This window comes from Streptomyces sp. NPDC088254 (genome assembly GCF_044740925.1).
Classification (GTDB): Bacteria; Actinomycetota; Actinomycetes; order Streptomycetales; family Streptomycetaceae; genus Streptomyces.
The window spans coordinates 509,630-623,166 of sequence record NZ_JBIURQ010000002.1 but is presented as its reverse complement, the minus strand read 5'-3'; the positions used below and the strand labels follow the sequence as shown (position 1 = coordinate 623,166).

The window sequence follows — 113,537 nt, the reverse complement described above, 5'->3', positions numbered from 1 at the left end:
GACTCCGCCAGTGGGTCGACACCGCCGACCGCGCGTGGGCCCAGGCCGGCGGTAACCCGTCCTGGCTCAGCGTCGAGAACGAGGGCAAGGGGGGCGACACCCTCACCGACGCCCAGCTCGACGCGAACGCGCGCGTACTGGCGTGGGCACACGACAAGTACGGCGTACCGCTCCAGGTGACGCACTCGCCCAGCGGTAAGGGTCTCGGGTACCACGCGATGGGCGGTAGCGCGTGGGGTGGTCACACGTCCTGCCCCGGCTCGCGGATCGTCGCCCAGCTCGACGAGATCGTGCGCCGGGCAAAGGCGATCGTCGGCGACGCCCCGGCCGAGACCGGCACCACCTACACCGTGCGATCCGGCGACACCCTGTCGAGCATCGGCGCCAAGGTGGGCGTCCCGTGGCAGAAGCTCGCCACGCTGAACAAGATCACGGCCCCGTACACGATCCGCCCCGGGCAGGTACTCAAGACCAAGGCCGCGCCCGCGCCGAAGCCCAAGCCGCCGGCCTACCCCGGCCGCGACAAGTTCGGCCCCGGCAAGCGAAACAAGTACGTGACACAGCTCGGCGAGGCCCTGGTCGCCAAGGGATACGGCCGCTTCTACGACGTCGGCCCCGGCCCGTCCTGGTCGGACGCCGACCGCAACGCCGTATGCGCCTACCAGCGCGCGCAGGGGTGGACCGGCGCCGACGCCGACGGATACCCCGGCCCGGAGACGTGGCGCCGCCTGCACTCCTGACCACCCCCCAGCCCGCCCGGCACCGCGCCGGGCGGGCCCGTTCACCCCGGAAGGACACCCCCCCATGAACCCGAAGAACACGCGCGCCATCCGTACCGCGCTCCAGACCGCCGCCGCCGTCGTCGCGGTCGTGCCCGCCCTCGCCGCGGTCGTCGCCGACTCCGGCGACCTCGCCGTCGCCGCCCCATGGCTGATCGGCGCCGCCGCCACGGCCGCCGCGGTCGCCGGCGTCGTCGCCCGCGCCATGGCGCACCCCGCCGTCGAGGCCCTGCTCGACCGGTTCGGCCTCGGCCTGGTCGACGACGCCGACGGGGGCGCCCGGTGACGATCCCCACCCCATCCGATCCGGCCGCGGTCGCCGTCGAGCTGGAGAAGCTACGCGGCACGATGGAGACCGGATTTGCCCGCGTCGACGGAAGCCTCGCCCTACTCGTACAGCGGGGCGACCAGACCGACCGCGCCATCGCCGACCACGAGAGCCGGCTCGACGCCCTCGAACGCAACCGATGGCCCCTGCCGTCCCTCGCCGCCCTGGTCGCCGTCTGCGGCCTCATCCTGTCTCTGTGGCAGCTCGCCACCCGCCCATGAGAAACGCCCCCCGCACGGCCACGCACGGCCGTTGCGGGGGGCGTTCTGTCGTTCGGTGGCGCCCTTACGCCTCGAAGTCACCCGCCTTGATACCGGCCACCAGGCCGGCCAGGGTCGCCCGCGACAGCAGCAGCGCGGGCCCGTTCGGCCTCTTGCTGTCCCGGACAGCGATCGTCTGCCCATCGACGATGCCGCACTCGACGCAGTCGGACTGCGTACCGCTCGCCGACGACTTCCACCACGTCACGGGCAGAGTCGACGAGTCTTCAACGTGGGCCATGTTCTTCCCTTATCTGTTCGATGCGTTCTGCGGACTGCTCGACCGACAACGCAGCCGCGCGCAGCCGCTCGAACGCGTCCCGGTACACGCCGACCTGTCCGCCGTCCTCGACGTACAGAGCAGCAGTCAGGCTTTCAACGTGCACGACGTCGAGGTCTGCAAAGTCCTCGAACCCAAGGACCGAGTACGAACCCATTTGCCCAACGTGGGGCGGAGAGTCGGACGGTAGAACCTGAATCGTCACGTTCGGCCGCCGACCGCGTTCGAGCAGGCGCCCGAGCTGGTCGCGCATGACGCCGGCACCGACGCACCGCGTGCGCAACGCGCCCTCCGCGATGATCGCCCACAAGTTCAGCGGAGCCTCGCGGGTGAGCACGGACTGTCGTGCGAGGCGCACCTCGCCCAGGGCGTCGACCTTGTCCTCGACCGCTTCCGACATGCCGATCGACGTCATGAGTTCCCGGGCGTACTCGCCGGTTTGAAGGAGACCCGGAATCACACCTATCTGCCACGTGCGGACCGACGTCGCTTCGGCCTCCAAGCTGATCAGGTCCTCATACGCCGGCGACAGAACGCCCCGGTACGACTGCCACCACCCGCGCCGCGCGCCCTCGCGGGTGAGCGCCAGTAAGGCCGTCCGCAACTCGCCGTCGTCGACCCCGTACAGGTCGAGCAACAGCTCAACATCTGGCGCCTTGGCCGCACTCCGGGCCGTCTCCAACCGAGACAGTTTGGCGACCGTGATCCCGCCGTTCGACTTCTCGGCGACCTCTTCGAGAGTGAGGCCGAGCCCGTCGCGCAACGCGCGCAGCTTCACGCCGAGCCTGCGCCGACGCACCGTGGGTGTGCTCACGAACCCCCCTCCCGGATCTGACCTTTCGCCGACAGTCTGCCGCCTGCCCGCGGGTGATGTCACCTGACCCGCCCCCCTCCATCCAGCCACTCTCACCGGCATATGCAAATTCTCATTTCACCTCTGAGAGGGTTGCACGGGATGTGTGACAGGGAGCACTCTGGTGCGACGAAATGTGATCGTGCCGACGTATGGCGTTACGAAACTCTGCGCCAACTGGCACCGCAGGCGTAGGGAGTTTGCATGGTGCACATGCAGCCGAGCGCGTTACCGGACTGCTGCGCTCCCCCCACCGGCCCCCCGGCGCAGTGCGTTTTCGAGTCGAGCATCGAGGCGCCCCGCAAGGCCCGCCGGTACGTGCGCGAGGTCATGGCCAAAGACGATCCGCCCCTCGACGACGACCGACTCGACGCCCTGTTGCTCATGGTCTCGGAGGTCACGACGAACGCGTACCGGTACGGGACTGAGCCGGGCGACTCCATGCTCGTCAAGGTTCTGCCGTTGCTCACGCACGTACGCGTCGAGGTGCACGACACCAGCCGCAAGCGTCCGGAGATAAGGGCGGAATCGGGGGAGCGGGCCCGCGGGCGCGGCCTGCACATCATCGAGGCCATGGCGGCGCGGTGGGGCGTCTACGACCGCGAGTTCGGCAAAGTCGTATGGCTGGAGGTAGAGCGGTGACCGACCCTGTTCTGTCGTTCCGAGCAGTGCCCGGCCCCGGTTTCGTCGCCGGCTGCACGGTGTCGACGTGGCTTCACGCTGGAGCGCTCGCCGAACCCGTCGCGTATGTGCTCATCGGCCACGCGCCCCCACGGCGCGCTCACGAGACGGCCGAGTCGGTCGAGGCCGGCCTGATGGGCATGTGCGAGGGGATGCTCTTACGGCCGGCTGCCGAACGCGTACCGATGGTCGGGGCCCGGCTGGTCATGCGCGGGCCGTATGTCGCCCTCGACTACGGGCACCCGGAGTTCTTCATGCGACTGCCGGCCCCCGGCGCCGAGTGGCGTAAGCACGTCGCCGCCGGCGGGCAAGTGTGCTTGACGATCGGTCTCGACCCGATCCCGCCCGGCGCGGGCCCGGATGCCGTCGAGGCGTACCTCGCCCGCGTCACGGCAACCGGCCGCGCGTACATGGGCGCGACGGCGATACGGAACCCCTGATGTGCGAGGAACCGGTCGAGGAACGGCCGTTGCCGCCGCCGTTCATGTGGGCGTGCGTCGAGTGCGCGTGGTTCCTGCTGCGGCTCGCCCAGAAGTGGGACGATCCGGAGGGGTGTTTCTGGGAACAGTTGCAGACGGCGCGGCACATCGCCGCGTCGCACCCCGCGGAGGTGCCACACCAGCACCTCGACGGCTGCGAGTTGTGCCCTGGGTACGCGCGCCGGGACGACGGCGACGTCGCGCTCGTGTGGGCACAGCATCGGGCGCGCGACCTGTTCATGCCGCCCTCGCTCGCCCGTCTGATGTAAGCCACCTGTGACGCACGCTCGCGCCGGCGCGTGCGTCCGTCGCCCCGCTGCCGTCGCGGTAGCGGGAAGGGCCCCCGCCGTCGTCCTCCCCCGCGGCGCGGTGGGCCACATGGAACGGCCCCGGTACCGACCACTAGGCACCGGGGCCGTTCTCATGCCCTACCGCGCGTTTCCCCAGGTCACGCCGCGAGTGTTTTACCCATGTTGTCGCAGGCGAGCGTCGCCACCCGTTCGTCGCCGGTCACCCCGAGATCGTCACGCAGGGCGTGCGCGAGCTGGGCGGCCCGGGCGCCGATCTCGGCGAAGGAGCGGCGGTGCGGTTCACCCTCGCCGGTCCAGGTGGTCACCTGCGATGTGCCGTGGATCGTGGATCCGTGAGTCAGGATCCTCGAGATCAGCAGCGGTACATCCTGCATGGTGCTCAGCACGGCGTCCTCCCAGGTGCGGCGACATTGCCTACGCGGTGGTAACGGTTGCGCTGATTCTGCGCACATACCGCGCGGTATGTCACTAGGGAAGAGATGATCGATCAGGACTCGCCAGGGATCGGCCCCGGGATCGCTCAGGATCCGTTGAAGCGCGTCCCGAATGCCCAGTTCAGCACGTTATCGAACAACGTCCAGCTCAGGATCCTCCCGGAGCTTGCCGAGGGCCCGGGACACCGCCGACTTCACCGTACCGACTGAGACGCCGAGCACCTCCGCCGTCTGCGCCTCGCTCAGATCCTCGTAGTACCTGAGGACTACCATCGCCCGCTGCCGCGCCGGCAGCCGCATGATCGCACGCCACATCGCGTCGTGCAGCGCCTGCTGCTCGGCCGGATCGGTCCCGCCCGGCAGCGGCTCCGGCTCGGGCAGCTCGTCGCACGCGAACTCGTCGACCCTGCGCTTGCGCCACTGCGACGTGCGCGTGTTGAGCAGGGCCCGTCGGACGTACCCGTCGACCGCCCGGTGGTCCTCGATCCGCTCCCACGCGACGTACGTCTTGGCCAGCGCGGTCTGCAGCAGGTCCTCCGCGTCGCTCGGGTTCGCGGTCAGCGACCGGGCGGTGCGCAGCAGCACCGGCTGACGGGCCCTGACGTACGACGCGAACGACGGGTACGGCGCGGGCCGCCTCATGCCGTTGGACGCGCTGGTGCAGACGGGTGTGGTCATGGCTCCACGCTAGGTTCGCGCCCCGCCCGGCGGATCGGCCGCAGGTGCCGAAGCCGGGTCCCTCTCAGGTTGTAGGGGTGGAGCCGGATCGACCTCCTGAAGGTGGACGGGGAGTGGACTGGCCCCGAGGGGGCGCGGTCGGGCGCGGCGCGGCCGGTAAGCCGTCCTCACGCTTCAGTGCCGCCCGGCCGGGTGGCTGTCCTGGCGCTTCAGTGCCGCCCGGCCGGGTGGCTGTCCTGGCGCTTCTTCGCCGCCCAGCCGCCCAGCCACTCGGCCGCTCAGCCGTCGGCGACGAGCACCAGACCCGAGGTCGGCACACCCGTGCCCGCCGTCACCAGCGTGCGTGCCGCGCCCGGCACCTGGTTCACCGACGTGCCCCGCAACTGGCGTACCGCCTCCGCTATGCCGTTCATACCGTGGAGGTACGCCTCGCCGAGCTGGCCCCCGTGGGTGTTGAGCGGGAGGCGGTCCTCGGCCACGAAGGCGGCGGCCTCGCCGGGCGGGCAGAACCCGAACTCCTCCAGCTGCGCCAGCACGAACGGCGTGAAGTGGTCGTACAGGATCCCCACGTCGATGTCGGCGGGCGCGAGGCCCGAGGTTCGCCACAGCTGGCGGGCGACCACGCCCATCTCCGGCAGGCCGGTCAGGTCGTCGCGGTAGAAACTGGTCATCTGCTCCTGCGCCCGGCCCGCGCCCTGGGCCGCGGCGGCCACGACGGCGGGCGGATGCCGCAGGTCCCGGGCGCGCTCCACGGAGGTGACGACCAGCGCCTGCCCGCCGTCGGTCTCCTGGCAGCAGTCCAGCAGCCGCAGCGGCTCGACGATCCAGCGGGAGGCCGCGTGTTCGGCGAGGGTGATCGGCCTGCCGTGGAAGTAAGCCGCCGGATTCGCCGCCGCGTGCCGGCGAGCGGTGACGGCCACGTGCCCGAACGCCTCCGGGGTCAGCCCGTACGCGTGCAGGTAGCGTTGCGCCGCCATCGCCACCCAGGAGGCGGGGGTGAGCAGCCCGAACGGCAGCGTCCAGCCGAGCGCCGTGCCCTCCGCCGACGGCTCCCGCTGCCGTACGCCCGAGCCGAAACGGCGGCCCGAGCGCTCGTTGAAGGCGCGGTAGCAGACGACGACGTCGGCGACCCCGGCGGCGACGGCGAGCGCGGCCTGCTGGACGGTCGCGCAGGCCGCGCCGCCGCCGTAGTGGACGCGGGAGAAGAAGGACAGCTCGCCCATGCCGCACGCCTGGGCCACGGTGATCTCCGGGCTGGTGTCCATGGTGAACGTCACCAGGCCGTCCACGTCCGCCGCCGCGAGGCCGGCGTCGTCCAGCGCCGCCCGCACCGCCTCCACGGCCAGCCGCAGCTCGCTGCGCCCGGAGTCCTTGGAGAACTCGGTCGCCCCGATGCCGGCGACGGCGGCCCGCCCGCCCAGGAGGTCCCGCGTGCGGACGCTCATACGACACCTCCGGCCGGCCGCTCGTCCCCGTCGCCGGGGACGGTGACCGTGACCGTGCCGGTGACATGCCGCCCGAGGCCGTTCTCGCCCAGGACCCGCACCACCGCCGTGCGGCCGTCGACCTCTTCCACCGTGCCCCGCAACACCATCGTGTCCCCCGGGTAGTTGGGAGCCCCGAGCCGGATGGCGACCCTGCGCAGCACCGCCGTGGGACCGAAGTGGTCGGTGATGAAGCGGCCGACCAGGCCGTTGGTGGTGAGGATGTTCATGAAGACATCGGGGGAGCCCTTCGCGCGGGCGGCCTCCGGGTCGTGGTGCACGTCCTGGAAGTCGCGCGAGGCGAGGGCCCCGGCGACGATCAGTGTGCGGGTGACGGGCACTTCCAGCGGCCCCAGCTCGTCCCCGGGCCTCACATCGCCACCGCCTCGAAGACCGGCAGCACCAACTCCTCGTCGTACCGCTTGAATTCGAGCCGTACGGGCATCCCGACGCGCACCTTGTCACAGGGCACGCCGACCACGTCGCTGACGATCCGCACGCCCTCGGCGAGTTCGATCAGGCCGACCGCGTAGGGCGGGTCGAAGGCCGGGAAGGGCGGGTGGTGCATCACGACGTAGGAGAAGACGGAGCCGTCGCCGCTCGCCTCGACGGTGTCCCATTCCTGCCCGCCGCAGGCGTTGCAGCCGGGCAGCCAGGGGAAACGCAGGGTGTCGCAGGCGGTGCAGCGCTGAATGAGGAGGCGGTGCTCGCGGACGCCCTCCCAGAAGCCGGCGTTGTCCCGGTTGATCACCGGGCGGGGACGGCGCTCCCTCGGTTTCCGTTGCGCCGGCGCGTACTTGAGGATGCGGAAGCGGTGCGTGCCGACCAGCTCACCGTCGACGCGCACGTCCGTCCGGGTGGTGACGAAGTACCCGGCGCCGAGAGCGGTCGTCTTGCGGGCGGAGACCGACTCGATCACCGTGTCGAAGGCGACCTCGTCGCCCGGCCGCAGGGGGCTGACGTACTCCTGCTCGCAGTCGGTGGCGACGACGGCCGTGCAGCCGGCCTCGTCGAGGAGGGTCAGCAGTTCCTCGTACTCCCGCGCCCGGCCCGAACTGCTTTTGCCGGCACGTTCGTTGCCGCCCAGCCCGTTCATGATCCACGCCTGGAGCATGGTGGCCGGCGCGACGGCCTCCGGCCCGGTGTACGCGGGGTTGGCGTCGCCCATCGCCTCGCACCAGTGCCGGATCATGGGCAGGTTGACGGGGTCCCGGCCGACGCCGGCGACCGCGGCGGGCCGGCCCTCGTACGCCTTCAGCCGCGCCTGGAGACCGTCCGCCCCGTCACTCATCCTCGCCACCGCCCCCTCGCGTCGCAGAACCGTGCCGCGGAGGTTTCTGACTGTCCGTCAGATGGGTTTCCTTGTCAAGGTCGTTCACCTCCCGCACGCGCGCTGCGCGGCGACGCCGAAGCACCGTCGCGCAGACACGCGCCCCTCTGCATCCCCCACTCCGGCACTCCTGTTGCCCTGACTGACGGCCGTGGCGGCCGAGCCCCTGATCTGGGGGGAGTTGCCCTGATGCGCGGCACCCGAGCCGACGGCGTTCTGCGGGCGAAGACGGCGGCGATGAGGCGGGCGGTGCGGGTGCTTGCCATGAGGTTCCTCCAGAACAGGGGCTGTGCAGCAGATCGTGACCGGTGCGGCGACTGACCGGTGCAGCGACTGACCGGTGCAGCGACTGACCGGTGCAGCGACGACGTCGCGTGGCCAGAGTTGCCCAGAGAATCCCGTCGGCAGCCTCCCGGGGGGCCTCGATCAGCACGTAAGCGTGAGGACAAGTCGATAAACCACCATTGACGCTCATCTACGCACCAAGCCCACAATCCCTTTCAATCCAGACAGAGGGTCGCCGGTCCGACCAAGCGAAGAACCGTTCCGCCACAAGTCGCCCCGCTCACGTCTCACCGCTCTCACCCTCGGCGCGTCGCGGCGCGAACCCTCTTGCTTTGTTCGAACACACATACGAAAATGAACACATGGCCACCACCGACCGGTACCCCCGGCAGGCCGGCACCCTGGCCCTCGCCCACGCCCTGTCGGCCGCCGAACGTGGCTTGGCCGTCATCCCCCTGACCCGGACCAAGCTCCCGGCCCTGCGCTCCCCCCACCGCGGCGACGACCCGACGGCCCCGCCCTGCCACGGCGAGTGCGGTCGCCCCGGCCACGGCGTCCACGACGCCTCCACCGACCCGGCCCGCGTCCGCGACCTCTTCGCCCGCGCCCCGTGGGCCACGGGCTACGGCATCGCCTGCGGCCTGCCCCCGCACCACCTCATCGGCGTCGACCTCGACACGAAGTCCGGCACGGACGCCACGGCGGCCCTGCGGGAGCTGGCCCTGCGCCACCTGTTCACGATCCCGCCCACGGTCGTCATACGCACCCCGTCCGGCGGCCGCCACCTCTGGCTCACCGGCCCACCGGACGTCGCCGTCCCCAACTCGGCCGGCCGCCTGGCTCCCGGCATCGACATCCGCGGCGCCGGCGGCTACCTGGTGGGCCCCGGCTCCCGAACCGCCCACGGTGTCTACACCACTGCACCCGGCACGGCCCACCTCACGCCGGCGCCCTGTCCCCGCCCCCTCCTGCGCCTCCTCCTGCCCCCGCCCCGCACGCACGCCGCTTCTCCGCAGGGCGACGCACGGGGCGAAGGCCTGATCAACTTCGTCCTCACCGCCCACGAGGGCCAGCGCAACACCCGCCTCTTCTGGGCCGCCTGCCGCGCCTACGAATCAGGCCTGGGCCCGGCCCTGAGGGAACCCCTGATCACGGCAGCGGTACAGACCGGCCTGTCGCCCCAGGAGGCGCGGGCGACGATGGCTTCGGCAGCCCGGATGACGGGCCGCGCGAGGTGACGGTGTCCCCCGCCTGAGGCTCTTCGCAGGCGGGGGCGCGGTTCACACGGTGAGGGGGACGGGGTGGATCTCGTCGGCCGGGTGTCCGGTGCGTTCGTGAATGCGCTGCACCGCTTCGGCCGAGGGAGCCTCGGACAGGCAGTAGACCGTCCCGGACTCCGGGTCCGCCCAGGCCTTCTCGAAGTGGACGCCTTCCTGCCCCTCTATGGCGAGGTCGTCCTGATGTGCCTCCCTCAGCCGGTCGGCCGTGATGTCCTTCATCCCGTGGTGGACGTCCATGAACTTGGGCATACCGCCACACCTCCTTCCGCGGCTGGACCCTGGCGCCGAGGACGCCGGTCCCGCTTGCAGGGCATCACTTCCATCCTGTGCCCGCGAACCGACGTCGTCGACCGCACAGACGACGGCCCCGCCCTGGGATCCAGACAGCCTCAGCGGAGCGAACCCGTACCCGGCGAGGCGTGCCGGTCCGGGGCGTTCAGCTGTCGGCGCGCGTGTAGGTGAGGAACACCGCGCCGCTCTTGAGGACGGCGTGGTCGGCGAGCGTCCAGGAGCGGGGTCGAAAGTAGTCCTCCGTGACGGGCCAGAAGCCGTCGGGACCGGTGGGGTCCCCGCCGTCCGGGCCCGCGATGAAGCCTTCGAGAGTGGCGGCGATGCAGTGGCCGAGTCTGCGCATGCCGGTCCCTTCCGTCGGTCACGCCGCCGCCCCACAGCCCTGCACCGCCACAGAGCATGCCGAGGTGCGAGGCGGCTGAGTGATCACGGCACCCGTCCGACCGACGTGGTCCCCGCGCCGCCGGATCGCGCCAACTCTCGCCCGCACGGCCAGAGTTCGACTGCCGCAACCGACAGCATGTCCTGTCCCCAGTGCGCTCAGCCGCTGAAGTCGGGCGGGTTGGCCCTCGTCGGGCGGGACGACGGTGAGCGGTCCTGCCGGTCGCTGTGGAGGTGTGCCGGTGGGCACGTCCGGTGGAAGTGGGCGGACCGGCCGGACGATGCCTTGGAGATCTGCCCCGAGCCACGGTTGTTCCGATGACCCAGCGCTCACATTGTCGAAGGCGAGCCGAGGGCACGACGGCCGACATGGCCCCCCTGCCCGCCCGTGCCCCCTCCGTGCCCGACAGGGCGGCGAAGCACGGGCAACCGCGGTGCCGGACGAGCTCCGGACAAAGCGACGGCCCCCGACCATGTCGCCTGGTCAGGGGCCGTTCACCTGCGGTGGGTGTGGGATTTGAACCCACGGTGACATCGCTGCCACGACGGTTTTCAAGACCGTTCCCTTAGGCCGCTCGGGCAACCCACCTGCGCCCCTGCCCACCAGGGGCGGAGCGGGTACAGCGTACCGGCCCCGAGCGCTTCTCGGAGGGCATGGTCCACACGGGGTCCACAGGCGCTGATTACAGGTTCGGAATCGGCGGCCCTCGCGGCAGCGCGGGAGACACCGCGTGAACGCCCTGCGACACTCGGTCACCCGCGTCGCCTTCCGGCGTGGAGTCTGCATCCGGACTTTCACACGCCGCGGGACGGTTACGGATACCTCACTCTCTGGTGGCTGCGAGGTGATCTGGCCACAGGGCTGCCACCTCCTGTCCAAGGAGTACGGAGAGGTGTGGAAGGCGGCCCGGCTCGCCGTGCTCACGGAGTCCGAGGCATCCTCGCCGCTGGCTGACGTGCCGTACTCCCTGCGCCACGCGGGCGTCTCACTCTGGCTGGAGTCCGGCGTCACCCCGGCTGAGGTGGCACGACGGGCAGGCCACAGCATCGCGGTCCTGTTCCGCTTTTTACGCCAAGGCCATCCACCGCAATCAGGCGCGTGCGAACCAACAGATCGAACGCGCGTTGGAAACCACTGACTGACGCCCGGAAGCACGAGCTGTCCCACTCACCGATGTGGAGGGTGAGCGGGACTCATGTGCAGCAGGCTCTCCACCGACCCCATGGTGAGCGTCGGTTGAGGCAGGCCGTTTCTCCGAGATGGGTTCCTACCTGCTGGCCAAAGCTTCGGCCTCCGCACGGGCCCGCAATGCCTCCAGCGCAGCGGATTCCGCCTCCAGGATCGCGGATCCGGCGAAGTCGATCGCCATCGACGCATATCCCTCCGCGTCCTCCGCCTTGAGCTCGGCACGCGTCAGGTCATCCTCACTCTTCTGCTCATGGATACGGCTCTTGACCTTCGCCACATGCTCCTGCCACTTGTTCCTGGCCTCTTCCAGTGACACGGCGTCAGCGGCCTTCTGTTCGGCCGCTTCCCGACGGAGCTGCTCTGCCCGCTCTTCCGTCTCCCGCTGAACCTGTTCGATCGCGACCGACAGCTCCTCCTGGTTCTTGGCGATGGCACTTTCCACCTGCCGCTGTGCCTGCCTCGACCAATCCGTCAGTTGGTTGATGCGGTCAGTCATCTCCGACATGGCCCGACCCTTCCGATTGCAGCAAAAGGAGGACGTACATCAATTCGAACATATCCGGCAAGGGGCTGCTACTCACACGGAAGCCGCAGGTCAGCCCGCTCCCGACAGCGCGGACATGCGCGGGGGCGCGGCAGAGGTTAGACAGGAAGGGTGAGGGTCAACAGGCCGGACGATGTCGAGATTCCTCCCGAACCGCCTGTTCTGCGTGGAACGTTGTTCTGTGCCCGGTCGGGCACCCGGGCGCCCCTGCCGGTGCCGGATTCGTCGCACATGCATGCTCGCGTGCCGGGGCCCGGTGGCGGGCGAGCAGTAGCCGCGTTCTGCCGTTCACCTGTGCGCGAGCTCTTCAGGCAAGCGGTTCGGGCGGTGCACCCGCCCCCAGGTGAGGTCAAGGCCGCCCTGTCGGCAGTTGCAGCCCTTCCTCTCCACTGCGAACGCGGATGACGCAGCCAGATCCCGGCCGGGAGTCGGAGCCGCCTGAAAGCACCTCACCTTCCGAGGCCGGGGCCGCAGAAGCGGCGGGTGGCGGCCGGATCCCCCGGTGGCTGCCGCGTGCCATGGTGCTCGCTCTCGCGCTGGTCGCCGTCTACCAGCTCGGCAGCTGGGCGTTCCACAGACTCACCGGTCTGTTGGTCGGCATTCTGATCGCGTCCTTCCTCGCGCTGGGGATCGAGCCGCCGGTCAGCCGGATGGTGGCCCGGGGGATGCGCCGGGGCACGGCCACCCTCCTGGTGTGCCTCGTCCTGGCCCTGGTGGCGGCGGGGTTCTTCGCGATGTTCGGCTCGCTCCTGGCGGGCCAGATAAGCGGCATCGCCGATGACTTCCCGAGGTACGCCGACTCTCTCATCGGCTGGATCAACCGGACGTTCCACACGGATCTGTCACGGGTCGAAATCCAGGGCCGGCTGGCGCGCTCCGGCTGGCTGCGGACGTACGTGCAGAAGAGCGCGGGCGGAGTGTTCGATTTCTCTGCTTCCGTACTGGGCGGCCTGTTCCGGATACTGACGATCTTCCTGTTCGCGTTCTACTTCGCCGCGGACGGCCCCCGGCTGCGCCGCGCGCTGTGCTCGCTGCTGCCTCCGGCCAAGCAGACGGAGATGCTCCGGGCCTGGGAGATCGCGGTGGACAAGACGAGCGGCTACCTCTACTCCCGCGGGCTGATGGCCCTCATATCCGCGGTCGCCCACTTCGTCATGCTGGCCCTGCTGGGCGTGCCGTACGCCCCGGCGCTCGCCGTGTGGGTGGGCGTGGTTTCGCAGTTCATCCCGGTCATCGGGACCTATCTGGCCGCGGCCTTGCCCATGCTGGTCGCGTTCGCCGTCGGCCCCTGGTACGCGGTGTGGGTGCTGATCTTCGTCGTGGTTTACCAGCAGTTCGAGAACTACCTGATCCAGCCGCGACTCACCTCCAAGACCGTGGACATCCATCCGGCGGTGGCCTTCGGCTCCGTGGTCGCGGGCACCGCGCTGCTCGGTGTGGCCGGCACACTGATCGCCATTCCGGTGGTGGCCACGTTGCAGGCGTTCCTCGGGGTGTATGTGAAGCGGTACGACGTGGCGGAAGATCTGCGTGGAGAGGAGGCCCAGCGCTACCCGCGCAGGGAGGGACGTTCGCTGCCCGCACGACTGCGTGGTCTGCTGCGCGGACGCGGCCGGTCCTGATCGGGTTTGTCAAGGCTTTCGCCACCTGGGCTGTCCGGGCCGCTTCACCGTCCTCTCCAGGGCGGCCGAACCGCTGACGCGGCAGGAGCTCCAGGGACCCCCGGCCGGTCCTTCGGCAGCAGCACCCGCAGGGCGCCCGGCCGGGTTCCGCAAACGACGGGGAGAGGGAGCCGCACCGCTTCGCCGTCGACACCCGCCTCCAGGTGCCGCACTTCACCGTGCAGCGTGATGCCGGGAGCCGACCAGACGACCACCCCATCATCTGGCGGGCTCACATCACGCTTGTGCAGCCGCAGTTCGTCGCGCAGGTGCCGCAGGAGGTCCGGGGGCGCCTGCGCCGGGCGCTTGAGGACGATGACGCCCAGCTCTCCCGTGGTGAGGGAGAAGCGACGCCCCAGCCAGCGCGGTGTGGCCAGGTGGTAGGGGTTGTTGGAGATCAGTACCACCTGCGGGTACTCGACGGTCCCCCACGGGGTGTCCACACGGGCCTCGACCCACTGTTTGCCCTTGAGATAGTCGGGGGCCACCGTGGCGAACGCGCGCGGCTTGTCCTCCCGGTACCCGGGCTCCAGCAGGGCGTCGGCGTACATGCCGAAGGAGACGTTGTTGACGAAGACACGCGAGCCGAGCACCCCCAGGTCTACCTGCATCGGCTCACCGTCGATCAGGGCGTCCAGTGCCCGCCCCGGATCCCGGAGGTCGAGGCCGAGGTCCCGGGCAAAGTGGTTCCGGGTGCCTGCCGGGGCCACGACCAGTGGCCGGCCCTCGTCTGCGGCCACTGCGGCGACCGCCGACACGGTGCCGTCGCCGCCCGCCACCCCCAACACCTGCGCCCCCTCCTGGATCGCGCTTCTCGCAAGCGACGCCGCGTCCCGTTCCGCGCTGGTCATCCAGACCTGGGCTCCCATGTCCTCGGCCCGCTGCACCAAGCCGTCACGAACGGCCTTGCCGCCGCCCGAGTGTGGGTTCGTCACGATCACCACCCGGGCACCCGTCCGATCACCAGCCATCAGCGCACCCACTCTCAGCGTTCTGGGCGGCCTGCGACCAACCGGCCGATGTAGGGCATCGCTGCCTCCTGAGGACGTGGCGGCGTCACTGAGGAGCACCGACCAGGCGCCTCCGTGCGCTGCGGGCAGCCGGACCGGTGCCGTCTGCCGCAGACGTCTGTCCGGCACGGCGGACACCTGCGGCAGCGGGACGGCCGGAGTCCCCAGCCGAGATCAGTGCTGGGGGTGCGGTTGGGAGCGGAACGCAGGCCGCCGCTTGGCAGTGCCCCCGGGAGCGAGATGGCCGACTTCGATGCGCATCCTGATGGCGTGGAACACCTCGACCACGCCGAGGACGATGGCCATGACGCCCACTACCAGGGTGAGCGCGCCGATCGAGGTGAACGGCGAGACGATCAGCACGATGCCCGCCAGCATGCCGACGATCCCGGTGAAGAGCATCCAGCCGCGCGCAGGCGTGTCCGGGGTGGTGGCAGCCGTGGCCGTCACCATGGTGCCGCGCAGCAGCCAGCTGAAGCCGATCCACAGGGCGAGCAGCAGGATCGACTGCATCGTGCCGCGGAAGCAGATCAGCCCGAGCAGGACGGAGAGCGCACCCGTGAGGAAGTGCAACGCTCGAAGATGCCCGGGAACGTGCGTGCCGAACGCGGCTGCCAGCTGGAAGACACCGATGACCAGCAGGTAGACGCCGAAGAGTACGCCGACGACCTTCAGCGTCTCCTCGGGCCAGGCGAGGACCACGACGCCGAGGGCGATGGAGGCCAGGCCTGTGGTGAGAAGGATCTGCCAGCTCATGTTCGCCAGCGGCGCCAGGCCGCCGGCGGAGATGTCCCGTGGCTCGGTGCCGTAGGGATGCGCGGTACCGGTGCCCGAGTGCGAATCGGAGGAGGATGCCATATCAGCTCACCCTTCCGGAAACAACGGAAGCGGGTCTGTTCCCTTCCATCGTCGCCCGCCCGGCTCCGTATCGCCTGGCGAGGAAAAGGTCCCTCGGGCGGTGCGGGTGCGGGCACCACTCAGGGGCGCGCGTGGTCCCGAACGAGGTTGCGATGCAGGTCGAATGAAGGCGGACGGGCGCCGACACTGAAGTGCTCGTTGATTGACAGAGCAGGCAGTCGCGCTCGTGAACCGGGAGAGCGCGTGGTGACAGCGGACATCGATTTCACGGCGTTCTTCCACGCCACCCCAAGCCCGTACCTCGTGCTGGATACGGACCTGGTGATCCGCTACGTCAACCCTGCATGCCTGAGAACCGCCAACCGGACCAAGGACGAGCTGATCGGGAAGTACTTTTTCGACGCCCTGCCTGAAAAGCCAGGCAACAACGCCGAAGCAGAACAGAGCCTGAAGGCGTCACTGCTCCGGCTTCTGGACACCGGGGAGCCGGAAACCGTCGTCCTGCAGCGGTACGACCTTCCCCACCCCGACCAGACGGACGGGTTCGAGGAGCGATGGTGGTCCGTGGTCCACACCCCGCTCTCCGGACCTGACGGCACAGTGAAGTGGATCATCCAACAAATAGCGGACGTCACGGCCTTCGTCCACTCGCCCCGGGCAGGTCAGCCCAGCGAGGAGTTGACCGAACAGCCTGAGGGCATGGCAGCCGAGCTGTACGCGCGGGCCCGCGAGCTGGACCGGGTGACCAGGAACTGCGTCGGGCCCATGCCCGCGAACAGCAGGCTGCGGTCACCCTCCAGGAAGCCATGCTCTCCGTCCCCGACCTTGACCGGCACAGCAACATCGCCGTGCGCTATCTGCCGGCGACCACGTCACTGAACGTGTGCGGCGACTGGTACGACGTCGTCGACCTGCCACCCGACCGCTACGCCGTGGCCGTCGGAGACGTCGTCGGCCACGGTCTGCCCGCCGCGTCCGTCCATGGGCATGCTCCGCAGCGCCCTGAGCGCCGTCATCCGCGCCATCCCGAGCCCCGCCCAGGCCCTTGAGGTCCTCGGACTCTATGCCCGCTCCTTGGACGGCGCGATGGCCGCAACCGCGGTCAAGGTACTCATCGACACGCGCAGCGAGTTGATCATCTACAGCAACGCCGGGCATCCACCGTCGGTCCTGCTCCACTGTGACGGGACCTGCGAACTGCTGGACAAGGCCACCGATGCGCCCCTGGGCGCCCGCGAGCACCATGTTCCCCGCCCCCAAGCCGGTGTCGCCTACACCCCCGGAGACACCCTCGTGCTGTACACCGATGGCCTCATCGAGCGGCGTGACGAGGAGATCGACACCGGGATTTAGCGCATGACCACGGCCTTGGCCCAGGACCAGGCCCTTTCTCCCGACCAGCTGGCCGACGCACTGCTGGCCCGGCTCGACGTCGCTGGTGGCGCCCCCGACGACATCGCCCCTTGTCATCATTCGCCTTTGAACTGCGCGCCTTCAGGACGGCGCCCGGAGGCACTCCGGTCGGCTCAAAGGAACGGGCGCTCAGCCCACCTGCGCCCCTGCCCACCTGGGGCGGAGCGGGTACAGACTACCGGGCGCGGGCACTGCTCGGAGGCGTGGCCCACACGAGGCCCGTGGCCCCGCTTCTGGCGGCCGGTGCCGCGCCCGCTCCGCGCACCACGGGGGCGCTTCGCTCTGGCGTGAGTCCGGCGTCTCACCGGCCGAAGTCGGACGCCGGGCAGGCCACAGCATCGCAGTCCTGTTCCGCTTCTGCGCCGAGGCGACCCACCGCGACCGGCAGCGCTCGAACGAACAGGTCGAGCGGGCCTTGAGGCCGCTGCGAGCGAACGGACAGCGCGCGCTGCTCGCCTGACACGTGCCGTCCTCACCCCTGACACGTGGCGACCAGCCGCAACCCCAGGCCCGTAACCCAGACTTGATCTCGTAACGGGACTGTGACGATGCCGTCCTGACTCAGAGATCGAGGCATCCGTTCGGGTCCCGGCCCCCTCCTAATGAACGAACACGCACTGAGGAACTGAACACGCCTCAGTCCAATCGATCGACCATTCGGGGGACTCGACCCATGATCCGCAACCGCCGCAAGGCCTTCCTCGTCTCCGCCGCGCTCCTGGGTTCCACCCTGCTGATGACGGCGTGCAACCAGGGCGACGACGCCGCCGACAGTTCCTCCAGCAAGGCCGCCACGTCCGCGGCGGCGGGCAAGTCCGGCGCCACGGGCGTCAGCGGCACCTCCGCGTCTCCCTCCGGTTCCGGGAACACGTCCGGCGGCAGCAGCACCTCGGGGTCCGGGAAGACGTCCGGCGGCAGCGGCAAGTCCGGATCCGGGAACACGTCCGGCGGCAGCGGCAAGTCCGGGTCCGGGAGCACATCCGACTCCGGCGAGACCGTCGTGGAGGGCCTCGACAAGGGCAAGGGCGTCAACGGCACCTGGTACGGCATCGTGCGGTACGTGGCACCCGGCAAGTACCTGGTCGACGGTCCTGCGGCCAAGGGCTCCGGCGGTGAGCAGCAGGCGTTCTTCCTCGCCGAGGACACGGTGATTCTGGGCGGTGGCCAGATCTGCGGCACCGCCGGCTCGAAGGTGGACGCCCCGTGCGAGGAGGCCGACCTGGAGAGGGCCTCCAAGAAGGGCGTGGAGGCCGAGGTCGTGATCAAGAACGGCATAGCCACTCAGATCACCGACGGCGCGCTCCTCTGATCCGGTGGCTCGCGACGAGTGAGGCGGTCTGCCGGACTCCGGCCCACACACCTCAGGCCGCTCGGGCAACCCACCCCGCGCCGTCCTGCTTGCGGGCGGCGCGGGGACAAGAAGTGCGGGTGGGGAAGCGCGCGGGCCTCGTGCGTCAGTTGTCGCCCTTGCGGGAGCCGAGGGTGAGGTCGACCGTCTGGGTCTTGCCGCCCCGCTCGTAGGTGATCGTCACCTTGTCGCCGGGCTCGTGGGTCCAGATCTCGCCGATGAGGGTCGGGCCGCTGTCGATCACCGTGTCGTCGAGCTTGGTGATGACGTCACCGGGCTTGAGGCCGGCCTTGGCCGCGGGACCGCCGGCCTCGACCGCGGCCGCGCCGCCCGCGCCCTGGTCGGTGATCTTCGCGCCGTCGGTCGACTCCTCCAGGGAGACGGACGCGCCGATCTTGGCGTACACCGGCTCACCCGTCTTGATCAGCTGCTTGGCGACGTACTCGGCCTGGTTGATCGGGATGGCGAAGCCGAGGCCGATCGAGCCGGACTGGCCGGCGCCGCCCAGGCCGCCGCTGCCGGTGGACTGGATCGCGGAGTTGATGCCGATGACGTTGCCCTGGGCGTCCAGCAGCGGACCGCCGGAGTTGCCCGGGTTGATCGAGGCGTCGGTCTGCAGGGCGCTCATGTAGGAGGAGGAGCTGCCGGAGCCGTCGGACGAGGCCACCGGGCGGTTCTTGGCGCTGATGATGCCGGTGGTCACGGTGTTGGAGAGGCCGAAGGGCGCGCCGATCGCGATCGTCGAGTCGCCGACGGCCACCTTGTCGGAGTCGCCGAGGGTCAGCGGCTTGAGGTCCGAGGGCGCGTTCTTGAGCTTGATCACCGCGACGTCGTAGCCCTTGGCGTGTCCGACGACCTCGGCGTCGTACTTCTTGCCGGTCGGGAAGGTGGCGGTCACCTTGCCGCCGTCGACCGCCTCCGCGACGACGTGGTTGTTGGTGACGATGTGGCCCTGGGTGTCGAAGACGAAGCCGGTGCCCGTGCCGCCCTCGCCGTTGCTGGACTCGGCCTCGATGGTGACCGTGCTCGGCAGGGCCTTGGCCGCGACGGCGGCGACCGTGCCGGGGTCGCGCTTGATGGACCCGCCGCTGTCGGAGGCGGAGACCGTCGTGGAGCCGGAGCTGTCGTCGTTCTTGGCCAGGGTGTAGCCGAGACCGCCGCCCAGGCCGCCGGCGGCCAGCGCGGCCACCAGCACCGCCGCGACGAGTCCGCCGCGCCCGCGGCGGGCCTTGGGCTCGGGCTGCTGGTAGGAGGAACCCCACCCGCCGTCGCCGCCGGAGCCGAAGCCGCCGTCGTACGACGCGGTCGTGGCCGGCGGCGGGGGAGGCCAGCCGCCCTCGGCCGCGGTGGCGGGCTGCGGGGCGGGGTACTGGGGCGCGCCGTGCGCGGGTGCGCCGTGCGGAGGGGCGGAGTGCTGGGGGCCCGCGCCGTGCGGAGCGGCGGGCGGGGGCCAGCCGCCCTCGGGTGCGCCGCCGGAACCGGGTGCGGGCGCGGCGCCGTACGGGGCGCCGTTCGCGTAGGGACCCGCCGCCGGGGGCGGGGGCGTGGACGGCATCGGGGTGGTCGGGGCGCCCGCGTCGGCCGGGGGCGTCTGCGATGTGGGGGAGGCCGAGGGAGATTCCACCGGCACGGGAGGTGCGGACGGGGCCGGGGGGACCGTGGTGCCCTCGTTGGTGCCCTCGTTCTCGGTGCTCACAGCTCTTCTCCTCGATCCACGGCTGTTGTCCTCGGTCGCACTTCGATCACGCTCGTTCGCGCGTGTCGACGACCCGGCGCGCTGCAGCTGTGCATGTGCTTTTGTACATCTCAGCTTTTCCCACGGGCCGTCAGAGCACCATAAGCGGTGGCTGTGGGTCCATGGCCATTCTTTATATAGGACATTTTCCAGTATTCCGGTCACTTCTTCGGAACATTCAGACGGTTCTCAGACGACCGGTCCCACGGCCGGGCATTCGGCTTTCCCACCGGCCGGACGCGTACCCCGCGCCGGTGGCACCATGACGCGGTGACCCAAGCACGGCAGCACCATATTCAAGTCGTCGCCCACCGCGGGGCCTCCGAGGAAGCCCCCGAGCACACCCTCGCCGCGTACCGGAAGGCGATCGAGGACGGCGCGGACGCCCTCGAGTGCGACGTACGGCTCACCGCGGACGGCCATCTCGTCTGTGTGCACGACCGACGTGTCAACCGTACGTCCAACGGCCGCGGCGCCGTCTCCGCGCTGGAGCTCGCCGACCTCGCCGCCCTGGACTTCGGCTCCTGGAAGACGGGGGAGGCGCGGGAGGCGTGGACCACGCGCGACGAGGAGCCCGACTGGGAGGTACGGCCCGAGGACCGCGAGGCGACCTCCGTCCTCACCCTGGAGCGCCTGCTGGAACTCGTCGCCGACGCGGGACGCCGGGTGGAGCTGGCGATCGAGACGAAGCACCCGACGCGCTGGGCGGGGCAGGTGGAGGAGCGGCTGCTGGAGCTGCTGAGGAGGTTCGGACTGGACGCGCCCGCCGCGTCCGCCGAGTCCCCGGTGCGGATCATGAGCTTCTCCGCGCGCTCACTGCACCGCGTGCACGCCGCCGCGCCGACACTGCCGACGGTCTATCTGACGCAGTTCGTCTCGCCCCGCCTGCGGGACGGGCGGCTGCCGGCCGGGGTGGGGATCGTGGGTCCCTCGATCCGCGTCGTGCGCGCTCACCCCGCTTATATCGAGCGGTGGAAGCGGGCCGGCCACCAGGTGCACGTGTGGACGGTGAACGAGGTCGAGGACGTCGACCGCTGCGTCGGACTCGGCGTCGACGCCATCATCACCAACCGTCCCCGCGCGGTGCTACAGCGCCTGGGCCGCTGATCCGGCGGAACCGGCCGACGGCATCGGCTGCATCGGCTGCATCGGCAGGACCGACAACACCCGACAGCACCGACAAGCCCCGGGACCGACGGCGTCGAATCGGCCGGGCGGACAGAACGATTCCGTAAGGCGAAAGATCCAAACGGAATCACAGAAGTCACAGAAGTCCCATCCACACCTCTTGACCGCACCGTCCGCCTGCAGCATCCTCCATTTCCGGCCACATCGAAGAAATCCAGCCACACGAGGACCGTCCCGTCACGGGGAGTGCTCCGGCGCGTTCGGTCCGTATCCGATCGTTGTGAATGCGTCCCTGGACGTGGATTGGCCGGTTTCCGGTACAGGCCAATGGGGCATCCACACCGTGGCGTGGGGCGAAGGAGGTCTCGGGGGTGGCGTTGGTGGTGGCACAGGAGGTGCCCACGTCGTCGAGCATGGCCGTACCCCATGGCCCTGCGGGCGTGGGCAAGGCGCGGCACCGTATGCGTGACCAACTGCGCAGCGGTGGGGTCGCCGAAGCGGTCATCGACGACGCGCTGCTGATCCTTTCCGAACTGTTGAGCAATGCGTGCAAACACGGCCGGCCGCTGGGCGACGCCCTGGCGGGGGAGGGTGACGTGCGTGCCGCATGGTGCGTGGATCCCGCCGGCCGGCTGGTCGTCGAGGTCACCGACGGCGGCGGCCCGACCCGCCCGGCCCCGGCCACCCCCTCGGTCACCGCGCACGGCGGTCGGGGGCTCAACATCATCACGGCGCTGTCGGACGACTGGGGCGTGCGGGACGACGCCCGCGGCGAGGTCACCGTCTGGGTGGTGGTCCACGCCGACGTCCACGATCCCGACGCCGGCTGCAGGCGCGACGACTTCGCCTCACGGGTCGCGGCCCCGGCGGTGTCGACGATCCCGGGCCTGGACTTCGCGGACGCGTTCGACGACTTGGACTGAGGGTCCGGCCGACGGGGCCAGGGCTCCGGCTGACGGACCGGGGTTCCGGCTCACGGGACCGAAGGCCCGGCTGACGGTTCCGGCGGGCGGGGCGGTTTCGCCGGAGGCGCGGCGGCGGCGCCCCGGCCCGTCCGTCACTGTCCACAGGTCCCCCTGACTCCCCGTACGAACGGCTAGGCTCCCGCCCGTACCAGACGAGCCGTACCCGGGAGACACCCAGATGGCCAAGAAGCGACACCAGACGACGGCCAGGCGGCCGCAGCTCACCGACGGCGAGATCCCGGTCGTCGGCGCGCGGGAGCCCTGCCCCTGCGGCAGCGGCCGGCGCTACAAGGCCTGCCATGGCCGGGCCGCCGCGCACGCCGCGACCGAGCTGGTGCAGCGCCCCTTCGAGGGCCTGCCGGGCGAGTGCGACTGGGTGGCGCTGCGCGAACTGGTCCCCGCCGCCACGGTGGAGCTGCCGCTGAAGGGCGGCCTGCCCGAGGGCGTCCCCTCGGTCACCCTCGCCACGGTGCTGCCGATGGCCTGGCCCGCCCTGCGCCGCGACGACGGCTCGGTCCTGCTCGGTCTGCAGAACGACACGGCGTCCGGCGACATCAGCCGCGACATGGCCGACACGCTCCAGCGCGCCCTGGAGGCGGAGCCGGGCACGCCGATCCAGGCCCGTCGCGCCCCCGCCGACGGTCCGCGGATGCAGGACCTGCTGGACGCCGAAGGCGCCTTCGAGCCAGTTGTGCACAGCGGTTTCGAGTTCTGGGTGCCGGACTCGGAGAACGCGGCCCCGGAGGTGGCGGCCTCCCTGGAGCGGGCCAACGCGGCGGCGATCCCGACCGTGAAGCTCACCGGCGTGGACGCAGCGTACTGGTGCGAGACCCCGGAGAAGAACCACCTGCGGTGGGTCATGCCGCACCCGGAGGAGCAGCTTCTGGACGCCCTCGCGCGGCTGCACGCGGCGGGCCGTTCGAACCTCGGGGAAGGCACGCGTCTGGTGGGCTCGTTCCGTGCGCACGGCCTGACGGTGCCGGTCTGGGACCTGCCGAGCGGCATCTCGGCGGACGACGTGGAGAAGCCGGCGGCCGAGTTCGCCGAGCGGCTCGCCGCCGCCCTGGCCACCGACGCGCCGCTCACCCCCGAGGAGCGTCGCGCGCGCGGCGGACTGACCAACCGGCAGGTCACGCTCAGCTGAGGCGCAGGTCCAAGGCCCGGTCCGGCTGACCGACGGGTCGCTGCCCCGGACCGGGCGGCCCGCGCGGCCCGTCTCACAACTGCCTTGTGGAAAAGGTGAGTCGGTACCGGACATGCCGCTCCGCCGGTGTCCGGAAAGCCGAGGAAAACAGGAGATCGAATTTGCTTGGAGCCGATCTCTTGTTACCGTTCGAGTAGCCCGGTTGCTGGTGCATCCCCCGTCGCCAGCAACCGGGTCTTTCCATGCCCGGCGCCGTTCAAGCGTCGACGGCCGAGCGTCAACTGCCGGTGATCTCCTCGGAGTTGCTGCCGGACCGCAGCAACAGCGGCCCGCCGCCGACACCTCCGGACGCCCCCGCGTCCCCGGCGGCGGTGCCCGTGCCCGCTCCGGCGCTTCCCGCGGCTCCGGCGCCCGCCGTACCCGCCGTGGATCCGCCGGCACCCGCGCCGTCCGCTGCACCCGTTGCGCCCGTTGCGCCCGAGAACTCCGCGACCGCCGTGTACGCCCCCGCGTCGCCCTGCGCGCGCTCACGGGGCGTCTCGCAGGCGCCCGGCTCGTCGTCCGCGCCCACCGCGCAGCGCATCTGCACCGTGCGCCCGTGCGGCCCCATGAAGCTCAGTACGGCGTTCAGGGCACGGCCCGTGGAGTTGCGGTAGTAGGTGCGCGCCCAGGTGTCCTCGCCCTGGGTCAGCACACAGGTCTGCGCCTCGACACCCTCGGGGGAGCTGAGTTCCGGACCGCAGCGGGCGCCGGTCGCCAGCCCGAGGCCCAGCAGACGCGGGGACGCGGAGGGCGTGACGACGGGCGGCCGCGCGTCGTCGGTACTGTGCGCGTCACGCGTACCGTGCGCACCGGCCACGCCCGAGCGGCCCCCGCCCGCCGCGCCGACGGCGCCGCCGCCCGCTCGGCCGTCGGTCACAGGGTCGTCGGCCAGGGGCAGCGGACTCACCGCGAACTCCCCTTCATCGTCCACGGACCCCGCGGACGCCACGGCCAGGGGAAGCACGATCGCGCACACCACAGCGCCCCCGAGGGCGAAGAGACGCAAGCTCATGAAGCGGAAGATAACGAGCGAACGCGTCCGTTCCGTCCGGCGCGCGCCCGACACCCTCACAACTCGGGCGCGCTCACACCCGTACGAGTGAGGGCGTCGACGACCGCGTCCACCACGGCCTCCACGTCGGGCACCCACGGAGTGGCCGAGCCGGGCAGCGGGGCCCGCTCCCAGCGGATCTCCCCCTGGCCGGTCTCGGACGGGGGCAGGGCGAGGTAGCCGCCGTCGCCGTGGAAGCGCAGCGAACCGGGCACGTGGTCCTTGGCGTACAGCAGCTCGCCCAACTGCTCCATGCCGTAAGGGCGGACGAGGATCGCCCAGCGGGTGGGCGAAGCGACGACCGGGCCGAGTCGCATGCCGTCGCGGTCGAGCGCGGCGAGCGCGCGGGAGGCCGCGAGGGCGGGCAGGCTGACCGCACAGGGCGCGCTGCCGCCGGTGGCCAGGACGATCGGGGCGGCCGGCCGGTCCGTCCACCACCAGCGCACCATGCGCGCGTCGGTGGTGGCCGCCAGGAGGCCGGGGTCGAAGGGGTGAGCGCCGGGGACCGGGCACTTGGGGTCGGGGCAGCCGCAGCGGGACGCCGCCTGCGGGTCCGCCGTCACGCCCGGGAGCACGGGCCACTGCCATTCCGTCGCGAAGGTAAGGGCCGCGTCGATCGCCTCAGGCCCCCCGTCGCCGCGCTGGGACAGGAGCCTGCGTCGCCTTCCGAGGATCTCGCGCATGAGCGCTCGTTCCTTTCCGTTGCACCGCTGGCAACACCGTGGGCCACATCACATCGTGTGTCGATCAGTTCACTGTGCGTACCTGTTGGCGCATCACACCCCTGTCGTGGACAAGGGGAACCCCTGGGGGCCGAACATCGGCTGCTTCCGCGGCCACTGGCATCCATACTGCGCCCATCGTGAACATGGGCCTGGCGTAGGGGTGGCGAAGTCTGGCGTTTCTGCGCTCCGCGTACTGCTCTCCGCCTCCGCCACGGGAGGATGGGGCACGGTCGTCGGTGGCTAAGACGCCCGGGTCGGTCACCAGGTTCCGGGTGGCTCCCGACGACCTCTGGTCCTTACCGAGTACGTACCCATCACGACCGCTGTGACGCTCCGTCGAGCAAGCCCAGTCGACCGCAGTCACCCGTCACCTCAGGCAGTTTCAAGCCAACTTCGTTGTTTCGCAAGGGAGCCGGAGGAAGCGTGCCCGACGAAGTCGCCGACCCCACTGACACCGGCGATCCCAGCAGGACAATGCTGGACATCCCCTCTCGAGTGCGTGTACATGTGGAGACACTGCTAGCGACGCAGAACGACATGGGGGTTTGCGATGCTTCCCAGCAATACGCACCGGTCCGAGAGCCGGACGCCATGAACGCCCCCCACCCTTCGAAAGTGGCCGGAATCGATTCAACGGTTCCCCCGCCCGCACACACTGTCGCGCCCGCGCCCCCAGCCACGCCCGCCCCACTGGCCCCGCCCGCCGCGGGAGCGCTCCTGCAGGACCGTCTGGCCGGCTGGGTCTCGGACCTGACCACCCTCCACGAACTCACCGAGCGTCTGGCCCGCACCGACTGCCTCGCGGACGCCCTCCAGGAACTGCTGCGCGCCGGGTCCGCCCTCGTGGGCGCCCGGCGCGGTCTGCTCGTGCTGGAGCCCGCCGACGGGCTCGGCCCGGACACCACGATCGGCCTGGGCCTCGGCCGCGCGGACCTCGGACACATCGAGACCGTCCCGCGCAGTTCCACGGCGTACGGGCGCATCCTCGACGGACTGCCCGACGGCGACGGCGACATCGCCCAGCCCGACCTGTTCGCCGAGGACGGCCTCGACCCCCGCCACCGCGAGGTGGCCGCCCGCCTCGGCTACGCCGCCAGCTACGCCCTGCCGCTCGCCGGCGAACGCGCCGGCCGGCTGGGCGCCGCGGTCTGGCTCTACGACGAGCCCGCCGAGCCGGACGAGCGCAGACGCCACCTGGTCGGCCTGTACGTGCGGCACGCCGCCGAGCACCTCGCCCGGCTCCTGGAGGTCGAGCGCACGCGCGCGTCCATGGCGACGATGACCGAGGAACTGCTGCCCTCCCGGCTGCCGAGGGTGGCCGGCGTGCAGCTCGCCGCGCGGCACCGCACCGGGCCGCGCGGGGGCGGTGACTGGTACGACGCGCTGCCGCTGCCCGACGCGGCCCTCGGCCTGGCGGTCGGCTCGGTCACCGGCTCCGGGCCCAGCGCCGTCGCCGCGATGGGCCGGCTGCGCGCCTCGCTGCGGGCGTACGCCGTGATGGAGGGCGAGGACCCCGTCGCCGTCCTGTCCGACCTGGAGCTGCTGCTGCGGCTGACCGAGCCCGCCCGCTCCGCCACCGCCCTCTTCGCCTACTGCGAGCCCGCGCTGCGCAAGATCACCCTGGCCGGCGCCGGACACTGCCCGCCGCTGCTGGTCGGCGAGCGGCGCACCGAGTTCGTCGAGACGTCCGTGTCCGCCCCGCTCGGCATGCTCGCCTGCTGGGAGGCGCCCAGCGTCGAGGTGGAGGCCGCGGCCGGCGAGACGGTCCTGCTCTACAGCGACGGTCTGCTGCACCGCACCGGCGACTGCGTCGACCGCGCCTTCTCCCGGCTGCACGCCGCAGCGGCCGGGGTGCCCCGGGCGCTGCGCCACGACCCCGGCGCGATCGCCGACCACGTGCTGCGCACGGTGCTGCCGGAGGGCGCGGCCGACCAGGACAGCGCGGAGGACGTGGTGGTGCTGGCGGCGCGGTTCGACTGACGGCGGCCGAGGTCTTCCTCCTCCTGGGCCCCTTCCGTACGACCGTACGATGGACGAGGTCCAGTGCCTTACCTAGGAGGATGACCGTGGCCGATGAGCTCACCCCGGAGACCCCGGAAGCTGAGTCCGAGGAGCCCGTCAAGCAGCGCAAGAACGGCCTGTACCCGGGGGTGTCCGACGAGCTCGCCGAGAACATGAAGTCCGGCTGGGCCGACACCGAGCTGCACGGACTGGAGCCGATCGCCCAGGCGGCCGAGACCGCCGCCCGCCGGGCCGCGCTCTCCGCGCGCTTCCCCGGCGAGCGCCTGGTGATCCCCGCGGGCAACCTCAAGACCCGCTCGAACGACACGGAGTACCCCTTCCGGGCCTCCGTGGAGTACGCCTACCTCACGGGCAACCAGACGGAGGACGGCGTCCTGGTCATGGAGCCCCGGGGCGACGGCCACACCGCGACGATCTACCTGCTGCCGCGCTCCGACCGCGAGAACGGCGAGTTCTGGCTCTCCGGCCAGGGCGAGCTGTGGGTCGGCCGGCGTCACTCCCTCGCCGAGGCGGAGCAGCTGTACGGCCTCCCCGCCTCCGACGTGCGCGAGCTGGCCGAGGCGCTGCGCGAGGCGAGCGGCCCGGTGCGCGTCGTGCGCGGCTACGACGCGGGCATCGAGGCGGCGCTGACCGACAAGGTCACCGGCGAGCGCGACGAGGAACTGCGCGTCTTCCTCTCCGAGGCCCGCCTGGTCAAGGACGATTTCGAGATCGGCGAGCTCCAGAAGGCCGTCGACTCCACCGTGCGCGGCTTCGAGGACGTCGTGCGCGTCCTGGACAAGGCGAAGGCCACCTCCGAGCGCTACATCGAGGGCACGTTCTTCCTCCGCGCGCGCGTGGAGGGCAACGACGTCGGCTACGGCACCATCGCCGCCGCCGGTCCGCACGCCTGCACGCTGCACTGGGTGCGCAACGACGGGCCCGTGCGCCCGGGCGACCTGCTGCTGCTGGACGCCGGCGTGGAGACGCACACGTACTACACCGCCGACGTCACGCGCACGCTGCCCGTCGACGGGCGGTTCAGCGACATCCAGAAGAAGATCTACGACGCGGTGTACGACGCCCAGGAGGCCGGCATCGCGGCGGTGCGGCCGGGCGGAAAGTACCGCGACTTCCACGACGCGGCGCAGCGGGTGCTGGCCGAGCGGCTCGTGGAGTGGGGGCTCGTCGAGGGGCCGGTGGAGCGGGTGCTGGAGCTCGGCCTCCAGCGGCGCTGGACGCTGCACGGCACCGGGCACATGCTCGGCATGGACGTCCACGACTGCGCCGCCGCCCGCGTGGAGTCCTACGTCGACGGGACGCTGGAGCCGGGCATGGTGCTGACCGTCGAGCCGGGGCTGTACTTCCAGGCCGACGACCTGACCGTCCCCCAGGAGTACCGGGGCATCGGCGTGCGCATCGAGGACGACATCCTCGTCACGCAGGACGGCAACCGCAACCTGTCCGCCGGGCTGCCCCGCAGGTCGGACGAGGTCGAAGCGTGGATGGCCGCGCTCAAGGGGTCCCAGGGCTGAGCCCTTTCGGACCATGGCTGATCACGCCGACGGTGTGGTTCCGCTCGCCCTCGGGGGTGCCGGTGTGGACCTGCACCTGGAGGCGGACCCCGCCGATGGGCGTCGTGCCGGGCTCGAACGGGCCCTGCGCGACGCCGTGCGCGACGGAAGGCTGGCACCCGGGACACGGCTGCCGGCCACCCGGCTGCTCGCGGCCGAGACCGGCATCTCGCGCAACACCGTGAAGGCCGCCTACGACCAGCTCGTCGCCGAGGGCTACCTGATCGCGCGGCAGGGCTCGGGCACCCGCGTCGCCGCCCTGCCCCACCGCCCCGCCGAGCCGTCCGGCGCGGCCGCGCACACGGGTGCGCCGCGTTTCGACCTGCGGCCCGGCAGCCCGGACGTCGGGACGTTCCCGGCGGCGGTCTGGCTGCGTTCCCTGCGCCGGGCGATCGCCGCGGCGCCGTCGACGGCGTACGACTACGGCGACCCGCGCGGGCGCGCGGAGCTGCGTACCGCGCTGTCGGAGTATCTGGGGCGGACGCGGGGGGTGATCGCGCCGCCGGAGCGGATCGTGATCACTTCCGGGTGTGTGCAGGGCCTCGCGCTGCTCACGCGCGTGCTGGAGGGCGGGCCGGTGGCCTTGGAGGACCCCGGGCTGCCCTTCCACCGTGAGGTCGTGCGGCACAACGGCGGGGACGTGACCGCGGCTCCGGTCGACGACCTCGGGGTGCGCACGGAGGAGTTGGGAGCGGACGTGCGGGCCGTCGTCGTCACACCCGCGCACCAGTACCCGACGGGTGTGACCCTGCACCCGGCGCGGCGACGGGCTCTGACGGACTGGGCACGCGCGCGCGGCGCGCTGATCGTCGAGGACGACTACGACGGGGAGTTCCGTTACGACCGGCAGCCCGTCGGGGCGCTCCAGGGGATGGCGCCGGATCAGGTCGTCTACCTCGGCACCGCCTCCAAGACCCTCGGGCCCGCGTTGCGGCTCGGCTGGATGGTGCTGCCGCCGGCGCTGGTCGACGCGGTCGCCGACGCCAAGCTGCACAGCGACCACCACACCGAGTCCATCGGCCAGCTCGCCCTCGCCGACCTCATCGCCGGCCACGCCTACGACCGCCACATTCGTGCGTCCCGGCTGCGCTACCGGCGCCGCCGGGACCTCCTCCTGGACCGGCTCGGTGCTCACCGGGGCGTGCGCGGGGTGGCGGCGGGGCTGCACGCGCTGGTGGAGGTCGACGACGAGGCGGAGGTGCTGGCCCGCGCGGAGGCGGAGGGCCTGGCGGTCGGCCGGCTCGGCGAGCACTGGCACACCGCACGCGGCGCGGGCCGTCCGCAGGGGCTGGTGGTCAGCTACGGGACGCCCCGCGAGCGGGTCTATCCCGAGGCGCTGGAGGTATTGGCGAGGGTGCTGGACGGGGGCTGACGGGAGACGGCGGCCGATTGGGCGCGGCCCCCGGCGGGCTCGATTGGACCACTGAGATGTCGTCGGATTGGTGCTGTCGACAGGTCCACCCGGCTTCTAGCGTCGTCGACATGAGGACCTCTCCCCCGCAACGCCTTCTCGCCCTGGCCCAGTTGAGCAACTCGGTCGGGGACGGCGCCTACTACACGACGTCGGCCCTCTACTTCACGCAGATCGCCGGACTCGCTCCCGCGCGCGTGGGGCTCGGGCTGACCGTCGGGTGGGCGGTCGGCTCGCTGGCCGGGGTGCCGCTCGGACGGCTCGCCGACCGCCGCGGGCCGCGCGGCACGGCGGTGCTGCTGGCGCCGGCGACCGGGCTGGCGGTGGCGTCCTTCACGCTCGTGCGGGACTTCCTGCCGTTCGTGCTGGTGGCGTGCGGGTACGCGGCGGCGCAGTCCGGGCTCGCGGCGGCGCGGCAGGCGCTGCTGGCCGGGCTGGTGCCCGCCGGGGAGCGGACCGGGCTGCTGGCGCGGTTGCAGGCGACACTCAACGCCGGTCTGGCGGTCGGGGCAGGCCTCGGCGGGCTCGCCCTGCACGCCGGGACCAGGTCGGCGTACGTCGCGGTGTTCGTGGTGGACGCGGTGAGCTTCCTGGTGTGCGCACTGCTGTTGCTCGGGCTGCCCCGGGTGCCGTGCTCGGCGGAGTCTGCGGTGTCTGCCGTGTCTGCGGCCTCCGTGGCCTCGGTGACCGAGGGGCGTGGGTGGCTCGGCGGTGTGCTGCGGGACCGGCCGTACGCGGTGGTGGCGCTCCTCAACACCGTGCTGCTGCTGCGGCTTCCGCTGCTCAGTCTCGTGCTGCCGTTGTGGATCACGTCGCGGACCGGGGCGCCTGCGTGGCTGGTCTCCGCGCTGTTCGTGCTCAACACCGCCGTGGTGACGCTCTTCCAGGTGCGGGCGGCGCGCGGGGTGACCGGCCTGGACAGCGCCACGCGCGTGTTGCGCCGCTCGGGGTGGGTGATGTGCGCGGCGTGCGCGGTGTTCGCCCTGTCGGCGGGAACCTCGCCGTGGGTCGCGGCGGGCGTGCTGGTGCTGGGGGCGGTGCTGCAGGTCGTGGCGGAGATGGGGCAGTCGGCGGGGTCCTGGCAGCTCTCCTTCGACCTGGCCCCCGCCGACCGCGTCGGCGAGTACCAGGGTCTCTTCGGCACCGGAGTCACCGTGGCCCGCACCCTGGGTCCACTCCTCCTGACCTGGCTCCTCGTCGAATGGGGCACCCCTGGCTGGCTCCTCCTCGGCACGGCCATGCTGGCGGCGTCCTACGCCATGGGCCCCGCGTCCCGCCACGCGGAGAGGGTGGGCGAGGTGAGCCGCACGCGGGGGCTGACGCGGGCGAGCGTGGTGACGCCTCGCTGCTGAACTTCCACTCGGAGTCGGGGCAGTCGTGCCGCTGGGCCAGTACGGGGGAGGACCGCAGCTGAGCGTTTCACGTGAAACACCCGAGGAAGCCCGTACGCCGCTGCTCGGGCGCAGCGGCACCCCGCTGGCGCCGCCTCCGCAGCAGCCGCTGTACCCACGCGCGCCGGGTCGCCTTCACATCCCCCGCGCACCGACCGGCAGCGCGTCCACGAACAGCGCGCCGGCCAGCAGCCCCGCGCTCCCCCGCGGACTCCATCCCCGCGCCACCAGATCCGCGTCGAACACCGCCAGCGCCTCCCAGCCCTCCCCCGTAGCCGTACCGCCCGCCTCCAGCACGCCCCGAGCGCCCTCCTGCACATGCCGTAGGCCCACCGGCCCCGCGACATGCAGCAGCTCCGTGTCCTGGAGCGTGGACATCACCGTCAGCAGAGCGTTCAGACGGGCCTGCGTCTCCGTGGCCCCGGCCGACCGAGTCGTCCCGAGCGCGCCCAACGCCCGCCGCACATGCGGAAAGCCGGCCCGCGCCTCCCCCCGCGCCCCCGCCGCTCCGTACTTCGCCGACACCGTCGACCCCCGCGACGGCCGACGCGGAGCGCCCCGGTCGGGGTGGGCGGCGATCCGCTTCGCGGTCGCGGCCACCTCGTCCCCCCGCGCGCGTGGATCGAGGGCGGCCGCCGCGACCAGCAGTCCGAGCGTCCACAGCGCGCCCCGGTGGCCGCCGCCGGTCAGCTCCACCGAGTGCTCGGCGCACCGCCCGATCGCGCCCAGCTCGGCACGCAGCCCGGGCGAGGGCTCGCCGGTGCGGCGGGCGGCGGCGGCCATCGCCGTGAGGCCGGGGGCGAGCGCCTTGGCCGACCAGCGCAGCCCGCGGTGGTCCCGCCGGGTCGCGCGGGCGGTGAGGTCGCGCGGGTCGGGCAGCCCGGGCTTGGGGGCCAGGGCCAGCTGTCCGGTGAGCGCGGCCACCGCGGCCTGCGCGAGCGTCTCGTCCTCACGGCTGGTCATCGCCGGCACCTCAGGAGGACGCCGAGGTCGAGGGAGCGCCGCTGGGCGGCGTACCGGTGGGCGTTCCGCTCGGGGGTGTGCCGGTCGGAGGCGTGCCCCCGGCTCCACCCGCGCCACCGCCGCCCGCGCCTGTGTTCTCCGCGTCCGGGTCGACCCCGAGCGTGAGGAACCCCTTGCAGCCGCGCGCGGGATCGGCCTTCTTGACCGGCCTCTGGCCGCCGGAGTGCACCTTGACGTGGATGTGGCAGGTGCGCGGGCTGTACCAGCCCGGGAAGATCGTCTCGAACTTGACGACCCCGTTGGCGTTGGCGATCCGGTGGCCGCGCAGGTAGGTGCTGTCGTTCGCGGCGGAGCCGTCCTCGCTCTCGGCCGGGGCCGAGCCGCCGGGGTTGGCGGTGGTGCAGCCGGAGCAGTAGCCCCAGGCGTCGCGCCAGATCTCCACGGCGGCACCGGCGACCGGTGTGCAGCCGTCGGTGGCGTCGACGACGGTGAGGCGCAGGGTGAGCGGGACACCGCTCTTGCCCTCGGTGATGTTCTTGCGCACCAGCGCGCCGTCGAGGTGGTACGGCCCTTCGGTGACGCTCGGCATCAGGCTCATGCGGCTGCCGCTGCTCGAACTCGTCGGAGCGGACGCCGTGTCCGAGGCCGAGGTCGAAGCCGCCGCGGATGTCGGGGCCGCCGCCGACGCGGTCGTGTCGGCGAACGCCGTCCGGTAGCCGGCGACCGCGAGTCCGCCGGCCGCGACCGTGCCGCCGGTCACGGCGAGGGCGCGGCGCCGGGTGAGGGTCTTGTCCTTGTGGTCTCCCGTCATGAACACGCAACGTAGAAGCGCTGCCCGTCAGGGGCATGGGCCGCCGCTGTGGGACGCCTGTGCGTGGTCCCCGGGCCCGGACGATCTCCCCCGCGCACCCCTCAGACCGCCATCAGCGGTGCGTCCTTCCGCCACTTGAGGATCTTGTCGAAGCTCACCACGGCCCCGGCCCGGCCCGGCTTGTTGCCGATGTGGACGTGGTCGGCGAGCTCCCGGATGAGGTAGAGGCCGCGGCCCTGCTCGGCGTCGACGCTCACCGGCACGGGCGTCGGAGCGGGCGCCGGTGCCGGGGCAGCGGTGGGCACTGCGGCGAGGGGAGGGGCGGGGCGTTCGGGGGTGAAGCCGGGACCGGAGTCGGCGACCTCGATGCGGCACTTCTCGCCGTCGAGGTAGGCGGTCACGCTGTACGCCTGCGAACAGCCGCCGTGAGCGGTGTCCCCGCCGTGCTCGACCGCGTTGGCGCAGGCCTCGCTCAGCGCGACCGAAAGGTCGTAGGACACATCGGGATCGACGCCCGCCGTCTCCATGGTGCCGAGCAGCAGGCGCCGGGCGAGCGGCACGCTCGCGGCCTCGCGCCGCAGATGGAGTGACCACCAGATGCTCATGCTCCAGCCTCCAGGCCGCGGCTCGACATACCCCTACGTATTGCCGCCATGGGCGCTGAGTAAGCGCGGATCCCACGTGATGCCGCCCATACGGTGGGCGCGCGGGCCACCGGATCCGGTGTATGTGGGGGTCCGGGGGAACAGGGGGCGGCTGTCACACCAGAGGGTGATCTTCCGCGGGGCCGGGAACCTTGTGGACCTGCCGTGTGGCCGCGGTGAGGCCAGTGCGATGATGAGCCCGCCATGTTCCACCGCCCCTTGCGCACGACGCGCTCCGGAGACGATCTCCGGCTGCTGCGGGCCGCGATGTTCGCCGCGGTCTGCGCCGTGCTGGCCGCGGCCGGGCACACCATGGCCTCCTGCGCGACGGTCCCGCTGTGGACGCTGGGCGCGGGGTTCCTGGGGGTCTTCCTCGTCGTGGCGCCGTTCGCCGGGCGCGAGCGCTCACTGCCGGGCATCGCCGCGCTGCTCGCCGTCGGACAGACCGTGCTGCACGCGCTGTTCGGACTGGGCCAGCACGGGGCGACGGCCGTCGCGTCCACCTCGAAGACCGTCTCCGACGCCGCGCTGGTCGAACAGGCCGCCCGCCTGGTGTGCGGGAGCACCGCGGCGGCGATCACGCCCTCCCAGGCGCTGAAGATCCTCGTCGAGGCGCGGGTCCGCCCGGCCGGCGGCTCGGGTGTCGGCGCCGACAGCGGCGGCACGGTCATGAGCTCCGCGCATCACACCACGGACGCCCTGTCCACCGCCGGGTCGACGACGGCGCTGCTGCCGTCCCTGCCGATGATGCTCGCGCACCTCCTCGCGGCCGTCGCCGCGGGCTGGATGCTGCGGCGGGGCGACACCGCCCTGCTGCGCCTGACGGAACTGTCGGCGCAGGGCGTCGCCGAAAGGGCGCTCATACGGTCGCTGCGCGGGGCGTTCGCCCTGGCACGCGCCCTGTACGTGGGGCTGGGCGCCGCGCCGCAGGAAGGCCCCCGCCCTCCGCGCCCCACCGCGTCCACGCTTCCCAAGCCGCCCGCCGACGTACTCCAGCACACGGTGATCAGGCGCGGCCCGCCGGCCGCCGCCGCTCTCGTCCTCGCTGCCTGACGCGACGCGACCAGCACTCCACCACACGGGGGGCGGCCGCCGTCGTCGCGGCACGCGCGCGTGCGCACACTCGCGTGCTCACGTCCCACCACCATCACCTCTCACTCAGAGTGGAGTGCTTCGCTGTCATGAAGGCTTCTCGTCTCGCCGCCGTCGCCGCCGGCTCCGCCGTCGCCGTGTTCGCCCTGTCGTCGCCCGCCTTCGCGCACGTCACCGTGCAGCCGGAGGGCACGGCCGCCAAGGGCGGATACGCCGTCGTCAACTTCCGCGTCCCCAATGAGCGCGACAACGCCTCGACGGTCAAGCTGGAGGTCAACTTCCCGACCGACGCCCCGCTCGCCTCGGTGCTGCCGCAGGACGTCCCGGGCTGGAAGATCGCCGTCACCAAGAGCAAGCTCGCCAAGCCGCTCGACCTGCACGGCCGGCAGATCTCCGAGGTCGTCTCCAAGGTCACCTGGACCGCGGACGGCAAGGGCATCGAGCCCGGCCGCCTCCAGCAGTTCCCGGTCTCCATGGGCGCGCTGCCCGAGAAGGCCGACCAGGTCGTCTTCAAGGCGATCCAGACGTACTCCAACAAGGAGGTCGTGCGCTGGATCGAGGTCCAGGAGAAGGGCAAGGAGGAGCCCGACACCCCGGCCCCGGCGCTCACCCTGTCCGACGCCGCCGACGGCCACTCCCACGGCGCGGCCGCCGGTGACTCCTCCGACGACGCCGACGACGCCAAGCCGGCCGCCGCCGCCACCGAGGCCTCCGACTCCTCCGGCGGCAGCGACACCACCGCTCGCGTCCTCGGCGTCGTCGGCATCGTCGTCGGCGCCGCCGGTGTGGCGTACGGCGTGCTCGCGGGCCGTCGCCGCGCCGACTCCTCCGCCTCCTGACGCCAGGCCGTCCGCGGCGTGTGCCGGGCCCGCGCGGCCCGGCACGCGCCGGACTCCACCCCACCCAGGACTTCTCCCCATGCGCAAGAAGAAGCTCGCCGCGGCCGCCCTGCTCGCCGCGGCCGCCCTGACCCTCTCCGCCTGCGGAACCGACAAGGACGACGCCGGCCCGGCCGCCGTCGTCTCACAGGAAGGTCCCCAGCAGGCCGCGACCGTCCTCGACCAGCCCTTCACCAAGCCGAACCTGGTCCTGACCGACACCCAGGGCAAGGAGTACGACCTCCGCAAGGAGACCGCCGGGCACCCGACACTGGTGTACTTCGGCTACACCCACTGCCCCGACGTCTGCCCGCTGACCATGAGCAACATCGCCGTCGCGAAGAAGCAGCTGCCCAAGGCGGAACAGGACCAGCTGCGCATCGTGTTCGTCACCACCGACCCCCAGCGGGACACCCCGGCCGCGCTCGGTGCCTGGCTCAAGGGCATCGACCCGCAGGCCGTCGGCCTCACCGGCGACTTCGCCACCATCCAGGCCGCCGCCCGCACCCTCGGCATCACCATCGAGCCGCCGCACAAGGACAAGAACGGCAAGACGGTCTCGACGCACGGCACCCAGGTCATCGCCTTCTCCCCGAAGACGAACGGCGGATACCTTCTCTACCGCGAGGGTGTCACCGTCGACCAGTACGCCAAGGACCTGCCCAAGATCGTCAAGGGACAGACCCCGTGAAACGGTTCGCCACCGCCACCGCGACCGCCGCCGTCTCCGCTCTGACCGGCGCCCTGGTCCTCGCGGGCTGCGGCTCCGGCGCGTCCGCCGCCGAACTGTCCGTGAGCGCCGCCTACATGCCGCAGCCGGTCTCCGACAGCATGGCGGCCGGCTTCCTCACGATCACCAACGAGGGCGGCGCCAAGGACGAGCTGACCTCCGTCACCAGTGACGTCGCCGGCAGCGTCACCGTCCACGAGACGGTCGACGGCGCCATGCAGGAGGTCGACTCGCTCGACGTCCCCGCCCACGGGCAAGTGGTGCTCGCCAGCGGCGGGAACCACCTGATGTTCGAGAAGCTGAAGCGCAAGCCGAGGCAGGGCGAGAAGGTGAGCCTGAAACTGCACTTCGCCGAGTCCGGGACCGTCGAGGTCGCGATGCCGGTGGAATCCGCCACCTACACCCCGAAGACCGGGCACTGAAGGGCTCCGAGGGCCCCTGAGCGCCCCTGAGGGAAGGACCGCCGTGACCCACCAGACCACCGCTCCCCGACTCCGGACGCTGGTGCTGCTGCTCCTGGCCGTCGCCGGCGCGCTCCTCGCCGCCGCCGGGCCGGCCTCCGCGCACGCCGCGCTGACCGGCAGCGACCCCGCGCAGGGGACGGTGGTCGACAAGGCACCCACGCAGGTGTCGCTCACCTTCTCCGAACAGGTCGCGATGAGCGACGCCTCGCTGCGCGTGCTCGACCCCAAGGGCACACGCGTCGACACCGGCGAGCCGACCGACGTCAGCGGCACCACGTACGCCGTGCGGTTGCACCCGGGGCTGCCCGACGGCACGTACACCGTGACCTACCAGGTGGTGTCCGCCGACAGCCATCCCGTCGCCGGCGCCTACACCTTCTCCATCGGCGCCCCCTCCGCGACCAGCGTCCCGGCGTCCGCGCAGGAAGCCGGCGGCGGGGTCGTCGGCGGGCTGTACGGGTTCGGACGGTACGCGTCCTACGCCGGGTTCATCGTCATGGTCGGCGGCGCCGCGTTCGTGCTGGCCTGCTGGCCGGCCGGCGCCGGGGTGCGCGTGCTGCAGCGGCTCGTCGTCTCCGGCTGGCTCGCGCTCACGTCGGCCACCCTGTTCCTGCTGCTCCTGCGCGGCTCCTACACCGGGTCCGGCAAGCTCGGCGACGTCTTCGACCTCGACCTGCTCGGGCAGGTCCTCCAGACCAAGACCGGCGCCGCCCTCGTCTCCCGGCTGCTGCTGCTCGCGGCGGCCGCGCTCTTCATCGCCGTCCTGTTCGGCGCCTACGACAAGCGCGAGGACGAGGAGAAGCGGGACCTGACCTTCGGGCTCGCGATCGGCGGGACCGTCGTGGCCGGCGGGCTCGCGGCGAGCTGGGCGATGGCCGAGCACGCCTCCACCGGGCTCCAGCCGGGCATCGCGATGCCGGTGGACATCGTCCACCTGCTGGCCGTCGCCGCCTGGCTGGGCGGACTGTGCGCACTGCTCACGGCGCTGTACCGGGCGGAGAACCCGGTGGAGCCGTCGGCCGTCCGTCGGTTCTCGAAGGTCGCCTTCGGCAGCGTGATCGCCCTCCTCGCGACCGGCGTCTACCAGTCGTGGCGCCAGCTCGGCTCCTGGTCGGGCTTCACCGAGACCCGCTACGGGCAGCTCCTGCTCGTCAAGATCGGCCTCGTGGCCCTGCTCGTCGGCATCGCCTGGATCTCCCGCCGCTGGACGGCCCGGCTGGCCGAGCCGGCGGCCTCGCGGCAGCAGCAAGCGGCGACGACTGAGGAGACTGCGGGGGCGGCGGCGACTGAGGAGCGGGCGGGGGCGGCGGCGACTGAGGAGACTGCGGGGGCGGCGGCGCTTGCGGAGCGGGCGGGGGCGGCGGCTGCCGGGCGCGCGGACTCTCCCGGGCGCGAGAGGCCGGCGGCAGAGGATCAGCCGGCCGAGATCACCGAGGCCGAGGCCGCCGAGGAGGCGTCGAGCGAGGGGGCCGGGGCGGCCGAGCGGACCGGGTCGACCCCGGGGGCAGGGGCAGCCGAGCGGGCAGGATCGAGCACGGGTACGGCGAAGGCGTCCCCGAGCGAGGCGGAATCCGGTCCGGGTGCGGGTGACTCCGGCTCGGGCGACGCCGGCGCGGCCGATTCCCGGCGGGCCGCGCAGCTCGCGCGGCAGCGCGCCGCCGTCGACGCCGCGCGGCAGAAGCGGCTGCGGGACGCCGACCCGAACCGTTCCGGGCTGCGCCGCTCGGTGCTGGCCGAGGCGGGCGTCGCCGTGGTGCTGCTCGCCGTGACCACCGCCCTGACCTCCACCGAGCCCGGCCGTACCGAACTGGACGCCAAGGCCGCCACGGCCGCCGTCGCGTCGTCGGACGCCGCGGGAGCCGTGACCCTGGACATGTCCTTCGACACCGGCGGCGCCAACGGCAAGGGCGTCGTCAGCGTCGACATCGATCCGGCGCGGATCGGCGCCAACGAGATGCACGTCTACGTCACCCGCCCCGACGGCCGCGCCTTCGACGTCCCCGAGGTGAAGGTCGCCTTCACCCTCGAAGCCAAGAGCATCGGGCCGCTGGCCATCACCCCCGACCACATCACCACCGGCCACTGGTCGGCCGGCGGAGTGCAGATCCCCGTGGGCGGCGAATGGCAGGTCGCCGTCACCGTCCGGACCTCCGACATCGACCAGGTGACCGTCTCCAAGAACGCGCAGATCGGCTGAACCCCACCATGCCCGAACAGACCCGCCCGGTGACCCCCGCCCCCGCGACCAAGGCGTCCGCCGAGAAGTCGCCCTCCGCCAAGCCCTCCGCCGAGGGCCTGACCCGGCGCAAGCTGCTCGGCACCGCCGGCGCCACCGGGCTCGCGCTCGGTGCCGCGGGCGGCGCCGCCGGCTATGCCGCGGCGCCGGCACAGGCGACCCCGCTGTCCTCGATCGGGTCGGAGCAGGCGCTGTTTCACGTGAAACACCAGCCCGGCATCACCCAGGGGCTCCAGGCTCGGGGCCATCTCGTCGCCTTCGACCTCACGCCGGGCGCGGGCCGTAAGGAGGCCGCCGCGCTGATGCGCCGCTGGTCGCAGACGGCGCAGCGGCTGATGGCGGGCGAAGCCGCCCCGCACGAGGACACCGACGTGGCCCGCGACGCCGGCCCGTCCTCGCTGACGATCACCTTCGGCTTCGGCCACAGCTTCTTCACCCGCACCGGCCTGGAGAAGCAGCGTCCTGTTTCCCTGGACCCCCTGCCCGCCTTCTCCTCCGACCAGCTCGACCGGTCCCGCAGCGACGGCGATCTGTGGGTGCAGATCGGCGCGAACGACGCCCTCGTCGCCTTCCACGCCCTGCGCGCGATCCAGAAGGACGCGGGCAGCGCGGCCCGTGTGCGCTGGCAGATGAACGGCTTCAACCGCACGCCGGGCGCGACCGCCCACCCCATGACGGCCCGCAACCTGATGGGCCAGATGGACGGCACGCGCAATCCCAAGCCGGCCGAGCCCGACTTCGAGAAGCGGATCTTCGTGCCGGCCTCGGGGTCGAACGACCCGGCCTGGATGGCCCACGGTTCTTACGCCGTCGTACGCCGGATCCGGATGCTCCTCGACGACTGGGAGAAGCTGTCGGTCCCGGCGCAGGAGCAGGTCATCGGGCGCCGCAAGTCCGACGGAGCGCCGCTGACCGGGGGCTCCGAGACGACCGAGATGGACCTGGAGAAGACCGACGCCAACGGCGATCTGGTGGTCCCCCTCAACGCGCACGCGCGCATCACCCGGCCCGACCAGAACGGTGGCGCGGCGATGCTGCGACGGCCGTTCTCGTACCACGACGGCATCGACCGGGACGGCACCCCGGACGCGGGCCTGCTCTTCGTCTGCTGGCAGGCCGATCCGCTGCGCGGCTTCGTCACCGTGCAGCGCAAGCTGGACCGCGGGGACGCGCTGTCGAAGTACGTCCGGCACGAGACCAGCGGGCTGTTCGCCGTGCCCGGCGGGGCCGCCGAGGGTGAGTACGTAGGTCAGCGGCTGCTGGAGGCGTGAGGAGCCCCGCGAACCGCCGCGGCCGGTGTGGGGTTACGCGGGTTCACTCACCTGAGGGGTCGGTGTGAGAGACGGGTCCACCCGATCCCGCAAGGCCCATTAGGGTGAGGTCATGCCAGCGAGCTACGCCTATCTCGGCCCCGAGGGCACCTTCACGGAGGTCGCCCTGCGCACGCTTCCCGAAACGGCCACCCGGCAGTTGGTCCCCTACGTGTCCGTGCAGTCCGCGCTGGACGCGGTGCGCACCGGCGAGGCCGAGGCGGCGTTCGTGCCGATCGAGAACTCCGTGGAGGGCGGGATCACCACGACCCTCGACGAGCTCGTCGCGGGCACGCCGCTGATGATCTACCGCGAGGTCCTGCTGTCGATCACCTTCGCGCTGCTGGTCCGTCCCGGCACGAAGCTCGCGGACATCAAGACGGTCACCGCCCATCCGGCCGCCCAGCCGCAGGTGCGCAACTGGCTGAAGGCCCATCTCCCGGACGTCATCTGGGAGTCGGCCGCCTCCAACGCCGACGGTGCTCGTCTCGTCCAGGAGGGCCGCTACGACGCCGCCTTCGCGGGCGAGTTCGCGGCCGCCCGGTACGGCCTGGAGGCCCTGGAGACGGAGATCCACGACGCGGAGAACGCGCAGACGCGGTTCGTGCTGGTGGGCCGTCCGGCCCGGCCCCCGGCGCCGACCGGGGCGGACAAGACCTCCGTCGTGCTCTGGCAGCGTGACGACCACCCGGGAGGGCTGCGCGACCTGCTCGGGGAGTTCGCGACCCGCGGCATCAACCTCATGGTGCTGCAGTCCCGGCCGACCGGCGCCGGCATCGGCAACTACTGCTTCTGCATCGACGCCGCCGGCCACATCACCGACCGGCGGATGGCCGAGGCGCTGATGGGGCTGAAACGGATCTGCCGCGATGTGCGGTTCCTCGGCTCGTACCCGCGCGCGGACGCGGTGGCGGCGGACATCCCCGCGCCGCTGCCCGGAACCTCGGAGGGCGAGTTCGTCGCGGCGGCGGACTGGGTGGCACGCTGCCAGGACGGCCGTTTCTAGACCCGTTCTACATATCTTCGTTATCCACAGGCGTTATCCACAGGTTGGCTTCTCGACCTGGGGACAAGTCGACATCGATGGGCCGTCCGGTCGACAAATCGCCCTACAGGCCGCACGCGCAGCCAGAGCGGCACACGTCACCGTTAGTCCATCCGTTTCCCTCGATCAAGCCTTTGGGGTGACCCATTTCCACTCGAAAGTGGGGGTGCAGTCGGCGCGGAACGGGAATTCCGCACCGCTCGACCAGCTCTCGGAATGATCAATTCCAGTATCCACAGACCTTTCGCACACCCTGTGGATAACTTTCCCTCATCCTGCATCCCCTGTGGACAACGACGACCCAAGTCGCCCCCTGCGCAAGGAAGTCGGGTCAACGCGCCGCGCGTGGCCTGCCTCGTCCCAGGGAGTGAGACTCTTTCCCTTGACCCGTTCGGCAATTGCCTCATAACTCCCCGTAAGCCGCGAATCGCCACCGCGGGGAATAGTGAGTCGTGAGCGCTCACGCCGCACCGGTAGCCTTGACCGCGTGATTGACCTTCGCCTGCTCCGTGAGGACCCCGACCGTGTGCGCGCGTCCCAGCGCGCCCGTGGAGAGGACGTCGCCCTCGTCGACGCTCTCCTGTCCGCCGACGAGCGGCGCAGGTCGTCCGGCGTCCGCTTCGACGAGCTCCGCGCCGAACAGAAGCAGCTCGGCAAGCTCATCCCCAAGGCCTCCCCCGAGGAGAAGGCCGAGCTGCTCAAGCGCGCCGAACAGCTCAAGGCCGACGTCAAGGCCGCCGAGACCGAGCGCGACGCCGCCGACGCCGAGACCCAGGAACTGCTGCTCAGGCTCGGCAACCTCGTCCACCCCGACGTGCCCGTCGGCGGCGAGGAGGACTTCGTCACGCTGGAGACGCACGGCGAGATCCGCGACTTCACCGCCGAGGGCTTCGAGCCGAAGGACCACCTCGAGCTCGGCCAGATCCTCGGCGCGATCGACGTCGAGCGCGGCGCGAAGGTCTCCGGCTCCCGCTTCTACTTCCTCACCGGCGTCGGCGCCCTCCTGGAGCTCGCCCTGGTGAACGCGGCGATCGCGCAGGCGACGGCGGCCGGCTTCACGCCGATGCTGACGCCCGCCCTGGTGCGCCCGCAGTCCATGGCCGGCACCGGCTTCCTCGGCCAGGCCGCCCAGGACGTCTACCACCTCGACAAGGACGACCTCTACCTCGTCGGCACCTCCGAGGTCCCCCTCGCCGCGTACCACATGGACGAGATCATCGACGCCGAGCGGCTGCCGCTGCGCTACGCGGGCTTCTCCCCCTGCTTCCGGCGCGAGGCCGGCTCGCACGGCAAGGACACCCGGGGCATCTTCCGCGTGCACCAGTTCGACAAGGTCGAGATGTTCACGTACGTCACTCCCGAGGACTCCCAGGCCGAGCACCAGCGCCTGCTGGAGTGGGAGAAGCAGTGGCTGACCTCGCTGGAACTGCCGTTCCGCGTGATCGACGTCGCCTCCGCCGACCTTGGCTCCTCGGCCGCCCGCAAGTTCGACTGCGAGGCGTGGATCCCCACCCAGGGCAAGTACCGCGAGCTGACCTCGACGTCGGACTGCACGGAGTTCCAGTCCCGCCGTCTGTCGATCCGCTACCGCGAGGGCAAGCAGGTCCGCCCGCTGGCCACGCTCAACGGCACGCTGTGCGCCGTCCCTCGCACCATCGTGGCGATCCTGGAGAACCACCAGCAGGCCGACGGCTCCGTGCGCGTACCCGAGGTGCTGCGGCCCTACCTCGGCGGGCGTGAGGTGCTGGAGCCGGTGTCCAAGTGAGCGAGGGCTTCCCCCACCGGCTCATCGCCACCGATCTCGACGGGACGCTCCTGCGCTCCGACGAGTCGATCTCGCGGCGCACCCGCGACGCTCTCGCCGCGGCCACCGCGGCGGGGGCGGCCCACATCGTCGTCACCGGCCGTGCGGTCCCCTGGACCCGCCACATCCTCGACGAACTGGGCTACAACGGCCTGGCCGTCTGCGGCCAGGGAGCCCAGGTCTACGACGCCGGCGCGCACCGCCTGCTGACCTCGGTCACCCTGGACCGGCAGCTCGCCGGGGTGGCGCTCGCCAAGATCGAGGCGGAGGTCGGTCCGCTGTACCTGGCGGCGAGCCGCGACGGACTGGACGGAGACGTCCTGGTCGGCCCCGGCTACTCGGTCACCGGCAAGCTCCCGGCGACGCCGTTCACCGACGCGTCGGATCTCTGGTCGGCACCGCTGAACAAGATCTACATCCAGCATCCCGAGCTCTCGGACGACGACCTCGCCGAGGCGGCCCGCCGCGCCGCCGGCGGCTTCGTCACCGTCGCCCTGGCCGGCGCGGGCATCGTGGAACTGCTCCCCCTCGGCCTCTCCAAGGCCACGGGGCTCTCCCTCGCCGCCCGCCGCCTCGGCCTCAAGTCCGCCGACACGATCGCCTTCGGCGACATGCCCAACGACATCCCTATGTTCGCCTGGGCGTCCCGAGGCGTGGCCATGGCCAACGCACACCCCGAACTGAAGGCGGTGGCGACCGAGGTGACGGCTTCGAACGAGGACGACGGCATCGCCCTGGTGCTGGAGAAGCTGCTTCCCTGACGGGTCCCCGAGCCGCTCGCGCCGAGCCCCCGGGATACCGCCGGAGATCAGGGCCGGGGTGGGGCGGCCTCACGCGGCAGTGATGCCGCGTGCTCGAAGCGGCCGCCCCCGGGCAGCTCCCCGTGCGGGGCGGGCTCGGACGGAGCGTGTCACCGCTCCGGAGCCCGCCGCGGGCTGCCCTGCCGGGAGCCGGACGTCATGCCGTGCATGGGCGTCGTCCCGCTCCTCCCCGGTTCCTGACACCGGCTCTCGCCGGCGTTGCGGACATCACCACTGTGCCGGGCGGACGAGTGGGACGCCACCGAATAAAACGGCCGTTCGACACAAGGCCGGTGACCTGCGCGGAGGCGACCCCGGGGATGTCCCGGGCGTCTACCGGCGCCGCCATCTCCACCGGCGCGCCTTGCTGAAGAACCAGCCGGCCGGCGGCTCGTCGGACCGCCACGGCTGCGGCTCGGGCTGCTCGACCCGCCAGCGGGCCGCGAGCATCCGGGCACGGGCGGACGGCTCCGACGTCCCGGCGGCCCGTACGAAGTCCTCGTCCAGCACCAGGCCGTCCCAAGCCGCGTCCAAGGCCCCGTCCCCGACCGGACCGTCGGCCTGTCCGCGCTCGCCCCGCTCGCGGCTGCCGTGCCCCGCCGTCTCGTCCGCCACAGCAGTCCTCCCCTCCGCCGGTGCCCTCTTCGCAATCCTTGACGCCGCTTGGCGTCTCTTGATGCCTCTTGGCATCGGTTGACGCCTGTTCACGTCGTTCGCGAGTCTTCGCCCAGTGTGCCGGGGCCGAGGTGAAACCACCGTCAAGAAGGGGCCGGCCCCTCAGCCCACCCGGACCGCGTCCCGCCGGCCTACTCCTCGCCCGCCAGCGTCAGCGACCGCAGCTTCTGCCCCGCGAACCAGGTGGCCAGCACGGTCACCGCGACCAGCAGGACGGTCGCCGTGGTCAGCCCGACGTCGGAGCTGATCAGATCACCGCCGGCCACCTTGTCGGCGACGGCCAGCGACCACTGCTGGACGCTGAGCGTGCGCGCGCCCGGCACCAGGGATCCGAACAGGGCCTCCCAGACGAGGGCGTAGACCAGCCCGAACACCACCGCGTGCCGGGACACCGTGCCGAGCAGCAGGAAGAGCGCGGCGTAGGCGATGGAGGAGACCAGCGCGGCCACCGTGTAGGCGACGGCGATCTGCTGGCCGTTGCCGTTGAGGATGAAGCCCGCGATCAGCGTCGGCAGCGCCGAGAACACCATCGTCACCGCGATCGCCACGATCAGCTTGGTGAAGATGATCGTCGGCCGCTTCAGCGGCTTGGACAGCAGGTAGACGACCGAGCCGTCGTCTATCTCCGGGCCGATCGCACCCGTGCCGGCGATGACTCCGATGATCGGCACCATGGTGGCGAGCGCGAGCCCGCCCAGCAGATCGGACGCGGTCTGGTCGTCGGCGCCCGCCAGGGCGCGCACCAGCACCGAGATCACGATCAGCAGCATCGGCAGCGCGCCGAGGATGAGGGCCCGGCGACGGCCGAGCAGGGCCCGGTAGGTGAGCCGGGCGACGGTGGGGTCGTACATCTTCGGCCTCCTACGCCGCGACAAGATACGAGAAGACGGACTCGAGGGACTCGTCGGACGGCGACACCGTGAGCAGCCGGATGCCGTTGTCGCGCGCCACTCTCGGCAGCAGCGTCGTGAAACGCCCGAAGTCGACGGCCTGGATGCGCAACGCCCCCTCGGCGACGTCCACTTCGATGCCCGATGTCGACGGGTCGGCGATCAGCGCGGCCGCGAGGGCGCGGTCGTCGCTGGAGCGCACCAGGTAGCGGTGCGGGCGGTCGGTCATCAGACGGCGGATCTTGCGGAAGTCGCCGCTGGCCGCGTGCCGCCCGGCGACCACGACCTCGATGTGCCAGGCGAGTTGCTCGACCTCTTCGAGGATGTGCGACGAGAACAGCACCGTGCGGCCTTCGTCGCCCATGCGCCGCAGCAGGTCCATGAGCTGCATCCGCTGACGGGGGTCCATCCCGTTGAACGGCTCGTCGAGCAGGAGCAGGGAGGGCTCGTGGACCAGGGCGGACGCCATCTTCACGCGCTGCCGCATGCCCTTGGAGTACGTCTGGATCTTGCGGTCCTGCGCGTACTCCATCTCCACCGTTGCCAGGGCCTTCTGGGCGGCCTTGGCACCCAGGCCGTGCAACTCGGCGTTGGCGACGACGAATTCGCGGCCGGTGAGGAAGTCGTACATCGCCTCGCGCTCGGGGACGATGCCGATGTGCTTGTAGATCGCCTCGTTGCGCCAGACCTGCTGTCCGTCGAGGGTGACGGTGCCGGTGGAGGGCGCGAGGAAGCCGCCCATCATGTTGATCAGGGTGGACTTCCCGGCGCCGTTGGGGCCGAGCAGCCCGGTGACGCCGGGGCCGATGGTCATGGTGATGTCGTTGACGGCGACCACGTTGCCGAACCAGCGGGAGACGTGATCGATGGAGAGCGTGGTCACAGGCCCACCTTCCGGTAGCGGCGCATCAGGAGCCCGTAGCTGGCGGCGATGAGGCTCAGGGCAGCAAGGACGTACACCGCGCCCTCGCCCGTGGAGGGACCGACTCCGCCCGGGAAGGCGGAGGACGCGCCGAGGAACGCGGACTGCACCCCGTCGATCAGCGTGATCGGCGAGAACAGGCCTATCCACCGGGTGGCGCCGGTGCTGCCCTGGGCGTCGGCGATGGCCTGGAGGGTGGAGACCGCGCCGTAGGAGATGGTCAGGACGGCGATGACGGCGGCGATGCCGAACCCGCGGCGCGGAGTGACCGCGGCGACGACCAGGCCGAGGCCGGCGAAGAGCAGGGAGAGCAGGGTCACGGAGACCAGTCCCTGGGCGAATCCCGTGGTCTGGTCGGCGAAGTCCAGCTTGGCCAGGAGGGCGCCCACGTAGAGCACCAGCAGGGGTGCGGCGGTGAGGATGAACAGCGCCGAGGCGAGCGCGGCGAACTTGGCGCGCACGTAGTCGGCGGTCTCTATCGGCCGGGAGAAGTACAGCGGCACAGTCTTGAAGCGCAGGTCGCGGGAGACGGACTGGGGTGCCTGCGAGGCGACGTACAGGCTGATGACGGCCTGCATGACGATGGCGTAGCGGGTGTACTCCAGCGGCAGCTCGGTCGCCTTGGTGGCGACCGCGACGGCGACCATGATGGCCGCGGGCACGCACATCACCACGAACAGCAGCATGGGCAGCACCTTGGACTTCACCGAGCGGCCGAGGCCGTAGGCGCCGCGCAGGGACTGCGAGTAGAGGGAGCGGCGGGCGTAGGAGCGGCCCAGGCGGGGGCCGTCGTAGCTGCGGTAGCCGATGTTGTGGATGCGGGTCTGGTCACCCGGGAGGGTGGGTGCGGGGGGCTCAACCGCCATGGCCGACGGCCTCCTTCCGTTGTGCGTCGCCGTCCTTGAAGACCTCGGAGATGTGGTGCCGGCGCTGTTCCATGCGCACCAGTCCGAGGCCGAGGTCGGCCACCAGGTCGCGCACCACGTCGAAGGTCTCCTCGCCCCGGGCGGTGAGCAGCAGGATGTGGCCGGCGCCCGGCAGGCCGCTGTCGCCGTCGAGGACGTCCACTCCGCGCGCGTGGAGCGCCTCGCGGACGGCGCGGGTGCCGTCGGGGTGCTCGTCGGTGTCGGTGACCTCGATCGCGAGGGTGGTGGTGGTCTGGGTGAAGTCGGTGGTGGAGCTGGAGCGCAGGAGCTTTCCGCCGTCGACGACGACGACGTGGTCGCAGGTGCGTTCCAGTTCGCCCAGGAGGTGGGACGTGACCAGGACCGAGATGCCGAAGTCGGTGTGGATGCGCCGGATCAGGCCCAGCATCTCGTCGCGGCCGACCGGGTCGAGGCCGTTGGTCGGCTCGTCCAGGAAGACCAGCTGCGGGTCGTGGACGAGGGCTTGGGCGAGCTTCACCCGCTGCTTCATGCCGGTGGAGTAGCCGCCGATGGGGCGGTAGCGCTCCTCGTACAGACCGACATGGCGCAGTGTGTCCGCGGTGCGCTCGCGGGCGGCGGTGGGCGGCAGGCCGGACATGCGGGCCATGTGCACGACGAACTCGGTGGCCGAGACGTCGGGCGGCAGGCAGTCGTGCTCCGGCATGTACCCGACCCGCTCGCGGATGGCGGCGCCCTTGGTGGCGACGTCGAGGCCGAGCACTTCGGCGCGGCCCTCCGAGGCGGGGGACAGACCCAGCAGGATCTTGATCAGCGTGGACTTGCCGGCTCCATTGGCGCCGACGAGTCCGGTGACACCGGGCCCGACGTCCACGGACAGCCGGTCGAGCGCGGTCACCCGGGGGAACCGCTTGCTCAGGCTTTCGGTAGCGATCACAGTCACGTCTTCGACATTAGTGACGCGCGCCACGTCAGTCGTCAGACCGGAGAGCCGTCTTCGCATCAACCTTCAGAAGTAGGGGAACGTAGGGGACCCCCTGCCTGAGAGTTACGGGAGAGGTGGCTCCGGGGCGGGAGTCGCCCTATTGACGGTGCGTCTAACGACTGTCAGATTCGGCGGCGTCACCTCACGGACACGCTGAGCGGCGGAAGGGGAGCGACGATGCTCGAGGGTGCGCGCGAGCGCAGGGTGCGGACCGGCGGGGTCGAGCTGTGCGTGGCCGAGCTGGGAGATGCCGGGCGGCCGACGGTGGTCCTGGTGCACGGCTACCCGGACAGCAAGGAGGTGTGGTCCGAGGTCGCGGCCCGGCTGGCCGGCGCCTTGCGTTTCCACGTGGTGCTGTACGACGTCCGGGGGCACGGCCGGTCCACCGCACCCGAGCCGCTGCGGGGCGGGTTCACCCTGGAGAAGCTGACGGACGACTTCCTGGCCGTGGCGGACGCCGTCAGCCCGGACCGTCCTGTGCACCTGGTGGGGCACGACTGGGGTTCGGTGCAGTCGTGGGAGTTCGTCACCGTCGCGCGTGCCAGGAACAGGATCGCCTCCTTCACGTCGATGTCCGGCCCGTCCCTGGACCACGTCGGCCACTGGATCAACGAACGTCTCTCCAGGCCGAGTCCGCGCCGGGTGAGCCAACTCCTCGGCCAGGGAGCCAGATCCTGGTACGTCTGTATGCTGCACACACCCGCGCTGCCCGAACTGGCCTGGCGGGGACCGCTCGGCAGGCGGTGGCCAGGCGTCCTGCGACGGCTGGAGCGTGTGCCGGGCGGTGACTACCCGACGCCCTCGCTCCCTTCCGATGCCGCCAACGGCGCCTGGCTGTACCGGGACAACGTGCGGGCACGGCTGCGTCGGCCGCGCATCGACGCCCGGACGGATGTGCCCGTGCAGCTCATCACACCCTCGGGCGACGTGTATCTGTCGGAGCGGCTGTACGACGAACTGGAGCGATGGGCACCGCGGTTGACGCGACGGACGCTGCCGGCGAAGCACTGGCTCCCGCGGACGCGGCCCGACCAGGTGTCGACCTGGATCGCCGACTTCGTCACTTCCGTGGAGTCCGCTTCGGGTGACGGGGTCGTCCCGGCCGCAGCGTCCCGGCGCGAGGCCACGTCTCCCTACTCCCAACGCTTCGGCGGGCAGCTTGTGTTGGTCACCGGAGCGGGCAGCGGCATCGGGCGGGCCACGGCGCTCGCGTTCGCCCGGGCCGGGGCGCGAGTGATCGCCGTGGACCGGGACGCGGAGAGCGCCGCCCGCACCGCGGAGGCGGCGTTGTCGGCCGGCGCGACACAGGCGTGGGCGGAGACGGTGGACGTCTCCGACGAGCCGGCGATGGAGAAGCTCGCTGCGAGTATCCATGCTGAACTGGGCGTGGTGGACGTGCTGGTGAACAACGCCGGCATCGGATTGTCAGGTTCCTTCTTCGACACGACGGCCGACGACTGGCGCAAGGTGCTGGACGTCAACCTGTGGGGCGTCATCCACGGCTGTCGTCTCTTCGGACGGCAGATGGCGGAGCGCGGACAGGGCGGCCATATCGTCAACATCGCTTCCTCAGCAGCCTTTCAGCCAGTGAGGGGTCTGCCCGCCTACGGCACGTCCAAGGCGGCGGTCCTCATGCTCAGCGAGTGCCTGCGGGCCGAACTGGCCGCGCAGGACATAGGAGTCACGGCGATCTGCCCAGGCGTGGTGAACACCGACATCACGGCGACGGCCACGTTCGTCGGGGTCGCCCCGGAGGAGGCGAAGCGTCGCCGGAAGAGGGCCGGCAGGGCCTACGGTCTGCGTAACTACCCACCGGAGAAAGCGGCACAGGCGATCTTGAAAGCGATCATCCGCAACGAGGCGGTGGTCGCGGTGACGCCGGAGGCCAAGGCAGCACGTGCGCTGTCCCGTTTCGCCCCTGGGGTGTTGAGGGCTTTGGCGCGCATCGCGCCTCGCCTGTAGGGAGCGTTGGCATACCTGAGCTCAAGTGATCGGCCCACATGTGTGCTTGCCCAACAAGGTCTTCCGGGCGTTTAGTTGTCCACAGAATTGCCAATCAGGCTGTGGATAAGCGCGGTTGGCTGTGGACCAAACATCCGGGCGCAAAACGAAATGCGTGATCCACGTCTCACGCGTCATGCTGGACGAATGGATGAAAGACGGACCGTGAAGGTGTCGAAGTACCTCTCGAAACACCTGCGGCACCAGCCCGAACGGATCGGCCTGACCCCCGACGAAGGGGGCTGGGTCGAGATCGAGACGCTGATCGAGGCGGCCGCGGCCCACGGGTTCCGATTCACCCGGGACGAGCTGCACCACGTCGTGGCCGCCAACGACAAGAAGCGCTTCGCGGTCGAGGGCACCCGCATCCGCGCCAGTCAGGGACACAGCATCGAGGTCGACCTCGGCCTGCCCCCGGCAACCCCGCCGCCGTACCTGTACCACGGCACCGTCGCCCGCTCCCTGGACGCGATCCGCACCGAGGGACTGCTGCCCATGAACCGGCACGACGTGCACCTCTCGGCCGACCGGGAGACGGCGACTCGGGTCGGCGCCCGCCGCGGCCGCCCGGTGGTCCTCTCCGTGGACGCGGGGGCCATGCACCGCGACGGCCACGTCTTCCACGTCAGCGCGAACGGGGTGTGGCTGACGAAGGCAGTCCCGCCGCGGTATCTGCGGTTCCCCGAGCCCCGCTGACGCTGCACCCTGTGGTGAGACACACACACGGCGACTGTTTCACGTGAAACAGGACGTCCGCATAGGCTCGCTGCCATGAGTCTGCGTCTGAGCACTGTGATCCTCCCGTACCGCCGCTGGCAGGACGGCAGCCGTTCGGCGTGGATGCGCGCCGAGCAACTCGGCTTCCACACCGCGTACACCTACGACCACCTGTCCTGGCGCGCCTTCCGTGACGGTCCCTGGTTCGGCGCGATCCCGACGCTGACCGCCGCCGCGTCCGTCACGGACCGGATCCGCCTCGGTACGCTGGTCACCTCGCCGAACTTCCGGCACCCCGTGACCCTCGCCAAGGAACTGATCTCCCTGGACGACATCTCCGACGGCCGTGTCACCCTCGGCATCGGAGCGGGCGGCACCGGCTTCGACGCCACCGCCCTCGGCCAGGAACCCTGGACGCCTCGCGAGCGGGCCGACCGCTTCGCCGAGTTCGTGCCCCTTCTCGACCGGCTGCTCACCGAGGACTCCGTGTCCTTCGAGGGCGACTTCTACTCGGCGCACGAGGCCCGCAACATCCCCGGCTGCGTCCAGCGGCCCCGACTGCCGTTCGCCGTCGCCGCGACCGGGCCGCGCGGGCTGAAGCTGGCGGCCCGGCACGGGCAGGCCTGGGTGACCACCGGCGACCCCCGGCTGTTCGAGAACGGCACGTCCGAACAGTCCGTCCAGGCCGTCCACGGCCAGATCGAGAAGCTGACGGACGCGTGTGTGGCTCTCGGACGCGATGTGAACTCGCTCGACAAGATCCTGCTCACCGGTTTCACCCCCGACCGCGCCCGACCGCTGGAGTCCCTGGACGCGTTCGTCGACTTCGCGGGGCGCTACAAGGAGCTCGGCTTCACGGAGCTCGTTCTGCACTGGCCCATCCCGGACTCCGACTTCGCCGCGGACCAGAAGGTCTTCGAGGAGATCGCCATGGAGGCCCCGGCGCAGCTGCGCTGACCTCGACGGTCCCTGCGCCGGCCTCATCCGTGCGGACCGTCGCACGGGCGTGCAGGCATATGCGCGAGAATGGCGCGGTGACCTCAGCGACTCGACAGCCCGAGACCCCGGCCGCCGCCACCCCGCCACGGCTGATCGCCACCGACTTGGACGGCACTCTCCTGCGCGACGACAAGTCGGTCTCGCCACGGACGGTCGCGGCCCTCGCCGCCGCCGAGGAGGCCGGCATCGAGGTCTTCTTCGTCACCGGCCGCCCGGCCCGTTGGATGGACGTCGTCAGCGACCACGTCCACGGGCACGGACTGGCGATCTGCGGCAACGGCGCCGCCGTGGTCGACCTGCACGGCGGCCCGGGCACCCACCGGTTCGTGAAGGTGCGCGAGCTGGCCCGGGAGAACGCTCTGGACGCCGTACGGCTGCTGCGCGAGGCGGCGCCGGGGACCATGTACGCGGTCGAGCAGACGTACGGCTTCTACCAGGAGCCGGAGTACCCCAAGATGCACATGGAGGTTCCCGACGCCCTGGCTCCCGCCGAGCGTCTGCTCGCGCCGGACGCTCCGGGCGCCGACGAGCCCGTGCTGAAGATCCTCGCGTTCCACCCCACGCTCGAGCCTGACGCGTTCCTCACCGTGGCCCGGCTGGCCATCGGCGACCGCGCCAACGTCACCCGCTCCAGCCCCAGCGCCCTGCTGGAGATCAGCGGCCCCGACGTCTCCAAGGCCAGCACGCTCGCCCTGTGCTGCGCGGAACGCGGCATCTCCCACGAGGAGGTCGTCGCGTTCGGGGACATGCCCAACGACGTCGAGATGCTCACCTGGGCGGGCCGCTCGTACGCGATGGGCAACGCGCACCCGGACGTGGTCGCGGCGGCCTCCGGACAGACCGTCGCCAACAACGACGACGGCGTCGCCGTGATCATCGAGGAGCTGCTCGCCGAGCGACTCCGCGCCGAAGGCCGGGAGCGGTAGGCGCTTAGTGCTGTGACCGGAAAGGTTTGCCGGGAAGCTCGCGGCGTCCGGTGCCGGGGGTACCTCCCACGCCTTTCAGGCAGTGGGGGGGCATCGCAAGGCGGAGCATCGCCCGCGCACTGGACGTACGCGGGTGATGTGACAACGCGGCGGTGGGGGCCCCTCCCTCGCGAGCGAAGCCGAGCGGGAGGGGAGCCGTGCCGGACGTCGCGAGCCGGTGAACCTTTCCGGTCGCAGCACCAGGGCGTCACTGGCCGACAGGAGCCCCGTGTGCCGCCAGCCAGGGCACCGGGTCCACCGCGGAGCCTGCCTCCGGGGTGACCCGTGCCTCGAAGTGCAGATGCGGCCCTGTGGAGTTGCCGCTGGTGCCGGACTGGCCGATCAGCTGCCCGGGGCTCACGCTCTCCCCCTGGTCCACGGTGACGGCCGCGAGATGGGCGTACCGGGTGTAGTAGCCGTCGTCGTGCTCCAGCACGATATCGATGCCGAACGCGCCTCCGCAGGAGACCGCCACCACCCGTCCCGCGCCCACCGCACGTACCGGCGTCCCGATGGGCACTGCGAAGTCCTGCCCGGTGTGCCGGTTCGCCCAGTGCTCGCCCGCGCTGCCGAAGCCCGCTGACAGGGTGTACCCCTCGACGGGTGTGACCCAGGCACCGGAGTAGGACGCCGGTTCCTGGTCCAGCCGCACGGCGCCGCGGCACGAACCGGCGGCGACCGAGGCGTCGGCCTCCCCCTGCAACTGCCCGCGCGCCTGTTCCAGCTTCTGCTCGATGTCCGCCTTGAGGGAGGCGAGTTCGAGTGTGCGCTGCTCCATCGCCTGCCAGCCGGCGGCCGCCTTCGCCTCGTCCGCCGCGAGCCGCGCCTCCGCCAGCCGGCTCTCCCCGATGGCCTTGTCGACGTCCAGGCTCATCTGCGCCAAGGTGTGCTGCCTGCGTGACGCCGTATCGGGGTCGCCGGCCTGAAGGACGTGCGCCGCGGCCGACAGTTCGCCGCCGGTGCGGTACTGGGCGCGCGATCCGGCCGAGTTCCTCCCGCAGCTCGGCGACCTCCTGACGCCGGCCGGTGAGCAGCGCCTCCAGCCGCTCCACCTCCGCCCGCCGGGCCTCCGCCTCCACCCGCCCGGCCTCGTACATCTGGCCGGCCGCGTCCTCGTACAGGCGCGCCACCTGTACGCCGGCCCCGATCTCCGCAGCGACGTCGTCGCCGCCGGACTCCGCGCCGGCGGATATCGGCCCTGCCGCCACCAGCGCGGGCACACACAGCAGAACCGGGACTATCAGCAGGCGGCAGCGAGATGAGCGCGTGTCAGCGATCGTGGCCCGGCGGGCCCGCCCCGGTCCTGTTCACGTCGTACGCCCGGGGGACCGGACAGCACGAACGGCCCAGCCGCGTGGTGAGCGAGCCCGCTACCGCACGCCCGCCGGCGTCTGCGCCGCCGTCTCCCGCTCGATCATCATGCGCAGCGGCCCCACCTCGGCGGCCAGCTCCGCGTATGCGCCTCGCTGCACCACGCGTCCCTCGTCCAGGACGATCACCTCGTCAACGGCGTCCAGTCCGGCCAGCCGGTGCGTGATGAGCAGCGTCGTCCGCCCCTCGGTGGCGGCCAGCAGGTCCGCGGTGAGGGCGTCGGCGGTGGCCAGGTCGAGGTGTTCCGCGGGCTCGTCGAGCACCAGAACGGGGAATTCGGCGAGGAGAGCGCGGGCGAGCGCGAGCCGCTGCCGCTGCCCGCCGGAGAGCTTGGCCCCGTACTCGCCGACGAGCGTGTCGAGGCCGTCGGGCAGGCTGTCGGTCCACTCCAGCAGCCGGGCCCGGCCCAGCGCGTCCCGCAGCCGGTCCTCGGTCGCGTCCTTCCTCGCCAGCAGCAGGTTCTCGCGGACCGAGCTGTCGAAGAGATGCGCGTCCTGCGCGCACAGCCCGACGAGCCGCCGTACGTCGTCGCAGTCCAGGGCCCAGGCGTCGACGCCGCCGAGCGTGTACACACCCTTGTCCGCGTCGAGGAACCGCAGCAGCACCTGGGCGAGCGTCGTCTTGCCGGAACCGGAGGCGCCCACGACGGCGATCCGGCGTCCTTGGTCCAGGGTCAGGTCGACCCCGGCGAGGGCGTCCCGGTCCTGCCCGGCGTGCCGGGCATGCAGCCCCTGGACGACGAGCGGGAACGGCGAGGCGGGGGCCTGCTTGGGCCGCTCCGGTTCCCGCACCGGCTCGGGGGAGTCCAGCACCTCGAAGACCCGCTCCGCGCTCCTCAGCGCCCGCTGGCGGTACTGGACGGCCGTCGGCAGCCCGAGGACGGCCTCGAAGGCGGCCAGCGGGGTGAGGACGACGACGGCCATGGCCACGCCGCTCAGCCGCCCCGCGCCCACGGCCTGCGCACCGACGAGCGCGGAGGCGGCGACAGCCAGTCCGGACACCAGCGCGGTCAGTCCGGCCCCGAGGGCCGTGGCGGCGGCGGCGCGTGAGGCGATCCGCGTGAGCACCGAGTCCGCCGCGCGCACCTCGGCCGTCCGGGCCGGCAGGGCGCCGGCGACGGCCAGTTCGGCGGTGCCGGTGAGAAGGTCGGCCGCGCGGGTGGCGAGTTCGCCGCGGGACGGGGCGAGCCGGCGCTCAGCTCGGCGCGCCACGGCCGCGGTGACCAGCGGGACGGCCACTCCGGCAGCGAGCAGACCCGCGGCGAGGACGGCGCCGGCCTCGGGCAGCAGCCACGCCGCGAAGGCGACGGACCCGGCCGAGACGACGGCGGCCGCGCCGGCGGGCAGCAGCCAGCGCAGCCAGTAGTCCTGCAGCGCGTCCACATCGGCGACGAGCCGGGACAGCAGGTCCCCCCGGCGCGTGGCGCGCAGCCCCGCGGGTGCCAGCCGCTCCAGCCGCCGGTACACCGCGACCCTGGTGTCGGCGAGCATCCGGAGCACGGCGTCGTGCGAGACGAGCCGCTCCGCGTACCGGAACACCGCCCGCCCGATGCCGAAGGCCCGCGTCGCCGTGACCGCGACCATCAGGTACAGCACCGGCGGCTGCTGTGAGGCCCGGGAGATGAGCCACCCGGAGGTGGCCATGAGTCCGACCGCGCTGCCGAGGGCAAGGCTGCCGAGCAGCAGCGCCAGGGCCAGCCGGCCGCGCCGTGCGCCCGCCATGGCCCTGACCCGGGCGAGGACCGCGCCTCCGCTCGAGGGGAGCCGGTCGTCGGGCTCGGCCACGCCGGTGTGCGGCACCTCCGCGTCGCGGCCCTCGGACAGGTCGTCCACCCGGCGGACCGCCGTGGTCCGTACCGGCCCCGTGGCCGGCTCCACGGCGTCCAGGCGCACCACCCGGTCCGCCAACGCCATCAGCGCCGGCCGGTGCACGACGAGCAGCACCGTCCGCCCGGCCGCCAGCCGCCGCACGGCGGTCACCACCTCCGCCTCGGTCTGCCCGTCGAGCGCGGCCGTCGGCTCGTCGAGCAGCAGGACGGGCCGGTCGGCGAGGAACGCCCGGGCCAGCGCGAGCCGCTGGCGCTGGCCGGCGGAGAGTCCGGAGCCCGCCTCACCGAGCACCGTCCGCTCCCCCTCGGGCAGCGCGTCCACGAACTCCAGGGCGCCCGCGTCGGCCAGCGCCCGGCGCACGGCCGCGTCGTCGGCGTCGGGGCGCGCCAGCCGAACGTTCTCGGCGATCGTCCCGGCGTACAGGTGCGGGTGCTGCGGCACCCAGGCGATCCGGGACCGCCACTGCTCCAGGTCGATGTCCGCCAGGTCGGTTCCCCCGACCCTGATCCGGCCTTCCGTGGGTTGGACGAAGCCCAGCAGGGCGTGCAGCAGGGTGGACTTGCCCGCGCCGCTCGCGCCGACGAGGGCGACCGTCTCGCCGGGACCGGCGGTGAAGGACACCCCGGACACCGCGGCGAGGGACCGTCCGGGATAGCGGACCGTCACGGCGTCGAAGGCGATGGCACCCGCCGGCGCCGCGCTCGTGCCCGACGCCGGGAGCGGGGTCTCCAACACCTCGAAGATCTCCTCGGCGGCCGCGAGTCCCTCGGCAGCAGCGTGGTACTGCGCTCCCACCTGCCGCAACGGCAGATAGGCCTCCGGCGCGAGCACCAGGATGACCAGGCCGATGTAAAGGTCCATCTCGCCGTGGACGAGCCGCATGCCGATGGTCACGGCGACCAGAGCCACCGACAGCGTCGACAGCAGCTCCAGGGCGAACGACGAGATGAAGGCGATCCGCAACGTCCGCAGAGTGGCTCGCCGGTACTCGCCGGTGATGCGCCGGATCGACTCGGCCTGGGCCTTGGCCCGACCGAACACCTTCAGCGTGGGAAGTCCCGCGACGACGTCGAGGAAGTGCCCGGACAGCCGGGACAGAAGCCGCCACTGACGGTCCATCCGCGCCTGTGTCGCCCAGCCGATCAGCACCATGAACACCGGGATCAGCGGCAGCGTGCCCACGATGATCGCGGCGGACACCCAGTCCTCGGTGACGATCCGCGCCAGCACCGCCACCGGCACGACGATCGCGAGGCCCAACTGCGGCAGATAGCGAGAGAAGTAGTCGTCGAGGGCGTCCACCCCTCGCGTGGCGAGGGCGACGAGCGAGCCGGTGCGCTGTCCGCTGAGCCAGCCGGGGCCGAGCAGGGTCGCCCGCTCCAACAGACGTCCCCGCAGCTCCGACTTCACGGCGGCGCTCGCGCGGTGCGCCGAGAGTTCGGTGAGCCAGGCAACCAGTGCCCGACCGACCGCCACGGCTGCCAACGACACCAGAGGAGTGCGAAGTTGGGTGATCGGCGATCCGTGCTGGAACGCGCCGACCACCACCTCGGCGATGAGCATCGCCTGAACGATGACCAACACCGCTCCGACGACGCCCAGTGCGACGACCGCCACAAGGAAGAGGCGAGTGGCGCGGGCGTAGCGGAGCAGGCGCGGGTCGATCGGTTTCACGTGAAACACACCCTCTTCTCAAGGGGCGTGTTCCACGTGAAACACGCCCCGACTCGGACTCAGTGCACCGACTCGGCGATGTGCTGCGTACCGATCCGCTTGCGGAACACCCAGTACGTCCACCCCTGGTAAAGCATCACGATCGGTGTGGCGATGACCGCGCACCAGGTCATGATCTTCAGCGTGTACGGGCTCGACGAGGCGTTGGTCACCGTGAGGCTCCATTCCTCGTTGAGGGTGGACGGCATGACGTTCGGGAAGAGCGTCAGGAACAGCATGGCCACGGCAGCCACGATGGTGACTCCGGACAGTGCGAACGACCACCCTTCGCGCCCCACCTGGTTCGCCACGAGCGCCGCGACCAGAGCGGCCACCGCCACGCCCATCGCCACCAGGCTCTTGGCGTCACCGCTGTCGATCTGCGTCCACAGCAGGAAGAGCAGCGCGAGGACGGCGGTCACCAGACCGACCTTGGAGGCCAGCCTGCGGGCCCGCTCCCGGATCTCGCCGACGGTCTTGAGCGCCGTGAACACCGCTCCGTGGAAGGTGAACAGGGTCAGGGTCACCAGACCGCCCAGCAGCGCGTACGGGTTGAGCAGTTCCCACAGGCTGCCGACGTACTCGAAGTTCCGGTCGAGCTTCACGCCGTGGACGATGTTGCCGAAGGCCACACCCCACAGGAACGCGGGCAGCAGCGAGGTCCAGAAGATCGCGTTCTCCCAGTTGCGCTGCCAGTTCTCCTCGGGCCGCTTGGCCCGGTACTCGAAGGCGACGCCCCGGACGATCAGACAGACCAGGATGAGCAGCAGCGGCAGATAGAACCCGGAGAAGAGCGTGGCGTACCACTCCGGGAAGGCGGCGAAGGTCGCGCCGCCCGCCGAGAGCAGCCACACCTCGTTGCCGTCCCAGACCGGCCCGATGGTGTTGATGAGCACCCGCTTCTCGGGCCGGTTGCGGGCGAGCAGCTTGGTGAGGACGCCGACACCGAAGTCGAAGCCCTCCAGGAAGAAGTAGCCGATCCACAGGACGGCGATCAGGACGAACCAGACGTCGTGCAGTTCCATGACTGTGCAGCTCCCTCGGCCTAGTACGAGAAGGCCATCGGCTTGTCGGCGTCAGGGGAGTCGCCGCCGATCTTCGTGGGCGGATTGAGGTCGGCCTCGGTGAGCTCGGGCGGACCGGCCTTCACGTACTTCACCAGCAGCTTGACCTCGACCACGGCGAGGATCGCGTACAGAGCAGTGAAGACGATCATCGAGGTGAGGACCTCGCCCTGAGACACACCGGGGGAGACCGCGTCCCGGGTGCGCAGAACGCCGTAGACGACCCAGGGCTGGCGGCCCATCTCGGTGAAGATCCAGCCCCACGAGTTGGCGATCAGGGGGAAGCCCAGGGTCCAGATCGCCGCGAGCCAGTACAGCTTGGTGAGCTTGGGGCTGAGCGCCTCGTTCCGGAAGAGCACCACGTGCGGCACCTCGTCGTCGCCGACCCGCAGATGCTGCGGCAGCATGAACTTCTTCCGGGTCAGCCACAGCCCGGCCGCACCGATGGCGAAGGACGTCATGCCGAAACCGATCATCCAGCGGAAGCCCCAGTAGGCAACCGGGATGTTGGGCCGGTAGTCGCCGGGGCCGAACTTCTCCTGCTCGGCCTTGTTGACGTCGTTGATGCCCGGCACGTACGAGCTGAAGTCGTCGTTGGCGAGGAAGGACAGCAGGCCGGGGATCTCGACGGCGACCTTGTTGTGGCCCTTGTCGACGTCGCCGTAGGCGAAGACGGAGAACGGCGCGGGCGCCTCGCCGTCCCACAGGGCCTCGGCCGCGGCCATCTTCATCGGCTGCTGCTCGAACATGATCTTGCCGAGCACATCGCCGCTGACCGCGGTGAGCAGGCCGCCGACGGCCACGGTGACCAGGCCGAGTCGCAGCGAGGTCTTCATCTCCCGGATGTGCTTCTTGCGCAGCAGATGGAAGGCGGAGATGCCCACCATGAACGCGCCGCCGGTGAGGAAGGCCGCCGAGAGGGTGTGGAAGGCCTGGGCGAGCGCGGTGTTCTGGGTCAGCACGAGCCAGAAGTCGGTGAGCTCGGCCCGGCCCTTCGCCCCGTTGATCCGGTAGCCGACCGGGTGCTGCATCCAGGAGTTGGCCGCGAGGATGAAGTAGGCCGACAGGACGGTGCCGATCGAGACCATCCAGATGCAGGCCAGGTGGATCCTCTTGGGCAGCTTGTCCCAGCCGAAGATCCACAGGCCGATGAAGGTCGACTCGAAGAAGAAGGCGATGAGCGCCTCGAAGGCGAGCGGGGCGCCGAAGACGTCGCCGACGAACCGCGAGTAGTCGGACCAGTTCATGCCGAACTGGAACTCCTGCACGATGCCGGTGACGACACCCATCGCGATGTTGATCAGGAAGAGCTTGCCCCAGAACTTCGTCGCCTTGAGGTATTTCTCCTTCTCCGTGCGCACCCAGGCGGTCTGCAGGCCGGCTGTGAGGGCGGCCAGCGAGATCGTCAGGGGTACGAACAGAAAGTGGTAGACGGTCGTGATGCCGAACTGCCAGCGCGCCAGGGTCTCCGGCGCCAACGCCAGGTCCACGTCACCGCTCCTAACTTCACGCTTGTGAAAGCGTTCACATTCACAAGCAATTATGACGCATAGCCGTTCGACACCCGTACAGCGGGGTCCCCGAACGACGCTTCAGGCCTCTGAACAGCGACAGAGCACTCTCTGGGGCGCGCGAGGACGCTTGCCGGCAGCCCGGCAGGGCGCTCCTCCGCGGCATGCGAAAGGGCGCCTCGGTTCCACGTGAAACCAAGGCGCCCCGACGGTGGCCCGACCCGCTCGCGGTCGGGCCTACAACTCCTTGCGGATGCCCTCCGCGACCTTGAGGAAGATGTCGTTCGCCTCGGTCTCCCCGATCGTGACCCGCACGCCCTCCCCCGGGAACGGCCGGACCACGACGCCGGCCTGCTCGCACGCCGCCGCGAAGTCGACGGTGCGCTCACCCAGCCGCAGCCAGACGAAGTTCGCCTGCGTCTCGGGCACCGTCCAGCCCTGCGCACGCAGCCCCTCCACCACCCGGATGCGCTCGCACACCAGCGAGCCGACCCTCCCGAACAGCTCATCCTCAGCCCGCAGCGACGCGATCGCGGCTTCCTGGGCGAGCTGGCTCACTCCGAACGGCACCGCCGTCTTGCGCAGCGCCGCAGCCACCGGCTCATGGGCGATCGCGAAACCAACCCGCAGACCAGCGAGCCCGTACGCCTTGGAGAACGTCCGCAGGACGCATACGTTCGGCCGCTCGCGGTACAGCACACAACCGTCCGGCACCTCGGGGTCGCGGATGAACTCGCGGTAGGCCTCGTCCAGGACGACCAGCACGTCAGCCGGCACCCGGTCGAGGAACCGTTCCAGCTCCGCCCGCTTCACGACCGTTCCGGTGGGGTTGTTGGGGTTGCAGACGAAGATCAGCCGGGTCCGCTCGGTGATCGCGTCCGCCATGGCGTCCAGGTCGTGCACATCGCCCTGCGTGAGCGGCACCTGCACCGCGGTCGCACCGCTGATCCGCGTGATGATCGGGTACGCCTCGAAGGAACGCCAGGCGTAGATGACCTCGTCGCCGGGGCCTGCGGTCGACTGCACCAACTGCTGGGCGACGCCCACCGATCCGGTGCCGGTGGCGACGTGCGAGGCGGGCACGCCGAAACGCTCGGCGATCTCGTTCACCAGCCCCGTACAGGCCATGTCCGGATAGCGGTTGAAGGACGCGACGGCGGCCGAGACGCTCTCCAGCACACCGGGCAGCGGCGGGTAGGGGTTCTCGTTGGAGGACAGCTTGTAGGCCACGGGACCGCCCGCCGCGGCCGGCTTGCCCGGCTTGTAGGTGGGGATCCCCTCCAGCTCGGCGCGCAGCTTGGGGCTCGTCTCGCTCACCGCAGTCCTCCTCGTGACCACCACCGGCTTCAATACTGCTCACCTTATGAGGATTGGGCCACTCGCGAACAGGTGCGGGAGCCCTGGTGGCCGACCCGCGTGCCGCCGGCCGGCGAGCGCGATCCCTGGCCGGCGACCCCTCGGCAGTCGCATCTACGTACGAAGGTGTACGAATCGGGGGCGCGCTTCACATATATCTACGCGCCGGTGGTTCGCGCCGTGGCGCGCATCCCTCGTGCAGGTGAGTTGAGACCTCTTCGAGACATCGGTGCCTCAACAGGCGCATCCATGCGAGCACCACACGTCCCGATGCACGGGCTCTCAACTACCTTCATTTCCATGGCAATTGACCCCTGGCGACCGTGCAGAAACGTGCCTGTCAACGCGCGCATATGCGTCCGCCCTACCCCACCCGATGAGCCCTACTATCGGCTCGCCATGACAGCAGCAGGGAAGCACCAGGTGAGCCGCGCGGAAACCTCACGCAGAGGCAGCCGGCCGGGCCGGGCGGGCATCAGGGACGTGGCCGCCGCCGCCGGAGTGTCCATCACGACCGTCTCCGACGCCCTCAACGGCAAGGGCAGGCTCCCCGACGCCACCCGACGCCATGTCCGTGAAGTCGCCGACCGGCTGGGCTACCGCCCCTCGGCCGCGGCCCGAACCCTCCGCACCGGCAGGTCCGGCCTCATCGGCCTGACCGTGACCACGTACGGGGATGAACCTTTCACCTTCACCGAGTTCGCGTACTTCGCCGAGATGGCGCGCGCCGCCACCTCGGCCGCTCTCGCCCGCGGCTACGCGCTCGTCATCCTGCCCGCGACCTCGCGCCACGACGTGTGGTCGAACGTGGCCCTGGACGGCACGGTCGTCATCGACCCGTCCGACCAGGACCCCGTGGTCAGCGAACTCGTCAAGCAGGGCTTACCCGTCGTCTCCGACGGCCGCCCGGCCGGCACGCTCCCGGTCACCGCCTGGGTGGACAACGACCACGAGGCCGCCGTCCTGGACCTCCTCGACCATCTCGCCGACGCCGGCGCCCGCCGCATCGGTCTGCTCACGGGCACCTCCACCGACACGTACACCCACCTGTCGACCAGCGCGTACCTGCGCTGGTGCGAACGCGTCGGCCAGGACCCCGTCTACGAGGCCTACCCCGCCCACGACCCGTGCGCGGGCGCAGTCGCCGCCGACCGGCTGCTGGCCCGCCCCGACCGCCCGGACGCCGTCTACGGCCTCTTCGACCCCAACGGCACCGACCTGCTGGCCGCCGCCCGCCGCTACGGGCTGCGCGTCCCCGAGGACCTGCTCCTGGTGTGCTGCAGCGAGTCCACCGTCTACGCCGGCACCGATCCGCCGATCACCACGCTCTCCCTGAAACCACGCCGCATCGGGACGGCGGTCGTCCAGCTCCTCATCGACGCGATCGAGGGCGTGGAATCCGACCACCCGGTCGAACAGGTGATACCGACCGAACTGATCGTGCGCACCTCGTCCCAGCGCCGCCCACCGCGGACGACGGTGAGTCCGCCCCGGGCGCCCGAGAAGACCTAGACGAGTAGTTCCGAATGCGGGGTTCTCAGACGGAGGGAGGGTGTCCAACATCGGGTTGTGACGACCGAGTTGGACACCCTCTTGACCGCACTCTACGTGCATGTTGATGACCGTCTGAAGACCTCACGCCGGCGTGGCCGGCCGCCCCGGCTGACCGATGCGGAACTGGTCACCCTGGCCGTGGCCCAGGCGATGCTGGGCTTCCGCTGCGAGGCCCGCTGGCCGCGTTTCGCCCCCGCTCACCTGCACACGCTGTTCCCGTATCTGCCGCAGCGTCCGGCCTGCAACAAGCGCCTGCGGGCCGCTCTGCCGCTGGTCGAACCGGTCATCCGGTCACTGGCCGCAGACACCGACCTGTGGCTGGACGACGTGTGGATCGTGGGGGTTGGTGACAGCGATCACTGGAGTGTGATCTTGAATGAGTGAGGGCCTTCCGGGTTCGGTGTGGATTGCGACACCTGCACCGAACAACGAAAGGCCCTCGTGCCCCCCCCCGTTTATGCACCCCTGACCGAGACCGGACGCCTGCGCCTGGCCCGCTGCGTGGTCGAGGACGGCTGGCCGCTGCGCCGGGCCGCCGATCCCACCACAACCGGGGCGAAAGCCGCAGGGAAACGGAACCTCTCTCTGATTCACCACCCCTGGGTCATCACACGACAGGATCCGCATTCCTATGATGGGCGCACGGCACCGCGGGCCGTTACGACCAGACAGTCCGAAGCGGTGCAGATGCGGCGCGATGGTGGAGGGGTCTGATGACTCAGGGGGCCGGTCAGGGACCCGAGGTGGAGCGTACGGCGACGTTGCGCGACTTCCGGGTGCCCGCTTACGTGCACGAGACCGGCCCGTACGCCGAGAGCGCGCATCCGGGGAACGCCGCGCCGCCGCTCGAGGACCCGGCGGAGCACCCCGACGGCTACACGCCCACCCAGCGCGACCTGCCGGTCATCAACCGGGGCGACACCGTCCAGGTGACCGTCGACCCCGCCGCCGCCCAGGCGCCGCCGCAGGCCACCCGCCAGGGCCCGCTGTTCGTCGTCGGCGACGTGCACGGCTACCTCGACGAGCTGCTGGCCGCGCTCGAGGAAAAGGGCCTGATCGACGCGACCGGCCAGTGGTGCGCGGGCACCGCCCGACTGTGGTTCCTCGGCGACTTCACCGACCGCGGGCCGGACGGCATCGGCGTCATCGACCTCGTGATGCGACTGTCCGCTGAGGCGGCCGCGGCCGGCGGCTACTGCAAGGCCCTCATGGGCAACCACGAGCTGCTGCTGCTCGGCGCCAAGAGGTTCGGCGACACCCCCGTCAACTCCGGCGCGGGCACCGCCACCTTCCAGGCTGCCTGGCTGCTGAACGGCGGCCAGAAGGCGGACATGGACCGCCTCCAGGACCATCACCTGCAGTGGATGGCCCGCCTCGACGCCGTCGAGGAAGTCGACGGCCACCTGCTCGTGCACTCGGACACCACCGCCTACCTGGACTACGGCGACTCGATCGAAGCGGTCAACGACACCATCCGCGAGACGATCACCCGCAACGACGCGGACGAGGTGTGGGACCTGTTCCGCAAGTTCACCAAGCGCTTCGCCTTCCGCGACGAGGGCGGAGCAGACGCCGCCCGCTCCCTGCTCGACACGTACGGCGGCCACCGCGTCGTTCACGGCCATAGCCCCATCCCGTACCTGCTGGGTGAGGTCGGCTCCGAGGAGGGCGACGACCCGGCGCCCGCGGTCGAGGGACCGCACGTCTACGCCGACGGGCTCGCCATCGCCATGGACGGCGGAGTGACGATGGCCGGGAAGCTGCTGGTCCAGCAACTGCCGCTCGCGGTCTGACCGTTCGCGGGACCCGGCGCACCCCGCGCCGGACCCGTCGACGGTACCGCAGGCCAGGGGTCAATTTCCGCGAACCCCCTGTTACCCCGGGCCGTCGCCGCTCTACCATCGGTTCATCCGTAGCAGGCTCCCCTCCGTTTCTGCCCGACGGCTCGTTGGCATGCGAGCCCCAAGCCCTACGGAGCATCGGGGGATGCACATGAACAGCGTTCCGCAGCACCTGCACAGCGAGGACCGCCAGGAGTACAAGCGGATCCTCGATGAGGCGCTGCGCTCCGCACCACACCGCCCGGAACTGACCGCCGTCGGCCAACGGCTCAACGCCGAGCAGCTGCGCACCATGGCGCTCAACGCCACCGCCCTCATCACGGCGGCCGCGGCGACCGAGTACCAGCACTATGTGAAGGTCCGCGAGGAACTGCGCCACCCCTCCTCCTCCGCCGCCCCCTCCGCCTCCGGCCAGGACGTCGGCGAGCCGGGCGTGGGCGGGCTGGGGCTCGCCACCGTGGGTGAGGCGGCCCAGGTGGCCGAGGCCGCCGGAGCGGGCGCCGTCGCCATCGCGGCCGTCCTCACCCCCGTGCTCGCCGGAACCGCCGCGGTGATCTTCCTGCTCGTCGGCTACGTGCTCAGAATGCTCGATCCCGGGGCGACGGCCGCCGAGGCCATGGTCAACGCCGGGTGGGCGTTCGGCGCGGTCGCCGCGGCCGCGATTCTCGTCGCCACCGTCGGGCTCCTGCTCACCGCCCTGCGCAACCGGCCCTCCCTGGAGGCGGGCCCGTACGGCGAACGCAGCGAGGAGGTGGACCGCGCCAAGGAGGCCTGGCGGGAAGCCCTGCTGACACGGGGCATCGTGCCGTTCCTGCGCGAGGCTCTCGCCGATCCCGGCGCGACCGACGCCCAGCATCCCGCATCGGCCCCGCCGGCCCCCGGCGGCCGCCTGCCGAAGATCGGTTACGACCGCCCGGGCTTCACCAGTCCCGACGACGGCCCCGCGGCCGGCCCGCGCCCGAGCTACTCGAGCCCGGACTACACCAGCCCGGACTTCGGAGGCCCGGAGCACCAGCCGGAATAGGCCTCCGGCTTGCGCCCCGACGGGAGCGCAAGCCGCCTGCACTGCGCAAGCCGCCCTATGTCGGCCTGTGCTGCTTCAGTCCGCCATGGGGAGGTAGACCCGGTTGCCGCTCGCCGCGAACTCCTTCGACTTCTGCAGCATCCCCTCCGTTATCTCCTCCGGTGTCGCTCCCTCCGCCGACCCACCGCCGAACCGCTCGGTGATGCTCTGGCTGATCTTCATCGAGCAGAACTTCGGCCCGCACATCGAGCAGAAGTGAGCCGTCTTGGCCGGCTCCGCCGGCAGCGTCTCGTCGTGGAACTCACGGGCCGTGTCCGGGTCGAGGGCCAGGTTGAACTGGTCCTCCCAGCGGAACTCGAAACGGGCGTCGGACAGGGCGTCGTCCCATTCCTGGGCTCCGGGGTGCCCCTTGGCGAGGTCGGCCGCATGAGCGGCGATCTTGTAGGTGATGACGCCGGTCTTGACGTCGTCCCGGTTGGGCAGGCCCAGGTGTTCCTTGGGCGTGACGTAGCAGAGCATGGCCGTGCCCCACCAGGCGATCATCGCGGCGCCGATGCCGGACGTGATGTGGTCGTACGCCGGGGCGACGTCTGTCGTCAGCGGGCCGAGCGTATAGAACGGAGCTTCATCACAGATCTCCTGCTGAAGGTCGATGTTCTCCTTGATCTTGTGCATCGGGACGTGGCCCGGGCCCTCGATCATCGTCTGTACATGGAAACGCTTCGCGATCCGGTTGAGTTCCCCGAGCGTCCTCAACTCCGCGAACTGCGCGGCGTCGTTGGCGTCCGCGATCGAGCCGGGGCGCAGACCGTCGCCCAGCGAGTACGTGACGTCGTAGGCCGCGAGAATCTCGCAGAGTTCCTCGAAGTTCTCGTACAGAAACGATTCCTTGTGGTGGGCCAGGCACCACGCGGCCATGATCGAACCGCCGCGGGAGACGATCCCGGTCTTGCGGTTCGCCGTCAGGGGGACGTACGGGAGACGGACGCCCGCGTGGACGGTCATGTAGTCCACGCCCTGCTCGGCCTGTTCGATGACCGTGTCCTTGTAGATCTCCCAGGTCAGTTCCTCGGCCTTGCCGTCGACCTTCTCCAGCGCCTGGTAGAGCGGCACCGTGCCGATGGGCACGGGGGAGTTGCGCAGCACCCACTCGCGGGTGGTGTGAATGTTCCGGCCGGTGGACAGGTCCATGACGGTGTCGGCGCCCCACCGGGTCGCCCAGGTCATCTTCTCGACCTCCTCCTCGATGGAGGACGTCACCGCCGAGTTGCCGATGTTGGCGTTGACCTTCACCAGGAACCTCTTACCGATGATCATCGGCTCGATCTCCGGGTGGTTGACGTTGGCGGGCAACACCGCGCGGCCCGCTGCGATCTCCTCGCGGACGACCTCCGGTGCCACGTTCTCCCGGATGGCCACGTACTCCATCTCGGGCGTGATCTCTCCCCGCCGGGCATAGGCGAGTTGAGTGGCCGCCTCGCCGGCCCGGGCGCGACGCGGCAGCCGCGGCCGCCCCGGGAAGACCGCGTCGAGGTTGCGCAGACCACCGCGCGGCGAGGTGTGCTTGACGCCGTCGTCCTCGGGGCGGACGGGCCGGCCCGCGTACTCCTCGGTGTCGCCTCGGGCGATGATCCAGTTCTCCCGCAGCGGAGGCAGTCCCCGGCGGACATCGGTGTCGACATGCGGATCGGTGTACGGACCCGAGGTGTCGTACAGCGTGACCGACCCGCCGTTGGTGAGGTGCACTTGGCGGACCGGTACCCGCAGGTCGGGGCGGCTGCCCTCGACGTACGCCTTGTGCCAGCCGATGGACTTTCCGGCCTCCCCGTCGACGGAGACCTCGGTGGAGATCTGCGTGGAGGCAGGAGTGCGTGCGTCCTTGTTGGTCATGAGACCTACTCCCTACGCCGGCATTACCCGGTAACAGGTTCAGCGGTCGACGCAGCGATTGCCGTCTGCCGACGTTTCGTGTGACCCATCACTCGCGCTGGTGACGTTCCACGTGAAACATCGCGAAGACAGAGGTCAGCGCCCTCTCAGCCCGGTGCTCCGAGCTCCCGCGTGTACAAAATGCGCCTCCACGCTAGCGGCATGTGTGGCGCGGTGAACAGTGGGCCCCAGCGGTTCTTGCGATGATCGGTCGGTGACCACGACTCACCAGCCTCCGTATCCGCCACCGGAACAGCCTCGCCGTCCGGGCGGCGGCGGGCCGGGACCGGACGACGACCGCGGACGGGACCGTCACCGTCAAGACGACCACCGGCGGGACCATCACGGCCCCGGCGGCCACGAGCCAGGTGATCACGGGCCAGGTGATCACGGTGCGGGCAGTCACGGTGCGGGTGGCCACGGGCCGGGCGGTGGGCATGGGCATTCGCACAGTCACAGCCACGGGCCGGCTGCCCCCGTCTCCCGGCATCTGCGCAAGGTCATCGCCGTCGTCCTGATCCCGTTCGCGGTGGCCGTGCTCGCCGGGCTCGTCGTGCTGTGGCCCGGCGGTGCCCCACCGCACGAGCGCACCGGGGTGGGCTTCGACCGGCAGACCCACCAGGCGACGGTCACCAAGATCGAGAGCCTGAGCTGTTCCTCGGTGAACGCCTCGGGAGTGCCCCCGACCGGAGACACCTCCACGGCCGAGGGCTCCTCCGCCGAACAGCAGGCGAAGGGAACCTGCAAACGGGCCACGATCCGGGTGGACACCGGCAAGGACAAGGGCCGTACGTTCACTGAGATCGTCCAGCCGGACCAGACACGGCAGCTGGAACAGGGGCAGAAGGTCGTGGTCGCCTACGAACCCTCCGCGCCGAAGGACCTGCAGTACTCGGTCACCGACATCAACCGCAAGCTGCCGATGGGACTGCTCGCCGGGATCTTCGCGGTCGCCGTGGTGATCGTCGGGCGGCTGCGGGGCGTCATGGCGCTGGTCGCGCTGGCCATCAGTTTCCTGGTGCTCAACTTCTTCGTCCTGCCCGCCATCCTGCAGGGGTCGAACCCCCTGGCCGTCGCGGTGGTCGGGTCGAGCGCCATCATGCTGATCGCGCTCTATCTGTGCCACGGTCTGTCGGCCCGCACCTCAGTGGCCGTCCTCGGCACGCTCATCTCCCTGCTGCTGATCGGCGTGCTCGGGTCCTGGTTCGTCGACTGGGCCGCTCTGACGGGCAACACGGACGACAACACCGGGCTGATCCACGGCCTGTACCCCTCGATCGACATGAGTGGTCTGCTGCTCGCCGGCATCATCATCGGTTCGCTCGGCGTCCTGGACGACGTGACGGTCACGCAGACCTCCGCGGTCTGGGAACTGCACGAGGCCAACCCGTCGATGGGCTGGCGCGGGTTGTACCGGGCCGGCATCCGCATCGGCCGCGACCACATCGCCTCCGTGGTCAACACTCTCGTGCTCGCCTACGCCGGCGCCGCACTGCCGCTGCTGCTGCTCTTCTCCATCGCGCAGAGCAGCGTCGGCACGGTCGCCAACAGTGAGCTGGTCGCCGAGGAGATCGTGCGCACGCTGGTGGGCTCGATCGGCCTGGTCGCCTCGGTCCCGGTGACGACCGCGCTCGCTGCCCTCGTTGTCTCGGCCGACCGGCCCGGGACGGCTTCTGTGGGCAAGGCGGTCCCGGACGCGAGGCCTTCGGGGGCGGCCACCGCGGCCGCGGGAAAGTCGCCCGCGGCCGCTCGGAGCGGCAAGGGCCGACGCCGCAAGCGCTGACGGGGCCGGCCGTCCGGCACCGTCATCCGTGCGCCTTCGGCACCCGAGCCCCGTACCGCCCTGAGTGAACGTTCCTGCAGAGCCCCTCCCCGCGCTGAAGCGTCCGTCGCCCTCCCCGGCGCGACGCTTCAGCCGGCGCTCTGTTCCTCCGCCAGGATCCGGTCCAGAGCCTCGTCGAGATGGGCGTCGAAGTCGGCGAGCGCACCCTCCTGGCCCAGCGGGACGAGCTTGTCGGTGCGGTCGAGGAAGGCCACGAGCGGAGCCGTGGAAGAACGGAACACCGCCTGGTCGCCGCCCACCTGAAGCCGGATCAGAACCTCGGCGAGCGATCCGGGGTCGAGGGGCGAGACCCGCACATCGCCCTCGCCGCACGGTCTGCCCACCCCGTCGATCAGCAGCTCCCGCCCGAACGCCCAGGTCACCGGCGCATCACCGGGCAGGTGAAAGGTGAGGCGCACGGCGTAGGGATCGCAGGTCTCGTAGCCCAGCTCGACCGGGATACGGAACGAGAGCTCCTCGGAGACGAGGAAGCTCATCATGACCTCTGCCTGTACTGCCTGCACGGACTCGCGCATCGCCTAACCCCGTCATTGCCGTAGATGGCTGGGAATCAACCCCTGACACTGGTGGCATCTTGCTGAACGTGCACGACAGATCACAAGGAGTGAGTTTTCAGATACTGATAGAGAGCGCGAGCGACCCGAGCATGCGTCCGACCTCGCGCTGCAGTTGCTGCGCCGCCGAGAGCAGCCGGTCCGACTGATGGGCGGGCAGTGAGATCGCCATCGTCGCCGCCGAGGTGCCCACGGTGATCGGGATCGCCGCGCAGACCGTGCCCAGCGCGTACTCCTGGCGCTCGACGACCGCCTCCATCCGCCGCACCCGGGCCAGACGTCGCATCAGCGTGTGGTCGTCACGGACGGTGTACGGGGTGATCGACTGCACGGGGTAGCGGGCCAGATGGTCGCGGCGTGAGTCCTCGTCCAACTGGGACAGCAGGCACTGGCCGATGGCGTGCGCGTGCCCGGTCTCGCGGAAGTCGGCCCACTCCTCGACCGCCGGGTTGCCCGGGGTGTCGGAGACGCACATGACCTCGATCTCGCCCTCCCGGTAGACGGCGTAATAGACCGGCACACCGATCGAATCGCGCCAGTGGGCGAGGGCGTCGACCACCGTACTGCGACGTTTCTGCGCCGCCCCGCTGGCACCCAGCCGCACAGCCGCCTCCCCCAGGAAGAACAGCCCCTTGTCGCGGCGCAGATATCCCTCATGGACGAGGGTCCGCAGCAGGTGGTAGGCGGTGGGAAGCGCGAGGCCGGTCTCGCGGGCCAGCTGTTTGGCCGGAGCGCCGCACTCGTGCTCGGCGACGGATTCCAGCAGACGCATCGCGCGCTGGACGGAGCTGATGAGGGTCGCGGAATGCGGCTGTTCGGGAACGCCCGTGGCCGGCGGGCGCTGGAGCGGGGGCGCGGAACGCGGCCGGGCGGGGGGTCCGTACGGTTCCGCTGATGCGGTGTCAACCGTGGCCAAGGGTTACTCCCGAAGCGCGAGGGGGCGGTCCGTGCGGGGAACACGGGGGGATACGCCGCTCGCGGGGGTCGTCCCCGCGTCGGGTTCCGGACTTTAACCGTCCGCCACCGCTCACAGTCAGGCTGTCGGGGAAACTTCCCCCGGCCGAGGTAACAGGCGATTCCTGTTACCGTCGCCAGCCGTCCGCGCCGCTCACCAGTCGCCGCGCGAGGAGGAGCTCGACGTGAACTTCCGCACCACGTAGACCAGTCCGGCGACCAGCGCCACGAACACCAGCAGCTTGAAGAGCAGTCCGATGACGAAGCCGACCACGCTCGCTATCAGGCCGCCGAACACGACCAGCGCGATGACCGGCACGGCCACCCACTTCACCCACCACGGCAGTCCCGCGAAGATCTCTCGCATCGCTCTCGTCCTCGTCTCGTCGGATGTCCGAGCCCCCGACGGGCCGGATCTTCGATGTCCTGCCGTCGATGCTAGGGCGCGAGGGACGCCGACGGAGGGCTCGCGTCCCTTGTCCTCCCCTGATCGCCCCCCTAGGGAACCCTGAGACGCCGCATCCCCTGCGGGGTGGAGACGGTCATCCCTCCGGCGGCGAGAACACGACCAGAACGCGCAGATCCTCGCTGATGTGGTGGAACTTGTGGGCGACCCCGGCGGGCACGTACACCACGCTGCCCCGTGCCACCTGGGTGGTCTCCAACCCGACCGTGAGGGAGGCCCGTCCGCTCACGACGAAGTACACCTCGTCCTGATTGTGGGGGTTTTGTGGATCAGTCGCGCCCGCATCGAGCGCGTACAGCCCGACCGACATGTTCCGCTCCCGCAGAAACTGCAGGTAGGCACCGTCGTTGGCGGCTCTCTCCGCCTCCAGTTCGTCCAGCCGGAATGCCTTCATCGCCCTCGCCCACGCTCGTCGCCGATCTCGTCTGCCACGATCAGACACATGAAGAATTTCGTAGTCAAGACGATCGCCAACGCGGGCGCCCTGGCGGTCGCCGTCTGGCTGCTCGACAAGATCACTCTGACCGGCGACAGCACCGGCAAGAAGGTCGGCACCCTGATCGCGGTGGCGCTGCTTTTCGGCCTCGTCAACTTCCTGGTGAAGCCGTTGGTGAAGGTGCTGACCTTCCCGCTGTTCGTCCTCACGCTCGGCCTGATAACCCTCGTGGTCAACGCGTTGATGCTGCTGCTGACCTCGTGGCTGGCCGGCAAACTCGACCTCAGTTTCCACGTCGACGGTTTCTGGGCGGCCGTGCTCGGCGGCCTGGTCATCTCCGTCGTCTCCTGGGCGCTCAACGTCGTCCTGCCCGAGAAGGACTGACGACGCGATGACATACCGTGTCTGCTTCGTGTGCACCGGCAACATCTGCCGCTCCCCGATGGCCGAGTCCGTCTTCCGCGCACACGTCGCGGAGGCCGGACTCGACGGACTCGTCGAGATCGACAGCGCCGGAACGGGCGACTGGCACCTGGGCGAGGACGCCGACCCGCGCACCGTCGCGGTCCTCGAGAAAAGCGGTTACGCCACCGCGCACACGGCCCGCGTCTTCGACCGGTCGTGGTTCGCCCGGCGCGACCTGGTGATCGCCCTGGACTCCAGCCACCTCAGGGCCCTGCGCCTCCTCGCTCCCACCCCGGAGGACGCCCAGAAGATCCGTCTGCTGCGTTCGTACGCTCCCTCGGCGGGTGACGACCTCGACGTCCCCGACCCCTACTACGGGGGCCCGGACGGCTTCGACGACTGCCTTGAGATGGTGGAGGAGGCGAGCGTCGGTTTGCTCGCCTCGGTACGCGAGGCTGTGGAAGGACGGGCGACATGAGCGGTTCCGCTGCGACCGGGGGCTTCTCCGCGAACGCCGGCGAGGGCACACGCGCGGTGCGGGCCGGCCTGCCCGACCCGGTGAAGTACGAGCCGACCCTGCCCGGCCCCGTGTTCGCCGCGCACTTCCACCTGCCGGGCGAGCCGACCGGCCCTTACACCTACGGCCGGGACGAGAACCCGACCTGGACGCTTCTGGAGCGCGCCATCGGTGAGCTCGAGGCGCCGGGACACGACGACGTCGAGACCCTCGCGTTCGCCTCGGGCATGGCCGCCGTCTCGGCGGTCCTCTTCTCCCAGCTGCGCACCGGCGACACCGTCGTACTGCCGAGCGACGGCTATCAGGCGCTGCCCCTGGTCCGTGCCCAGCTGGAGGCCTACGGGATCGTGGTGCGGACCGCTCCCACCGGCGGGGACGCCCAGCTCGACGTCCTCGACGGCGCGAAGCTGCTGTGGATCGAGTCGCCGTCGAACCCCGGGCTCGACGTGTGCGACATCCGTCGGCTCGTCGAGGCGGCACACACGCGTGGCGCTCTGGTGGCGGTGGACAACACCCTGGCGACGCCGCTGGGACAGCGTCCCCTGGAGCTGGGCGCCGACTTCTCGGTGGCCAGCGGCACCAAGCAGCTCACCGGGCACGGCGACGTCCTCCTCGGATACGTCACCGGGCGCGCCGGTGAGCCGATGTCGGCGGTGCGCCGCTGGCGCAAGATCGTCGGCGCGATTCCCGGTCCGATGGAGGCCTGGCTCGCCCACCGGTCGATCGCCACTCTGCAGATGCGCGTCGACCGGCAGACCGCCGGTGCCCTGGCCGTGGCCGAGGCGCTGCGGAGCAGAAGCGAGGTGAGCGGCCTGCGGTATCCGGGGCTGCCGGGCGACCCGGCCCACGAGGTCGCCTCGCGGCAGATGCGGCGCTTTGGATGCGTGGTCTCCTTCACGTTGCCCACGCGCGCGCGTGCGGAGCGCTTCCTCGACGCACTGCGGCTCGTGGACGACGCGACCAGCTTCGGCGGGGTGCGTTCCACGGCAGAGCGCCGGGGTCGCTGGGGCGGGGACGCGGTGCCGGAGGGCTTCATCCGGCTGTCGGTCGGCGCCGAGGATTCCGAGGACCTCGTGGCGGATGTGCTGCGTGCGCTGGACGAGTCGGGCCGATGACGGATGTGCGGACCTCGTCCGGTGGAGCGCTGGGCGCACCGGACGGTCCGAACCTCCCCCCTCGTGGCTCGGACCGTCCGCGGCTCCACGCGCGAAGAACCGCCTGATCCAGGCTAGTTGACTCTGTGTCAGTGTCCAATCACGGTAGCGACAGGGGCCTATCGACTTATTTATAGTTGCCCCCTGCCTCGGGGCCGGGGGAGAGGCAGGGAAGGGAGAACACGCTCCATGGATCTGGCCTTGCTGCGCACCTTCGTGACCGTGCACCGGGCCGGTTCGTTCACCCGTGCCGCCGCCCTGCTGGGGCTGTCCCAGCCGGCCGTCACCTCCCAGATCCGCACGTTGGAACGGCAGCTCGGGCGACCGCTGTTCCTGCGCCAGGCCCGCGGGGTCACCCCGACCTCGATCGGTGACGAGCTCGCACACAAGGCCGCCCCGCACCTCGACGCCCTGGTGGAGATCACCGAGACCGGGCTCGACGACGAGTCCGCGGCACGGACGCTGCACCTCGCCGGCCCTCCGGAGTTCACCGCCGCACGGGCTCTCCCGGCCCTCACCGAACTGGCCGGCGACGAGGGGCATTCCCTTTCCTTACGCGCCTCGTTCGGGACCGCCGAGGAGGTGCTGGAGGGACTGGCCGCCGGGCACCACGACATGGCGATCAGTACGGTCCGGCCGCGCGGCACCCTGCTCACGGCGACCCCGCTGTGCGACGAAGAGCACGTTCTGGTCGCCGCTCCGGACCGGGCCGAGCTGATCAGCGCCCGGCAACAGCAGCGCAAGGGCGCCACCGCGCTGGAGCACCTACCGGTGATCGAAGTGCACGAGTCGCTCCCCCTCGTCTCCCGCTACTGGGCCTCCGTCTTCGACGCCCGTCCCACCGTCTCGGGCACTGTGATCGTCCCCGACCTGCGCGCGGTGCTGGCGTGCGCTGTCGCGGGCGCGGGGCTGGCGGTGCTGCCGCGCTATCTCTGCGCGGCAGACCTGGCCCGCGGTGCTCTGGTGGAACTGCACGAGCCCACGGTGCCGCCGCTGCGGACATACGTCCTGGTGGTGCGCAGTGGCACCCTGGCGATGCCGCACATAGCGCGGGCACACGACTGGCTGCTGAGCGCGGCCGCCGAGTGGTGCTGAGCCTGTTCCGGCTGGCGTCACGGTGAAGGTTCGACCCGTGACGATGCGGGATGTTTCACGTGGAACCAGCCGGGCCACATTTCTCCCATGACCGTCCGACCCGTGGTCAAGCGCACCGCACGCGCCGTTCTGCTGGACGGTGACGACCTGATCCTGATCAAGCGCACCAAGCCCGGCATGGATCCCTACTGGCTCACGCCCGGAGGTGGTGTCGAGCCGGAGGACGCGACCGTCGTCGAGGCCCTGCACCGTGAGGTGTACGAGGAGCTCGGCGCCAAGATCACCGATGTGGTGCCCTGCTTCGTCGACACCGTCGAGCACATCGGCGAGGACGGCGGCGCGACCGGCGTGAAGGTGCAGCACTTCTTCGTCTGCCGGCTCGGCTCCATGGACCCGGCCCTGCGGCACGGTCCCGAGGTCGACGAGCCCGTCGGCGAGTACGAGATCGTCCGTGTGCCGTTCACCCGGGTCGGGATCGCCTCCGTCCACCTCGTCCCGCTGTCCCTGCGGCACTACCTCGACGGCAACATCGAGGGCGTCCGTGCCATGCACGCCCCGGACCTGGGGTGACGTCCGGGACGCGGGGTCAAGACCTGGTGCCGGCGAGTTCCTCGACCGCGTCGTGACGTATGCGCTCCGCGGGGATGCCTGAGGCGCTCAGGGAGTCCACTCCCTTGCGGATCAGTTCAGGCGGCCCGGAGACGTAGGCGTCGTATCCAGCCCAGGGGCCGAAGCCGCGCAGGGCGTCGGGGAGCCGCAGAAGGCGGTCCCGGTCGTCGACCACGGGGCGTACCTGCAGCCAGGAGTGGGACTGCTGGAGCCCGAGCAACGTCTCGATCGCATACAGGTCCTTATCGCTGCGTGCGCCGTAGAAGACCTCGACCGGTCGGCGTGCGCCACGTTCGGCGACGTCCTCGACCAGTGCCTTGACGGGCGCTATCCCGGTGCCGCCGCCCAGGCAGAGCAGCCCGCTGTCGTTGGTGTGGTCGACGGTCATCGAGCCGGCGGGCGGGCCGAGCCGGACGATGTCGCCGGGGCGGGCGCGGTGCACCAGCGCGCTGGACACCCAGCCCGCCGGGACGGCTTTCACGTGGAACGTGAGCAGTCCGTCGGAGCGGGGGGCCGAAGCGAAGGAGTAGTGCCGCCAGATTCGCGGCCACCACGGTGTCTCCAGGCTCGCGTACTGCCCGGCGAGGAACGGATAGGGCTGGTCGGGTCGGACAGTGAGGACGGCGACGTCCGGGGTTCTCAGCTCGTGGGAGACGACCTCCGCGTTCCACCAGGGCGGGGCGCGCAGTTCGTCGGCGGCCGCCGCGTCGATCATCACTTGGGAGATCCTGGTGTAGGTCCGGACCCAGGCCGCCTCGGTCTCGGCGTCCCAGACGGAGCCGGCGTAGGCGCCGAGGGCCTCGATCAGGCACTCGCCGACGGCCGGGTAGTGCTCGGGGCAGGTGCCGTACCTGCGGTGACCACGGCCCAGGTTCTGCAGGTACTCGTCCAGCATCGGGGTGTTGTCGAGGCGCTCGGCGGTGATCAGCAGGGCCTTCAGCAGCCGGTCCCGCTGAACGTCCATCGCGGGCGGGAAGAGCGAGCGCAGCTCGGGGTGGCGGACGAAGAGCAGCGCGTAGAAATACGACGTGACCTCGTCGGCCACAGGGGTCACCTCGGCCATGGTCCTGCGGATGAGGACGGCGTCCGAGGAAGCGTTCCTACGGGGCACAGGGGGTTCGGCGGGGCCCCCGGGCCATGAGGCGATGCCGGGCCGGGCAGGAGCCGACAGTTGCGAAGGCCCGGGGGGCGGGGCGGCAGCCCTCGGAGGCTCGGGAGGGTCGGAGGCTGCCCGGTCGGGTTCGGTGGGCGGATCAGGCTGCTTGTGCGGCGTGAACCATCCCTCCTCGCCGTCGGACGTGTCCTTGTCGGCCGACCTGGTGGTCGGAGCGTCCATGGTGTGCCTCGCCTCGCACGTCTTTCGGTCGGTCTGCGCACCTGCCCGTTGGAAGGTGCCTGTTTCCCCTCACGGACAGCCGGCTTCTGCGTCCTGTCGCACGGCCGCCCTGGCCGCGGTCCCGTGGTTCCGGCTGCCTCAGGCCGTCGGCGCGCGGGACACACGCGCCGCGCCGCGCAGATCACGTTCCGGACACGAACCGGACTCGACCATACCGGGCATCGTTCTCCACTCACACGCCCCCCTTCCCTGACCGAGGGGGCCTGGGCTGGGTAACAGCGACGTAGCGGTGCCGGGCGTGGGGCTGTTTCACGTGAAACAGCCCCACGCCGTACCGGCTCCGGATCACATGGCCTAAAGCACGTACGTACCCCAGGAATGAGGTGGACGACCGAGCCACCGATCGGACAGCCTGTTCCGCGTGCCGACTCCTTCCCCCGCCACCCTCCCCATCCGCCGCCTGACGCACCGTGACCTCACGGCATGCGCCGACCTGTCAGAGGACCGGGGGTGGCCACGCGAGGAACACAAATGGGGCCTCCTCCTCACCGCCGGGACGGGCTACGGCATCGACGCCCCCGACGGAGGCCTCGTCAGCGCCTGCGTGGTCACCGAATACGGTCCGCACGGCCGGCCGGTCCTCGGCGCCGTCGGCATGGTGCTGGTGGCCGAACGTCATGCCAGGCAGGGCGTGGGCCGACGGCTGATGCGCCACGTCGTCTCCGCCATGGGCACCACTCCGCTGACCCTTCACGCCACCGAGTACGGGCGGCCGCTCTACGAGGAGCTGGGTTTCAAGACCACGGGGCGTGCGGAGATGGTGCGCGGCCGCTTCACCGGGGGCGACGTCCGCCCCGACGGCATGACCCGCGCGGCCACGGCCGAGGACCTCGCCACGATCGTCAAGCTCGACCAGGAGGTCTTCGGCGCCGACCGCACCCCCATCCTCGCCCGGCTTCCCGCCTTCGCCGACCAGGTACGGGTCGCCGAGGAGAACGGCCGGATCATCGGTTACGCCGCCGCATGGCCCAACATGGACACTCACGTCGTGGGCCCGCTGATCGCCCGGGACACGGAGACCGCGAAGGCGCTCGTGACGTCCCTGGCCGCACGTACGGACCGTCCTCTGCGCACGGACGTCGACGTAAGGCACGAGGAACTGCTGGCGTGGCTGAAGGCCCGGGGCCTGGCGTCCGTCGGCTTCAATGCCGTCATGACCTACGGGATCGCCGAACTGCCCGGTGACTGGAGCCGGCGGTTCGCGCCGCTCACCGTGGCGGCCGGCTGACGGTGCGGACACACGCATGCCGGGCCCCGCGAGGTGCGGTACCCGGCATGCCGCCCGCGATGAACAGCGGGCGGCCGAGCGCTGCTGGGGCAGTCAGCTGAAGCACCGAGTGCCATAGGGGATCGACTCGGCGCGGCCCGCGTTCCGGCCGCTCTCAGTGGTGAACGGTGGCTCGCTGCCCTGTCGGCGTACCGCCGACGACGACGGCACTCGGGGCCTCGGCTGCGCTCTCCCGGCGCTCCAGCGTGGAAGAGACGAACGCGAGGAGCAGAGCGGCGGCGGCGAGGGCCGCGCCCACCCAGTTGGGAGCGGTGTACCCGAGGCCGGCGGCGATGACCATGCCGCCGAGCCATGCGGACAGGGCGTTGCCGAGGTTGAAGGCGCCGATGTTCACCGCCGAGGCGAGCGTCGGCGCGCCGTGCGCCTGGTCGAGAACGCGCTTCTGCAACGGCGGGACGGTGGCGAAGCCCAGGGCGCCGATCAGAGCGATCGTGACGGCCGCGAGGGCCTTGTCGTGAGCGGTGAGCGTGAAGAGCGCCAGAACGACGGCCAGGGCGCCCAGGGAGACGTAGAGCATCGGCATCAGGGCGCGGTCGGCGTACCTGCCGCCCACAAGGTTGCCTGCGACCATCCCGAGCCCGAAGAGGACCAGCAGCCAGGTCACGGAGCCGTCGGCGAAGCCGGCCACGCGGGTCATCATCGGTGCGATGTAGGTGATGGCGGCGAAGACGCCGCCGAAGCCGAGGACGGTCATCGCCATGGCGAGCAGGACCTGTGCGTTCTTGAAGGCGGCGAGCTCGTGGCGCAGGTGTACGCCCTCCGGCCGGGGCATGTCGGGCACGAGCTTGGCTATGCCGGCCAGGCCCACCACACCGAGCGCCGCGACGACGGCGAAGGTGACGCGCCAGCCGGCGTTCTGGCCGACCAGGGTGCCCAGCGGGACGCCGACGACGTTGGCGACGGTCAGACCGGTGAACATCATCGCGATGGCGCCGGCTTTCTTGTCGGGGGCGACGAGCTCGGCCGCGACCACCGAGCCGATGCCGAAGAAGGCGCCGTGCGCCAGTGAGGCGACGATCCGGCCGGCCAGCATGACGGCGAACGCGGGGGCGAGGGCGGACAGCAGGTTCCCGACGATGAACAGGCCCATCAGCAGCATCAGCATCCGCTTGCGGGGGAGCCTGGTGCCGAGGACGGTCATCAAGGGGGCGCCGAACATGACGCCCAGCGCGTAACCGGTCACGAGGAAGCCCGCGGTGGGGATGGAGATCCCGAAGTCGGCCGCGACCTCGGGCAGCAAGCCCATGATCACGAACTCGGTGGTCCCGATCCCGAAGGCTCCGGTCGCCAGGGCAAGGAGCGCGAGAGGCATGGTGGGATACGCCTTCCATGATGATTGCAGGTGCGCTTTACGTGCCTCGACAATAGTTGCAGACGCTTGATGTATGCAAACGCCGTATATTGCAGTGTTGCCTTACCCTTGGGTTCAGCTGCTCCATGACGGAGGAAGGACGCCCATGACCGCGACGGACCCCGTACTCACCGCGCTCGCCCAGGGCTGGTGCGCCCTCTCTCTGCTGCACGGGAGGATCGAGGCGCACATCGAGCGGGCGCTGCAGACCCGTCACGACCTGAGCGTGCGCGAGTACTCCCTGCTCGACGTGCTCAGCCGTCAGCACGACGGCGAGGGCGGACATCTGCAGATGAAGCAGGTCGCCGACGCGGTCGTCCTCAGCCAGAGCGCCACCACCCGCCTGGTGACCCGGCTCGAGGACCGGGGCCTCCTGGAGCGCTACCTCTGCCCCACCGACCGTCGCGGCATCTACACCAATGTCACCGAGGCCGGCCTCCGCCTGCTCGACGAGGCGCGCCCGACCAACGACGCAGCGCTGCGCGAAGCCCTCGACGCGGCGGCGAGGAACCCCGAACTGGCCCCGCTGGTCCGGGCCGTGGAGACGCTGAAGACGACACCCGCCACTGCGTAGGCTACGGCCATGGGAGATCTTGAAATACGCCCCGCCGTCGCCGACGACATCCCCGCGATCGTCGCCATGCTCGCGGACGACCCCTTGGGGGCGCAGCGGGAATCACCGGACGATCTGGCCCCTTACGCCACCGCGCTGGAACGGCTCAGCTCCGACCCGAACCAACGCGTCGTCGTCGCCGTGAGAGAAGGCCGGGTCGTCGGCACGCTCCAGTTGACGATCATCCCGGGCCTGTCCCGGCGTGGAGCCACCCGGTCGATCATCGAGGGCGTCCGCGTCCACGCCGATGAGCGCGGCAGCGGTCTGGGAACGCGGTTCATCGAGTGGGCGGTCGAGGAGTCCCGGCGGGCGGGATGCCAGTTGGTGCAGCTGACGTCCGACGCCACGCGCACCGACGCCCATCGCTTCTACGAGCGGCTCGGCTTCGTGGCCTCGCACGTCGGCTTCAAGCTCCACATCTGAGACCGCGGAACACAAAAGGGAGAAGCGTCCTGTTTCACGTGAAACAGGGCGCTGCCCCAACCGCCGCTGCCAGTGACGCTAGGCAGTTTCATTGGATCAGTCGGTCGTTGGTCGGGTGTGCCGTCAGCAGATGCGCGGTGGGCGCGGAGAGAACGGCCGCTCGACTGCCCGCGGTGCGTCACCGGTGCAGGGACTCGGCGACGGCAGGGTCCTCGAGCACGGTGACGCACCAGGCGAAGTGCTCGTCGCCGCCGCCCGGCGCGAAGGCGTCGCTCGTGGCCATCGCATAGGCGGCTCGGTACAGCAGGAGGTCGTCGACCTCGTAGCCGAACTCGTCGGCGAACCGCGTGGTGAGCTGCCGGGTGATCTCCGGGGCGTGCTCGGTGTCCGCCGGGAAGATGGCCGCGGCCACGGCGGCGTCGAACCGGGGGTCCCCGCCCGTGGACAGGAAGCCGTAGTCCACGAGGGCGAGCGGCCGCAGGTCGTCGTCCACCAGCACGGTCTCCGGGAAGACGTCACCGTGGACGACCGCCTCATCGGTACGGGGCAGCGAACGCAGCTTCCGAAGCAGCTGGGCGCGCGTGTCGTCGAAGTCGCGGACATGCGTGGAGAGCCGGTCCGCGCACCGGCTGACCCGCCGGTCCACCAGGTCCGCCAGGGCGGACCCGAAAGTGGTGTGGCCTTCCCACAGCGGGCGTTCCTCGTCCAGCACAGCAAGGTGCTTGACCTCGTCGACGTCATGGGCGTCCGCGAGGGCGCGCAGCACGCCGACCAGGCAGTCGACCGCTTCGGGCAGCACCTCGTCCGGGTCGTCGGTGCGGATCCTGCCCGCCAAGGGCTCGCCGGTCAGCTCCCGCTCCACGGTCATCGGGACACCGTCCATGTCCTCGACGGCGAGGATCTCCGGGGCGCCGAACGGCAGGTGCGCCGCGGCATCGGCGTAGAAACGCTGCATCCGCCGCAGTTCGGATCCCCGTCGGCGCTCCCACACCTTGGCCACCGTTCCGTCCCCGAGTCGGTAGACGGCTCCCTCCACCGCCGCCTCGACGGGCCCGGCGTCGGGATATCCAGCGTCGACGAAATGTCGTACGCGCCGGGCCGTGGTGTCCCGTATCGCATCGGACATCTCGTGCCTCCTTCCGCCCCCCCGGCGTGTACGACCTGCCGGTCGGCGGGGCCGACGCCGGGACCATCTCCCACGGTAGGCCCCTCGCCCGCGCGACACCCGAGTGCTCGGGCACCGTGCGGTCCGCAACGCGTATACGGCGGAACAGTGCCGGCGGGTCCTGCGTATCCGGAGCCGGCAGTGGTTGTTCCTTCGTACACCGGCGGCCGTCGCCCGCCGACGGCCGCGTCCGGCCACTGCTCGGGGGCCCGCCGACGGGCACCACGCACTGCGGCGTCCGTCGGCCGCAGCCCGCTACCGCTGATCGGGCCCTGCCCCGCCCGGGACGCAGGCCGAACTCGACCTTGCTCCGCTGCTTCCCGCCGCGGCGTCGGCGGTACCCGGGTCGGCTGCCGGCGGACCTCCTCACGGAACTCCGCAAGCCGCACTGTTGACACCGGGCCCACCCGGTGGCGCTTGGACAGGGAGGGACAGGGCCCGCGTCTTGCGTCGCGTCACGGCCCAGCGCGCGAGCTGCCGCGATGGCTGCCGGCGGCGGGCGCGCCTCAGGGGTCAGGTCTCCGTGCCGGACTCCTGGGGGAAGAAGGTGATCAGCGTGGCGGTGCCGTCCTTGTCGACTGTCCGGACCGCCGGCTGGGGAAGGTCCTGCATGGCGACGTCGATCTCCCTGGGGTGCCACACCAGGTGCCGCAGGACGACGGGGTAGCGCGGCGACCGTCCGCCGACGGAGACGGCCACTACGTCGTCCTTCGGGTCGTACACGATGGCGGCGAAGGGCAGCCGGTTGGCTTCGCTCTGGTGCCCGATCTCGGGGTCCAGTACCTCGATGGTGACGAACTCCCCCTGGTGTTCCTCGGTCATCTGGTTGAGGGCGGTCTCCCAGGTGCTGCGGTCGAGCGTTTCGGTACCGGCCATCGTCCTTCCTACTCCGGTGGCAATCTGGTCTGCCGACGGTAGCCCGCAGCCCTGAGCGAATGCCTCGGCCTGACAGGTCGAGCCGTCCGGCCCTGCTGGGCCTGCCAGGACGAGTCCGGGCCGAAGCCCCACGAGGCAGGCTCCGGTACGGGCGGAGCGGGGGCAGGCACGGCTTGACGGACCCACGTAAGCAGCCACGCGCCCACGAGGACCACCGTGAGCAGCAGGAACAGCAGGAACAGCAGGAACAGCACGGTGAACCACCGGAAGTACCAGTGCCCACCCGCCGGGTCGTACACCGCGTCGCGTGGCCAGGTTGGCGGTCATGAGCAGGCGATACAGCAGGACGAGGGCGTTGTCCGGGACTTCCCCAACGACCGAGACGCCGTAGAGCACTGCGCCGTCGGCCCGCGTTCCCTGTGCCGGACCCCCGACCTACGACTCATGAACGAACTCAGACGCCTGCGCGCCCCGCACCCCGAGGACCGCCCGGAAGCCCGGCGCCGACGCGACCGGACCACGCTGCGAGGTCTGCTGCGTTCGCTGCGGTCCGGCGAGCTGCGGGGGTGGTAGGGCGGTCGCATGGACCCGAGCAGGGGCCGGCCGTTCGGCCGCTCCGGACGATGAACAACACATCGCGAGCTGAGAGGAACAATGCGGAACCGGACCTTGAGCAGCAGTCATCCCGGTCCCGGCGGACCAGGGAGGCCACCGGCTGTGACGGGGAAGCCGGGGCGGCAGGCCGCCCGCCTTCGACCGCGAGCCATACAAGCAGCGCAACACCGTCGCGCGGTGCATCAACCGCCTCAAGCAGTGGCGCATCACCACCCGCTACGAGAAGCCCGCGACCGTCTACCTGGCCGGACTTCACATCGCGGGGGTCTTCCTCTGGTCCGCCCCGTGGTCCGAGCGAAAGTCCCTAGCCGATTCCCCGCCACCCCTCCGCGTCGACACCACCCGGTACGGCGGCGCCTTCGTCGTAAGGCTGACGGGTGAACACGAACGAGCCGAGGTCCAGATGGTCCACCGAGCCGTCCGGACGTCGAACGGCCTGAAGGGTCTCGCCTGCGAAGTAACCCTCCAAGCCGGTCCAGGTGCCGTCGCCGTTGGTCCGGAACCGTGAACGCCTGCCGCCGCCGGAGAGCGGTGCAAGGCTGAGGAGGCCGTCCGCCGTGACCCGCAGCGCGTACGGACTGGTCCCCCAGTACCAGGGGCCGGCCAGTTCCAGCAATGAACGGTCGACGTGCGGCGACGGCCGCCAGGGCTCGGGAATGCGCGGCTCCGCCTCGGCGACGATGCCCACGAGGTCGGCGGCCACCTGGGTCACCATCGGACCGGAGGTGCAGTTGGCGAGCACCACCGCCGCGACGTCGTCCGACACGCTCAGGGCTAGGCTCGCCAGGAACCCCGGAACCGACCCGGAATGGCCCACGAGCACGCGCCCGCCCTGGTTCTCGATCCGCAGACCGAGCCCGTAGGAACCGCCGTCCGCGAGATCCGCCGGGTCGGCCGGCGCCGCGGGCGTTCGCATCTCCCGCAGCGTCCGAGTGCACAGCACCCGGTCGTCGCCGTGCGCGAGGAACGCCGCGAACCGGGCCAGATCCCCTGTCGTGGACCAGAGTTGACCCGCCGCTGCCATCCGGCCGAAGTCCTCGGCAGGCTCGGGCAGCAGGACGTCGACCCACGGATGCACCGCCCAGCCGCCCGCATGAGGCTGCCGGGGTCGTGCGCCCGTGCGATCAAGGCCCAGGGGTTCGAGCACTTCACGCCGTAGGACCTCGTCCCACGGCGCTCCTCGGAGCTCCTCCACCAGGGCCCCGAGAAGGCTGTAGCCGGGGTTGGAGTAGTGGAACCGGCGGCCGGCCGGATGCAGGACAGGGCGGTCGCCGAGGACGTCGGCGAGGTCAGGGCGCGAAGAGCCCGGTGTCCGCTCCCACCAGGGGCCGGGTGATTCGGCCGCCAGTCCGCCGGTGTGGGCGAGCAGTTGAGCGATCGTCGCCTCGCCCGCGCCCGTACCCGGCAGGTGCTTCTCCAACGGGTCCCCGAGGTCGAGCGCCCCCTCGTCACGCAGCCGCATCACCAGCACCGCGGTGAAGGTCTTGGTGATCGATCCGATGCGGTACTGCACGTTCTCATCGGGACCGTGTCCGTCGACCGAGGTACGCGCCCCGTGCCACACGGCCCGCCCGTCGCGCACGACCGCTGCGACGAGCGACGGGGACCTGCCCTCGGCCTGGGCCACGGCGATCCTGTGCAGCAGCGCACGCCGGGTGCCGGGGAGCAGCTCTTCATGGAATGTCGTCATGGGGTCAGTCCACCTGGCCCGACAGCGCGAGTCGAGCCCATTCCCTCCACCCTCCCACCCCAGGTCGGGGCCGATCGGGTCCGCGCGCCCCGCGTCACCTCGCCATACGCGCGTCGATGCCGTCGAGCAGGAAGTCGAGGCCCATACGGAAGGTGTGGTCGGCGTCGTGGTGGGCGGCATCGCGCACCACCGTGGCCAGCGCGGGGAACCGCCCGGTGGCGAAGGTTCGCTCCAGATAGGGCCCGAGAGAGGCCTGCCAACGCTTCTCGTCCATCCCGGTGGCCCTCTCGGCACGCCGCTCGGCGATCTCACGACGCACCGCACCGATCACGTACGCGTTGACCGCGGCGACCACCGGCATGACGGCGTTCACATCGACGTCGCCCAGCGCGGCCATGACGCTCTCCCCGCTGGCCAGCGCGTGCGGACCCAGCTGGGGGCGGCCACCCAGGAGATCGGCGAGCCATTCGTGCTCGTGGACGGCGTGCCGGGTGGCTTCGGCGAGAGACCGGAGCACCTCCCGCCAGCCGTCTCCGACCGGCCGGATCTCGGCGTAGGCGGCGTCGACCATCAGGTCGAGCAGCTCCTCCTTGCCGGCGATGTAGCCGTAGAGCCGCATCGGCCGGACGTCGAGCGCCCCGGCGACCTTGCGCAGCGACACCGCGTCCAAGCCGTCCGCGTCGGCCAGCCGGATCGCCGCTCGCACGATCCGCTCCCGGCTCAACGCGGCCGGTACGGGGCGATTCGGGGGCTCCGGCCTCTCCCACACCAACATGCCGCCAACGATACATCGCATCGGGCGATACAGTGTATCGATTGATACGGCGTATCGAAGGAGCGACCATGACCATCGCCATCGTCGGAGCGGGACTGGGCGGCTTGACCCTTGCCCGGTTGCTGCACATGAACGGCATCGACGCCGTCGTGTACGAACGTGAGCCGTCCCGCGCCGCACGCGGGCAGGGCGGCATGCTCGACATCCACTCGGGCCAGCGGGCGCTGCGAGAGGCAGGACTGATCGACCGGTTCCACGCGATAGCCCGCGGCGAGGGCCAGGACATGCGCCTGCTCGAACCGGACGGCACCCTGCTGCTCCAGGAGGACACGCCCGACGACGCCCCACTGGCGCGACCCGAGGTCGACCGCGCCGATCTTCGTGACCTGCTGCTGGACTCCCTCCCTGACGACATGGTGCGCTGGGGCCACACGTTCATATCCGCCGGCGACGGCCTGCTCCGCTTCGCCGACGGCACCACTGCGACCCACGACCTTCTGGTCGGCGCGGACGGCGCGCGCTCCCGGGTCCGTCCGCTGCTCACCGACGCCCGCCCGGCGCACATCGGCCAGAACGTCGTCGAGATCGGCATTCCCGACATCGACCGCACGCATCCCGACCTCGCGGCGATGGTCGGGCGCGGCAACTATTGGGTGCTCGGCAACGGAGTGTCCCTGGCGGCACAGCGCAACGGCGACGGCCGCGTCCGCATCGGGCTCAGTTTCTACGGCACCGGCGAGGACTGGTTCGCCGTGAGCGGGATCCCGTTCGACGATCCGGCCGCCGCCAGGGAGCGGCTGATCGACCTGCTCCCCGGCTGGGACCCACGGTTCACCGCGCTGATCGCCGCCTGTGACGACACGGTGGTGCCGCGGCCGATCACCGCTCTCCCGGTCGGACTGACCTGGCCGTCGAGACCGGACGTCACGCTGATCGGCGATGCCGCGCATCTGATGCCGCCGGTCGGAGAGGGCGCCAACATGGCGCTGCTGGACGGCGCCCTGCTGGGTCTCGCGCTGGCCTCGCACCCGGATGACTTTCCCTCGGCCGTCGAAGAGTACGAACGCGAGATGTTCGAACGCACCGGCGCCGCCGCCCGGATGTCCGCGAAGATCCAGGCCATGCTGACATCGCCGGACGCCGCCCGGAAGATGCTCGCGTTCTTCCAGCCCGACTGAAAGCTTCCCGGCTGAAGGCCCCCGAGAACGACCGGGTGACAGCCCGCAGGCTCAGGTCTGGGCCATGTCCACGAAGCGTGAGTAGTGGCCCTGGAAGGCGACCGTGATCGTCGCCGTGGGGCCGTTACGGTGCTTGGCCACGATCAGGTCGGCCTCGCCCGCCCGCGGCGACTCCTTCTCGTACGCGTCCTCACGGTGCAGCAGGATCACCATGTCGGCGTCCTGCTCGATGGAGCCCGACTCACGCAGGTCGGAGACCATGGGCTTCTTGTCGGTGCGCTGCTCGGGGCCACGGTTGAGCTGGGACAGCGCGATCACGGGGATCTCCAGCTCCTTGGCGAGGAGCTTGAGGTTACGGGACATGTCCGAGACCTCCTGCTGGCGGTTCTCGGCGCGCTTGGAGCCGCCGGACTGCATCAGCTGGAGATAGTCGATGACGACCAGCCTGATGTCATTGCGCTGCTTGAGACGGCGGCACTTGGCCCGGATCTCCATCATCGACAGGTTCGGGGAGTCGTCGATGAAGAGCGGGGCGGCCGAGACGTCCGGCATCCGGCGGGCGAGCCGGGTCCAGTCCTCGTCGGTCATCGTCCCGGAACGCATGTGGTGCAGGGCGACCCGCGCCTCGGCGGACAGCAGGCGCATCGCGATCTCGTTGCGCCCCATCTCCAGGGAGAAGATCACGCTGGGCAGGTTGTTCTTGATCGACGCGGCCCGTGCGAAGTCCAGCGCGAGCGTGGACTTTCCCATGGCGGGACGGGCGGCGATGACGATCATCTGACCGGGATGCAGCCCGTTGGTGAGCGAGTCGAAGTCGGTGAAGCCGGTCGGCACACCGGTCATCTCGCCGCTGCGCGAGCCGATCGCCTCGATCTCGTCGAGGGCGCCTTCCATGATGTCGCCCAGGGGGAGGTAGTCCTCGCTGGTGCGCTGCTCGGTGACGGCGTAGATCTCCGCCTGGGCACGGTTGACGATCTCGTCGACGTCGTCGTCGGCCGCGTATCCCATCTGGGTGATGCGGGTGCCGGCCTCGACCAGGCGGCGCAGCACCGCCCGCTCGTGGACGATCTCCGCGTAGTACTCGGCGTTGGCGGCCGTGGGCACGGTCTGGACGAGCGTGTGCAGGTACGACGCGCCGCCGACCTTGTTGATCTCGCCGCGCTTGGTGAGCTCGGCGGCGATGGTGATGGGGTCGGCTGGCTCGCCCTTGGCGTAGACGTCGAGGATCGCCTGGTAGATCGTCTCGTGGGCGGGCTTGTAGAAGTCGTGGCCCTTGAGGATCTCCACCACGTCGGCGATGGCGTCCTTGGACAGGAGCATGCCGCCGAGCACGGACTGTTCGGCGTCCAGATCCTGGGGCGGCACCCGCTCGAAGGCCGTGCCGCCGCCGTCCCACTCGCCGCTGTCCCGGCCCCGGTCGTGCTGTTCGTCCCGTCCGCGGCCCACGTCGCCGCGCCGCCGGGAGGAGGGCAGACGATCGCTGGGGCCAGCGTCGGCCCAGGGATCGTCCAAGGGCTCGGAAATGCTCACCGAGCCACCTCCTCCCGTCCGCGGAGCGGACCTCGCCGGGCACGTCATTTCTACGCCACGGCACTGACAACTGAGAGGCCCAACTCCGGTCCTGGCGGGTGGGTTCCGCAGGGGTTCCCCAGCCGGTGGACGGAGCGGGCGCCGGACCACGGTAGGCCCGTGAGCGGCGTCAGCCAATCTGGTTATCCACAGGCCATGTGGACGACCGGCCCTATGCTGTGGAGAACTCCGCGAAACCTGTGCACGACCCGGTGGACAGCCCTGTGAACAAGCCCTCGTATTTCACGAGGGAATCGCCCTGACCTGCAGTTTCACCATCCACGGGCTGTGCAGAAGAAAAAGTTTCCCGGTCGGGCCAAGATCGCGTCGAACGGTGCGCGAGAAGCGGCCCGACCGGAAGCCCTGTAAGAGGCAGGGGGTTGTAGCATCACTTACCTGTGGAAGATTGGATTGGTGCTCATGACACAGGTTCCCGCGACCGCCAAGGCCACCCGGCGACAACATGATCGTGAGATCGTCGCACTGGCAGTTCCGGCCTTCGGAGCGCTCGTCGCCGAGCCTCTCTTCGTCATGGTCGACAGCGCGATCGTGGGCCACCTCGGCACGGCTCAGCTCGCCGGCCTGGGCATCGCCTCCGCACTCCTCACGACCGCCGTGAGCGTCTTCGTCTTCCTCGCCTACGCCACCACGGCGGCCGTCGCCCGTCGGGTGGGGGCCGGAGACCTCCCGGCGGCCATCCGCCAAGGCATGGACGGCATCTGGCTGGCGCTGCTGCTCGGCGCCGCCGTGATCGCCGTCGTCCTGCCCACGGCACCCGCGCTCGTGGAGGCGTTCGGCGCCTCCGACACCGCCGCCCCCTACGCGATCACCTATCTGCGCATCTCGGCGCTCGGCATACCGGCCATGCTCGTCGTGCTGGCCGCGACCGGCGTTCTCCGCGGACTGCAGGACACGAGGACACCGCTCTACGTCGCCATCTCGGGCTTCCTCGCCAACGCCCTCCTCAACGTGGGGCTCGTCTACGGGGCGGGGCTCGGCATCGCCGGCTCCGCCTGGGGCACCGTCGTCGCTCAGTGCGGCATGGCCGTCGTCTACCTCGCCGTGGTGGTCCGGGGCGCCCGCCGTCACGGAGCCTCGCTGCGTCCCGACGCCGCCGGAATACGGGCATCGGCCCAGACCGGAGCACCGCTGTTGGTGCGCACCCTCCCCCTGCGCGCCGTCCTCATGATCGCCACGGCGGTGGCAGCGCGTCTCGGCGACGCCGACATCGCGGCGCATCAGATCATCCTGTCGCTGTGGAGCCTGCTCGCCTTCGCTCTCGACGCCATCGCCATCGCAGGGCAGGCGATCATCGGGCGCTATCTCGGCGCCGGCGACGCCCAGGGCGCCCGGGCCGCCTGCCGCCGCATGGTCGAGTGGGGCGTCGCCGTAGGCGTGGTGCTCGGAGTGCTCGTCGTGGTCTCGCGACCGCTCGTCCTCCCCCTGTTCAGCGGCGATCCGATCGTGAAGGACACCGCGCTGCCGGCTCTGCTCGTGGTGGCGCTCTCCCAGCCGATCTGCGGCGTCGTCTTCGTCCTCGACGGCGTACTGATGGGCGCGGGGGACGGCCCCTACCTGGCGTGGGCGATGGTGCTCACGCTGGCCGTCTTCGCACCGGTGGCCGTGCTCGTACCGGTGCTCGGCGGCGGGCTGACCGCCCTGTGGGGCGCGATGACGTTGATGATGGCGGTGCGGTTGCTGACCCTGTGGCTCCGCGCCCGGTCCGGTCGCTGGGTAGTGACCGGCGCAACACGCTGACACGGGCCGGGGCCTTACCCCCGGACTGCGAGCCGACTCGTTTCACGTGGAACCGTGACTCGCTTCCGGACACGCGGAAGGGGCCGCACCTCGGAAGGTGCGGCCCCTTCTCAGCTCTGCGAGCCGAGCACGGCGATCAGGCCGAGACGACCTCGATGTTGACCTTGGCGGCAACCTCGGGGTGCAGACGCACGGACGTCTCGTGGGCGCCCAGGGTCTTGATCGGCGAACCGAGCTCGATGCGGCGCTTGTCGACCTCGGGGCCACCGGCAGCCTTGATCGCCGAGGCGATGTCGGCCGGGGTGACGGAACCGAAGAGACGACCGGCGTCGCCGGAGCGGACGGCCAGGCGGACCTTCACGCCCTCGAGCTGGGCCTTCACGGAGTTGGCCTGCTCGATGGTCTGGATCTCGTGGATCTTGCGAGCGCGACGGATCTGCTCGACGTCCTTCTCGCCACCCTTGGTCCAGCGGATAGCGAACTTCCGCGGGATCAGGTAGTTGCGAGCGTAACCGTCCTTGACGTCGACGACGTCGCCCGCGGCGCCGAGGCCGGAGACCTCGTGGGTGAGGATGATCTTCATGTGTCGGTCACCCTTCCCTTATCGCGCGGTGGAGGTGTAGGGCAGCAGCGCCATCTCACGGCTGTTCTTGACGGCCGTGGCGACGTCACGCTGGTGCTGCGTGCAGTTGCCGGTCACGCGGCGGGCACGGATCTTGCCGCGGTCGGAAATGAACTTCCGCAGCATGTTCGTGTCCTTGTAGTCCACGTACGTGACCTTGTCCTTGCAGAAAGCGCAGACCTTCTTCTTAGGCTTGCGCACAGGCGGCTTCGCCATGGTGTTTCTCCTGTGTGATCAAGAAGTTGGGACGCGAACCCGCCCTTAGAAGGGGGGCTCGTCCGAGTAGCCGCCACCGCTGCCGCCGGCGGAGTTCCCACCCCAGCCGCCGCCACCGCCGCCGGAGTTGCCACCGGCGGGAGCGCTGCTCGCCCACGGGTCGTCGGAGGGGGCGCCGCCCTGCTGGCCGCCGCCGGGGCCACCGCCCCAGCCGCCGCCACCCTGGCTGCCGCTGTAACCGCCTCCGCCACCCTGGCCACCGCGACCGGTGGTCTTGGTGACCTTGGCCGTGGCGTTGCGCAGGCTGGGGCCGACCTCCTCGACGTCCAGCTCGAAGACCGTGCGCTTGACGCCCTCGCGGTCCTCGTAGGACCGCTGCTTCAGCCGGCCCTGCACGACGACGCGCATGCCACGCTGGAGCGACTCGGCGACGTTCTCCGCCGCCTGCCGCCAGACCGAGCAGGTCAGGAAGAGGCTTTCGCCGTCCTTCCACTCGTTCGTCTGGCGGTCGAAGGTGCGGGGGGTGGACGCGACACGGAACTTCGCGACCGCCGCACCGGAGGGGGTGAAGCGCAGCTCGGGGTCATCGACGAGATTGCCGATGACCGTGATGACGGTCTCGCCTGCCATGGGGAACCTCTCGGCGGGTTTGCTGCTGCTGGCTGCTGGTGCTGCTACTCAGATTCCCGAGATCAGCTGAGCGGGAGAGCTCAGTGGGTCTCGGGACGGAGGACCTTGGTCCGGAGGACCGACTCGTTCAGGTTCATCTGGCGGTCGAGCTCCTTGACGACCGCAGGCTCGGCCTGCAGGTCGATGACCGAGTAGATGCCCTCGGGCTTCTTCTTGATCTCGTACGCGAGACGACGACGGCCCCAGGTGTCGACCTTCTCCACCTTTCCGTTGCCCTCACGGACGACGGAGAGGAAGTTCTCGATCAGCGGGGAGACAGCGCGCTCCTCGAGATCGGGGTCGAGGATGACCATCACCTCGTAGTGACGCATGTGGAACCCACCTCCTTCGGACTCAGCGGCCACGGTCGTTCCGTGGCAGGAGGGTTGTGATGCGTTCGCAACGGTATCGGCCGCCACTGACAGTCGGGGTCGGCTTGCGACGTCCCCGCGCCGAGCTGGGCGGAAGCCCTGGCTGTGCCTGGGCAGACACCGGTGCAGACGGTACAGACTACCTGCATGCGTGCTTGCGGTTGAAATCCGCCCGGGAGGACCCTCAGTCTGTACGCATCGGGTGTGTACGGCGCTACGATGCGCCGCCTTCCGCAGGAGGTGCCCTATGGCACAGGCATTGCGACCCAACACCGCCGGCTCTCTCTTCGCCACCGACGGCCGACCCCATCCCGTGCAGCACGCCATGATGGCGGCGACCCTGCTGCTCGGGGCGGTGTCCTTCATCACGGCGATGTTCGACAACCTCCACCTGCTCAGCTCGTGGGCCGGCTTGGTGGGGATCTTCACCGGCGCCTACGGACAGTGGATCTCCGAGACCACCCGTGAGCGCTTCTTCCTGATCCTGGGCCTCGGCGCCTCCGGCGTCGGCTTCTTCCTCGGCATGGCGCACGGCGGCCTCTTCGGCGGCCTCTGGTGAGCTGAGCCACGCCGACCCGGCACCGCGACACCGTCCGCACCCTCATGCACGACTGACGACCGTCGGATCCGCGAACCGCCCCTGCCGCCTCGCCGGCCGGGGCGAAGGTCCCGTGCGCCCGGTCGGGCCGCTCCTCAGGCGCAGTAGGCTTCGCGCGAGAGCCAGGAGCCCCTGTACCCATGGGGACACACCAGCCCGAGGAGCGCCCCGAATGAGCCTGACCCTGAGGACGATCAGCCGCGAGCAGCATCTGGCGTACATCCAGAGCCTGCCGTCGGCGAGCCACATGCAGGTTCCGGCCTGGGCCGACGTCAAGGCCGAGTGGCGGTCGGAGAACCTCGGCTGGTTCGACGACAGGACCGGCGAACTCGTCGGCGCCGGCCTCGTCCTCTACCGTCAACTCCCCAAGATCAAGCGGTACTTGGCCTATCTGCCCGAGGGCCCGGTCATCAACTGGTACGCGCCGAACCTGACCGAGTGGCTGGAACCGATGCTCGCGCACCTGCGGCAACAGGGCGCCTTCTCCGTGAAGATGGGCCCGCCGGTGATCATCCGTCGCTGGGAGGCCACCTCCATCAAGGCGGGCATCCAGAACCCGGACGTCAAGCGACTGCGCGACATCGAGGCCGACTTCATCGAGCCGCGTGCCTTCGAGGTGGCCGACAAGCTGCGCCGCATGGGCTGGCAGCAGGGCGAGGACGGCGGCGCCGGCTTCGGTGACGTCCAGCCCCGGTACGTCTACCAGGTGCCGCTGGCGAACCGTTCCCTCGAAGAGGTGCACAAGAACTTCAACCAGCTGTGGCGCCGCAACATCAAGAAGGCCGAGAAGGCCGGCGTCGAGGTCGTCCAGGGCGGCTACCACGACCTGGAGGAGTGGCAGCGGCTGTACGAGATCACGGCCGTGCGCGACCACTTCCGGCCGCGCCCGCTGTCGTACTTCCAGCGCATGTGGACGGCTCTCAACACCGAGGACCCGAACCGCATGCGGCTGTACTTCGCCCGCCACAACGGGGTGAACCTGTCGGCGGCGACCATGCTGATCGTCGGCGGGCACGTGTGGTACTCCTACGGCGCCTCCGACAACATCGGCCGCGAGTTCCGTCCCTCGAACGCCATGCAGTGGCGGATGCTGCGCGACGCCTACGCGCTCGGCGCGACCGTCTACGACCTGCGCGGCATCTCCGACTCGCTGGACGAGTCGGACCACCTGTTCGGCCTGATCCAGTTCAAGGTGGGCACGGGCGGACAGGCCGCCGAGTACCTCGGCGAGTGGGACTTCCCGCTGAACAAGCTGCTCCACAAGGCGCTCGACATCTACATGTCGCGCCGCTGACAGCCTCTCCCTTCTCCGAGCTTCGCTCACCTCCACACCAACCGCAGCCACAAGAAAGGTTCCGGGTCCGGCCATGGCGCTCACGCTTTACGTCGACACCGCGCGCTGGCGGGCGCACCACAAGCACGTGCAGGAGCAGTTCCCGGGACTCGTCCCGGTCTGCAAGGGCAACGGCTACGGATTCGGGCACGAGCGGCTCGCCGAGGAGGCCACACGGCTGGGCTCCGACGTCCTGGCCGTCGGCACCACGTACGAGGCCGCGCGCATCAAGGACTTCTTCAGCGGCGACCTGCTGGTGCTGACCCCCTACCGGCGCGGCGAGGAGCCCGTCCCGCTGCCCGACCGCGTCGTGCGCTCGGTGTCGTCGATCGACGGCGTGTACGGCCTCGTGGGCGCCCGCGTGGTCATCGAGGTGATGTCCTCGATGAAGCGGCACGGCATCAGCGAGCAGGACCTTCACCAACTGCACGCCGCCATAGAGAACGTCCGCCTTGAAGGGTTCGCGATCCACCTGCCGCTGGACCGCACCGACGGCTCCGACGCCGTCGAGGAGGTCATCGGCTGGATGGACCGGCTGCGCGCGGCCCGGCTGCCGCTGCACACGATGTTCGTCAGCCACCTCAAGGCGGAAGACCTCGCCCGGCTCCAGCAGCAGTTCCCGCAGACCCGGTTCCGCGCCCGTATCGGCACGCGGCTGTGGCTGGGGGACCACGAGGCCACCGAGTACCGGGGCGCCGTTCTGGACGTCACCCGCGTCGCCAAGGGTGACCGGTTCGGCTACCGCCAGCAGAAGGCCGCCTCCGACGGCTTCCTGGTGGTCGTGGCGGGCGGTACGTCGCACGGAGTGGGTCTGGAGGCCCCCAAGGCTCTGCACGGCGTGATGCCGCGCGCCAAGGGCGTCGCCAGGGCCGGCCTCGCCACCGTGAACCGGAACCTCTCGCCGTTCGTCTGGGGCGGCAAGCAGCGCTGGTTCGCCGAGCCCCCGCACATGCAGGTGTCGATCCTGTTCGTGCCTTCGGACGCCCCCGAGCCCCAGGTCGGCGAGGAGCTCGTGGCCCATCTGCGGCACACCACCACGCAGTTCGACCGGATCCTGGACCGCTGAGCACCGCGCTCAGTCATCCGCGCGGAACCAACGAAGGCCGTACACGGAGTGTCCGTGCACGGCCTTTCGTCCGCTCGGGCGGCAGTGTGTTCGCTCAGGGCGAACTGTCGGCCGTCGGTTGCTTGCCCCAGTCCGCCCCGGGGTCGTCGAAGCTCGCCTCGTGCCGGGGCGGAGGGTTCGTCGCGCCGAGGACGAAGACGTCGTCCGCCCCGTCGAGCACTCCCCCCGAGGGATCGTCCTCACCGGCCTGACGGACCACGTCCCGCTCCGGCGTGAGGATGTCCCGCACCACCATGACACAGAGGTAGAACGTGCCCAGGAGGTGCACGCCGACCGCCCAGTGGTAGCCGTCGGTGGGCAGACCCTTGTGGGCGTCTCCGCTGGTCGTGTAGGCGAGGTACATCCAGATCCCGAGGAAGTACACGACCTCCGAGACCTGCCAGATCAGGAAGTCCCGCCACTTGGGCCTGGCCAGTGCCGCCAGCGGCACCAGCCACAGGACGTACTGCGGCGAATAGACCTTGTTGGTGAGGATGAAGGCAGCGACCATCAGGAAGGCGAGCTGGGCGAAGCGAGGGCGGCGCGGGGCGGTCAGCGTGAGCCACGCGATGCCGAGGAAGCTCACCCCCACCAGGGCGGTGGCCAGGGTGTTGACGCTGCCGGTGGTGAGGGGATCGCTGGAGTTCTGGGCCAGGATCAGCCAGAAGGACCCGAAGTCGACGCCGCGCTCCTGGCTGAAGGTGTAGAACTTCGACCAGCCGTCGAAGGCGAACAGCATCACCGGCAGGTTGACCACGAGCCATGCGACGAGCGCGCCCGCAACGGCGGTGGCGTAGGCCCGCCACTTCCCCGCGCGCCAGCACAGCACCAGCAGCGGTCCCAGCAGGAAGACGGGATAGAGCTTGGCGGCCGTGGCGAGCCCCAGGAGGACGCCGAAGGCGAGGGGCCTGCTCCGGGACCACATCAGCATCGCCGCGGCCGTCAGAGCGACCGCCAGCAGGTCCCAGTTGATCGTCGCGGTCAGCGCGAAGGCCGGCGCAAGGGCGACCAGCAGACCGTCCCAGGGACGTCGGGCGTGCGTCCGGGTCACGCAGACGGCGATGGCCGCCGCGCACACCATCAGCATCCCGGCGTTGACCATCCAGTACCACTGCTCCTGGTGCTGGACGGTGCCGCTCCCCGGCGTCAGCCAGCTGGCCACCTCCATGAACACACCGGTCAGCACCGGGTATTCGAGGTAGGCCATGTCGCCGGGGAGTTTGTCGAAGTACGGCACCAGCCCGTCGGCGAAGCCGCGTCCCGCGTAGAGGTGCGGGATGTCCGAGTAACAGGCGTGCGTGTACTGGGAACTGGCCCCGTAGAACCAGCCGCCGTCGTAGCAGGGCGCCTTCTGGACCAGGCCGAGGGCGAACATCCCGATCGCCACGAGCGCGATGACCCGTACGGGAGTCAGCCAGGACATCCCGGTCAGGGCGTGCCGTCCCAGAGGGCCGCCGATCAGTTCGCTGCCGGCCTTGGCGATCTCGTCGTCCTGGGTGGGCCGTACCGGCTCCGGGTCGTGCACGCGCGCTGGCGTCGATTCTGCACTGGGCATGGGCGACATCCTGCCGTACCCACCTAGGGAAAAGCCGAGGACCGCCCCACCTGGTCGGGTGAGACGGTCCTCGTTTCACGTGAAACACGGACATGTTTCACGTGAAACAGCCTTGCGGGGCGTTACGGACTAACCGTTCGGGGCGCCGAAGAAGCCTCCGCCGTCACTGCCTCTGCTGGTGCCTGGGGACTCCGAGAGGCTGGGGGACGGACTGATGTCGCCGCCCGGCCCACCGTTGGCGCCTCCGTTGTTGTTCGCTCCGCCCGTTTGGTCGTCGTCACAGCCGAAGAACTTGGTGCAGGTCTCGCTCGGCGAGGGCGAGGGCTCGACCTTGGTCTTGCTGGGACTCGGCGACGGAGAGGGCGATTCCTCCTCGGTCTCGGTGACCGACGGGGTGGGAGTCGGGATCGGGTCCTTGTTCAGGACCTCGCCGATCTCCTCCGGAGCTGGGAAGTCCTTCACCGGCAGGCCGTCCATGGCCTCGGCCATGTAGTCGTGCCAGATCTCGGCCGGGAACGAGGCGCCGTGGATCTTCTTCTGTCCACCCGTGCCGAACATCTCCAGGAACGTGCGGTTCTTGTTCGACTCGTTGTCGTCGTAACGGAACATGGTGACGGCCGTCGACAGCTGCGGCGTGTAGCCGACGAACCAGGCCGACTTGTTGCCGTCGGTGGTGCCGGTCTTGCCGGCCACATCGCGGCCGGGCAGCTGGGCGGCGGTGCCGGTGCCGTCGTCGACCACGGTCTTCAGGATGTCCGTGACGTTGTCGGCGACCTTCTTGGTGAACGCCTGGTTCGTGACGGTCTTGTGCGTGAAGATCGTGCCGTCCTTGCTCGTGACCTTCTCCACGGAGTAGGGCTCACGCTGCTTGCCGCTGGCCGCGAAGGTGGCGTAGGCGCCGGCCATCCGGATCGCGCTCGGGTCGGAGATGCCGATCGAGAACGACGGGAAGCCGGAGCCCGTGAGGCTGCCCTTCTTCAGGCCGGCGTTGAGCGCGGCCTCCTTCACCTTGTCCAGCCCGACGTCCATGCCCAGCTGCACGAAGGCGGAGTTCACCGACTCGCGCATCGCCTCACGCAGGTCGATCTTGAAGTTGGGCGGTTCGCCGTAGGAGGCCTGGCCGTCATTGGTCTGCAGCCACTCCTGGCCCTTCTCGTTCTTCCAGACCGATCCGTCGTACTCCTTGATCTTCAGCTTGTTCTTGCCGCTGAACAAGCTCTTGGGGGAGACGACCGTGCGCTCGTCCTGGGCCTGCGACGAGCCCAGATCCGGGTCACGGACGCCCCAGGTCATCGCTGCCGCGAGCACGAACGGCTTGAACGTGGAACCCACCTGGGCGCCGGTCTGGTCGGAGTTGTTGGTGAAGTGCTTGGTGGCGTCCTCACCGCCGTAGATCGCCTCGATGGCGCCGTTCGCCGGGTTCACGGAGGCCCCGCCGAACTGGACATGGGTGTCCGTCTCCGGACGCTGGTCCGGCTTGATGTTGGCCTTCTTGACCTTCGCGACCGACGTCTCGAGCTCCTTGACCTTGCTCTTGTCGAAGGTCGTGCGGATCGAGTAGCCACCGAGCCGGAGCTTGTCGGCGGTGATCCCGGTTTCCTCGCTGTGCGTGACGAGGTAGCTGTTGGCGAGGTCGACGAGGTAGCCGATCTGCCCGCTCAGCGCGGTGTTCGAGCGCGGGTTCTGCCACTTCGGGAGGGTCGTGTACTTGATCCGCTCGGCGAGCGGCAGATGCTTGTACTCGACCATCTTGTCGAGGGTGTCCTGCATCTGACGGAGCGCCCGCCGGGAGTTGTTCTGAGCCGAGGCGGCCGGGTCGATCGACGTCGCGCCCGCCGGGTCGTAGTACGTGGCGCCCTTCAGCATGGCGGACAGGAAGGCGCACTCACCGGGCTTGAGGTCGATGGCGTCCTTGTTGAAGTACGCGCGGGCGGCGGCCTGGATCCCGTAGGCGCCGCGGCCGTAGTACGCCGAGTTCAGGTAGCCGGCCAGGATCTGGTCCTTGTCGACCTCGGCCCCGACCTTGACGGCGACGAAGATCTCCTTGACCTTGCGGGAGATCGTCTGGGACTGGTCGTTGAGCATGGCGTTCTTGACGTACTGCTGGGTGATGGTGGAGCCACCCTGCGTCTGGCCGCCCCGGGCCATGTTGAACACGGCTCGGGCGATGCCCTTGGGGTCGATGCCGGCGTCGTCGTAGAAGGTCTTGTTCTCCTGCGAGATCACCGCCCAGCGCATCGCCTCCGGGATCTGCGAGAGATCGACGATCTGCCGGTTCGTCTCCCCACCGGTGGCGACCATCTGGCTGCCGTCTTTCCAGTAGTAGACGTTGTTCTGCGCCTCCGCCGTCTTGTCGACCTCGGGGATGCCCACCATGGCGTACCCGATGCCCGCGGCGGCCACCAGGCTGCCGAAGAAGGCGACGCACAGCCCGGCGACGAGCTTCCAGGACGGCGTCCAGCGACGCCAGCCGTCCTTGTCGGCGCGCGGGTAGTCGACCAGGCGCTTGCGGCCGGGAGGCCTGGACGAAACGCCGCGGCGGCCTGCGGCGGGTTCGGCTGCTCTGCGCCGGCCACCGCCCGCGCTTCTCTGGGTCGCGCGTCGGGCCTCGGCCCGGCCGCCGGGCGATCCGTCGCCTCCCAACCCGTAGTAACTACCCGACCCGTGGGAGTCGGAGGGAGACCCGGTGGCGTCTCGCGGTGCCGCGCGGCGGCCGGAGGGCGAGCCGGGCTGGCCGCGTCGGGCCGCGGCACGTCCGCCCTCCTGCGGCTGCGGCGGTTTGCGACGGTGCTCGCTCATCGAACGATTACTCCTCGGGCAGGCGCATCCGTGCGCGCCTGGAAACGGCGGCTGGTTTCCTGTCCCCCCGAAGTACGGACGCGGTCGGTTGCGCATTCATCCGTACGGCACCGAGGACCTCGACGCCCCCCGGCGTCTCCTGGGTCCCGGTGGTGTGCATGGCGCACAGACTACGCACCGCCAAAACCTGCCCAGCTCCGAAGTTCACCCCAAACCCGGCAACTCGCCCCCAACTCATGCCCGATGTGATCCCGCTCACGGAACCCGCGCTTGTCGCATCCCGGAGGTCGCTCTATCGTGCTGATGTATCGAGTCGATACATCAGCGCGACATAAGCCGTCTGGGGAGCCCGTCACAGCGGGCCGGGGCAGAGAGGAGGCGACCCATGAGCCGGCGTTCCGGGATCCTGGAGTTCGCCGTACTCGGTCTCCTCCGCGAATCCCCGATGCACGGTTACGAGCTGCGCAAACGGCTCAACACGTCGCTGGGGGTGTTCCGGGCGTTCAGCTACGGAACCCTCTACCCCTGCCTCAAGACGCTGGTCGCCAACGGCTGGTTGATCGAGGAGGCGGGCAGCACCCCGGAGGACGCCCTCGCCGCATCCCTCACCGGCCGCCGTGCCAAGATCGTCTACCGGCTGACGGCGGAAGGTAAGGACCACTTCGAGGACCTGCTCTCCCAGACCGGGCCCGACGCGTACGAGGACGAGCACTTCGCGGCTCGCTTCGCCTTCTTCGGGCAGACCTCCCGCGATGTGCGCATGCGCGTCCTGGAGGGCCGCCGCAGCCGGCTGGAGGAGCGGCTGGAGAAGATGCGCGCCTCCTTCGCGCGCACCCGGGAGCGCCTCGACGACTACACGCTTGAGCTCCAGCGCCACGGAATGGAGTCCGTGGAGCGCGAAGTGCGCTGGCTGAACGAGCTCATCGAGAGCGAGCGGGCCGGACGGGACCTGAGAAGTCCCGCTTCCGGGGGATCCGCTCAGCAGGACACCACACATGGAGCGTCGGGCGGCCTGCCCCGTACCGGGGACACCCCCCGGACGGATACGCCCGACGACACCGCCACGTGAGCGCCCAGTCAGGGCCTCACTCGTACACACAGGGAGCAACCGGAATGGGTTCGGTTCGCGTAGCCATCGTCGGCGTGGGCAACTGCGCCGCGTCGCTGGTGCAGGGCGTCGAGTACTACAAGGACGCCGACCCGGCGTCCAAGGTCCCGGGCCTGATGCACGTCCAGTTCGGCGACTACCACGTCCGCGACGTCGAGTTCGTCGCCGCGTTCGACGTCGACGCGAAGAAGGTCGGCCTGGACCTCTCGGACGCCATCGGCGCCTCCGAGAACAACACCATCAAGATCTGCGACGTGCCCACCACCGGTGTCACCGTGCAGCGCGGCCACACCCTGGACGGTCTCGGCAAGTACTACCGCGAGACCATCGAGGAGTCCGCCGAGGAGCCGGTCGACATCGTCCAGGCCCTCAAGGACAAGCAGGTCGACGTCCTCGTCTGCTACCTGCCCGTCGGCTCCGAGGACGCGGCGAAGTACTACGCCCAGTGCGCTATCGACGCCAAGGTCGCCTTCGTCAACGCCCTCCCGGTCTTCATCGCCGGCACAAAGGAGTGGGCGGACAAGTTCACCGAGGCGGGCGTCCCGATCGTCGGCGACGACATCAAGTCCCAGGTCGGCGCCACCATCACGCACCGCGTCATGGCAAAGCTGTTCGAGGACCGCGGCGTCGTCCTGGACCGCACGATGCAGCTGAATGTCGGCGGCAACATGGACTTCAAGAACATGCTGGAGCGCGACCGCCTGGAGTCCAAGAAGATCTCCAAGACGCAGGCCGTCACCTCGCAGATCCCCGACCGTGAGCTCGGCGAGAAGAACGTCCACATCGGCCCGTCCGACTACGTCGCCTGGCTCGACGACCGCAAGTGGGCCTACGTGCGCCTCGAAGGCCGCGCCTTCGGCGACGTCCCGCTGAACCTGGAGTACAAGCTCGAGGTCTGGGACTCCCCGAACTCCGCCGGCGTCATCATCGACGCGCTGCGCGCCGCCAAGATCGCCAAGGACCGCGGCATCGGCGGCCCGATCCTCTCCGCGTCGAGCTACTTCATGAAGTCCCCGCCGGTCCAGTACTTCGACGACGTGGCCCGTGAGAACGTCGAGAAGTTCATCAAGGGTGAGGTCGAGCGCTAGCCGAGCCCGCTGCGCGCTCCGACTCGCTGAGTCGCTCCTGCCAGGGCCGGAGAGGGGCCCCGGGTCGTCGACCCGGGGCCCGTCTCCGTATGTGAGGCTGTGCCCCATGCCCGTCGTCCGTGATCTGCGCCTCCTGCTGCGATTCGGCAACTTCCGGCGCCTGCTCGCCGTGCGGCTGCTCTCGCAGTGCGCCGACGGCGTCTACCAGGTCGCGCTGGCGGCGTACGTCGTCTTCTCACCGGAGAAACAGACCTCGGCCACGGCGATCGCCTCGGCGATGGCGGTGCTGCTGCTGCCGTACTCCCTGGTCGGCCCCTTCGCCGGCGTCCTGCTGGACCGCTGGCGCCGCCGGCAGGTCTTCCTCTACGGCAATCTGCTGCGCGCCCTGCTGGCGGCGGCGACCGCCGTCCTGATGATCGCGCCCGTTCCCGACTGGCTGTTCTACGTCTCCGCCCTGTGCGTCACCGCGGTCAACCGCTTCGTCCTGGCCGGTCTCTCCGCGGCACTGCCCCGGGTCGTCGACGCCGAGCGCCTGGTGATGGCCAACTCCCTCTCCCCGACGGCCGGGACCCTCGCGGCGACCGCGGGCGGAGGTTTCGCGTTCGTCGTACGGCTGGCGGTCGCGGACTCCGACGCGGCCGTCGTCCTGCTGGGCGCCGCCCTGTATCTGTGCGGAGCGCTCGCCGCACTACGCATGACACGGGATCTGCTCGGACCGGACTCGGCCTCGGTGCAGCCACGGTTCACGGCGGCGCTCGCCGGGACCGCCCGCGACCTGGCGGCCGGTATGCGTCACCTCGCCGAACCGCGCCGCCGGGGAGCGGCGGTGGCGCTCGGCGCGATGACGCTGATGCGGTTCTGCTACGGCGCCCTGCTGGTCATGCTGCTGATGCTGTGCCGTTACGCCCTGAGCTCCGACACCGGCGACGGCCTGGCCCTTCTGGGGCTGGCCCTGGGCGTCTCCGGCGCCGGCTTCTTCGCCGCGGCCGTCCTGACGCCGGGGGCGGTGGGGCGGCTCGGGCCCGGACGTTGGATCGTCGTGTGCGCGGGAGCCGCGGCGGTACTGGAACCCGCCCTGGGCCTTCCCTTCGCCACGGTCCCTCTGTTGGCCGCGACCTTCGTCCTGGGGCTGACCACACAAGGCGCGAAGATCGCGACGGACACGATCGTGCAGTCCTCGGTCGACGACGGCTTCCGTGGCCGGATCTTTTCCGTGTACGACGTGCTCTTCAACGTCTCCTTCGTGGGTGCCGCCGGGGTGGCCGCGCTGATGCTGCCGCCGGACGGACGCTCGGCGCCCCTCGTGATCACGGTGTCCTTGATCTACGGAGCGGTTGCGGTGATTATGGCCCGCTTTGCTCACACGTCAGGGTCACATCAACGCCACAGACTGATCTAGGAAGAGCAAAGTGGTCTCTGGGGGCCGGTAACTTACGTGGGTCTTACTTTGCGCCAAGCGCGCCCATGTTCCAGGGGGGACAACCCACCATGACCACGCCGCCGCCTCAGGGCCAGAACCCGTACGCCCAGGCGCCCACCGACCCCACGGTGCAGCAGCCCGGCCTGCCGGGGGTTCCCGCTCAGGGCACTCCCGGTCCCTACGCCCCCGTTCCCGACCAGGGTGCGCCGCTGCCCCCGCCGGCGCCGCAGAAGAAGGCGGGCAAGAAGGTGGCGCGCGTCCTCGGCTTCATCGTCGTCGCCGTCGTCATCGGTGTCGCCAAGTGGGGCATCGGCTGGTGGGCGACTTCGACGGACGCGGAGACGACCTCGGTCGGCGCCTGCCTGCACAACGAGGGCAACGAATCCTCGCCCGACCTCAACGAGGTCGACTGCTCCTCGGGCGATGCTCAGTTCAAGGTCGTTGAGAAGTTCGACGGCACGAGCGACGACAAGAAGTGCGAGTCCGTCACCAAGGACTGGACGATCTCCTACATCCAGTCCGGCGGCGGCCACGACGTCGTTCTCTGCCTCGCGGAGACGAAGAAGTAGAGAAGCACAGCGGAGAGCGCGTCAGCGCAGAGGGGCGGTGTTTCACGTGAAACACCGCCCCGTCCGTCTGTGGAGCGGGGGTGTGTTTCACGTGAAACACACCCCCGCTCCCTGCTCAGCTCTGCTCGGCCCACCACTCCTTGAGCGCAGCCACTGCGGCGTCCCGCTCCATGGGCCCGTTCTCCAGCCGCAGCTCCAGCAGGTGCTTGTACGCGTTGCCGATGACCGGGCCGGGCCCGACGCCGAGGATCTCCATGATCTGGTTGCCGTCCAGGTCCGGACGGATCGCGTCCAGCTCCTCCTGCTCCTGCAGCTGGGCGATTCGCTCCTCCAGCCCGTCGTACGCACGCGAGAGCGCCGTCGCCTTGCGCTTGTTGCGGGTGGTGCAGTCCGAGCGCGTCAGCTTGTGGAGACGGTCGAGCAGCGGCCCCGCGTCCCGCACATAGCGCCGCACCGCGGAGTCCGTCCACTCCCCGGTGCCGTACCCGTGGAAGCGCAGGTGGAGTTCGACCAGACGTGAGACGTCCCTCACCAGCTCGTTGGAGTACTTCAACGCGGTCATGCGCTTCTTCGTCATCTTCGCCCCGACCACCTCGTGATGGTGGAAGGAGACCCGGCCGTCCTTCTCGAAACGACGGGTGCGCGGCTTGCCGATGTCGTGCAGAAGCGCCGCCAGCCGGAGGGTGAGGTCGGGACCGTTCTCCTCCAGCGCCATCGCCTGTTCAAGGACGATCAGGGTGTGCTCGTAGACGTCCTTGTGCCGGTGGTGCTCGTCACTCTCCAGCCGCAGCGCGGGCAGCTCGGGCAGGACGTGCTCGGCGAGTCCGGTCTCCGCCAGCAAGGTCAGACCCTTGCGCGGATGCGCGGACAGGATGAGCTTGTTCAACTCGTCCCGGACCCGCTCCGCGGAGACGATCTCCATACGGCCCGACATCTCCTTCATCGCCGCGACGACCTCGGGGGCGACCTCGAAGTCGAGCTGGGCGGCGAAGCGGGCGGCGCGCATCATGCGCAGGGGGTCGTCCGAGAAGGAAGCCTCGGGAGTGCCCGGGGTCCGCAGCACGCCCGCCGCGAGATCGCCGATGCCGCCGTGGGGGTCGATGAACTCCTTCTCGGGGAGCGCGACCGCCATCGCATTCACGGTGAAGTCACGGCGGACCAGGTCCTCCTCGATGGAGTCCCCGTAGGACACCTCCGGCTTGCGGGAGGTGCGGTCGTAGGCCTCCGACCGGTAGGTGGTCACCTCGATCTGGAAGTTTCGCTCGACCTCCCCGACGCGGGCGTTCTTCTGCGCCCCGACGGTGCCGAAGGCGATCCCGACCTCCCAGACGGCGTCCGCCCAGGGTCGGACGATCTTGAGAACGTCCTCGGGGTGGGCGTCCGTCGTGAAGTCGAGGTCGTTGCCGAGCCGGCCGAGCAACGCGTCCCGCACCGAGCCGCCGACCAGGGCGAGGGAGAACCCGGCCTCCCGGAAGCGGCGGGCGAGATCGTCGGCCACAGGGGCGACCCGCAGCAGCTCGTCGACCGCGCGGTGCTGCACCTGGCTCAGGGCACTGAGGTTGTCTTCGTTGGCGTTCGGCACAACAGAAGAGGGTACGTGGCCGGGCGAGCCCGAAGCGCCCGCATTACGGCGAGGGACAACTCGCTCGGGCCGGCGCAAAGTCGGCTTCCCCGGCGTACACTCCCACCTCTCTCCCTTTGTACGCACAGTGGACGCCCGCCCGTTCTTCCCGATCTTGTGAAGCGGTCCGCGGCACTTCCCCTCAGCGCGCATCGTTACCATGCGTGGACGCACTTTCCGACGACCACTGACGACCACTGACGACGAGGGACGGACGAGCACGTGGCCGAGGCGGCAGACATCCCGGGGACGACTCCCTCACCTGCCCGCCGGTGGCTGCGCCGCACCGGAGCATTGCTCGCGGCGGCGCCTCTGCTGGCCGGTCTTCTCCAGCTGCCCGCTCCCGCCGCACACGCGGCCGCACAGGACTCCGTGAAGGACGCCTCCGGCGCCGGATCGGTCGCCGTCGCCGTGGACTCGCTCACACCTGGCGCACCCACCGCCGACGACACGGTGACCGTGTCCGGCACCGTGACCAACAACGGCAAGCAGGCGGTCACCGAAGCCCAGGTCGATCTGCGGGTCGGGGCTCCACTGGCGACCCGCTCGGCCGTCGACAGCACCGCCGGCCGGGCCGAGGACCTCGCCGGCGCGGACGCCGGAGCCGCGGTGGGCGGTAAGTACGTCGCCGAGTTCGACCGGCTGACCCCCGGCGTCGCCGAGCCGTTCAGCATCTCGGTGCCGGTCGCCGCGCTCAAGCTCAAGGCCGACGGGGTCTACCCGCTGAGCGTCTCCCTCTCGGGCGAGACCGCCGCGCGGCCGTGGGGGCAGGTCCTGGGCGTCCAGCGGACGTTCCTGCCCTGGCACCCCGAAGACACCGCCACCGCGACCCGCACGACCGTGCTGTGGCCGTTGATCTCCTCCGTCCACATGACCGCTCAGACCGGTTCCGACGAGCAGCAGACTCCGGTCTTCCTCGACGACGACCTCGCCAAGGAGATCTCTCCCGGCGGCCGGCTCGACCAGCTCGTGAGCCTGGGCAAGTCCCTCGACGTCACCTGGGTGATCGACCCCGACCTGCTGGCGTCCGTCGACGCCATGGCCGACCGCTACAACGTGCAGAACGGCCTCGACGCCCCCACAGCCGGCACCCACCAGGCGATCGCCAAGCGGTGGCTCGCCGAGTTGCAGGACGCGGTGCAGGGCAAGGAGGTCGTCGCCCTTCCCTTCGGCGACCCCGACCTGGCCTCCCTCGCGCATGACGGCACCGGCGTCAGCGGTTCGCTGAACCAGCTCAAGGCGGCCACCGACGTCGCGGCCACCACGGTGGAGACCGTGCTCCACGTGACTCCGAGCACGGACTTCGCCTGGCCCGCGGAGGGAGCCGTCGACCCGTCGATCGTGAAGGTCGCCACCTCCGCCGGCGCCGACAAGGTGATCGCCCGCAGCGACAGCCTGCGGGAGACCAACGGCCTGACGTACACCCCTTCCGCCGCCCGGCCGATCGGAGGCGGCACCACGGCGGTCGTCGCGGACGCAGCGCTGTCGACGGCGTTCCAGGGCGATCTGACGCGGGCCTCCACGTCCACGCTCGCCGTGCAGAGATTCCTCGCGCAGAGCCTCGCGCTGAGCCTGCAGACGGGAAAGCAGCGCAGCATCGTCGTCGCCCCGCCCCGTATGCCCAGCGCGAGCCAGGCGCAGGCGATGGCGGAAGCGGTGACCGCGCTGCAGAGCGGCACCTGGTCCCAGCCCCAGCAACTGACGGCGGCGGCCTCGGCCAAGCCTGATCCGGCCGCCACCACCAGGGTTCCGGCGCAGTCCAAATACCCCACCGCCCTGCGCAAGCAGGAACTGCCCCGCTCCGCCTTCGAGCGGATGGCGGCCACCCAGGCCAAGCTCGACAACTTCGAGCTGATCCTCACCGACGAGTCGCGGGTGGTGACGCCCTTCGGGCGCGCGATCAACCGCGAGATGGCCACGTCATGGCGGGGACGGCCCACGGCGGCCCGCTCCTTCCGCAAGGACGTGCAGACCTACCTGACAACGCTCACCAGCCAGGTCAAGCTGATCCAGAAGTCGGAGACCAAGCTCTCCGGGCGCAGCGCCACCATCCCCGTGACGGTGCAGAACAACCTGGTGCAGGGCGTCGACCACCTGGTGCTGCGGCTCACGTCCACCAACGCGACGCGACTGGAGATCGTCGGCGACGACTATTCCGAGCAGCGCATCGAGGTCTCCGGCGGGCACAGCACGACGGTGAAGTTCACCACGTCCGCCAACGTGAACGGCAAGACGTCCGTGGTCGCCCAGCTCTACACCGAGGACGGTCGGCAGTACGGCGCCCCTGTCAGGTTCGACGTGCGGGTCACCGAGATCACGCCGACCGTCATGCTGGTCATCGGTGGCGGTGTGCTGCTGCTCGTGCTGGCCGGCTTCCGCATGTACACCCAGCGCAAGCGCGCCGCGGCCCGGGAGGCCGAGGAAGACGCACGCGACGGGGAAGAAGCCCCCGAGGAGCCCGGCAGCCCGGCCGTTGCGGGAGACCGTGAGGCCGATGAGACGGGTGTACGGTCCGGGGCGGACGACCCGGTGCAGCCGAGTGACGGGACGCTGGACACCGCAGCGGAAAGCACCGACCCGTCCGGGACGGGTGAGAGAGTGGACCGTTGAGGATGTCGTGGCCGGTCGGCCCGGGACGATGAGGTGGGGTAACCATGAACGCGCCGTACGACGGTGACCGCGGCCAGGCCGCGGGCAGCTCGGGTCACCCCGAGGGCCCGCCGCCCGAGCACGGCCAGGTGCCGCCGCAGCACCCCGCGGACATGTACCTTCAGGACGCCTTCGACCAGGACCCGTACCGCTCCCAGGACCTCAGCGCGCAGGATCCGGTGGCTGAGGCGCTCTACGACCGCGCCGCCCACCCCCCGCCGCCGCCCGGCGCCCACGAGCCGCAGCAGCCGTTGTACGGGCAGCCACAGCAGTCCCCGTACGCACCCGACCCGCGCGTATGGGCCCAGACGCCGGCTCCCGAACCCGCGAGTGCCACCCAGTACCTGCCGTACGGCGACAACCCCCGCACCACGCAGTTCGTGGGAGTGGACGACCTGGTCACCCACTCCGGCGAGGAACGGCACGAACCCGACGCGTTCGCACATCTCTTCCGGGACCAGCAGCAGAGCGGCTCCCGCCCGTTCACGGACTCTCCGGCCGTGCCCGGGCCGGCCACGGCGCCGGGCGGCTCCGGACCGGCGACTCCCCCCGCGCCGGCAGCGGCGGAACCGTCGCTCGCGGTCGAGGAGACCATGAACCTCACCGCCACCCCCGCCGCGGCCCCGTCGCCCGCCCCGGCCGCCCCGGCCGGAAAGAAGGGCGGCCGCGCCGCGGGACTGCTGAAGTCCAGCGCGGTGATGGCGGCGGGCACGATGGTCTCGCGCCTCACCGGATTCATCCGGTCGGCCCTGATCGTCTCATCGCTCGGCGTCGGCCTCCTCGGCGACACGTTCCAGGTGGCCTACCAGCTGCCGACCATGATTTACATCCTGACCGTCGGCGGCGGCCTCAACTCCGTCTTCGTGCCGCAGCTGGTACGCGCCATGAAGGAGGACGATGACGGCGGTGAGGCATTCGCCAACCGTCTGCTGACCCTGGTCATGGTGGCGTTGGGCGGGCTCACGGTCGCCGCCGTCGCCGCCGCCCCCTTGCTCATCCGCGCTCTGTCCGACCCGGTCGCCAGCGACCCGGCGGCCAACGAGGTCGGCGTCACCTTCGTCCGTTACTTCCTGCCCTCCATCTTCTTCATGGGCATCCACGTGGTGATGGGGCAGATCCTCAACGCCCGCGGCAAGTTCGGCGCGATGATGTGGACGCCGGTCCTGAACAACATCGTCATCATCGTGACGTTGGGGATGTTCATCTGGGTCTACGGCACCGCGGCCGACTCCGGCATGAAGGTCACGTCGATCCCGCCCGAGGGCCAGCGGCTTCTCGGTGTCGGCGTCCTGCTGGGCCTGGTCGTCCAAGCGCTGGCCATGATCCCCTACCTGCGCGAAACCGGATTCCGGCTGCGCCTGCGCTTCGACTGGCGGGGCCACGGCCTCGGCAAGGCCGTGACGCTCGCGAAGTGGACCTTCCTGTTCGTCCTCGCCAACCAGGCCGGAGCGATCGTCGTCTCCCAGTTGTCGACCGCGGCCGGAAAGGCCTCGCCCGTGGACGGCACGGGCTTCGCCGCCTACGCCAATGCCCAGCTGATCTGGGGGCTGCCGCAAGCCATCATCACCGTCTCCCTGATGGCCGCACTGCTGCCGCGCATCTCGCGCTCTGCGGCTGAGGACGACGCTGGCGCCGTCCGGGACGACATCTCGCAGGGCTTGCGCACCACGGCCGTCGCCATCGTGCCGATCGCCTTCGGCTTCCTCGCCCTCGGCATCCCGATGTGCACCCTGATCTTCGGCTCGTCCGGCACCGGCGAGGCCACCAACATGGGCTTCATGCTGATGGCCTTCGGCCTCGGCCTGATCCCGTACTCCGTGCAGTACGTCGTCCTGCGCGCGTTCTATGCGTATGAGGACACCCGCACCCCCTTCTACAACACGGTCATCGTGGCCGCAGTGAACGCGTGCGCCTCGGCCGTCTGCTACTTCGTCCTGCCTGCCCGATGGGCGGTGGCCGGCATGGCCGCCGCCTACGGCCTGGCGTACGCGATCGGTGTCGGCGTCGCGTGGAACCGCCTGCGCAAGCGGCTCGGCGGTGACCTCGACGGATCCCACGTTCTGCGCACCTACGCCCGGCTGTGCATCGCCTCCGTTCCGGCGGCACTGCTCAGCGGAGCGGCTTGCTATGGGATCATCCAGACGCTCGGCAAGGGCGTCCTCGGCTCCCTCGCCTCGCTGCTGGCCGGCGGGGCCGTCCTGCTCGTCGTCTTCTTCGTCGCGGCCCGCCGCATGCGCATCGAGGAGCTCAACTCCCTCGTCGGCATGGTGCGCGGACGCCTTGGGCGCTGAGGCCGGGGGTAGGCGCACAACCATCGTCCGCCGCCGCGTGTCGTGCATAGCGACGGACTGTGGGCACAATTGGGTTCGGCGTCGGACGGCGCGCACGAGGTCGCACGGCGCGCAACGAATGGGGAGGCAGGAACGACGGTGGCGGAACGGACTACGGCTGCCGTCGACGTGGCAGACAACAGCGGTGACGAGCCGCTGACCGCGCAGGCGGACCAGTCCACGGCCGACGGGGTGGCCAAGAACCGGGAGCGGGACACGGACAGGGACGAGGCACAGGGAAGCGACGGGGCGGAGCGTCCCGAGGAGGCCTCACCGCTGGAGCTGCACAGCGGCCACAAACTCGCCAGACGCTACCGTCTCGAGGACTGCGTCACCCGCCTGGACGGGTTCAGCAGCTGGCGCGCGGTCGACGAGAAACTCCGGCGTGCCGTCGGCGTGCACGTCCTGCCCGCGAACCACACCAGGGCCCGTTCCGTGCTGGCGGCGGCTCGCTCCTCCGCGCTGCTCGGCGATCCCCGCTTCGTCCAGGTGCTGGACGCCGTAGAGGAGGACGCCCTCGTCTACGTCGTCCACGAATGGCTCCCCGACGCCATCGAGCTGACCACGCTCCTCGCCTCCGGGCCGCTGGAGCCGCACGACGCCTACCAGATGGTCAGCCAGATCTCCTCCGCCATGGCCGCCGCACACCGCGAGGGCCTGGCCCATCTGCGGCTGAACCCCAACGCCGTGCTGCGCACGTCCACGGGCCAGTGGCGTATCCGGGGTCTCGCCGTGAACGCGGCATTGCGGGGCGTCTCCTCCGACAGTCCTCAGCGCACCGACACCGAGGCGATCGGTGCTCTGCTGTACGCGGCGCTCACCCAGCGCTGGCCGTACGAGGACGACGCCTTCGGCCTGTCCGGGCTGCCCAAGGACGTCGGGCTCATCGCCCCCGACCAGGTGCGGGCCGGCGTCCACCGGGGTCTGTCGGAGCTCGCGATGCGTGCCTTCGCCAACGACGGCGCGACTGCGTCCCGGCACGAGGCCGCGTGCACCACGCCGGAGGAGCTGGTGAAGGCGATCGGCGAGATGCCCCGCATCCGCCCGCCGGAGCCCTCGTTCACCGCGCCGCCGGACTACCAGCGCACGACGTACCAGCAGGGGACGTACGGCCGTCCCGCGCCGCACCCTGGCGCCACCCGGGCTGTGACCGCACTGCCGCCCCCGCTCCAGAGCCGCACCGGACGGGCCCTGAAGTGGGCGGTCTCCGCTCTGCTCATCGCCGCCCTGGGCCTCGGCAGCTGGCAGCTCGCGGACGCCCTGATGGACCATGACAACAAGTCCGAGGAAACCGACCAGACGCAGACGACGGACGGCGGCGACAAGGGCACTCCCGCGCCCAAGCCCGTCCGGCCGCTCAGCATCAAGGACGCCGCCGAGTACTACCCGGACGGCAAGCCCCAGCACGCCGAGGACGCGAAGCTCACCTACGACGGCGACAGCTCCACCTACTGGCGTACGTACTCCTACACCGGAGGCCCGGTGCTGGCCCCCTTCAAGGAGGGCGTGGGCCTCGTGTACGACCTCGGGTCGAAGCAAAGCGTGTCCGCCGCCGACATAGGGCTCTACTACGGCGGTGACCGGACCTCGGCATCGCTGTACGCGGCCGACTCTCTGTCGTCGTCGGCATCCCTCAGCTCCATGAAGAAGATCGCCGACGCGACGACCTCGGGCGAGGAACTGAAGATCTCCGCCAAAACGCCGGTGCAGACGCGGTACGTTCTGGTCTGGATCACCGCGGTGCCCAAGTCGGGGCCCGACGAATTCAGTCAGGCCGGCTACAAGCAGGCCATCACGGATGTGAAGTTCACAGGCTGAGATCTCATGGAGGGGAGGTGGTCCTATGGGGGAAGCCGCCGGGTTCGACGGCGTCAGCGATCAGGACCTCCTCGCCCGCCATGTGAAGGGCGACCCCGACGCCTTCGCTGACATCGTTCGACGGCACCGGGACCGGCTGTGGGCAGTGGCCCTGCGGACCCTCGGCGACCGGGAAGAGGCCGCTGACGCGGTCCAGGACGCCCTTGTCTCCGCCTACCGGGCCGCTCACACGTTCCGCGGTCAGTCGGCCGTCACGACCTGGCTGCACCGCATCACCGTGAACGCCTGTCTGGACCGGGCCCGCAAGGCGGCCTCCCGCAAGACCTCTCCGGTCGACGACACCGAGCGCCTGGAACAGTTGCTGGAGCCCCATGAGTCGGCCTCCGCCCCCGCCGAGCGCAACGATCTGCACCGCCAGCTCCTCGAAGCCCTCGGCACCCTTCCGCCCGACCAGCGCGCCGCCCTCGTCCTGGTGGACATGCAGGGCTACCCCGTCGCCGAAGCCGCCCGCGTGCTCGACGTGCCGACCGGCACGGTGAAGAGCCGGTGCGCCCGCGGCAGAGCCAGGCTGTTGCCGCTCCTCACTCACCTGCGGCCCGAGGGGT

99 protein-coding genes, 1 tRNA gene, 7 pseudogenes and 1 riboswitch (2 of these 108 running past the window's edge) are annotated in these 113,537 nt (G+C 70.6%); of the genes and pseudogenes, 59 read left to right on the top strand and 48 right to left on the bottom strand.

The features are described from left to right. From ACIOC0_RS09690 to ACIOC0_RS09680, 3 genes are all read left to right on the top strand, one after another. Positions 1-740, top strand: the 3' portion of a protein-coding gene (locus ACIOC0_RS09690; RefSeq protein WP_402154118.1) for a peptidoglycan-binding protein. 181 nt of this gene lie to the left of the window's left edge; only the last 740 of its 921 coding nucleotides appear in the window; its start codon lies off the left edge, out of view; its stop codon occupies positions 738-740. 64 nt (positions 741-804) lie between these two features. Then, entirely contained in the window at positions 805-1,065 is a 261-nt protein-coding gene (locus ACIOC0_RS09685; protein WP_402154116.1) for a hypothetical protein, read from the top strand. Then, the gene (locus ACIOC0_RS09680) at positions 1,062-1,328 is read left to right on the top strand and encodes a hypothetical protein (protein WP_402154114.1); all 267 of its coding nucleotides are present in this window, start codon (positions 1,062-1,064) and stop codon (positions 1,326-1,328) included. Before ACIOC0_RS09685 ends, ACIOC0_RS09680 begins: the two co-directional genes overlap by 4 nt. A gap of 64 nt (positions 1,329-1,392) precedes the next feature. Here ACIOC0_RS09680 and ACIOC0_RS09675 read toward each other — a convergent pair whose 3' ends face one another. Together ACIOC0_RS09675 and ACIOC0_RS09670 are read right to left on the bottom strand one after the other, a co-directional pair. Beyond that, positions 1,393-1,608, bottom strand: coding sequence for a DUF397 domain-containing protein (locus ACIOC0_RS09675; protein WP_402154112.1), 216 nt, complete (start codon positions 1,606-1,608; stop codon positions 1,393-1,395). Further along, the gene (locus ACIOC0_RS09670) at positions 1,595-2,461 is read right to left on the bottom strand and encodes a helix-turn-helix domain-containing protein (RefSeq protein ID WP_402154110.1); all 867 of its coding nucleotides are present in this window, start codon (positions 2,459-2,461) and stop codon (positions 1,595-1,597) included. Before ACIOC0_RS09670 ends, ACIOC0_RS09675 begins: the two co-directional genes overlap by 14 nt. Before the next feature lie 243 nt (positions 2,462-2,704). On the opposite strand from ACIOC0_RS09670, the gene ACIOC0_RS09665 reads away from it, so the two are divergent. From ACIOC0_RS09665 to ACIOC0_RS09655, 3 genes are read left to right on the top strand one after another with little or no spacing between them, the layout of a single operon-like run. Next, a complete protein-coding gene (locus tag ACIOC0_RS09665; RefSeq protein ID WP_402154108.1) occupies positions 2,705-3,142 on the top strand; it encodes an ATP-binding protein in 438 nt (145 codons plus the stop codon). After that, entirely contained in the window at positions 3,139-3,621 is a 483-nt protein-coding gene (locus ACIOC0_RS09660; protein WP_402154106.1) for a hypothetical protein, read from the top strand. Before ACIOC0_RS09665 ends, ACIOC0_RS09660 begins: the two co-directional genes overlap by 4 nt. After that, positions 3,621-3,929, top strand: a complete 309-nt coding sequence (locus ACIOC0_RS09655) for a hypothetical protein (RefSeq protein ID WP_402154104.1) — start codon at positions 3,621-3,623, stop codon at positions 3,927-3,929. The genes ACIOC0_RS09660 and ACIOC0_RS09655 overlap by 1 nt, the downstream gene beginning before the upstream one ends. 203 nt (positions 3,930-4,132) lie before the next feature. On the opposite strand, the pseudogene ACIOC0_RS09650 reads toward ACIOC0_RS09655, so the two are convergent. The 5 genes and pseudogenes from ACIOC0_RS09650 to ACIOC0_RS09630 form a co-directional block, all read right to left on the bottom strand. Beyond that, positions 4,133-4,357 (bottom strand): annotated as a pseudogene (locus ACIOC0_RS09650) (fatty acid--CoA ligase); the annotation flags it as partial. A 177-nt stretch (positions 4,358-4,534) separates the two neighbouring features. Then, on the bottom strand, positions 4,535-5,083 hold the full coding sequence (locus ACIOC0_RS09645) for a SigE family RNA polymerase sigma factor (protein ID WP_402154102.1): 549 nt from the start codon (positions 5,081-5,083) through the stop codon (positions 4,535-4,537). Positions 5,084-5,361: 278 nt separating this feature from the next. Beyond that, complete coding sequence (locus ACIOC0_RS09640; RefSeq protein ID WP_402154100.1) at positions 5,362-6,528, bottom strand: lipid-transfer protein; 1,167 nt, start codon at positions 6,526-6,528, stop codon at positions 5,362-5,364. Then, on the bottom strand, positions 6,525-6,941 hold the full coding sequence (locus ACIOC0_RS09635) for a MaoC/PaaZ C-terminal domain-containing protein (RefSeq protein ID WP_402154098.1): 417 nt from the start codon (positions 6,939-6,941) through the stop codon (positions 6,525-6,527). Before ACIOC0_RS09635 ends, ACIOC0_RS09640 begins: the two co-directional genes overlap by 4 nt. Next, positions 6,938-7,858 carry a bifunctional MaoC family dehydratase N-terminal/OB-fold nucleic acid binding domain-containing protein gene (locus tag ACIOC0_RS09630; RefSeq protein WP_402154096.1) on the bottom strand — a complete coding sequence of 307 codons (921 nt, stop codon included), beginning with the start codon at positions 7,856-7,858 and terminating at the stop codon, positions 6,938-6,940. Before ACIOC0_RS09630 ends, ACIOC0_RS09635 begins: the two co-directional genes overlap by 4 nt. A 686-nt stretch (positions 7,859-8,544) precedes the next feature. On the opposite strand from ACIOC0_RS09630, the gene ACIOC0_RS09625 reads away from it, so the two are divergent. Beyond that, on the top strand, positions 8,545-9,420 hold the full coding sequence (locus tag ACIOC0_RS09625; protein WP_402154094.1) for a bifunctional DNA primase/polymerase: 876 nt from the start codon (positions 8,545-8,547) through the stop codon (positions 9,418-9,420). Between the two features lie 42 nt (positions 9,421-9,462). Here ACIOC0_RS09625 and ACIOC0_RS09620 read toward each other — a convergent pair whose 3' ends face one another. The 3 genes and pseudogenes from ACIOC0_RS09620 to ACIOC0_RS09610 form a co-directional block, all read right to left on the bottom strand. Beyond that, entirely contained in the window at positions 9,463-9,711 is a 249-nt protein-coding gene (locus ACIOC0_RS09620) for an SCO4226 family nickel-binding protein (RefSeq protein WP_130439304.1), read from the bottom strand. 274 nt (positions 9,712-9,985) lie between these two features. Beyond that, positions 9,986-10,096, bottom strand: a pseudogene (locus tag ACIOC0_RS09615) (dihydrofolate reductase); the annotation flags it as partial. A 540-nt stretch (positions 10,097-10,636) separates the two neighbouring features. Beyond that, positions 10,637-10,723: transfer RNA gene (locus tag ACIOC0_RS09610), tRNA-Ser, on the bottom strand. A gap of 286 nt (positions 10,724-11,009) precedes the next feature. On the opposite strand from ACIOC0_RS09610, the pseudogene ACIOC0_RS09605 reads away from it, so the two are divergent. Then, a pseudogene (locus tag ACIOC0_RS09605) lies at positions 11,010-11,277 on the top strand (site-specific integrase); the annotation flags it as partial. Between the two features lie 125 nt (positions 11,278-11,402). Here ACIOC0_RS09605 and ACIOC0_RS09600 read toward each other — a convergent pair. Beyond that, positions 11,403-11,819: a hypothetical protein gene (locus tag ACIOC0_RS09600; RefSeq protein ID WP_402154092.1), complete on the bottom strand. Its 417-nt coding sequence runs from the start codon at positions 11,817-11,819 to the stop codon at positions 11,403-11,405. Between the two features lie 449 nt (positions 11,820-12,268). On the opposite strand from ACIOC0_RS09600, the gene ACIOC0_RS09595 reads away from it, so the two are divergent. After that, positions 12,269-13,489 carry an AI-2E family transporter gene (locus ACIOC0_RS09595; protein ID WP_402154090.1) on the top strand — a complete coding sequence of 407 codons (1,221 nt, stop codon included), beginning with the start codon at positions 12,269-12,271 and terminating at the stop codon, positions 13,487-13,489. Positions 13,490-13,533: 44 nt separating this feature from the next. Here the strand turns inward: ACIOC0_RS09595 and ACIOC0_RS09590 are convergent, their stop codons facing one another. Both ACIOC0_RS09590 and ACIOC0_RS09585 read right to left on the bottom strand, forming a co-directional pair. Beyond that, a complete protein-coding gene (locus tag ACIOC0_RS09590) occupies positions 13,534-14,463 on the bottom strand; it encodes a diacylglycerol/lipid kinase family protein (protein ID WP_402154088.1) in 930 nt (309 codons plus the stop codon). Between the two features lie 249 nt (positions 14,464-14,712). Further along, a complete protein-coding gene (locus tag ACIOC0_RS09585) occupies positions 14,713-15,396 on the bottom strand; it encodes an HdeD family acid-resistance protein (RefSeq protein ID WP_402154086.1) in 684 nt (227 codons plus the stop codon). A 246-nt stretch (positions 15,397-15,642) separates the two neighbouring features. Between ACIOC0_RS09585 and ACIOC0_RS09580 the strand changes: the two are divergent. Next, positions 15,643-16,879: pseudogene (locus ACIOC0_RS09580) on the top strand (SpoIIE family protein phosphatase). 603 nt (positions 16,880-17,482) lie between these two features. Next, positions 17,483-18,118 (top strand): hypothetical protein, encoded by a 636-nt coding sequence (locus tag ACIOC0_RS09575; RefSeq protein WP_402154085.1) that lies wholly within the window; start codon positions 17,483-17,485, stop codon positions 18,116-18,118. A gap of 145 nt (positions 18,119-18,263) precedes the next feature. On the opposite strand, the gene ACIOC0_RS09570 is transcribed toward ACIOC0_RS09575, so the two are convergent. Continuing rightward, positions 18,264-19,853, bottom strand: coding sequence for a trypsin-like peptidase domain-containing protein (locus ACIOC0_RS09570; protein ID WP_402154083.1), 1,590 nt, complete (start codon positions 19,851-19,853; stop codon positions 18,264-18,266). Between the two features lie 309 nt (positions 19,854-20,162). On the opposite strand from ACIOC0_RS09570, the gene ACIOC0_RS09565 reads away from it, so the two are divergent. From ACIOC0_RS09565 to ACIOC0_RS09555, 3 genes are all read left to right on the top strand, one after another. Beyond that, positions 20,163-20,999, top strand: coding sequence for a glycerophosphodiester phosphodiesterase family protein (locus ACIOC0_RS09565; protein ID WP_402154081.1), 837 nt, complete (start codon positions 20,163-20,165; stop codon positions 20,997-20,999). Between the two features lie 305 nt (positions 21,000-21,304). After that, entirely contained in the window at positions 21,305-21,943 is a 639-nt protein-coding gene (locus tag ACIOC0_RS09560; RefSeq protein ID WP_402154079.1) for an ATP-binding protein, read from the top strand. Between the two features lie 220 nt (positions 21,944-22,163). Further along, positions 22,164-23,129, top strand: coding sequence for a DUF5926 family protein (locus ACIOC0_RS09555; protein WP_402154077.1), 966 nt, complete (start codon positions 22,164-22,166; stop codon positions 23,127-23,129). Positions 23,130-23,406: 277 nt separating this feature from the next. Here the strand turns inward: ACIOC0_RS09555 and ACIOC0_RS09550 are convergent, their stop codons facing one another. After that, complete coding sequence (locus ACIOC0_RS09550; RefSeq protein WP_402154075.1) at positions 23,407-24,183, bottom strand: hypothetical protein; 777 nt, start codon at positions 24,181-24,183, stop codon at positions 23,407-23,409. A gap of 56 nt (positions 24,184-24,239) precedes the next feature. Continuing rightward, positions 24,240-24,905, bottom strand: a complete 666-nt coding sequence (locus ACIOC0_RS09545) for a bifunctional DNA primase/polymerase (protein WP_402154073.1) — start codon at positions 24,903-24,905, stop codon at positions 24,240-24,242. Positions 24,906-25,421: 516 nt separating this feature from the next. On the opposite strand from ACIOC0_RS09545, the gene ACIOC0_RS09540 reads away from it, so the two are divergent. The 4 genes from ACIOC0_RS09540 (at position 25,422) to ACIOC0_RS09525 (ending at position 31,285) form a co-directional block, all read left to right on the top strand. Continuing rightward, complete coding sequence (locus ACIOC0_RS09540; protein WP_402154376.1) at positions 25,422-26,927, top strand: PP2C family protein-serine/threonine phosphatase; 1,506 nt, start codon at positions 25,422-25,424, stop codon at positions 26,925-26,927. 86 nt (positions 26,928-27,013) lie between these two features. Then, a complete protein-coding gene (locus tag ACIOC0_RS09535; protein ID WP_402154071.1) occupies positions 27,014-28,483 on the top strand; it encodes an aminopeptidase P family protein in 1,470 nt (489 codons plus the stop codon). Between the two features lie 13 nt (positions 28,484-28,496). Then, positions 28,497-29,894, top strand: coding sequence for a PLP-dependent aminotransferase family protein (locus ACIOC0_RS09530; protein WP_402154069.1), 1,398 nt, complete (start codon positions 28,497-28,499; stop codon positions 29,892-29,894). A gap of 110 nt (positions 29,895-30,004) precedes the next feature. Beyond that, complete coding sequence (locus ACIOC0_RS09525) at positions 30,005-31,285, top strand: MFS transporter (RefSeq protein WP_402154067.1); 1,281 nt, start codon at positions 30,005-30,007, stop codon at positions 31,283-31,285. Positions 31,286-31,459: 174 nt separating this feature from the next. Here the strand turns inward: ACIOC0_RS09525 and ACIOC0_RS09520 are convergent, their stop codons facing one another. From ACIOC0_RS09520 to ACIOC0_RS09510, 3 genes are all read right to left on the bottom strand, one after another. Then, a complete protein-coding gene (locus tag ACIOC0_RS09520) occupies positions 31,460-32,287 on the bottom strand; it encodes a triphosphoribosyl-dephospho-CoA synthase (RefSeq protein ID WP_402154065.1) in 828 nt (275 codons plus the stop codon). 10 nt (positions 32,288-32,297) lie between these two features. Then, positions 32,298-33,098, bottom strand: coding sequence for a protocatechuate dioxygenase (locus ACIOC0_RS09515; RefSeq protein ID WP_402154063.1), 801 nt, complete (start codon positions 33,096-33,098; stop codon positions 32,298-32,300). A gap of 101 nt (positions 33,099-33,199) precedes the next feature. Then, on the bottom strand, positions 33,200-33,703 hold the full coding sequence (locus ACIOC0_RS09510) for an ATP-binding protein (protein WP_402154061.1): 504 nt from the start codon (positions 33,701-33,703) through the stop codon (positions 33,200-33,202). A 243-nt stretch (positions 33,704-33,946) separates the two neighbouring features. Here ACIOC0_RS09510 and ACIOC0_RS09505 point away from each other — a divergent pair, with 243 nt between their 5' ends. The 9 genes from ACIOC0_RS09505 (at position 33,947) to ACIOC0_RS09465 (ending at position 44,062) form a co-directional block, all read left to right on the top strand. Then, a complete protein-coding gene (locus ACIOC0_RS09505) occupies positions 33,947-34,795 on the top strand; it encodes a hypothetical protein (protein ID WP_402154059.1) in 849 nt (282 codons plus the stop codon). Positions 34,796-34,923: 128 nt separating this feature from the next. After that, positions 34,924-35,673 (top strand): YcnI family protein, encoded by a 750-nt coding sequence (locus ACIOC0_RS09500; RefSeq protein ID WP_402154057.1) that lies wholly within the window; start codon positions 34,924-34,926, stop codon positions 35,671-35,673. Between the two features lie 79 nt (positions 35,674-35,752). Further along, positions 35,753-36,403: an SCO family protein gene (locus tag ACIOC0_RS09495; RefSeq protein WP_402154055.1), complete on the top strand. Its 651-nt coding sequence runs from the start codon at positions 35,753-35,755 to the stop codon at positions 36,401-36,403. After that, entirely contained in the window at positions 36,400-36,864 is a 465-nt protein-coding gene (locus ACIOC0_RS09490; RefSeq protein ID WP_402154053.1) for a copper chaperone PCu(A)C, read from the top strand. Before ACIOC0_RS09495 ends, ACIOC0_RS09490 begins: the two co-directional genes overlap by 4 nt. A gap of 43 nt (positions 36,865-36,907) precedes the next feature. Beyond that, positions 36,908-39,103 carry a copper resistance CopC/CopD family protein gene (locus ACIOC0_RS09485; RefSeq protein ID WP_402154051.1) on the top strand — a complete coding sequence of 732 codons (2,196 nt, stop codon included), beginning with the start codon at positions 36,908-36,910 and terminating at the stop codon, positions 39,101-39,103. An 8-nt stretch (positions 39,104-39,111) separates the two neighbouring features. Further along, positions 39,112-40,413 (top strand): iron uptake transporter deferrochelatase/peroxidase subunit, encoded by a 1,302-nt coding sequence (efeB, locus tag ACIOC0_RS09480; protein WP_402154049.1) that lies wholly within the window; start codon positions 39,112-39,114, stop codon positions 40,411-40,413. 112 nt (positions 40,414-40,525) lie between these two features. Further along, positions 40,526-41,458: a prephenate dehydratase gene (gene pheA / locus ACIOC0_RS09475; protein WP_402154047.1), complete on the top strand. Its 933-nt coding sequence runs from the start codon at positions 40,526-40,528 to the stop codon at positions 41,456-41,458. A gap of 526 nt (positions 41,459-41,984) precedes the next feature. After that, on the top strand, positions 41,985-43,262 hold the full coding sequence (serS, locus tag ACIOC0_RS09470) for a serine--tRNA ligase (protein WP_402154045.1): 1,278 nt from the start codon (positions 41,985-41,987) through the stop codon (positions 43,260-43,262). Continuing rightward, positions 43,259-44,062 carry a Cof-type HAD-IIB family hydrolase gene (locus tag ACIOC0_RS09465; RefSeq protein ID WP_351094289.1) on the top strand — a complete coding sequence of 268 codons (804 nt, stop codon included), beginning with the start codon at positions 43,259-43,261 and terminating at the stop codon, positions 44,060-44,062. Before serS ends, ACIOC0_RS09465 begins: the two co-directional genes overlap by 4 nt. Positions 44,063-44,434: 372 nt before the next feature. Here the strand turns inward: ACIOC0_RS09465 and ACIOC0_RS09460 are convergent, their stop codons facing one another. From ACIOC0_RS09460 to ACIOC0_RS09440, 5 genes are all read right to left on the bottom strand, one after another. After that, the gene (locus ACIOC0_RS09460) at positions 44,435-44,716 is read right to left on the bottom strand and encodes a hypothetical protein (protein WP_402154043.1); all 282 of its coding nucleotides are present in this window, start codon (positions 44,714-44,716) and stop codon (positions 44,435-44,437) included. A gap of 191 nt (positions 44,717-44,907) precedes the next feature. After that, positions 44,908-45,627 carry an ABC transporter permease gene (locus tag ACIOC0_RS09455; protein WP_130439259.1) on the bottom strand — a complete coding sequence of 240 codons (720 nt, stop codon included), beginning with the start codon at positions 45,625-45,627 and terminating at the stop codon, positions 44,908-44,910. A gap of 10 nt (positions 45,628-45,637) precedes the next feature. After that, positions 45,638-46,549 carry an ABC transporter ATP-binding protein gene (locus ACIOC0_RS09450; protein ID WP_356684591.1) on the bottom strand — a complete coding sequence of 304 codons (912 nt, stop codon included), beginning with the start codon at positions 46,547-46,549 and terminating at the stop codon, positions 45,638-45,640. Further along, complete coding sequence (locus ACIOC0_RS09445) at positions 46,546-47,454, bottom strand: ABC transporter permease (RefSeq protein WP_402154040.1); 909 nt, start codon at positions 47,452-47,454, stop codon at positions 46,546-46,548. The genes ACIOC0_RS09450 and ACIOC0_RS09445 overlap by 4 nt, the downstream gene beginning before the upstream one ends. After that, a complete protein-coding gene (locus ACIOC0_RS09440) occupies positions 47,444-48,409 on the bottom strand; it encodes an ABC transporter ATP-binding protein (protein WP_402154374.1) in 966 nt (321 codons plus the stop codon). The genes ACIOC0_RS09445 and ACIOC0_RS09440 overlap by 11 nt, the downstream gene beginning before the upstream one ends. Positions 48,410-48,634: 225 nt before the next feature. On the opposite strand from ACIOC0_RS09440, the gene ACIOC0_RS09435 reads away from it, so the two are divergent. From ACIOC0_RS09435 to ACIOC0_RS09420, 4 genes are all read left to right on the top strand, one after another. Next, complete coding sequence (locus tag ACIOC0_RS09435) at positions 48,635-50,419, top strand: SDR family oxidoreductase (protein ID WP_402154039.1); 1,785 nt, start codon at positions 48,635-48,637, stop codon at positions 50,417-50,419. A gap of 186 nt (positions 50,420-50,605) precedes the next feature. Next, positions 50,606-51,154, top strand: coding sequence for an RNA 2'-phosphotransferase (locus ACIOC0_RS09430; protein ID WP_402154037.1), 549 nt, complete (start codon positions 50,606-50,608; stop codon positions 51,152-51,154). Positions 51,155-51,229: 75 nt separating this feature from the next. Next, positions 51,230-52,132, top strand: a complete 903-nt coding sequence (locus tag ACIOC0_RS09425) for an LLM class flavin-dependent oxidoreductase (protein ID WP_402154035.1) — start codon at positions 51,230-51,232, stop codon at positions 52,130-52,132. A gap of 59 nt (positions 52,133-52,191) precedes the next feature. Further along, complete coding sequence (locus tag ACIOC0_RS09420) at positions 52,192-53,100, top strand: HAD hydrolase family protein (protein WP_402154033.1); 909 nt, start codon at positions 52,192-52,194, stop codon at positions 53,098-53,100. A gap of 247 nt (positions 53,101-53,347) precedes the next feature. Here ACIOC0_RS09420 and ACIOC0_RS09415 read toward each other — a convergent pair. The 5 genes and pseudogenes from ACIOC0_RS09415 to hisC form a co-directional block, all read right to left on the bottom strand. After that, positions 53,348-54,359, bottom strand: a pseudogene (locus ACIOC0_RS09415) (peptidoglycan DD-metalloendopeptidase family protein). Between the two features lie 150 nt (positions 54,360-54,509). Next, complete coding sequence (gene cydD / locus ACIOC0_RS09410) at positions 54,510-58,013, bottom strand: thiol reductant ABC exporter subunit CydD (protein ID WP_402154031.1); 3,504 nt, start codon at positions 58,011-58,013, stop codon at positions 54,510-54,512. Between the two features lie 59 nt (positions 58,014-58,072). After that, positions 58,073-59,077: a cytochrome d ubiquinol oxidase subunit II gene (cydB, locus tag ACIOC0_RS09405; RefSeq protein WP_402154030.1), complete on the bottom strand. Its 1,005-nt coding sequence runs from the start codon at positions 59,075-59,077 to the stop codon at positions 58,073-58,075. 20 nt (positions 59,078-59,097) lie between these two features. Next, positions 59,098-60,606, bottom strand: a complete 1,509-nt coding sequence (locus ACIOC0_RS09400) for a cytochrome ubiquinol oxidase subunit I (protein ID WP_351339910.1) — start codon at positions 60,604-60,606, stop codon at positions 59,098-59,100. Between the two features lie 258 nt (positions 60,607-60,864). Next, entirely contained in the window at positions 60,865-61,944 is a 1,080-nt protein-coding gene (hisC, locus tag ACIOC0_RS09395) for a histidinol-phosphate transaminase (RefSeq protein WP_402154027.1), read from the bottom strand. Positions 61,945-62,382: 438 nt separating this feature from the next. On the opposite strand from hisC, the gene ACIOC0_RS09390 reads away from it, so the two are divergent. The 4 genes and pseudogenes from ACIOC0_RS09390 (at position 62,383) to ACIOC0_RS09375 (ending at position 66,402) form a co-directional block, all read left to right on the top strand. Beyond that, positions 62,383-63,495 carry a LacI family DNA-binding transcriptional regulator gene (locus ACIOC0_RS09390; protein WP_130439237.1) on the top strand — a complete coding sequence of 371 codons (1,113 nt, stop codon included), beginning with the start codon at positions 62,383-62,385 and terminating at the stop codon, positions 63,493-63,495. A 57-nt stretch (positions 63,496-63,552) separates the two neighbouring features. Continuing rightward, positions 63,553-63,876 (top strand): annotated as a pseudogene (locus ACIOC0_RS09385) (IS982 family transposase); the annotation flags it as partial. 374 nt (positions 63,877-64,250) lie between these two features. After that, on the top strand, positions 64,251-65,330 hold the full coding sequence (locus ACIOC0_RS09380) for a metallophosphoesterase (protein ID WP_402154026.1): 1,080 nt from the start codon (positions 64,251-64,253) through the stop codon (positions 65,328-65,330). A gap of 193 nt (positions 65,331-65,523) precedes the next feature. Continuing rightward, entirely contained in the window at positions 65,524-66,402 is an 879-nt protein-coding gene (locus ACIOC0_RS09375) for a hypothetical protein (RefSeq protein WP_402154024.1), read from the top strand. 75 nt (positions 66,403-66,477) lie between these two features. On the opposite strand, the gene thiC is transcribed toward ACIOC0_RS09375, so the two are convergent. After that, the gene (gene thiC, locus ACIOC0_RS09370) at positions 66,478-68,292 is read right to left on the bottom strand and encodes a phosphomethylpyrimidine synthase ThiC (protein ID WP_402154022.1); all 1,815 of its coding nucleotides are present in this window, start codon (positions 68,290-68,292) and stop codon (positions 66,478-66,480) included. After that, positions 68,285-68,473: riboswitch (TPP riboswitch) on the bottom strand. Its footprint overlaps the gene before it by 8 nt. A 72-nt stretch (positions 68,474-68,545) precedes the next feature. Here thiC and ACIOC0_RS09365 point away from each other — a divergent pair. Then, positions 68,546-70,114, top strand: coding sequence for a YibE/F family protein (locus ACIOC0_RS09365; protein WP_402154020.1), 1,569 nt, complete (start codon positions 68,546-68,548; stop codon positions 70,112-70,114). A 128-nt stretch (positions 70,115-70,242) separates the two neighbouring features. Here ACIOC0_RS09365 and ACIOC0_RS09360 read toward each other — a convergent pair whose 3' ends face one another. The 4 genes from ACIOC0_RS09360 to ACIOC0_RS09345 form a co-directional block, all read right to left on the bottom strand. Further along, the gene (locus ACIOC0_RS09360; RefSeq protein ID WP_130439227.1) at positions 70,243-70,689 is read right to left on the bottom strand and encodes an SsgA family sporulation/cell division regulator; all 447 of its coding nucleotides are present in this window, start codon (positions 70,687-70,689) and stop codon (positions 70,243-70,245) included. 97 nt (positions 70,690-70,786) lie between these two features. After that, on the bottom strand, positions 70,787-71,644 hold the full coding sequence (locus ACIOC0_RS09355) for an IclR family transcriptional regulator (RefSeq protein WP_402154018.1): 858 nt from the start codon (positions 71,642-71,644) through the stop codon (positions 70,787-70,789). A gap of 192 nt (positions 71,645-71,836) precedes the next feature. Further along, positions 71,837-72,049 (bottom strand): DUF5326 family protein, encoded by a 213-nt coding sequence (locus ACIOC0_RS09350; RefSeq protein ID WP_130439223.1) that lies wholly within the window; start codon positions 72,047-72,049, stop codon positions 71,837-71,839. A gap of 175 nt (positions 72,050-72,224) precedes the next feature. Beyond that, on the bottom strand, positions 72,225-72,542 hold the full coding sequence (locus ACIOC0_RS09345) for a cupin domain-containing protein (protein ID WP_351094252.1): 318 nt from the start codon (positions 72,540-72,542) through the stop codon (positions 72,225-72,227). Between the two features lie 48 nt (positions 72,543-72,590). Between ACIOC0_RS09345 and ACIOC0_RS09340 the strand changes: the two genes are divergently transcribed. The 5 genes from ACIOC0_RS09340 (at position 72,591) to ACIOC0_RS09320 (ending at position 76,325) form a co-directional block, all read left to right on the top strand. Continuing rightward, positions 72,591-72,968, top strand: coding sequence for a phage holin family protein (locus tag ACIOC0_RS09340; RefSeq protein WP_402154016.1), 378 nt, complete (start codon positions 72,591-72,593; stop codon positions 72,966-72,968). A gap of 7 nt (positions 72,969-72,975) precedes the next feature. After that, a complete protein-coding gene (locus tag ACIOC0_RS09335; protein WP_402154015.1) occupies positions 72,976-73,467 on the top strand; it encodes a low molecular weight protein-tyrosine-phosphatase in 492 nt (163 codons plus the stop codon). After that, on the top strand, positions 73,464-74,621 hold the full coding sequence (locus ACIOC0_RS09330) for a cystathionine gamma-lyase (RefSeq protein ID WP_402154013.1): 1,158 nt from the start codon (positions 73,464-73,466) through the stop codon (positions 74,619-74,621). Before ACIOC0_RS09335 ends, ACIOC0_RS09330 begins: the two co-directional genes overlap by 4 nt. Before the next feature lie 228 nt (positions 74,622-74,849). Beyond that, positions 74,850-75,755 (top strand): LysR family transcriptional regulator, encoded by a 906-nt coding sequence (locus ACIOC0_RS09325; protein WP_402154011.1) that lies wholly within the window; start codon positions 74,850-74,852, stop codon positions 75,753-75,755. An 87-nt stretch (positions 75,756-75,842) separates the two neighbouring features. Beyond that, a complete protein-coding gene (locus tag ACIOC0_RS09320) occupies positions 75,843-76,325 on the top strand; it encodes an NUDIX hydrolase (RefSeq protein WP_352251181.1) in 483 nt (160 codons plus the stop codon). A gap of 16 nt (positions 76,326-76,341) precedes the next feature. Here ACIOC0_RS09320 and ACIOC0_RS09315 read toward each other — a convergent pair whose 3' ends face one another. Then, a complete protein-coding gene (locus tag ACIOC0_RS09315; protein ID WP_402154009.1) occupies positions 76,342-77,700 on the bottom strand; it encodes a globin domain-containing protein in 1,359 nt (452 codons plus the stop codon). Positions 77,701-78,121: 421 nt separating this feature from the next. Between ACIOC0_RS09315 and ACIOC0_RS09310 the strand changes: the two genes are divergently transcribed. Further along, positions 78,122-78,988: a GNAT family N-acetyltransferase gene (locus ACIOC0_RS09310; RefSeq protein ID WP_402154007.1), complete on the top strand. Its 867-nt coding sequence runs from the start codon at positions 78,122-78,124 to the stop codon at positions 78,986-78,988. Between the two features lie 154 nt (positions 78,989-79,142). Here the strand turns inward: ACIOC0_RS09310 and ACIOC0_RS09305 are convergent, their stop codons facing one another. Beyond that, positions 79,143-80,360: an MFS transporter gene (locus ACIOC0_RS09305; protein WP_402154006.1), complete on the bottom strand. Its 1,218-nt coding sequence runs from the start codon at positions 80,358-80,360 to the stop codon at positions 79,143-79,145. 145 nt (positions 80,361-80,505) lie between these two features. Here ACIOC0_RS09305 and ACIOC0_RS09300 point away from each other — a divergent pair, with 145 nt between their 5' ends. Both ACIOC0_RS09300 and ACIOC0_RS09295 read left to right on the top strand, forming a co-directional pair. Then, positions 80,506-80,973: a MarR family winged helix-turn-helix transcriptional regulator gene (locus ACIOC0_RS09300; protein ID WP_402154004.1), complete on the top strand. Its 468-nt coding sequence runs from the start codon at positions 80,506-80,508 to the stop codon at positions 80,971-80,973. Between the two features lie 9 nt (positions 80,974-80,982). Next, positions 80,983-81,435: a GNAT family N-acetyltransferase gene (locus ACIOC0_RS09295; RefSeq protein ID WP_402154002.1), complete on the top strand. Its 453-nt coding sequence runs from the start codon at positions 80,983-80,985 to the stop codon at positions 81,433-81,435. Positions 81,436-81,613: 178 nt separating this feature from the next. Here the strand turns inward: ACIOC0_RS09295 and ACIOC0_RS09290 are convergent, their stop codons facing one another. Together ACIOC0_RS09290 and ACIOC0_RS09285 are read right to left on the bottom strand one after the other, a co-directional pair. Next, positions 81,614-82,561: a phosphotransferase family protein gene (locus ACIOC0_RS09290; protein WP_402154000.1), complete on the bottom strand. Its 948-nt coding sequence runs from the start codon at positions 82,559-82,561 to the stop codon at positions 81,614-81,616. Between the two features lie 552 nt (positions 82,562-83,113). Next, positions 83,114-83,476 carry a DUF5335 family protein gene (locus tag ACIOC0_RS09285; RefSeq protein ID WP_402153998.1) on the bottom strand — a complete coding sequence of 121 codons (363 nt, stop codon included), beginning with the start codon at positions 83,474-83,476 and terminating at the stop codon, positions 83,114-83,116. A gap of 444 nt (positions 83,477-83,920) precedes the next feature. Here ACIOC0_RS09285 and ACIOC0_RS09280 point away from each other — a divergent pair, with 444 nt between their 5' ends. Beyond that, the gene (locus ACIOC0_RS09280; protein WP_402153996.1) at positions 83,921-84,049 is read left to right on the top strand and encodes a hypothetical protein; all 129 of its coding nucleotides are present in this window, start codon (positions 83,921-83,923) and stop codon (positions 84,047-84,049) included. Between the two features lie 103 nt (positions 84,050-84,152). Continuing rightward, positions 84,153-84,368: pseudogene (locus ACIOC0_RS09275) on the top strand (IS5/IS1182 family transposase); the annotation flags it as partial. Between the two features lie 27 nt (positions 84,369-84,395). On the opposite strand, the gene ACIOC0_RS09270 reads toward ACIOC0_RS09275, so the two are convergent. Together ACIOC0_RS09270 and ACIOC0_RS09265 are read right to left on the bottom strand one after the other, a co-directional pair. Next, complete coding sequence (locus ACIOC0_RS09270) at positions 84,396-85,781, bottom strand: serine hydrolase domain-containing protein (protein WP_402153994.1); 1,386 nt, start codon at positions 85,779-85,781, stop codon at positions 84,396-84,398. A 94-nt stretch (positions 85,782-85,875) separates the two neighbouring features. Beyond that, positions 85,876-86,556: a TetR/AcrR family transcriptional regulator gene (locus tag ACIOC0_RS09265; protein ID WP_402153992.1), complete on the bottom strand. Its 681-nt coding sequence runs from the start codon at positions 86,554-86,556 to the stop codon at positions 85,876-85,878. 68 nt (positions 86,557-86,624) lie between these two features. Between ACIOC0_RS09265 and ACIOC0_RS09260 the strand changes: the two genes are divergently transcribed. Next, positions 86,625-87,734, top strand: coding sequence for an FAD-dependent oxidoreductase (locus ACIOC0_RS09260; protein WP_402153990.1), 1,110 nt, complete (start codon positions 86,625-86,627; stop codon positions 87,732-87,734). Positions 87,735-87,785: 51 nt separating this feature from the next. On the opposite strand, the gene dnaB is transcribed toward ACIOC0_RS09260, so the two are convergent. Then, a complete protein-coding gene (gene dnaB, locus ACIOC0_RS09255) occupies positions 87,786-89,264 on the bottom strand; it encodes a replicative DNA helicase (RefSeq protein ID WP_130439193.1) in 1,479 nt (492 codons plus the stop codon). Positions 89,265-89,723: 459 nt separating this feature from the next. On the opposite strand from dnaB, the gene ACIOC0_RS09250 reads away from it, so the two are divergent. Beyond that, positions 89,724-91,061, top strand: coding sequence for an MATE family efflux transporter (locus tag ACIOC0_RS09250; protein WP_402153988.1), 1,338 nt, complete (start codon positions 89,724-89,726; stop codon positions 91,059-91,061). A 136-nt stretch (positions 91,062-91,197) separates the two neighbouring features. Here ACIOC0_RS09250 and rplI read toward each other — a convergent pair whose 3' ends face one another. The 4 genes from rplI to rpsF all read right to left on the bottom strand — a co-directional run bounded on the left by rplI (position 91,198) and on the right by rpsF (position 92,900). Further along, entirely contained in the window at positions 91,198-91,644 is a 447-nt protein-coding gene (gene rplI, locus ACIOC0_RS09245) for a 50S ribosomal protein L9 (protein ID WP_130439189.1), read from the bottom strand. Between the two features lie 18 nt (positions 91,645-91,662). Continuing rightward, complete coding sequence (rpsR, locus tag ACIOC0_RS09240; RefSeq protein ID WP_003949403.1) at positions 91,663-91,899, bottom strand: 30S ribosomal protein S18; 237 nt, start codon at positions 91,897-91,899, stop codon at positions 91,663-91,665. Between the two features lie 45 nt (positions 91,900-91,944). After that, on the bottom strand, positions 91,945-92,529 hold the full coding sequence (locus tag ACIOC0_RS09235; RefSeq protein WP_402153986.1) for a single-stranded DNA-binding protein: 585 nt from the start codon (positions 92,527-92,529) through the stop codon (positions 91,945-91,947). An 80-nt stretch (positions 92,530-92,609) separates the two neighbouring features. Next, a complete protein-coding gene (rpsF, locus tag ACIOC0_RS09230; protein WP_004950685.1) occupies positions 92,610-92,900 on the bottom strand; it encodes a 30S ribosomal protein S6 in 291 nt (96 codons plus the stop codon). Positions 92,901-93,186: 286 nt separating this feature from the next. Between rpsF and ACIOC0_RS09225 the strand changes: the two genes are divergently transcribed. The 3 genes from ACIOC0_RS09225 to ACIOC0_RS09215 all read left to right on the top strand — a co-directional run bounded on the left by ACIOC0_RS09225 (position 93,187) and on the right by ACIOC0_RS09215 (position 95,936). Next, positions 93,187-93,498, top strand: coding sequence for a hypothetical protein (locus ACIOC0_RS09225; protein WP_130439184.1), 312 nt, complete (start codon positions 93,187-93,189; stop codon positions 93,496-93,498). Positions 93,499-93,709: 211 nt separating this feature from the next. Continuing rightward, on the top strand, positions 93,710-94,831 hold the full coding sequence (femX, locus tag ACIOC0_RS09220; protein WP_130439182.1) for a peptidoglycan bridge formation glycyltransferase FemX: 1,122 nt from the start codon (positions 93,710-93,712) through the stop codon (positions 94,829-94,831). Positions 94,832-94,904: 73 nt separating this feature from the next. Then, positions 94,905-95,936, top strand: coding sequence for an alanine racemase (locus tag ACIOC0_RS09215; RefSeq protein WP_130439180.1), 1,032 nt, complete (start codon positions 94,905-94,907; stop codon positions 95,934-95,936). 94 nt (positions 95,937-96,030) lie between these two features. On the opposite strand, the gene ACIOC0_RS09210 is transcribed toward ACIOC0_RS09215, so the two are convergent. Further along, the gene (locus ACIOC0_RS09210; RefSeq protein WP_402153983.1) at positions 96,031-97,530 is read right to left on the bottom strand and encodes a glycosyltransferase family 87 protein; all 1,500 of its coding nucleotides are present in this window, start codon (positions 97,528-97,530) and stop codon (positions 96,031-96,033) included. Positions 97,531-97,659: 129 nt separating this feature from the next. Then, positions 97,660-100,329: a transglycosylase domain-containing protein gene (locus ACIOC0_RS09205; RefSeq protein WP_402153981.1), complete on the bottom strand. Its 2,670-nt coding sequence runs from the start codon at positions 100,327-100,329 to the stop codon at positions 97,660-97,662. A 385-nt stretch (positions 100,330-100,714) separates the two neighbouring features. Between ACIOC0_RS09205 and ACIOC0_RS09200 the strand changes: the two genes are divergently transcribed. The 4 genes from ACIOC0_RS09200 to ACIOC0_RS09185 all read left to right on the top strand — a co-directional run bounded on the left by ACIOC0_RS09200 (position 100,715) and on the right by ACIOC0_RS09185 (position 104,514). After that, entirely contained in the window at positions 100,715-101,398 is a 684-nt protein-coding gene (locus ACIOC0_RS09200; RefSeq protein WP_352251210.1) for a helix-turn-helix transcriptional regulator, read from the top strand. Between the two features lie 44 nt (positions 101,399-101,442). Beyond that, positions 101,443-102,525 carry an inositol-3-phosphate synthase gene (locus ACIOC0_RS09195; RefSeq protein WP_130439174.1) on the top strand — a complete coding sequence of 361 codons (1,083 nt, stop codon included), beginning with the start codon at positions 101,443-101,445 and terminating at the stop codon, positions 102,523-102,525. 106 nt (positions 102,526-102,631) lie between these two features. Further along, a complete protein-coding gene (locus ACIOC0_RS09190; protein ID WP_402153979.1) occupies positions 102,632-103,924 on the top strand; it encodes an MFS transporter in 1,293 nt (430 codons plus the stop codon). Positions 103,925-104,013: 89 nt separating this feature from the next. Continuing rightward, a complete protein-coding gene (locus ACIOC0_RS09185) occupies positions 104,014-104,514 on the top strand; it encodes a hypothetical protein (RefSeq protein ID WP_402153977.1) in 501 nt (166 codons plus the stop codon). Positions 104,515-104,629: 115 nt separating this feature from the next. Here the strand turns inward: ACIOC0_RS09185 and ACIOC0_RS09180 are convergent, their stop codons facing one another. Beyond that, positions 104,630-106,096, bottom strand: coding sequence for a CCA tRNA nucleotidyltransferase (locus ACIOC0_RS09180; protein ID WP_402153975.1), 1,467 nt, complete (start codon positions 106,094-106,096; stop codon positions 104,630-104,632). A 261-nt stretch (positions 106,097-106,357) separates the two neighbouring features. Between ACIOC0_RS09180 and ACIOC0_RS09175 the strand changes: the two genes are divergently transcribed. The 4 genes from ACIOC0_RS09175 to sigM all read left to right on the top strand — a co-directional run. Beyond that, positions 106,358-108,745, top strand: coding sequence for a DUF6049 family protein (locus ACIOC0_RS09175; RefSeq protein WP_402153973.1), 2,388 nt, complete (start codon positions 106,358-106,360; stop codon positions 108,743-108,745). 44 nt (positions 108,746-108,789) lie between these two features. Then, positions 108,790-111,075: a murein biosynthesis integral membrane protein MurJ gene (murJ, locus tag ACIOC0_RS09170; RefSeq protein WP_402153971.1), complete on the top strand. Its 2,286-nt coding sequence runs from the start codon at positions 108,790-108,792 to the stop codon at positions 111,073-111,075. Between the two features lie 138 nt (positions 111,076-111,213). Beyond that, positions 111,214-112,932: a protein kinase family protein gene (locus ACIOC0_RS09165; RefSeq protein WP_402153969.1), complete on the top strand. Its 1,719-nt coding sequence runs from the start codon at positions 111,214-111,216 to the stop codon at positions 112,930-112,932. Between the two features lie 25 nt (positions 112,933-112,957). After that, positions 112,958-113,537, top strand: the 5' portion of a protein-coding gene (gene sigM / locus ACIOC0_RS09160) for an RNA polymerase sigma factor SigM (RefSeq protein WP_402153968.1). The gene runs 146 nt beyond the window's last position; 580 of the gene's 726 nt are visible here — the first part of the coding sequence; the start codon lies at positions 112,958-112,960; the stop codon falls past the right edge of the window.

Excerpts from the sequence above, each read along its gene's own strand:
- ACIOC0_RS09260 (WP_402153990.1), top strand. The coding sequence starts at position 86,625 with ATGACCATCGCCATCGTCGGAGCGGGACTGGGCGGCTTGACCCTTGCC.
- ACIOC0_RS09320 (WP_352251181.1), top strand. The coding sequence starts at position 75,843 with ATGACCGTCCGACCCGTGGTCAAGCGCACCGCACGCGCCGTTCTGCTG.
- ACIOC0_RS09625 (WP_402154094.1), top strand. The coding sequence starts at position 8,545 with ATGGCCACCACCGACCGGTACCCCCGGCAGGCCGGCACCCTGGCCCTC.
- ACIOC0_RS09600 (WP_402154092.1), bottom strand. The coding sequence starts at position 11,819 with ATGACTGACCGCATCAACCAACTGACGGATTGGTCGAGGCAGGCACAG.
- ACIOC0_RS09445 (WP_402154040.1), bottom strand. The coding sequence starts at position 47,454 with ATGGCGGTTGAGCCCCCCGCACCCACCCTCCCGGGTGACCAGACCCGC.
- ACIOC0_RS09185 (WP_402153977.1), top strand. The coding sequence starts at position 104,014 with ATGACCACGCCGCCGCCTCAGGGCCAGAACCCGTACGCCCAGGCGCCC.
- thiC (WP_402154022.1), bottom strand. The coding sequence starts at position 68,292 with ATGACCAACAAGGACGCACGCACTCCTGCCTCCACGCAGATCTCCACC.
- ACIOC0_RS09295 (WP_402154002.1), top strand. The coding sequence starts at position 80,983 with ATGGGAGATCTTGAAATACGCCCCGCCGTCGCCGACGACATCCCCGCG.
- ACIOC0_RS09560 (WP_402154079.1), top strand. The coding sequence starts at position 21,305 with ATGCGTCCCTGGACGTGGATTGGCCGGTTTCCGGTACAGGCCAATGGG.
- ACIOC0_RS09335 (WP_402154015.1), top strand. The coding sequence starts at position 72,976 with ATGACATACCGTGTCTGCTTCGTGTGCACCGGCAACATCTGCCGCTCC.
- ACIOC0_RS09360 (WP_130439227.1), bottom strand. The coding sequence starts at position 70,689 with ATGCGCGAGTCCGTGCAGGCAGTACAGGCAGAGGTCATGATGAGCTTC.
- ACIOC0_RS09655 (WP_402154104.1), top strand. The coding sequence starts at position 3,621 with ATGTGCGAGGAACCGGTCGAGGAACGGCCGTTGCCGCCGCCGTTCATG.
- ACIOC0_RS09280 (WP_402153996.1), top strand. The coding sequence starts at position 83,921 with ATGAACGAACTCAGACGCCTGCGCGCCCCGCACCCCGAGGACCGCCCG.
- ACIOC0_RS09325 (WP_402154011.1), top strand. The coding sequence starts at position 74,850 with ATGGATCTGGCCTTGCTGCGCACCTTCGTGACCGTGCACCGGGCCGGT.
- ACIOC0_RS09665 (WP_402154108.1), top strand. The coding sequence starts at position 2,705 with ATGGTGCACATGCAGCCGAGCGCGTTACCGGACTGCTGCGCTCCCCCC.
- ACIOC0_RS09435 (WP_402154039.1), top strand. The coding sequence starts at position 48,635 with ATGCTCGAGGGTGCGCGCGAGCGCAGGGTGCGGACCGGCGGGGTCGAG.
- ACIOC0_RS09515 (WP_402154063.1), bottom strand. The coding sequence starts at position 33,098 with ATGACGGGAGACCACAAGGACAAGACCCTCACCCGGCGCCGCGCCCTC.
- ACIOC0_RS09330 (WP_402154013.1), top strand. The coding sequence starts at position 73,464 with ATGAGCGGTTCCGCTGCGACCGGGGGCTTCTCCGCGAACGCCGGCGAG.
- ACIOC0_RS09640 (WP_402154100.1), bottom strand. The coding sequence starts at position 6,528 with ATGAGCGTCCGCACGCGGGACCTCCTGGGCGGGCGGGCCGCCGTCGCC.
- ACIOC0_RS09270 (WP_402153994.1), bottom strand. The coding sequence starts at position 85,781 with ATGACGACATTCCATGAAGAGCTGCTCCCCGGCACCCGGCGTGCGCTG.
- ACIOC0_RS09425 (WP_402154035.1), top strand. The coding sequence starts at position 51,230 with ATGAGTCTGCGTCTGAGCACTGTGATCCTCCCGTACCGCCGCTGGCAG.
- ACIOC0_RS09645 (WP_402154102.1), bottom strand. The coding sequence starts at position 5,083 with ATGACCACACCCGTCTGCACCAGCGCGTCCAACGGCATGAGGCGGCCC.
- ACIOC0_RS09520 (WP_402154065.1), bottom strand. The coding sequence starts at position 32,287 with ATGACCAGCCGTGAGGACGAGACGCTCGCGCAGGCCGCGGTGGCCGCG.
- ACIOC0_RS09290 (WP_402154000.1), bottom strand. The coding sequence starts at position 82,561 with ATGTCCGATGCGATACGGGACACCACGGCCCGGCGCGTACGACATTTC.
- ACIOC0_RS09595 (WP_402154090.1), top strand. The coding sequence starts at position 12,269 with ATGACGCAGCCAGATCCCGGCCGGGAGTCGGAGCCGCCTGAAAGCACC.
- ACIOC0_RS09345 (WP_351094252.1), bottom strand. The coding sequence starts at position 72,542 with ATGAAGGCATTCCGGCTGGACGAACTGGAGGCGGAGAGAGCCGCCAAC.
- pheA (WP_402154047.1), top strand. The coding sequence starts at position 40,526 with ATGCCAGCGAGCTACGCCTATCTCGGCCCCGAGGGCACCTTCACGGAG.
- ACIOC0_RS09575 (WP_402154085.1), top strand. The coding sequence starts at position 17,483 with ATGATCCGCAACCGCCGCAAGGCCTTCCTCGTCTCCGCCGCGCTCCTG.
- ACIOC0_RS09265 (WP_402153992.1), bottom strand. The coding sequence starts at position 86,556 with ATGTTGGTGTGGGAGAGGCCGGAGCCCCCGAATCGCCCCGTACCGGCC.
- rplI (WP_130439189.1), bottom strand. The coding sequence starts at position 91,644 with ATGAAGATCATCCTCACCCACGAGGTCTCCGGCCTCGGCGCCGCGGGC.
- ACIOC0_RS09685 (WP_402154116.1), top strand. The coding sequence starts at position 805 with ATGAACCCGAAGAACACGCGCGCCATCCGTACCGCGCTCCAGACCGCC.
- femX (WP_130439182.1), top strand. The coding sequence starts at position 93,710 with ATGAGCCTGACCCTGAGGACGATCAGCCGCGAGCAGCATCTGGCGTAC.
- ACIOC0_RS09630 (WP_402154096.1), bottom strand. The coding sequence starts at position 7,858 with ATGAGTGACGGGGCGGACGGTCTCCAGGCGCGGCTGAAGGCGTACGAG.
- ACIOC0_RS09190 (WP_402153979.1), top strand. The coding sequence starts at position 102,632 with ATGCCCGTCGTCCGTGATCTGCGCCTCCTGCTGCGATTCGGCAACTTC.
- ACIOC0_RS09555 (WP_402154077.1), top strand. The coding sequence starts at position 22,164 with ATGGCCAAGAAGCGACACCAGACGACGGCCAGGCGGCCGCAGCTCACC.
- ACIOC0_RS09380 (WP_402154026.1), top strand. The coding sequence starts at position 64,251 with ATGACTCAGGGGGCCGGTCAGGGACCCGAGGTGGAGCGTACGGCGACG.
- murJ (WP_402153971.1), top strand. The coding sequence starts at position 108,790 with ATGAACGCGCCGTACGACGGTGACCGCGGCCAGGCCGCGGGCAGCTCG.
- ACIOC0_RS09495 (WP_402154055.1), top strand. The coding sequence starts at position 35,753 with ATGCGCAAGAAGAAGCTCGCCGCGGCCGCCCTGCTCGCCGCGGCCGCC.
- ACIOC0_RS09530 (WP_402154069.1), top strand. The coding sequence starts at position 28,497 with ATGGCTGATCACGCCGACGGTGTGGTTCCGCTCGCCCTCGGGGGTGCC.
- ACIOC0_RS09350 (WP_130439223.1), bottom strand. The coding sequence starts at position 72,049 with ATGCGAGAGATCTTCGCGGGACTGCCGTGGTGGGTGAAGTGGGTGGCC.
- ACIOC0_RS09390 (WP_130439237.1), top strand. The coding sequence starts at position 62,383 with ATGACAGCAGCAGGGAAGCACCAGGTGAGCCGCGCGGAAACCTCACGC.
- ACIOC0_RS09525 (WP_402154067.1), top strand. The coding sequence starts at position 30,005 with ATGAGGACCTCTCCCCCGCAACGCCTTCTCGCCCTGGCCCAGTTGAGC.
- ACIOC0_RS09510 (WP_402154061.1), bottom strand. The coding sequence starts at position 33,703 with ATGAGCATCTGGTGGTCACTCCATCTGCGGCGCGAGGCCGCGAGCGTG.
- rpsF (WP_004950685.1), bottom strand. The coding sequence starts at position 92,900 with ATGCGTCACTACGAGGTGATGGTCATCCTCGACCCCGATCTCGAGGAG.
- ACIOC0_RS09545 (WP_402154073.1), bottom strand. The coding sequence starts at position 24,905 with ATGCGCGAGATCCTCGGAAGGCGACGCAGGCTCCTGTCCCAGCGCGGC.
- ACIOC0_RS09200 (WP_352251210.1), top strand. The coding sequence starts at position 100,715 with ATGAGCCGGCGTTCCGGGATCCTGGAGTTCGCCGTACTCGGTCTCCTC.
- ACIOC0_RS09540 (WP_402154376.1), top strand. The coding sequence starts at position 25,422 with ATGCTGGACATCCCCTCTCGAGTGCGTGTACATGTGGAGACACTGCTA.
- rpsR (WP_003949403.1), bottom strand. The coding sequence starts at position 91,899 with ATGGCGAAGCCGCCTGTGCGCAAGCCTAAGAAGAAGGTCTGCGCTTTC.
- ACIOC0_RS09430 (WP_402154037.1), top strand. The coding sequence starts at position 50,606 with ATGGATGAAAGACGGACCGTGAAGGTGTCGAAGTACCTCTCGAAACAC.
- ACIOC0_RS09620 (WP_130439304.1), bottom strand. The coding sequence starts at position 9,711 with ATGCCCAAGTTCATGGACGTCCACCACGGGATGAAGGACATCACGGCC.
- ACIOC0_RS09215 (WP_130439180.1), top strand. The coding sequence starts at position 94,905 with ATGGCGCTCACGCTTTACGTCGACACCGCGCGCTGGCGGGCGCACCAC.
- ACIOC0_RS09505 (WP_402154059.1), top strand. The coding sequence starts at position 33,947 with ATGTTCCACCGCCCCTTGCGCACGACGCGCTCCGGAGACGATCTCCGG.
- ACIOC0_RS09205 (WP_402153981.1), bottom strand. The coding sequence starts at position 100,329 with ATGAGCGAGCACCGTCGCAAACCGCCGCAGCCGCAGGAGGGCGGACGT.
- ACIOC0_RS09235 (WP_402153986.1), bottom strand. The coding sequence starts at position 92,529 with ATGGCAGGCGAGACCGTCATCACGGTCATCGGCAATCTCGTCGATGAC.
- ACIOC0_RS09250 (WP_402153988.1), top strand. The coding sequence starts at position 89,724 with ATGACACAGGTTCCCGCGACCGCCAAGGCCACCCGGCGACAACATGAT.
- ACIOC0_RS09315 (WP_402154009.1), bottom strand. The coding sequence starts at position 77,700 with ATGGACGCTCCGACCACCAGGTCGGCCGACAAGGACACGTCCGACGGC.
- ACIOC0_RS09500 (WP_402154057.1), top strand. The coding sequence starts at position 34,924 with ATGAAGGCTTCTCGTCTCGCCGCCGTCGCCGCCGGCTCCGCCGTCGCC.
- ACIOC0_RS09285 (WP_402153998.1), bottom strand. The coding sequence starts at position 83,476 with ATGGCCGGTACCGAAACGCTCGACCGCAGCACCTGGGAGACCGCCCTC.
- ACIOC0_RS09195 (WP_130439174.1), top strand. The coding sequence starts at position 101,443 with ATGGGTTCGGTTCGCGTAGCCATCGTCGGCGTGGGCAACTGCGCCGCG.
- ACIOC0_RS09455 (WP_130439259.1), bottom strand. The coding sequence starts at position 45,627 with ATGTACGACCCCACCGTCGCCCGGCTCACCTACCGGGCCCTGCTCGGC.
- ACIOC0_RS09210 (WP_402153983.1), bottom strand. The coding sequence starts at position 97,530 with ATGCCCAGTGCAGAATCGACGCCAGCGCGCGTGCACGACCCGGAGCCG.
- ACIOC0_RS09300 (WP_402154004.1), top strand. The coding sequence starts at position 80,506 with ATGACCGCGACGGACCCCGTACTCACCGCGCTCGCCCAGGGCTGGTGC.
- efeB (WP_402154049.1), top strand. The coding sequence starts at position 39,112 with ATGCCCGAACAGACCCGCCCGGTGACCCCCGCCCCCGCGACCAAGGCG.
- ACIOC0_RS09420 (WP_402154033.1), top strand. The coding sequence starts at position 52,192 with ATGCGCGAGAATGGCGCGGTGACCTCAGCGACTCGACAGCCCGAGACC.
- ACIOC0_RS09375 (WP_402154024.1), top strand. The coding sequence starts at position 65,524 with ATGCACATGAACAGCGTTCCGCAGCACCTGCACAGCGAGGACCGCCAG.
- ACIOC0_RS09340 (WP_402154016.1), top strand. The coding sequence starts at position 72,591 with ATGAAGAATTTCGTAGTCAAGACGATCGCCAACGCGGGCGCCCTGGCG.
- ACIOC0_RS09675 (WP_402154112.1), bottom strand. The coding sequence starts at position 1,608 with ATGGCCCACGTTGAAGACTCGTCGACTCTGCCCGTGACGTGGTGGAAG.
- ACIOC0_RS09585 (WP_402154086.1), bottom strand. The coding sequence starts at position 15,396 with ATGGCATCCTCCTCCGATTCGCACTCGGGCACCGGTACCGCGCATCCC.
- ACIOC0_RS09550 (WP_402154075.1), bottom strand. The coding sequence starts at position 24,183 with ATGAGCTTGCGTCTCTTCGCCCTCGGGGGCGCTGTGGTGTGCGCGATC.
- ACIOC0_RS09225 (WP_130439184.1), top strand. The coding sequence starts at position 93,187 with ATGGCACAGGCATTGCGACCCAACACCGCCGGCTCTCTCTTCGCCACC.
- cydB (WP_402154030.1), bottom strand. The coding sequence starts at position 59,077 with ATGGAACTGCACGACGTCTGGTTCGTCCTGATCGCCGTCCTGTGGATC.
- ACIOC0_RS09305 (WP_402154006.1), bottom strand. The coding sequence starts at position 80,360 with ATGCCTCTCGCGCTCCTTGCCCTGGCGACCGGAGCCTTCGGGATCGGG.